Origin of the sequence: Serratia oryzae, from assembly GCF_001976145.1 — a bacterium.
Lineage (GTDB): Bacteria > Pseudomonadota > Gammaproteobacteria > Enterobacterales > Enterobacteriaceae > Chania > Chania oryzae.
In genome coordinates this window covers 226,045-341,387 of record NZ_MOXD01000001.1, presented here as the reverse complement: position 1 = coordinate 341,387, position 115,343 = coordinate 226,045, and the positions used below count along the sequence as shown (strand labels likewise).

Here is a 115,343-nt window from a genome sequence, read left to right as displayed (position 1 = left end):
CTGCGTTATTTTGTCGCCGTCGCAGAAGAGCTGCACTTTGGCCGTGCGGCGGAACGCTTACGGATTTCTCAGCCACCGCTGAGCCAGCAGATCCAAGCGCTGGAAGAGATGGTCGGTGCACGTTTGCTGGCACGCAATAACCGCAACGTCGGGCTGACTCAGGCCGGGGAGATGTTTCTCAAAGAGGCTTATCAGGTACTCGATCAGGTTAACCGTGCGGCAGAGAAGGCCGCTCGCCTTGAGCGCGGTGAGATCGGCGAGTTGACCATCGGTTTTACCTCTTCCGCGCCCTTTATCAGCGTGGTATCACGCAGCCTGCGGGCATTTCGCCAGTTGTCGCCGAACGTGCATATCAAAATGCGCGAGGTCAATACCAAACAGCAGCTCGAACCCTTGCTGAATGGTGAACTGGATCTGGGCGTTATGCGCAACACTCGCTTACCGGATGCGCTCCAGCATCAACTGCTGTTGTGCGAACCCTTGTTGGCGGTGGTGCCGAACGGTCATCCACTTACCCAAATGGCCCCCGGTACGCTGCGTTTCGCCGATTTGGCGCAAGAGCCTTTCGTGTTCTTTTCCCGTGAGGTGGGTACGGCGCTGTACGATGAAATTCTGGCGCTGTTGGCCAATGCTGGCGTCTCTCCCTACATTACTCAGGAAGTGGGCGAGGCAATGACGATCATTGGCCTGGTGGCCGCCGGATTAGGGATTTCTATCCTACCGATGTCATTTGGCCGGGTGAAAATTGACGGCGTCACCTATCTCCCGTTGGCTGAACCGGATGCGATGACTGAAGTCTGGCTGGTTCATCACCGTAACCGCCCGCTGACCGTTGCCGCCCAAACCCTGATGGCGTTAATGCTGAACCTGCACAAATAAAACTCGCTTTGTGGCTAAATATCGGTGAATTTGTGCTGTTAATCACATAACGAATCAAATAGTTGACGCTGTATTCCAAAAGCCCCACCATAGCCTTTAGTCTTTATTTAGAAGCGCGAAAAATAGTAGGAGCAGGTTTGTGATTGCGGATGGGCAGCCTGGGCATATTGATCAGATCAAGCAAACCAATGCAGGGGCAGTGTACCGGCTGATTGATCAGTTGGGGCCGATTTCGCGCATCGAATTGTCAAAATGCGCACAGCTTGCGCCCGCCAGTATCACCAAGATCGTGCGTGAGTTACTCGAAGCGCACTTGGTGAAAGAAACTGAATATCAGGAAATCGGTAGCCGTGGCCGCCCGGCGGTCGGCCTGGTGTTGGATACCGAAGCCTGGCATTACCTCTCTGCCCGCATCAGCCGGGGAACCATTACGCTGGCGCTGCGCGATCTCAGCAGCAAAATGGTGGTTGAAGAACTGCTGCCGCTTGATGCTGAACATCCGGACCCTCTACTGCAACGCATCGTGGGCGAGATCGACCGCTTTTTTATCCGCCATCAAAGCAAGCTGGAGCGCTTAACGGCGATCGCTATCACCTTGCCGGGGATGATCGATACCGCGTCGGGCATTGTCCACCGGATGCCGTTCTATGATGTGCACGAGATGGCGCTGGGGCCGGCATTAGCCTCGCTCACCGGGTTGCCGGTCTATCTGCAGCATGATATTTGTGCCTGGACCATGGCCGAGGCTTTATACGGTGCTTCGCGCGGTAGCATGAATGTTATCCAGGTGGTGATCGATCATAACGTGGGGGCGGGAGTGATCACCAATGGCCGCGTTCTGCATGCCGGTAGCCGCAGCGTGGTGGAAATTGGCCATACTCAGGTGGATCCTTACGGCAAGCGCTGCTATTGCGGCAATCACGGCTGCCTGGAAACGGTCGCCAGCATCGAAAACATGCTGGAAATCGCCCAGCAACGTTTGGGGGGCTCAATGACCTCCATGCTGCATGGCGCTCCCTTGAGCGTCGAATCCCTGTGTGATGCTGCGCTGGCCGGCGATCAGCTAGCTAAAGACATCATTCTTGGCGTTGGGCACAGCGTTGGGCGCATTGTGGCGATCATGGTCAACCTGTTTAATCCGGAAAAGATCCTGGTAGGCTCACCGTTGAACCGCGCCGCCGAAATCCTCCACCCGGCGATTGCTGCTTGCATCCGCCAGCAATCTTTACCCGCTTACAGTGAGCATGTGCAGGTTGAATCCACTCAGTTTTTCAATCAGGGCACCATGCCGGGTGCGGCCTTGGTCAAAGAAGCGTTATATAACGGCTCGTTGCTGGTAAAACTGTTACAGGGCTAATGTAAAACTCTTCTATCAGAGTTTCTTAATGTTTACCGCCAAAATATTGAGCTACCTCAAGCTCCTTCTGGTTTGCATCCCCTAGACTTTTCACTGTCAGGCTACTCGCGCTGCGATTGGTGGCGATCTTTTAGTTAACGGAGCATTTCAGGGCAATCTATTCATGTTAAAGCGTTTATTTGTTACAGGCACGGATACCGACGTAGGTAAAACCGTGGTTTCCCGCGGATTACTGCAGGCATTTGCTGCACAGGGCCGCTCAGCGGCAGGGTATAAGCCCATTGCGGCGCGTTGCCAGGAAACCAGCGAAGGCATTCGAAATAAAGACGCTTTGGTTCTGCAGGCTTCGTCCTCTATGCCTTTGTCTTATGAAGAAATTAACCCGATCACCTGTCTGGATGAGGTCTTTCACGCTCATGCTACGCAGGATATTGACTACGGCGTGATGAGCCGTGGGTTGCAGCATCTTGCCACCAAGGCCGACACCGTGGTGGTCGAGGGCAGCGGTGGCTGGCGCGTATTGATGAACGATCTGCGCCCTTATGCTGAATGGGTGGTGCAGGAACAATTGCCGGTGATCCTGGTGGTTGGCATCAAGCTGGGGTGTGTCAGCCATGCGTTGCTGACGGCCCAATCGATTCTTAACGATGGCTTACCATTGTTGGGATGGGTCGCCAACCGCATTAATCCCGGTTTAGCGCACTATGCTGAAACCATCGACGCACTGCAGCAACGCATTCCCGCACCGCTGCTGGGTGAGATCCCTTATCTGCCACGCGCCGAACAGCGCGAATTGGCGCAATATCTGGATATCACCAGCCTGATGGATCGTTACGCGTTGTGATAAACCGACCGCGGGCGTAACCCACGCGCGATGGTTGTAGCGATCACACAAGCCAGCAGCATTCCGGGGAGTAGGGTATATTCCCCGGTCATTTCAAATACCATCAACGCCGCCATGATCGGCGCATGAGTGGTTGCAGCCAACAGGGTTGCCATACCGGTCAGCGCCATCAGGATCGGCACTGCGCTTCCCAGTTCCGGCCAGAACGCACACAGTTGCCCCAGCAGCGAACCCAGCGCGGCTCCCACGAATAATGTCGGGGTAAATACGCCTCCAGGCGCACCAGAGCCACTGCTGGCCAGCACAGCCAGCAGCTTGCAGATCAGAATCGCGGCCAGCAGTAATAGGCCCGGCGGCGCGTTGAGCAAAGATTGCACCACGCTGTAACCGTTCCCCCAGACTTCAGGAAACAACAAAGAAAGCAGCCCAACGATCAACCCACCCAGCGCCAGTTGGAAGGGGGGAATGAGGTTCAGCGAGCGGAATGCGCGCCCGCTGGCGGCCATCGCCCACAGGAACAGCGGGCCAGAAACGCCCGCCAAGACGCCTAACAGCGCCATCAGCAGATATTGCACCGGCGAAGGGGGCAGTAGAGGAACGACAAGATACAACGGCGCTTGGCCACCGTTAAGCAGGTTGGTCATCAACAAGGCGCTGACGGCGGCAATCACCACCGGCCCGAGAGAGGCCAGCATCAGCGTACCGAACAAGATCTCGGCAATGAACAGGCTGCCCGCCAGCGGCGCATGATAGGCGCTGGCCATGCCGGCCGCTGCTGCGCAGGCCATCCACAGCTTCCATTCTCTGGCGTGGGTAAAACGTTGGGCAAAAACCGAGCCGACCAGCGTCGCCAACAGGATCATCGCCCCTTCGCGGCCAATTGCGCTACCGCTGGAGACCACCAGTAACGAGGCAAGGCTCTTGATGAGGCTGGCAGAAACATCCAGCCGCCCGTCACCGGTTTCTATTGCTTCCATATAATCGGTAGGGGCCGCAGAGGGCTGATGCCGATAGCGCTGAAAAATCCACAGCAACAATCCGGCCGCCAATCCCCCCAGCGCCGGGGTGAGCGCTCTGCGCCAAGTGGGGAGCGCCGCGGCGGCGGCTACCAGGCTACCGCTGTCGTGCCCCAACAGCAGCAACTCCAGCCCGAGCATGCTGCGGTGGAACAACCAGACGGCCAGCGCAGCCGAAATGCCCAAAAAGATGGCAATAGATAAGCGACGCAACAGGGCGCGGTAGTGGTGTAGATGGGCCCATCGTTTCATATTTCGGGAAATTGTGAGAAAAATGAAAGGTTCAGGTGGGCATTGTGCTGGCTTGCCCACCTGAAAACCAGTGAATATTTACGGGATCACTGGCGTAGTGGTGAAAGTATTAATTGGCCGGTGGTGTAGCAGGCTGATATTTACCGCTCATGCTTTCCAACAGAGCCACCAGATCGTTGACGTCGCTCTCCGGCAGGGTAACGCCGACCTGATATTTCAGCATGTCCTTCACCGCCTGATTCAGCGAAGTGACGCTGCCATCATGGAAGTAAGGCGCGGTCTGAGCGATATTACGCAGCGTTGGCGTTTTGAAGCGATTGCGGTCGGCTTCATTTTTAGTGACATTGTAACGCCCAAGGTCGGCATCGGTCGGATTCCCACGGGCGGCAAAGTAATCCGCTTTTACCCCCATGATTTCATAGGACTGGCCGCCAAGGTTAACCCCGGTATGGCAGGTGCCACATTTGTTCTGCTGGAACAATTGGTAGCCGTGCTTTTGTTGGGCGGTCAGGGCGCTTTCATCCCCTTTCAGATAACGATCAAACGGGCTGTTTGGCGTGATCAGCGTCTTTTCAAATTCGGCAATCGCATCGGTAATGTTGTCACCGGTAAAACCGTTGGCGTAAACCCGCTGGAAGTCTGCTTTCAACTGTGCGTCTTTTTCCAGCTTAGCGATAATATCGTTCCAGGAACCCGAGGCCATTTCGATCGGGTTCATCGGTGGGCCACCGGCCTGTGCCTGCAGATCGCTCGCGCGGCCATCCCAGAATTGTGCGATGTTGAAAACGGCATTGAATACCGTTGGTGCGTTGATCGGGCCTGACTGGTTGTTTACACCCAGTGAAGAGACACGGCCATCTACACCACCGGCACCCAGTTGGTGGCAATGCGCGCAGGAAATGCTGTTATCTTTCGACAGGCGTGGATCGTGGAACAAGCGGAAGCCCAACGCCACTTTTTGTGGATCGGTGGGCAGTGATTCTGGCAAAGGCCGCAACACGGCACCACGCAGCTCTGCCGGAGTATCCGGGCGAGCATAGTGCTGCTCACGCTGCTGGCGGATCCAGCTCAACAGCTCCTGCTGGTCAGCATCACTGATATTGCCGGACCAGTGCATCACTTTATACAGCGCCGGTGGCATAGTCTGGTTCTGTAACACGAACTCCAGTTTGGCGAGATCGGCCTCTGGCACAGCGGTTTTTTGCTGCAAAGCGGTGCGGGTAGCATCAAGGGTAAACTGCCTGCTGCCAGTACGAATATCATATTCCATCAACTGTTTGGCGATCGGCAGTTCGGCATAGAAGGGCAATTTGGCCGAAGCGGTATGACAATAGTCACATCCGTAACGGGTTAACAGAGCATCAATCCTGCTATCGGCAACGGCAGGGGCGCGTTGCTGATCGTAATGGTAGACATAGCCGACAAACCCCAAATAACCAACAACCGCTACAATGGCACATCCTAGGATAATTCTTTTAATCATGATCTCACTCCAATGAGTTTAGCTGCCAAGTTGCCCGACATCCGAGCTCGCTGATAAAAAAACGGGCTGCCGAGGTTGCCATGTCTCAAGGCGTTGCGACTTGACTGAAATCAAATTCTTCAATTGCCCTTAACTATCATTGAGATAGGTTTTAACGATGAGACAGGCGTGATGCAGCCTGTGGGTTCGTCTAGGAAATTACTTATAATTCAATATACTGTGCATAGCACTCTACCATGTTAACTCATTGTTGACGATCTGCCATAGCATATACCCCTTATTTTTATACTGTTTTTATCAGCGCTTAAAATGACTTATTGATTAATAATGGTTATTATTTTCTTTCGTTTAATTGTGTGACAACGTCACTTTAAATGGCAATGATGCTTTTCCGTGCTCGCAAAACAATCGGGTGGTTTTGATGAGGCACAACGGTATACTCGGTGAGAAATAAAAGACCGGAATCACCGATGACAAATAACCTTTCACCTGCACCCGTAGCCCACCGGCCGCTGATTCTCATCGCCTGCATGCTGGCAATGTTTATGTCTGCCATCGAGGCCACCATCGTGGCTACGGCGATGCCGACGATAATTGGCGATCTTGGCGGTTTTTCGCTGTTGGGCTGGGTTTTTGCCGTCTACTTGATGACGCAGGCGATAACTATTCCGATATACGGTCGGCTGGCGGATCTGTATGGCCGCAAACGTATCTTCTTCTTTGGGGCTTCGCTGTTTCTGCTCGGCTCTGTGCTGTGCGGTTTTTCACCCAACATGTATTGGATGATTGGGTTTCGTCTGCTGCAAGGGCTAGGCGCAGGGGCGATTATGCCGATTGCCACCACCATCATCGGTGATATTTATACCGCTACCGAGCGCCCTAAAGTGATGGGGTATATTTCCAGCGTGTGGGGCGTTTCGGCGATTATTGGCCCATTGCTCGGCGCGTTCATTGTACAGCATCTGCCTTGGGCGCTGGTATTTTGGGTCAACCTGCCGATCGGCCTGCTGGCCATGTTTTTCCTGGGGCGTTATCTGCCCGCCAGGCAGCAAGTGCGTCAGCATGCGTTGGACCTGGCGGGGACCGCCTGGCTGACGCTTTTTGTCACCGCCTTATTACTGGCGCTGTTGCAGGCAGAAATGTTGGGTTGGTGGGTGGTGCCATTACTGGGTGTAGCGCTGGTCGCTTTGCTACTGCTGATCCGCCAGGAGCGCCGTGCTCCTGAGCCTTTATTTCCGCTCGCGTTGTGGCAGAACCGGGTGATTTTGGCCGGTAACATCGGCGGCGTGGTGATTGGTGCCGCCATGATGGGGATCAGTGCCTTTTTACCCACCTTTATCCAAGGGGTGAAAGGTGGAACGCCGCTGGAAGCGGGCACCACGCTGGCGCTGATGTCGATCGGTTGGCCGTTGGCCAGCACCTTAAGTGGCCGCTTGATGTTGTTGACCTCTTATCGTACTACCGCGCTGTTGGGGGCTTTGCTGCTGGTCAGCGGTGGGTTGATTCTGCTGTTGCTGCAACCTGCGGGGGGCTTGCTGTGGGGGCGTTTAGCGGCCTTTATGGTGGGCGCGGGGATGGGACTATGCAACACCACGTTTCTGGTTTCAGTACAGAATGCGGCACATTTCAGCATTCGCGGCATCGCCACCGCCTGTACCGTCTTTACCCGCATGATGGGATCGGCGATCGGTACCGCTATTTTAGGTGCGACGCTCAATATCAACTTGCAAATGCGTTTGCCAGAGACGGTCGATCCGGTGCAACAGCTGATGGACCCGGCGGCAAGAAATGCTATGTCGCCAGAAACCTTGGCCAGCCTGACGCAGCAGGTGGCAGCCTCGATGCACTGGGTGTTCCTGGTGTCGGCCCTGTTGTCTCTGTTTGCTTTGGCAGCGGCCATGCTGATCCCGGCGCGTCGTCGGCCACAGGGTGAAGGTGAAGAGGTGGAGCCGGTGTAAAAACAGAAAGGGCGCAGCCTGAAGGTGCGCCCTGCACAGATTATTGCGCCGTCTTGGTATCCTGAGAGGTTCCGGTCTGTGCTGCATCAGCGCCGTCATCACCGTTGTGCAGGCGAATGTAGACGATTTTTTGCGTGTCGAAGCCACAGTGGCCAACCACCAGCCCACCGGCCTGGCTAACCTGATCGTTAGGCACAATCTCCAGTTTGAAACCCGACTCGGGTACGCCGTTGTTGACGATCTTCTGTGCGATATCCGCTTTCACGGTTTCGCATGAAGAGACGGCGGCAAGGGCGGTTAATGGTGCGCTAACCAGCAGTAATGTCGTGAGTACCAATGCTTTTTTCATCATTCAACCCTTTTTTGAGAATGAATTTCCTTTGACAGGATAACAGCATTCCGCCGGATGGCTTAATCCCATTGTCCGCTTAACGATTAATCGGCCGACCCGTTTGGCGATCCAGACACTTGCGGGTGGTGGATTCCCAATAGGCATTGACGTTGTAGCTGTTGTTGCAGCTCTCTTCGTCATCAATGGCGCGATCGACCTTATCAAACTCTTTTTCAACGCGGGTATTCACCTTGCGGCGCAGGGAACGGGTATCATCCCACTGTTCCTTGCTTTGCTGCGCCTGTTGGCCGTTCGCCGCGCTATCACCGTTGACGGTGACACAGGTGCTGCCTTGGGTGCAGTTTGCTGCCAAGGCCGGAGCCTGCCAGCTCGCCGCCAATATCAACATCGCGACGGGTAGCATCCCGCACATCAGTCGCTGAATAGAGAGTGATTTCATTATTTCATCCTTATAAGTTAGCGTTGCGTCATTCGGCGACACCCGCTGTAACATTGGGCTAAATATATCATCGCGATCTTGCATTACACCAGCCTAGCGCGGTGTTCGTTTAATTTTTAGAGAGAATATGTCACTGATGTTAAAAACGACTTTGCTGTTTTTTGCGACCGCGCTTGCAGAAATTGTCGGTTGCTTTTTGCCGTATCTGTGGCTGAAAAAAGGTGCTTCTACCTGGCTGTTGTTACCTGCCGCAGCCAGCCTGATGCTGTTTGTCTGGTTGCTGACCCTGCACCCAGCCGCCAGCGGGCGCGTGTATGCCGCTTATGGGGGTGTCTATGTGGCAACGGCACTGCTGTGGTTGCGGGTGGTGGACGGTGTGAAACTGTCGGCGATGGACTGGCTGGGCGCGGGGGTGGCATTAGCCGGGATGCTGATCATCGTAGCCGGTTGGCGCACGGCGTAAACGGAAAGCGGCAGGGCGCGTTGGCCCTGCCAGTTGGGATCATGACTCGCGGTGGATGCTTAAACCGGCAAAGGACTGGCAGACTGGCATCATTTCCAGCGTGTTGATGTTAACGCGCGCAGGCAAGGTCGCTACCCAGAACACCGATTCGGCGACGTCTTCCGGCGTCAGGGCATTGGCACCGGCATAGGTTTTGTCTACCTTGCCATCATCGCCTTTAAAACGCACGTTAGAGAACTCGGTGCCACCCACCATGCCCGGTTCGATATCGGTGACGCGAATATGGGTGCCGTGTAAATCGGCGCGCAGGCCCAGGCTGAACTGCCGCACAAAGGCTTTGGTTGCACCGTACACGTTGCCACCGGCATAAGGCCAGTTGGCCGCGGTAGAACCGATGTTGATCACGTGGCCGACATTGCGCTCCACCATGGCAGGCAGCAGTGCACGAGTCATGTTCACCAGCCCTTTGGTATTGGTATCGATCATGGTTTCCCAATCGTCGGCATTGGCTTTGTGCGCAGGCTCCAGGCCCAGCGCCAGCCCGGCGTTATTGACCAGAACGTCGATCTGGCGCAGTTCGGCGGGTAATGCGGCGATCGCCTGCTGAATTGCCGCACGATTGCGAACATCCAAACGCACGATGTGTAGTGCTTCACCCAATTCTGCTTGCAACTCTTCCAGGCGCTCCATGCGGCGGCCAGTGGCAATCACCTGATGGCCTTCACGCACAAACTTGCGGGCAATGGCTGCACCAAAGCCGGATGTGGCACCCGTAACAAAAATGATCATCTTACTGTTCCTCAACTGTTTTTACCCTGCGTCCACTCTAGCGCGGCGCTATCGCCTCGGCAAATTTAACCGGCGATCGCCGGCAGGTGATAGACCACGCAGTCATATTTGATATTCTCGCGCCGGCCTTTGATTATGCCCCCCAGGGATTCGGCAATGCGACGGCTTGGGGTATTCTGTTCGGCAACCGGATAGATAAAGTATTGTGGGTGATAACGCGCGCTGGCCCAGGCGGCGATCGCCAGGGTGATTTCGCGGCCATAGCCTTGACCATGCAGGCTTTCTTTCACCCAGACACCCAGTTCCGGGGTGGGCGTACGCAGGCCGTGCACACCGCCCATGCCGACAAACTGCTTGCTGTCGCGCATGCGGGCCACAAAGATGGCTTCTTCGCCTTCACGGATCAACGGTAGCCAATTTTCCCAAACGCTGGCAAAAGCCGCGAGGGATTCCTCTGGTTCAAAATTCATAAAACGCGTCAGCGTCGGGGTTATCGCCTGGTAGACATCACCTGCATCTGCGGCGGTAAAAGGGGCAATCAACAACCGATCGGTGTTCACTCGGCACTGAGAAAGGTCACTGTGATTCATTATTATTACCTCGCTTTTCAGGCCCAAAACGGCAAAAACCCGCCCCCGAAAAAGCAGGGCGGATCGTTGATAATACGTTGATTGGCGTCAGATGCGACTTATTTTTGCTGCAGGCGGGCGGCGAGCAATAGCCGATCGCCAGCGAAGTCACCGTCGGGCGGGCCAGTAGCCAGGCCTGAGCGAGAATCTCTTCGGATTTGCCAGCAGAGTAGACATCGGCAGTATCGAACAGGTTGATCCCCGCATCCAGGCACATAACAAGCTGGTCGTGGGTTTGGTTAACATCGGTGTCACCGGTTTTGGCGTGCCTTGGTTGCCATTGTTTTTTCAGAAATTGCCGGGTGGGATTTTTTCTGGCGGATGACATTCCCCGCTTCGCCACCCAACGTAAAGCTATCCAGCACCGCCAGCAAGGCGATGACGCCGATCGCCACAAAAGCCAGATGAAAATCGGCGAGCGTTACGCCGCCGTCTGGGCGTGGCATCAGCATTTCCGCTAAACGCAGCGCCAACGCACCGATGGCAATGCCAAGACCGCTGCCCATCTGTTGCGCCATATTGAATAGCGTATTGGCTCCGTTCATACGCGGCTGCGGCACTTCGGAAAATGCCAGCGTATTCAGGGCGGTAAACTGCATTGAGCGCGTTAGCCCGCTAACAAACAGCAGCGCCACAATCAGCCAGGTTGGCGTTTGCGGCGTGAGCAGGGCGCAGGCGAAAATGGTGGCGGCATTCAATAGGCCGTTAACCACCAACGTGGTACGAAAGCGAAAGCGGTAAAGAATGGCGGAAGTAAAAGGCTTCATCAGCAAGTTACCGGCAAACACCGCCAGCACCAGCAGCCCGGCATCGAAAGCGTTTAACCCGAAGCCAATCTGGAACAGCAGCGGCAGCAGGAAAGGCACGGCACCGATAGCCATGCGGAACAGCGTGCCACCCCCTATTGTGACGGCGTAACTTTTTATCTGCAATGCCCACAGATCGACCAGCGGATAGGCAAAACGTTTGGCATGACGCACTGCCAACGCCGCCAATGCCAGGCTGCCAGCCAGGCACAAGGTGGGCACCAGCCAGGAAAGCTGCGTGCTGTTGACCCGATCCAGCCCAAACATCAAACCAAAACAGGCCACCCCGGTCAGCACAAACCCCAGTCCGTCGAACGGCACTCCTTTTTGTGCTGCTTCAGGCGGGATCAAACGCCAGGCAAAGAATAGCGCGATGATCCCTAAGGGAAGGTTGAGGATAAAAATCCAGTGCCAAGAGGCATAGGTGGTGATGAATCCGCCGATCGGCGGCCCGAGGACCGGTGCGGCTAACCCTGGCCAGGTGATCGTGGCAATAGCCTTAATCAGGTCGGCTTTAGCGGTGTTACGTAAAACCACCAGGCGGCCGACCGGCACCATCAGCGCACCGGCAAACCCTTGCAAGATGCGAGCTGCGGTAAAAAACGGCAGGCTGGTACTCAGCGCGCACAATATTGAAGCCAGAGTAAAGAGTACCAACGCCGCGGCGAAGATATTGCGTGCGCCAAAGCGGTTGGCGATCCAACCACTGGCAGGAATAAACACCGTCAGGGTCAGGATATAGGCAGACACACCGATGCTCATATCCACCGGTTGTACACCAAAGGACGCCGCCATTTGCGGCATGGCGGTGACGATCACCGTGCCATCAAGGTTTTCCATAAAGAACGCCCCAGCGACCAACAACGGCAGCGCACTGGCACGGAAAAAACCACTCATAGGTGGCTCCTGGCGGAGCACAACAACGGCGCAGACATAATAGAAATCCCGTTTCAGTAATCTTGGCCTCAGCAGAGTTTTTGAGCATAGCGCATCAGGGGAGGTTAAAAAGTGATGAAATCAGTGATTATTAGCGGGCACGGCAAATTCAGGCGGATAGTGCCGAGACGGCAGCGCTGCAAAAAGATCGCATCGCGCTGAACGCGGTGCCACCGCGTTATCGTTCCAGCTTTTTCCAACATATTTGGGGTATTCGGTGAGCCTCTGTTATCAGAGGCTCGCTTATCCACCGTTGCCCCTTTAATCCAGTAAGCCCCGCTGTTGCAGCGTGTACTTGGTGGCTTCATTCAGATCGTAACGGGCAAGATCCTCTTTCTTCACCCAAGCGTAATCGGCAAACTCATCGTTGATGGTGATCTCGCGATTGGCGGCGTGGCAGTCAAAAATCAGGTAAACCATGTAGATCTGCTCTTTGCTGCCGTCTTCATAGGTTTTTATCCGCACGTCGTCGCGAAAGGTCCAGGGCTGAATGCGATCCAGCACCAAGGCGGCGCCCAGTTCTTCACGCACCTCGCGGCGCAACGCTTCTTCGATGGTTTCTCCCGGCTCCATACCACCGCCAGACAGTGCCCACTGGCCGGGAAAGACGCCTTTATGTGCGGCCATTTTGCATAATAGATAAGCGTTGTCGTTCTCAATTAACGGGCAAACAATAATACGTTGGCGCATAGCGGCTCCATTTCCAAGCGTGATACAAGAAGGCTTACTGCAAAGTTTCAGCGCATTATAGCCTTTCGTTGGTGTGGTTTATTGTGGTAACGGATTAAAATATGGGGAAGATAACAATGAGAGGGATGTTATGAATTACCAAGTGGCACCTTTTTGGTTTTACTCGGGGAAAATAGTTTTGATGGTATTCCTCGCGATCGGTTTGGCACTGTTTGGCATCAATGCGTTAGTATTTTATTGCCTATTGGCGGGTTTGGTCATCCCTGTGGCAACCTCTATGCGGTTACATCAATTGGCACAAAAGGGCCTGGTGGTGATCCCAAAAGAACATTCGCAGTGGACGGTTTACGTACAGGGCATTCCCGTTCAGGAAACCCGTAGCGTATTAACGAATCCATGTTTTGCCTTTCAGGAGCATCTGCACGCCTTTTTCCTGCGCGCGTTCGTGGTTAAATTTATCATTCAAGCAGGCACAGGGCTGATGCTGATTTTTCAGCTTTGGCATCAGGCCAATTGGTGGATCTTGGGCTTGGGTGTGGTTGCTGCATTTGGGGTGCTGTTAAAGTGCGTTGACAGCGCTAAAACGCTTCTTTCTATTGTTCGTCACTCATGGGGAGTGGAAAAGGTCACTACCCAGAAAGAGAGCCTTTGGTATCGTGCAAGCTTCAACAGGCAAGGGCAACCAGTAGCGGCCCTGCAACGGTTGCTGGCATTTTAAGGGGAACTCAGGGATGAGAAAAACGCTCATCCCCAGGAGAGCGGCAATTACAGCTTTGCCCGATACTCATCTTCCATCTGGGTAAAAGTGGCCCAGAACGGGCGCGGAGGGCGCTCCTGCAGGCGATCGCGCAGGATATCCAGGTGAGTGTGCCAGCCACCGGCGACGTTGAGCATGGTATCGCGATTGGGCAGGCGGCGGTGGATCACCGTCAGCAGCACGTTATCGCCCTGTTCCACCAGCTCAAAGGTGACTTCGGAAGGGCGGCCTTCGCCCTGTTCTGCCCAGGTAAAACTCAGCAGCCGCGGGGGAAAAATACAGGTAATATGGCCAGTGTTGGTGACTTTACCGCCATATTGCTTATATTTGGCCGGTGGATTTTCATGTTCGCCAGCCAGCTCAGAATTACAGAACACCAATTCAACTGTGGCACCTTTCTGCAACGTCATTTCACCGGTGGCAAGCCAGGTGGCGCGTTTGTCCGATTCGGTCAGGTAGGCCCAGACTCGCTCAAGCGGGCCAGGCAACAGCCGTTGAATACGCAGCGTACCGGGTTCAATGATCATACCGTAATCGTTCATGGTTCACTCCTTGAGTCGGCGTGCCGCAACGCGAGCTCCAGTGCGTCCAACCGCTCATTCCAGAAATGTTCATAAGTTTGCAGCCAATACATGGCTTGCGCCATCGGCTCGGGATCAAGCTGGCAAATATGGTTTCTTCCTTGCACGGTTCGTTGCACCAGCCCAGCCTGCTCCAGCGCTTTAATATGCTTGGATGCACCCGCAAGCGACATCTCGAAAGGTGCTGCCAGTTCACCAATGCTATGTTCGCCTTCAGCCAGCGTATGCAGGATGGCGCGCCTTGTCGGATCGGCCAATGCATGAAAAATGGCGTCCAGTTGTGACGAGGATAATTTAACCATGCGGTTAAATATAGAACAGGGTCGGTAATCTTCAACCCTCTTATTGTGGCTTTTTTATTACCTTGTGACGTGGCGCAATAGGGGAATGATAAATCGATTCTTGTTATAAACTATCCTTTTCCTCTGGCTATCATTGTTTAACCTTTAATGATCCTGCGGCTGTTGCGCCAGCCTGAAGCACAGCAGTGTAGGTTTGATTTTAATGACATCACCTATTACCTGGAGCATGAAACCCACTTCCGACGTGCAGGACGTAGGGCATTGCTGCCGCTATGTTTGCGCTGATGGCGCATAACGGCATAGATAAGGACGTTATTATGTTTTTTGGCGTGTTGTTTGCCTTGTCTGCCGGGCTGATGTGGGGGCTGATTTTTGTCGGCCCGGTATTGGTGCCGGATTATCCGGCGGCCCTGCAATCAACCGGGCGCTATCTGGCCTTTGGTGCGATCGCGCTGCCCCTGGCGTGGCTCGATCGCCGCCGTTTACGGCAATTGCGGCCCAAGGATTGGCTGGAGGCGTTGAAACTGAGCGCCATCGGTAATCTGCTTTATTACCTGTGCCTGGCCAGCGCGATTCAGCGCACCGGCGCGCCGGTTTCGACCATGATAATTGGTACGTTACCGGTGGTGATTTCTGTCAGCGCCAATCTGTTGTACGGCCAGCACGATGGCCGGCTTTCCTGGCGTGCATTGACCCCGGCCCTGGTGCTGATTGTTACCGGGCTGCTGCTGGTCAATATTGCCGAACTGATGGGTAAGGAGGTGGCCGTGGATGCCTGGCGCTATCTCAGCGGATTGCTGCTGGCCTTATTGGCCGTGGCTTGCTGGACCTGGTTCCCGCTGCGCAATGCGCGTTGGTTGCGCGCAAATCGACATCAGCGGCCAATGACTTGGGCGACAGCGCAGGGGGTGGTAACGCTGCCGCTGGCATTGGTGGGGTATTTGCTGGTGTGCGGGCAGTTGGCACTGACGCAGCCGCAGTTTGCGTTGCCACTCGGCCCAAGGCCGGAAGTTTTTATACCGCTGATGATCATCATTGGCATTTTGTGTTCATGGATAGGTACGCTGTGCTGGAATGAGGCGAGCCAACGTTTGCCGACGGTGCTGCTCGGGCCGTTGATTGTGTTCGAGACTCTGGCCGGGCTGGCCTATACCTTTATGCTACGCCACAGTTGGCCACCGTTGTTGACGCTGTGCGGCATTGCTTGCCTGGTGATTGGGGTTATTTCCGCTATGTGTATCAAACCGGAGCCGATGGTGGTGGCGGTAAAAGAATAACGCCTTCCGGCATCGATGTGCGCCGAGATGCCGATATTGCGCTAGCGTTCGATGGTAGTGGTTTTATTAAACAATGGCAGTGATAGGTAAAAGATATATAACAAAAAAACTAACCATAATGGCTTCCGCATTTTGTTGGCAGGCTGTTTAATATCGGGGCTATAAAATCCGAGCAACAACGTTGTTGAAAGGACTCGCCATGTCTGCATTCCGTGTTCTGTTTTTGCTGGCCGTTGCGGTGCAAATGCCGGTTTATGCCAAGCCCTTGGTGAAAACCAGCGCTGTGACAGAAGGAACTATCCACTGGCAACCTTGCCATAGTGCGGCTTTTCAACACTGGTTCACAGACGGGCCTCCGCCCCCAGAATTACAATGTGGCTATGTCGAAGCTCCGCTGGACTACCATCAGCGCGCAGCCCTAACCGTGCGCTTGGCGCTCACGCGTTTGCCCGCGCTAGGGGGTAAAAAGGGCAGTGTGGTGATGATTGCCGATGGGCCAGGGCAGCCTGGCATCAACCCACCGATTTCCGAGCAGGGTGCCGCGCTGAAGCTGCATAAATACTACGATATCATTGGTTACGATCCGCGTGGCGTGGGGCAATCAACGCCGAAAATCTCGTGCCGGCTGACGGAAAGTGAAGAAGCGCCTTTGCCGGATGAGAACGATATTCCGGGGTTGGAGCAACAGCAACGGAACCTGGTTGCGGCCTGTATCAAACAGACGAGCGGTGATGTGGTACAACAGATGGGCACCCAAGCGGCGGTACACGATCTGGATACCATTCGCCAGGCGCTGGGTGAACCGGCGCTGACCGCCGTAGCCTACTCCTACGGCACTAAAGTGGCGGCGCTGTATGCCGAGCGCTTCCCAAAGAAAACCCGCGCACTGGTGCTGGATGGTGTGGTGGATATTTCACAGGATGATTTCACTCAGCGCATCAATCAGGAGCGGGGTTTTCAGCAAAGCTTCCTGCGCTTCGCCGATTACTGCGAGAAAACCGCATCTTGCATGCTGACCAGCGAGCCGAACCGGGCGATCCAGCTGTATCACGCACTATTGCACAAGCTGCATGATGCGCCGCTGGTCACGCAGTCTGGCTATGAAATCTCGGCGGATGATGTGATCACGCTGACGCGTAGCTTACTGCCTTGGCATGAGCGTTGGCCCGAGCTTGCCGCTGCGTTGCGTAAAATCGATGCTGGGACTGCTGATGATGAAGTGACCGATTTAATCGACGCAGGCTATACCCCGAACACTGATGATGCGCAAACGGTGATCGCCTGCACCGATGTTGCTCGGCTCAGTAAAGACTGGCTGATGTTGCGTAGAGCACGTCAGCAAATCAACACTGCGGCGTCCTTCCCGAACTATCTGCCCCTGCATGAATACCCGCTCGAAGCGTGCGATTTCTGGCCTTATCCCGGCCAAGACAAACCGCACACGCCGGTCGTTTCCCCGCTGCTGCCCCCCTTGTTGTTTATTGCCCAGCATTATGATCCGCTCACGCCATACCATAATGCGTTGGCAATGTCGGCTGGATTCAAAAGCCCGCTGATCACCCGTGAAGGCGATGGTCATACGCTGGCGTTAACGGGAACGAATAGCTGCGTGGATGAGGCGGTGGTGGATTACTTGCTGATGCCGAAGAAAGTACGGCACGATAAGAGTTGCCGCTAAGCGAGCCGGGCAGGGTGCCCGGCCTGGGGATCAGTCGGCAAAGATATGCGCCTGGCCGAGAATGCTCAGGCTGACGTTTGATCCGACGCTAATCCCTTCGCGGCTGATGGTTTTAATCTCTACGGTTTCATGGCTGTCGGCCATGAACAGGCTAAGCGTGGAGACAAAACCGGCGAAGTCGATGTGGGTGACCACCGCTTGGCGCTGCGCGGGTTGCGGAGAAAGGCCAAGCTGGATCTGTTCCGGGCGCAGCATGATGCGCGCGTGGCCACGGCGCAGGCGATCGTCCACCGCAATGCGGCCCAGCACGCAGTCCGCCCAACCGTGCTCCAGGTTGGCGGAAAGCACCAGCGTCTCCCCCAGAAACGTGGCGGTGGGTTCATCCACCGGCCGCAGATAAAGCTCTTGTGGCTGACCTACCTGGGCCAGATTCCCGTTGCGCATCACCGCGACCTGATCGGCAAAGGAGAGAGCTTCGGCCTGATCGTGAGTCACCAGGATCGAGGCAACCTTGGCTTCGGCCAACAGCTCTGCCACCGCTTTGCGCGTTGCCGCCCGCAGGCCGGTGTCCAGTGCTGAAAAAGGCTCATCCAGCAGCATCAGGGTTGGCTGTTGCGATAACGCTCTGGCCAGCGCCACCCGCTGTTGCTGGCCGCCGGATAACTCATGCGGCCATAAGCTTGCCAAACGCCGATCCAGGGCCACCATATCCATCAGTCGATCGATATGATGCTGTTTTTCCCGCTTGCTGCCTTTCAAACCAAAGCCGATATTGCCCGCAACGCTGAAATGGGGAAACAGGGCGCCATCTTGCGGCACAAACCCGATGCCGCGCTGATGCGCCGGGATCCATACTCCATTATCGGCCAACGTTTTACCTTGCAACCGCACTTGCCCCTGATCCGGGGTTTCGAAGCCGGCAATAATGCGCAGCAACGTGGTTTTTCCTGAGCCAGAGGGGCCGACAATCGCGGTGCGGCTGCCTTCGGCGACCCGAAGATGAATACCTTCAAGGACCGTCACGCCGTTATAGGACTTACCAATGTCATGCAGTTCAAGCGTACTCATAATCCTGCCGTGCGTTTAGATTGAGAATAAAGAAGCCAGGTTAGCGGTAGTGACAAAACCACCATGATCAGGGCATAGGGCGCGGCCGCCACATAGTCTATCTCGCTGGTCAGCGCCCAGAATCCGGTAGCTAGGGTACGGGTGCCGTTCGGGGCGAGCAGTAGGGTAGCGGTAAGCTCATTGGTGATCGCCAGGAAAACCAAGGCGGCACCGGCCGCGGCACCGGGAGCCGCTAAACGTAACGTGGTGCTGCACAAAGCCTGCAGTGGCGTGCGCCCCAGGCTGCGCGCCACATTTTCCAGCTCGACCGGCGCTTGTGCAATGCCTGCCCGCAGATTGATCAGCGCTCTGGGCATAAACATCAGCAAATAGGCAAGCAGCAGGGTAATTTCGGTTTGATAAATTGGCCGGAACGCATGGATAGTAATGGTGACGAGCGCCAGCGCGACCACAATGCCGGGTAATGAACTGGTGACGTAGTTACAGCCTTCCAGCACCCGGTAGAGCCGCGCCGGGTAGCGCACCGAAAGCCAGGCCATGGGAATGGCACACAGGGTGATGATAAGCGCGCCACTGGCGGCTAAGGCCAGCGTTTGCCGGAGCGCGGGCCACAGATCGCTGTTATCCCAGATGGCAAAACCGCCCAGATAGAGCCAGCGTGTCAGCGTAATAAACGGCACTCCTAACGCCAGTGCGGTCAGTGCCAACGGCAGTAACTGGCAGAGCATTCCGGCAACGGGGCTGAGTGGGTAGGGATTCTGGCTGCGCGCGCTGCCAGAACCGACGCGCGCATAGCGTGCTCGTCCACGGCTGGCGGCTTCAACCACCAACAGCCCCAGGCAACACAAGACCAGCACGCCAGCCAGCATATTGGCCGCCGCGCCGTTAAAGGTGGACTGGAACTGATCGAAAATCGCGGTGGTAAAGGTATCAAAGCGGATCATGGCGTACAGCCCATATTCTGCCAATAAGTGCAGCGCAATCAGCAGTGAGCCCCCCCAGATCGCCAGTTTAAGCTGCGGCAGAATCACCCGGAAGAACACCGCCAGCGGCTTTGTTCCCAGCGAGGTGGCAACGTCTTCAATCCCCGGATCGAGGCGGCGCAATACCGCTGAAACTGGCAAATAGATAAACGGGAAATAGGCCACTACCGAGATAAATACGCCAGCGGCCAAGCCGTGCATGCCGGGCAGCAGGCTGATCCAGGCATAGCTTTGCACAAAGGCTGGAATGGCCAGCGGGGCGATGGCCAGAACGGACCAGATACGACGGCCCGGTAGCCGGGTACGTTCCGTTAGCCAGGCCAGCGCAACACCCAACAGCGCGCAAATCGGCAGGGTGAGTACGACCAGCAGTAGGGTGTTGATCAGCAGTTCCCCGACCCGAGGGCGGAAAACCAGGGTTTTAACCGTTTGCCAACCGGTATCGATGGCTACGCCAATCACAAATCCCAGCGGCAATAGCGCCAGCAATGAAAGCAGGACTGCAGAAACCACCATCCATCGCCCAGGCCGCTGTTGATAGCGACGCGCCACCGAGTGACCCAGTACGGCTTGCGCGGCATTGATAGAAACATTCGACATAACGGTTAAAACACCTTGTACCTATAAGCGCTGCATTATAGCAGACCTGCCTCGGTCATCAGTTCAACGACTTTCTTACTGTTCAGTTTGGAAGGCTCAACTTTTGGCGCAGCCAGATCTTGCAGCGGCACCAGTTTAGGGTTGGAGGCCGCACCCACGCCGACGGCGTATTCAAAGGCGGTGTTAGTCCGCAGGATCTCCTGGCCCTGTTTGCCCGTGATCCACTTCACGAACTCTTGTGCCTGCTGTGGTTGCTTGCTGGAGGCCAGAACCCCGGCACCGGAAATGCTGACAAAAGCACCAGGATCCTGATGTTTGAAATAGTGCAGTTTGACATTTTTGCTGTTTTCACCGGTTTTGGCACCATCAACAAACGGGTAGTAATGATAGATCACACCGCTGTCGATCTGGCCAGCGTTAACGGCTTTCATCACGGTGCTGTTGCCTTTATAGGCGGTGAAGTTGGTTTTCATCGCTTTTAGCCATTCACGCGTGGCTTCTTCACCTTTTAGCTCCAGCAGGGCACTGACGATGGCCTGGAAGTCGGCCCCTGATGGGGACGCAGCCCAACGGCCTTTCCACTCAGGTTTAGCCAGATCCAGCAGGGATTGCGGCAACTGCGCTTCGCTCAGCTTGGCCGGGTTATAAACAAACACCGTCGAGCGGGCGGCGATACCCGTCCAGCGGCCATGCTCCGGACGATACTGTGGTTCAACCTGCGCTAGCGTGCTGCCGTCTAAGGGGGCAAACAGTTTGGCGTTGTCTACCAACACCATGGCCGGGGAGTTTTCTGTGAGGAAAACGTCGGCAGGTGAAGCACTGCCTTCCTGCACCAGTTGGTTACCCAGCTCGCTGTCACCGCCGTTACGCAAGGTAACTTTAATGCCAGTGTCTTTGGTAAAGCCTTCAACCCAGGATTTCACCAGGTTTTCGTGTTGGGCATTATAAACCACGATCCCTTGATCGTTGGAGGTTGCGCTGGCAGAGAAGGCCAGCATCATGGACGTCGCCAGTAAGGCAACAGGCCCCAGAGAGGTGAGACGCAACTTCATACGGTTATCCTTATAGTGACCAAAGAAGAAAAGTGACCAGCGCCGGGTAAGCGCGAGCTGTCAATTGTATCCAAGATCATCAAGAATGATAGTGAAAACGATTCGTATTAGAATATTTTTGATTTTTGCTCACTAAATGGTCTTTTACTGAGGAAAAGTTAAGCATTAACAAAGCATGGGGATGTGACGATGGGAGCCGGGCAGGAGCCTTTTCGGGCACAGGCAAAGGTGCGTGGCCCGATATTTATTTTGTAGGAATATTCCCTATTTTATGCCGAATGTTTGGTGGGGATACAGACTTTTCCATTAATAATGTGTGCGTCGCGACGTATCCAGTCGTGGACTTTATGAACGCTGGTTTTGTGTATTTGTGCAAATGACTTTATATCTCCATCGTATTTTTTATATATAAGCTCCGCAACGCTAGTGAATACGCGACTTTCCATTTTGTATAATTTTCCTGGTTTTAACTTATTGTAAAATATCGTTTTTATTGTCTGTAGGCATGGTTATATCGAGTAGAGTAACATAAAGTATTAAATACGAAAATCGTCTTTTCCTTACTAAAAATTCTTAACAGGATTTTTCCTATAAGCATGCCTTAATATAAAGGTTCAATTTAAAATCAAAGCCGGTTTCGTGGATATTTCTTAAATAGAGCCTCAACGAACTGTGAGTTATCGAGAACAATCAAGCCTAATGAGCCTATAATCACCGTGTAGTTTATATGCAGTATCTCGTTTGGCGAGGCTCCTATACAAACACAGGTTACTGATCTGACGACATCGAGAGATGCCCAAGGTTAAGACAGGCTTTATCGGATTAAGGTTTAGCCCAAAGTAACTTCTGAAATTTTTTTCAGATACGTTGTATAGTGCTAAAACCTGGACGCGGAGATAGGCTGTCTGCACTCCCTCTTTGGTTAACGCCCCTATGCGATTCACTGTTGAAGTTTAAACAGAAATAGGGACTAACATGATTAAATCACTTCCATACTCAGCGGCAATGGTGGCCCCCTCGGCGACAGTGCATAAAGAATCTTCTGTTGCGGGCTACATGAGCTCAGATTTCATCACCGTTTCCGGCACGATGACGGTGAATGAGGCAAAAGAATATTTTTTGTCGCAATTGCAAACCGATGAAATACCCACACAGTTATTTATCACCGCTGATGATGATCATCTGCGCGGTATGTTGTCGGTAAAAAAGCTGCTGCAATCCAATGACGGCGATCGCGCATTGGATTCCATGATGAACCACACCTACTTTCACGTCTCACCCGATGACGATAGGAGTGATGTGGCGCATTTGCTGGGTAAGGGCGGACTGGATGTTGTCCCGGTAGTGGTTAATAAGACATTGGTCGGCGTTTTAGGTGAAAGAGAGATTGCCCGCCTGATTGAGGATGAAAATACGGAGGATGCGCAGCGCCAGGGCGCCAGCCTGCCGCTGGATAAGCCCTATCTGGAAACCAGCCCTTGGGTGCTGTGGCGTAAACGTTCTGCCTGGTTGCTGCTACTGTTTGTGGCCGAAGCTTATACCGGCAACGTGCTGAAGGCGTTTGAGGAACAACTGGAAGCGGCTATCGCGCTTGCTTTCTTTATTCCACTGCTGATTGGCACTGGCGGTAATAGTGGCACCCAGATCACCTCAACGCTGGTGCGTGCCATGGCCTTGGGCGAGGTCAGCCTGCGCAATCTGGGCGCGGTGATCAGTAAAGAGGTGAGTACTTCGCTGCTGATCGCCATCACTATCGGGGTGGCAGCCTGGATCCGCGCCTGGATCATGGGCGTGGGCATGGATGTGACTCTGGTGGTCAGTCTGTCACTGGTTGCGATCACTGTCTGGAGCGCAATTGTTGCCTCCATTATTCCGATGCTACTGAAAAGAGGGGGGATTGATCCGGCTGTGGTTTCTGCTCCTTTTATTGCCACCTTTATTGATGGCACCGGTCTGATCATTTACTTCAAAATTGCTCAGGCTGTTCTGGGTATTTAAGACCATATATACCCAAAATAATTCGAGTTGCTTGTAGGCGGCAACTGAACGAAACCCCAGGAGCTTACTCAAGATCGTTCCTGGGGTGAGTGACAAATCTGCGCAAGCAGATTTGACCACCGCTTGCGGTGGCCCCGAAGGGGCAAGGCCCGGTATGGGCTGAGTCACGCGGCCAAACACCCAAGCAACTATGACGGGTATAGCGGCTCCTGCCGAGGGTGGGAGCCGATAACCAAGGAGGTGTTCGTCAAAGCAATGAGTGATATCTCAGGTGTACTTTTAATCACAGAGGTCGTTATCGATTACATTTAAACAGGATGAAGTTATGGGAAACATGATGATGTTTATGGGTTTTTTGGGGTTAATCAGCGTACTGGGGCTAGCGGCAGCCTACATGAGCACGAGATGGGATGACTAATGAACGAAAAAGAACCGCCTAGAAACATCCTCCCCGTAATAGCATCTTGGATTGCGGGGAGGATATCGTAATACTCAAAAACTGACGGTATTAACCGCGTGTGATAATCATGGCTATTTTTATTATTGGATTACTTTACGCTATTTTAATGATCTCTGTAGGTATTAATGAGATTTATTTCTATTCAACCGGTAAGTCTGAATTTCTCTCCAGTTTGATGTTAACGTTTTCGGGGAGTATTCTGCTCATCGCTTTTGTCTGGCAATTTTCGGCAAAAACAAAAAATTAATGTCTTACTCTGAACATGAGTTGTGTTATGCAAAATGAAAAACAAACCGTTGCCAGAAATTCAATGATTGCCAGCGGTCTACTGGCATTGGGAAAATTTATTGCGGGTATTTTCACCGGCAGTATTGGTCTTATCTCTGAAGGTATTCATTCTTTCACCGACTTTGTCGCGACCTCTATCACCTGGTGGGCGGTGCGCGTTAGTGATAAACCAGCCGATGACGAACACCATTTCGGCCATGGCAAGGTCGAAAACCTGGCGGCGTTGTTCGAGGTGTTACTGCTTTTGGCTGCTGCAGGGTGGATCATTTATGAAGCGACGAGCAGCCTGCTAGGCGAAGCGCACCAGATTGTTGCTGCCCCGGTGGTGATTGCTGTGCTGCTAGTGTCGATTGTGATCGACTTTTTCCGCGTCAAGGCGCTGAATCGCGTGGCAAAAGCAACGGACAGCGCGGCCTTGGAGGCCGATGCGCTGCATTTCTTCTCTGATATGCTGTCATCTGGCGTGGTATTGCTGGGGATGATTTTTGTGCTGTTCGGCTTTGCCCGTGCGGATGCGCTGGCGGCGCTGATCGTCGCAGGATTTATTCTGTTTGCCGCCCTGAAGCTGGGTAAACGTTCGTTTGACTCGTTGATCGACACCGCACCTGCCGGGAGCCGGGAAGATATTAGCACCTTGCTCAATGATTTCCCGGCGATCCTCTCCACGGAAAGTATCCGTTTGCGCAGCGCTGGGGCCACGCTGTTTATCGAGGTAAGCGTCGGGGTCTGCCGGACGCTGCCGCTTGAGCGGATCAACGGGCTAAAAACGGCGATTGCCGTGCAGATTGAGCAGCAATATGCCAATGCAGAAGTGCGGGTAATTGCCATACCTCAGGCCAGAAGCGACGAGGATATGGCGACCCGCATCCGCATTCTGGCCGCCAATCATGGGGCCGTGGTGCAAAATCTCACCTTGCAACAGTTGGCCGATCATATGTCGATCAGTATGGATTTGGCGGTGCCAGCCAGTGCCAGCGTAGAGCAGGCGCATGATATTGCCTGCGAGATAGAGGATATTCTGCGCCAGGCACTCGGCGAGAACACCGAGATAGAAACCCATTTGGAACCGCAAACGATAGATTGGCTTGCCAGCCAGGATGTGGGATATGACGAGTTGATGCAGATCAAACAGGCATTGGCCCTTTCTGCTGAACACGGCGGGTTGGTCAAAGATGTGCACAATATCCGCGCTCGTAAAACGCCGCAGGGTGTCATTGTGAACTTCCATTGTCGGGTGTTGCCTGCGTTGTCGATTACGGCGGCGCACGATGCGGTTGATTTTATAGAAAGGCAATTAAGAATGCAGTTTCCTGCAATATCGCGGGTAGTTGGGCACGTAGAGCCGCTGTGATTGAGCCTGTGATAACCCACGCTCCTTTTCCTACTGGAAAGGAGCGCTTAACCTTTCGAGCATTCCCACGCAGTATTGACAACTTCTCTCGTTATTCTCGTATGAATACGCTTTTGCGCGCTATGGGTTATTACTATAATTAGTTTTTCTTGTTATTCAGACGGAATCACTTCGTCTGTCGCGTTCTAACGCCAACTCATGCTGAGTATCCACGGTTATGATGAAGTCCTTACAAATACTCCTGTTAGCCTTTCTGTTGTTGGGTTTTCCGCCGTTCCCGTCAGCCAATGCGGCCACCCCGGCCGCCGCCGCGGTAGATAACCAGCCGGATACCGCCATAGCTCTGAAGAATTATCAAAAGCAGTTGGATACCATCAAGCAACAGGTCTCGAAAGCCCACACGGATAATCAGTTGAGCAAACTGTTTATTGCCACGCAGGCGTTAGCGATCGATTTAGAGAAATTGGTGACCGATCTGCAGCCAGAGCAGGAAAAACTGCGAGCGCAACTTGAAGTACTTGGGCCAGAGCCTGCACCTGGTGCAATGGCTGAAACGGCGGCTGTCGCCAAGCAGCGCAATGTGCTAGACAGCAGTAAAGCGCAGTTGGATGATGCAGTAAAACGTTCGCAAGCGATCAGGGCTAACGCCATCGCATTGGGGCAACAGATTAACGATCTGCGGCGTGTCGCGTTCAAAACGCAGCTAGCGTTAAATACGGGCAGTATCTTGAGTAGTGACTTCTGGGGGGCAGAGGAGCAGCCGCCAGAAGAAGATCTGAATCGGTTTAGTGACTTCAATCAACAGATGCTGCAAATTTGGGAGACCAGTTGGCAGGAGGAATGGCGCTACGGCACCGTGGGGTTACTAGGATTGGCCGTTGTCATTTGGTCGCTGGGCCGTTATTCCGTTGAGCGTTTTCTGGCATGGTTGTGCATACGTTACTTACCGGATGGCCGCCTGCGCCGTAGCTTTATGGCATTGGCAACGGCGATGATTACGTTGTTTGCCGTAACGTTGGCACTCAATCTGATTGAACTCACTTTTTCTCGCGTTCAAGAATTCAGCCCTGTGGTTCATGATTTCGCCAATGGCGTTAAGCAATTAGGGGTTTTCTGCGCCTTGATCGCCGGGCTAGGGCGGGCTTACCTTTCACTTAATCGCCCATCCTGGCGTTTGGCACATATGGAGAACGCCGTTGCTTCCGGTATGCGTTATTTTCCACCGTTGCTTGCCGCTTTGGCATTGGCTTTTGGCTCAATCGAACAGATCAACAACGTAACGGGGGCCAGCCTTAAGACAACGGTATTGGGCAACGGGCTGGTTTCTACGTTGATGGCGTTAGTGCTATTAGCCATACCCTTGCGTGCTCGCCATATTCGCCATCGATTAGTGCGTAATGGTGAACACGTGGAGAAACGCTCTACGCTCAATGGAGTCGCTAATCTCCTGATCTTGCTCTTTTCCGTGGTGATCCTGCTATCGCTGTTAATCGGTTACGTCGCGTTTGCCCGTTTTCTGGTCTATCAGTTAATCTGGATTGCGCTGGTTCTAATGGCGTTCTATTTCCTGGTGCTGTTCACTACCGATCTCTGTGCCGCCGTTTTCTCACCACACACCACCTGTGGCCGAGCGTTGAAGAAGTCCCTCAACTTCAAAGATCGCCATCTTGAACAATTAACGATTATTTTTACCGCTATCAGCAAATGTTCATTACTGCTGCTGATGATTGTTGCATTACTCAATGGTTCATTTGGTACCACCACCCCTAATTCGCTGATTGAAAAGATTATCGCCATTTTGAGCGGAGAAGGGTTAAAACGCCTGAATATTGTGCCGAGCAATTTGCTCAATGCGGTGATTATTCTGGTGATCGGCATCTATGTTCTGCGGGTAACCCAGCGTTGGTTGAGCCATGAGCTATTGCCAAAAACCATCAGCGATATCGGTATCCGAGCCTCATTGGTCACACTGTTCAGCAATGTTGGCTATGTGCTGATCATTTTGATCACCTTAGCCACCTTGGGCATCCAGTGGAACAATCTTGCTTGGATCGTCAGTGCGTTATCGGTCGGTATCGGTTTTGGCCTGCAGGAGATCGTGAAGAACTTTATCTCCGGCCTGATCCTGCTCACGGAGCGCCCGGTAAAAGTCGGGGATATGATCGGCATTGGCGGCGTGGAAGGGGATGTACGCCGTATTAACGTGCGCGCCACCGAGATCCAACTGAGCGATCGCTCAACCATGATCGTGCCCAACTCACAGCTGATTTCGCAGAACGTGCGCAATGCCACCATGGGGAACGCCCAGGGCGTGGTAACGATCGCGCTGACGTTCCCGGTGAATATCGATCCTGAACTGGTGCGCAATATTCTGCTGGAAGCCTATCGGGAATATGCGGCTATTCTTGAAACGCCTGCGCCTTATGTGCGCTTCAGTCAGCTTGGCCCGGAGGGTATCATCCTCAGCGTGACCGGCTATGTCGCCAGCCCGCGTATGGTTGGCGCCACCAAAAGCGATCTGTTGTTCAACATTCTCAAAATGCTGCGCGCACAGCAGGTGAATCTTTCTAAACCACAGGAAGTGGTGTTTATGAAGCAACGCGCTAAAGAGCTGATTGACGAAGAAGAACATTCTTCCTGATCAACGAGTAAAGGGCCCACGCCGTAAAAGGTGTGGGCCAATATCATTATTATCGTGCGTCTGCCTTTTGCATGCATTTTGCTGAAATCAGCAAGACAACGACAGCTGTTGTTTGTCAGATTTTACGTAGCGCGATCAAAATCAGGGGCTTCATTTATGTCAATCCGGCTCATATCATTGCTCACGAACAGTCCTTATCGATATGTTGCAAGATAACCGTCGTTCGTGACACGACACACGACATCGATAAACCTTAGCTGCCACAGCCAGCCAAATTGTACGTGTCGTTATGTTGGTGCGCATAATGTATATTATGTTAAATTACATCTGCACAGTGCGAAGGTCATAAACCCCCATAGACTAATTACCTCATGCCCTATCTCTTCTTGCCTGACTTTAAAGTGAATGATTGACTTGGAGATAACGTTCCCTACCTATGGGGATAAGCTGGGAACGTTGATTTCTGATGCTTAGAAGTTATATTTCACGCCCAGCATGGCGGCGGTATCGCTGTAACCTTTGTTACCCACCTGCTGGCCAACATTACCCCACAGATTCACTTGCTTGTTGAGTTGGCCTTCAACACCTATTTTCAATTCCGCAATATTCACTGCACCGGCTTGCTTTACGCTAACACCATCCATAGTGGTTCCAACGTCCTGAGTATTATGGACCCAGTTCACTTCCACAAACGGCTGAAACACACGATCCTTGTCTTTGTCCTGATCACTGTAGCCGTTCATAAAGGCTTTCATCCCCAGACGAGTCTGGATATTGTCATTCCCTTCACCAGAAACACGGGTGCCGTTGGCTTCCGTATGGTCATCGGCTTTCACCCCCATCCAGATGACTTGTGCTTTGGGCTGGATAAAGTATGTGGCATTTTTCGCACTATTTACCCCGACTTTGAAGGTATAACCACTCTCAACCGAGGCTGTCGCCCCCTTGGACTTATACTCTTCACTCGCCAACTCCTGACCCGCGACCCTGTTGTTGAACCAACTGTACTGAACCCAGCTGTCGACATACAGACCCGACTTATCGGCCTCGTTGCTATACCAGGTCCCATAAACCCCGGTGCTGTAACCGTCTACCGACCCTTTGGCGTTGTAACCGGACAAACTAGACACTGTGGTACTCTTGCTGTTGCCATAACCGGCCATCAGCCCTAGATGGAAACGGTCCGCCCCGTTATGACCCCACTGAGCAATGTCGCCCCCCAGTTGCACGACATAACGATTCGCCTGTGTGCTCAACTGACCGTGGTCATCACGGAAGCGATTATGGCCTCCTTCGGTACGCAACCACAGGCTGGTAACTTTGTGCTCACCGGTCAGTGCATCGATATACTGAGTTTCCCCCAATCGGTCATGTAAACGGGTAACAAACATCGTGTTGGCCGCCGTCAGGTTAGCCGTGTAAGCCCCTGATTCCGGGCGCTCTACTGAAGGGCTCGGTGCTGGGTTTGGTGTTGGAGTCGGGTCTGGTGTTGGGCCTGGATCTGGTGTTGGGCCTGGATCTGGTGTTGGATCTGGGTCTGGTGTTGGATCTGGGTCTGGTGTTGGATCTGGGTCTGGTGTTGGATCTGGGCTTACTGAACTGCTCAGATACCAGTTATTGCTATTGCCCTCAGCCCCGCGTACCAGAGAGTAGTCATAAACCCCGGCCACAATACGGCCATTTCGGACAAACTCCCCCTCAGATACGCCATTTACCTGGATGAGTTCAATCCCATTGAGCGTTGCGGCACCACTGCCACCGATGTTGTTTACTCTGACGTACGTAGTACCGGACGTATTGCCTTGCACCACCAGTTTATCGGTAGCGGAATCATCACCACCCAACACGGTATTTAAGACTAACTGGCTACCATCACTGATATAATTACCCGCAACAATCAAATTTTTAGCGATAAATTCCGTGGGATCAGTAGCATTATCAGGTTCACTAAATTTAATTTTTGAGTTGTTCAGTACCAAATTTGATACAACTGAATTTCCGGTCATATTCCATACGCTATCAGCACCTGTAATATCCAGATTTACGGTTCCACTGTTATTAACAGTATTTATCGAACCATCGGCTTTATACTGATTCGAGTTCACAACACCAGTAATGTTGCTACCATTGGTCATAGCAAGATCAACGACACCCACCCTATCTGCAACAATATTTCCAACGATAGTATAAACCCCCGAGGCAGGCTGAAGCTGTTCGCTATCGAAAGAAGCAACTTTAGAGCCTTTACCCGAAGCATAAATTGCATTGCCTCCATTCTGCACCGCAACACTGACATCCGAGAGTAAGTCAATAACACCGCCATATAATGCCGTATTATTCAAGAGTCCACTGGTTGCATTAGCGAAAATGCCGTTAGCACCTTTGTGAGACGTAATGACATCAACACTATTTAACCGCATATACCCTCGGCCATTTGCATAAACACCGTGAGCATTAAGCCCGGATGTTGTGATCGTACTTTTACCTTGTAAATCAATTTTGGCGCTGTCATTAGGGCCGTACAATGAGTCGGTTCCTGCATAAACAGCATAGCCACTATTTCCACCACCACTTCCTTGCGTGTTTATATGGGTGGTGCCTTTAACCTCAATGGTATTCACTCCGCTCCCTTGATAGGTTGCATTAGCACGGATCCCCATGCCATTCGCGGTACTCACTACAGCATTGCCATTTATTGTAACAATAGAACCAGAGGATTCTCTGCCAATGTTTATACCATCCGCACTTGAACCTGATGTTGCTATAGTTAAGTCGTTTGTGTTTATTGAGCTTTTTCCATTTTTTGTTATAATGCCATCCGCATCTACGCCTGTAGTAAATATAGTTAAATTATTGAAGTTATATGTACTACCGTTACCGTATACCCCCCAACCCTGCAAGGGGGCCGTCGATGCTTTTGTTGTTGTGGATATTGTAACTTCATAATAATCAGATAATTTTAAACCACCATGATTACTGGGATTATAATAATAAATAACCTCTGAACAGTGTAAAAGGTTATTATTATTACTATCTATTGAACTAACACAGTTATCTGCTGCATAAACAAAACTGAATGGAAATAAAACAATAACTAATCCACCATTTTTACTCTTTAAAAACCTCATTAACAACCTCATGCTATGTACCATCATTCTGACTGAAAGGGCTACCACTCACGGCACAATGATTATACAGACGAGGGCGTAAATTTTTTGATAAAAAAGTCCGAGATAGTGTAAAAAAAATATAAAAATGGTCAACATTATAGGGCAGAGGTAATAGATGCCTGTGTCAATTTTTTCAGCACTGAAAACACAATAGGTTTTTTATTTTACATTAGAACCAAAAGTCTAACGTATTTTTTTCAAATTATAAACATATTTTAGATGGGAGGATTATTATCAGTATCCGATACCTGAACAACACTTCTTTCTGGCGATAAAGAATGGCTTAACGCCAGAAAGAAGCTGACTGTTCTACCCCTATCTCCCAATCGTTGTGTGTGCCGGTTTGCTGTATGCCAGCAGTTTTGGGGCGATGCAAACGGCGGTGGTCTTATGCGGGTTACCCTTCTCGATCGTGATCATGCTGTACATGGTTAACCTGTACAAAGAACTCCAGCACGCAGAAAGCCGGGTTATCTTACCAGCACATAAGCTTTAAGTGTCAGGCTGGCTGCCGGTATCGGCAGCCAGCCTCCCTACTACTGAGAACTCTTGCAGATATAGTTGTACAGCCGCTGAGTATCCTCCAATGAGCAAAGACGCGTGCCCAGGTTCAGCGTTGCCGCACTACCAGCGGCAACGCCAAAGCGTACGGTATCGATCAGATCGGCACCTTGCGCCAGCTTCAAGGTCATCGCGCCCACCATGCTGTCACCCGCCCCGACGGTGCTCATTTTCTTCACCGGCGGTGGAACTATCTGCACACAGTGATGGCGATCGACGGCTAATGCCCCCTGCGGCCCCAACGACACCACCACCCTTTCGGCGGCCCCGCGCTGAACCAATTCCTGAGCCGCAGTGCGCAAGTCATCCGGGTTATCCAACGGCCGCCCGATCAGCGCCGATAGCTCATTCTGGTTTGGTTTGACCAAGGCGAGCCCACCAACATCCAGACATGCCTTTAACGCCTCGCCAGAACTGTCAACGATACATTGCAAGCCCACCGCCTGTGCCTGTTGCATCAGATAGGTTAGCTTTTCGATAGCCGTGCCTGGCGGCAGGCTGCCGCTGATCACCAGGATCGAACCGGCGGGAATCTGATGTACGCGCTCCACAAGTTGATCAAACTCTGCTTCGTTCAGTCGTGCGCCCGGCATAACAAAACGAAACTGTTCGCCGCTATTATCGGCGTGCACGTGCAGGTTTTGCCGTGTCCAGTCCTGGGTGCGCAACGTTTCGGTGTGAATGCCTTCCCGATCGAGCAACTCTTTCAAGTGCTCACCCGTCGGGCCGCCAATGGGGAAAATCGCGTTGGCCTGACCACCGAGATATACCACAGCGCGAGCTACGTTGATCCCGCCTCCGCCAGGTTCAAAAATTGGCGTAGTACAGCGCAGTTTCCCTTCAGGATAAATTTTTGCGGTTGTTGTGGCGCTGTCTAACGAGGGGGACAATGTTAACGTGAAAATCTGAGTCATGATGATACAACCTTCTTTTTGGGGTTTTATCGTGATACTACGGCTAAAAATCTCAGTTCTATAGACCCAATAGGTACTTCTATTGCCCTAAGTAAAGCACATAACTTCGTGTTGGTGAGATCACCCTAATAACTAGGGCAATAAATATACAGATGTGAATTAAATGAAAATAAAATGTGATCAAAAACACAAAAAAAAACTAATTCCATGCTGATTTTCCCCGGAAAAGACGGTTTAAAATCGGCCAATGACATTTCGTTATAGTTAAATAAAATTTAACTCACTGATTTTTATTACTATAAAGTTTTCAACTTATCCCTTTACCAAACCAAAGTCACTCTCAGCCCCTTACTTGCCCTTACCTGTCTATACGAGTATACGTTAAAAGTGCTCAAGTATAGCCACCTGAAAGAATGTTCACCCTTTAGCTACGGCAGCTTAAATTTAGAAGGATCTTGCAATGTATACTTCCAACTCCTTTGCGCGTAATGAGGTACAAGCCCTGAGTGGATATAACGCCGGGCTGTCAATTGAAGCAGTACAAGAAAAATATGGCGTTCAGCGAGTGGCGAAACTGGGGAGCAATGAAAACCCGCTGGGAGTTTCGCCAAAAGCAATCGCCGCACTCACCGCAGAAGCCAATAACAGTGCCCTTTATCCCGATCAGAATTGCAGTTTATTGCGTACCGCCCTTGCGCATAAATTGGCGATTGATGAAAACCGGTTGGTTTTTGGTAATGGTTCGGAAGATCTGCTCAGCATTATTTGCCGGGTATTTCTCGATCACGGCGATCAGGTGGTCACGATTCTCCCTTCCTTCGGCTTACATATTATTTATCCGCAGGCTGCTGGCGCGGAAGTGATTGGCGTTCCAATGGGACATGATATGAGGATTGATGTTCCGGCGCTGATGGCAGCAATGACACCACGGACACGTCTTTTGATGTTTTCATCACCGTCGAATCCGGTGGGCTGCGCCCTCAGCGGCGAGGAACTGCAATATATTATCGATCGTTTACCCGCACATACTTTGCTCGTCTTTGACGAAGCCTATTTCGAGTATGCGCACGGCGAATCTGGCTATCCAGACAGTCTGAAGATGCTGCAGCAAAGTGGATGTCATTACGTTATTCTGAGAACGTTCTCCAAAGCCTATGCCCTTGCCGGATTGCGCATTGGCTATGGCATTACCAGCGATCCTGCCTTGGCTGAAACTATCGATCGCCTGCGAACGCCTTTCAACGTTAACCGCTGTGCTCAGGCCGCAGCCGTTGCGGCACTGGCGGATCGGGCTCACTTATCTGCCAGCGTTGAGCATGTCCGCACTGAACGACGCAGGATGGATCAGGTGTTGCGGCAACATTTAGGGCTGCAGCCGATACCTTCGGTGGCCAATTTCATCTTTTTCCCCAGCCCACTTGCCGTGCCGGAGGTTAATAACGCGTTACTCCGTGAAGGGGTCATTATCAAACCCTGGCTTGAGGCCGGATACCGCCAATTCTTACGTGTCTCTGTCGGAAGCCACGAAGATAATACTTTATTCCTTCAAGCGCTGGAAAAAGCGCTTCAGCAATAAAGGTCCGTCAGCTAACCGTGGGTAATACATTAAACCCATATTATTACCCTCTTTCTGAACGTAAAAATTTTATCAAGGATCTTGATGACTATGCCGAAAAACTCGCCATTAATTGAAGCACGCGTCATTGATTTTATTCCAGAGCATGAAAGGCACGGTAAACCATTCAGCCAATTTACGCTTTGGTTCGGTGCCAACCTGCAAATTACGGCTATCGTGACCGGTGCCCTTGCCGTTGTATTAGGCGGAGATGCGTTCTGGTCGATTATCGGCCTACTGTTAGGTCAATTAATCGGCGGAGCTATTATGGCACTGCACGCGATACAAGGGCCAAAACTGGGCTTGCCGCAGATGATTACCAGCCGGGCACAGTTCGGGGTGCTGGGCGCATCGATTCCCATTGTGCTGGTCTGTACACTATATATGGGGTTCAACACCACCGGGTTGATCCTGGCAGGCCAAGCGATCTCTCAGTTGGCACACGTCAGCAATGCTACCGGGATCTTGACCTTTGCTCTGATCATTATTGTTTCTGCGATGATCGGTTACCGCTTTATTCACCGTTTAGGACGAGTTGCCACGGTGCTTGGCATTATCGCCTTCGCTTATCTTTTCATTCGCTTACTGACGATTAATGACGTTTCTTTGTTGCTGGAGAATCGTCATTTTGCCTGGGACAAGTTCCTGATCGCGGTTTCTCTCTCTGCATCGTGGCAGATCTCATTTTCACCCTATGCGTCAGATTACTCACGCTACCTACCCAGTAAAACCTCCTCAACGAAAATTTTCTTTGCCACCTGGTCAGGCTCAGCGATCGGCTCGCAAATATCTATGGTGTTAGGCGTGTTTGCTGCGGCATTGGCCGGTAACCAGTTTGCAGGCAATGAGGTGGGTTATATCGTTAGCCTGGGGGCGAATGGCGTGATGGCTGCTTTTCTCTATTTCAGCATTGCCTTTGGTAAGGTGACTATTTCAACGCTGAACGCCTACGGCAGCCTGATGTGCCTGACCACGATTATCAGTGGTTTCAAGGGAAAGATCAGCCATAACAGCTATCAGCGGTTGGCCGTTATTATCTTTATTGTTGGAGTATCTACCTGTCTGGCCTTCTTGGCTAAAGATGACTTCTTACATGCATTCCGGGCCTTTCTGCTATTCTTGCTGACTTTTTTTACCCCTTGGGCGGCGATTAATATCACCAGCTTCTACTTCGTTGCGAAAGGTCACTACGACAACGCCTCACTAATGGATGCAGATGGCTGCTATGGTCGCTGGAATTTCCTCGGCATCAGCATTTATTTCATCGGCGTTTTAGCCCAAATTCCTTTCATCTCAACCACCTTATATACAGGCCCAATCTATAACTGGTTAGGTACGGATGTCTCTTGGATCGTGGGATTACTGGTCCCGGCCGCGCTCTATTATGTTTTTGGTAAGCAGAAAGCTGGCGTATTCACCACGCAGGAAGACAGCCACTAACCCATGCCGCTGGGGCAAACAGATTGCCCCAGAAAACGGCCAGGCTCTTCAGCCCGCAACCAAACCAAATAACGCCCCTACGCCGGATGATACCCCCATCGCCAGCGCACTCCAGAAGGTAATGCGAATCACGCCAGGGCCAATGGGTGCGCCCCCGGCTTTAGCGGCGATGCCGCCTAAGATCGCCAGCGACAACAAGGCGGAAAGAGCGATAGCGGGGATCGCCCACTGCGCAGCGGCAATCAGTGCCACACAAAGCGGCAGTATCGCCCCGGCGGCAAAGCTTGTGGCTGAAGCCAGCGCCGCCTGCAATGGGCGAGCAGTAGTGATTTCTGAAATGCCAAGCTCATCGCGGGCGTGAGCCCCCAGAGCGTCGTGCTGCATCAGTTTTTCTGCCACTTGCTTGGCTAACGCCAGATCGAGCCCGCGGTGCACATAAATAGAGGTTAATTCGCGATGTTCGCCCGCATAATCGGCATGCAGTTCGGCCTGTTCTTCCGCCAGCGCGGCTCTTTCCGTATCTGCCTGGGAAGACACAGAGACATATTCCCCAGTGGCCATTGACATCGCGCCAGCCGCCAAGCCCGCAATCCCCGTCAGCAAAATGCTACTGTGGGTGGCGTTGGCTGAGGCAACGCCTAATAACAGGCTGGCGGTAGAAACAATGCCGTCATTTGCGCCTAACACTGCGGCGCGCAGCCAGCCGATCTTTTCTATGCTGTGTCGTTCTCTGTGCATCAGGGCCTTTCCTTTGTTATCGCACTCACCGGCCTTCAGTGTCTCATCAATGGCATAAAATTACCTGCGCATAACACCTTTTACGCCAGATAGTGGCGGAACCAGGCCAGCGTCCTGTCCCAGGCGAGTTTGGCTGCGGCTTCGTCATAACGCGGCGTTGAGTCGTTATGGAACCCATGATTGACGCCAGGATAGATATAGGCTTCATAGGTTTTGCCTGCCGCTTTGAGTGCGGCCTCATAGGCTGGCCACCCTTCATTGATACGGGCATCCAGTGCGGCATAATGAAGCAGCAACGGTGCCTTGATGCGAGCGACATCCTCCACTTTCGGCTGGCGACCATAAAATGGCACCGCCGCCCCCAGCTCTGGATAAGCGACCGCCGCCGCATTGGCCACCCCGCCACCATAGCAAAAACCCGTGATCCCCACTTTGCCGGTGGTCGCTTTGTGATTGAACAGGAACTCGATAGCAGCGAAAAAGTCATTCATCAACTTTTCTGGATTGACCGAGAGTTGTAATTCCCTGCCCTTGTCGTCGTTGCCAGGGTAGCCGCCCACGGAGCTCAGCCCATCCGGCGCGAGCGCAACGAATCCGGCCTTCGCCAAGCGCCGTGCCACGTCTTCAATATACGGATTCAACCCGCGGTTCTCATGTACCACCACCACGCCAGGAACCGGCCCTTGGGCCTTGGCCGGAAGCACCAGATAGCCACGCACCTGGCCGTGGCCGTTAGGGGAAGGATAGGTGATATATTGTGGAATGATGTCAGGATCGGTGAACTCAACCTGCTGAGCGAGCGCGTAATCGGGAAGCAGTGAACCGATAAGCGTCGTGGCGGCGATCCCACCTACCGCAAACCGGGCTGCGCGATCAAAAAACTCACGGCGGGAAATCAGCCCGTGGGCATAGTAGTCGTAAAGCTCAAGCAGTTCTGGGGGAAAATCCTTTGCGGTAAGACGACTCATATGTTCCTCCTGTCATTTCTGTCGATAGAGCAGAATCCCTGAACCAAACAACGTCAGTAGTATGCGGTACCGTCAAACAGCATGCCAAGTCACGTTGCGCTGATCCAGAATTAGTCCCCGTTTTCTGCCGATGAACTATAACTAACAGAGTTTCCCTCAACCACGAGATGCTGACAATGGCCAAGAAAAAGATACTGATGCTGGTTGGTGATTACGCAGAAGATTACGAAACCATGGTGCCTTTCCAGGCATTACAAATGCTGGGATATAGCGTTGACGCTGTCTGCCCAGACAAAAGCAAAGGCGATTACATCATGACCGCCATTCATGACTTTGATGGCGCACAGACCTACAGTGAAAAGCCGGGCCATCGGTTTGTACTGAACGCTGATTTTGCCGCAACGCGCGCTGAAGATTATGACGCCCTGCTGATCCCTGGTGGCCGAGCGCCAGAATACTTACGCCTCAACCCACGGGTGATTGAATTAGTGCAGGAGTTTGATGCCGCACGCAAGCCAATTGCAGCCGTTTGTCATGGGCCACAATTATTGGCGGCGGCTGGCGTGCTTAAAGGACGCACCTGCAGCGCTTACCCTGCCTGTGCCCCTGAAGTGCGGCTGAGTGGCGGACATTATGCCGACATTGGTATCGATCAGGCCCATGTTGATGGCCATCTGGTTACCGCCCCGGCTTGGCCTGCTCACCCGCAATGGTTAGCCAAATTTGTCGATATTCTGGAACAAAAGTAGAGATTCCTCACATAATTGACACGTATTTTATACCTTACGGATCGCGCTCTCCGGCTCCTGGTATCAAAAAGCCCGAGAGCGCACATCTTTGATGTGCTCTATATCATCAATTGCCGGGCAATACGCACAATTATGAAAATAATCATTGCGATATAGTGCCGCAAGCTATACTTACCGCAACAGCTAACCTAGGTATAGCCACACAACGATCTTAAAAATCCCGGCAATCCGATTGTCTTATTTGTCTGTGGAGTGCATATGGCCATTGATTCCAAAACCCCCCGCACGGTGAAGGCGCCAAGTTATTTTGATGCACTTATTCCGGTGTTTACCTTGATCATTTTGGTGGGTTCTTCCGTTGCCCTGTTTGGTCTTGATGCAGTCAATGGTCCACTGCAGGTCGCTATCATTATCAGTACCATGGTCACGGCCGTGATCGTTTTAAAGAATGGCCATACCTGGGATGAGGTTTCTGAGTCTGGGCGCAAAGGCATCTCAACCGTTGTTGGCGCAATCTTTATTCTGTTTGCCGTAGGGGCGCTGATTGGCACCTGGAATATGTCCGGTACCATCCCTACCATGGTGTATTACGGCATCCAGATGATCACGCCCAACTGGTTCTTCCCTATCACTTTTCTGATTTGCGTCGTCGTATCCATGAGCATCGGCAGTTCTTGGACCACGGCCGGTACGTTGGGCGTCGGCTTGGTCGGGCTGGCCAATATGCTGGGGTTATCGCCTGAAGTCACTGCGGGAGCAGTAATTTCAGGAGCCTATGTGGGCGACAAGATCTCACCGCTTTCGGAAAGCACCGTGCTGGCCGCGCAGTTGAATGGCGTCCCGCTGTATAAACATATTCGGGCACAGCTGTGGACCACCGTTCCTGCTGGGGTGGTTGCCCTGATTGCCTTTATCGTTATGGGTATCAATAAAAGTGGTTTTGATGCTACGGTCACCAATAATGAACTGTCCCGCTTCAGTGAGCTGTTCCATATCACACCGTGGAATCTGCTGCCGCTGGTTTTTCTGCTCGGGCTATCGGTGTGTAAAGTCCCTGCCTCGCTGGCGATCATGTGTTCAGCACTGCTGGCGGGTGTGATGGCCGCATTCATGCAACCGCAGGCGATCGTGCGCTTTGTAGCCGAACCCGATTTAGCCGCGCCATTGCAGGCGGTTAAAGCCATTTGGCTGGCGATGGCTAATGGTTTTCAGGAAAACTCAGGCATAGCGCAGATCGATGCTCTGCTGTCGCGTGGCGGTATGGACAGCATGCTGTTCACGATCTGGTTGATCATCGGAGCGGTGACCTTCGGGATCATGGTTGATGACTTTGGTTTGCTCAATAAATTGGTCACCCCTTTGTTGGTGCGGGCCAAAGGGATTGTCCGCCTGTTTGCCTCAGTGGTAGGAACCGCCATTGGGCTCAACATCGCCGCTGGCGATCAGTATATTGCCCTGCTGCTGCCAACTCGCCTGTTCAGTGGCGAGTTCGCTAAACGCGGACTGGCACCAGAGAACCTGTCACGTATTGTTTCAGATGCTGGCATTGTGACTTCGCCGTTAGTGCCATGGAACTCGTGCGGTGCCTATATGGCAGCCGTCTTGGGCGTTTCAACCATGGCCTATATGCCGTTTGCCGTGTTTAATATCGTCGCACCGTTACTGACGCTGGCATTAGGCATTACCGGCATTAACATTCGCCGCATACCTATTGCCACGTTGCCTGAAGATTCAAAAGGAAATAATCCTGGCGCTGAACCTATTCAGAAGTAACAAACGGCAGACAATAACCGAGGCAATAAAGACCAACACTAGCAACGTAAATTTTAATGTGACGTCATTGAAGTGATACAGCGAGGTGATAAAGTAAAACATGCTGTAGTGAACGATATACACCCCCACCATCGCCGGGCTGATAAATTCGACCAGATTGGTTATCAGCCTGCTTTTGATATTGATATTATCGAACAGAATAAACAGTACCAGACTCATGGCTAACAGATGCAGGTGCTCTAACACAAACCAGCCAGCAACGCTGAGTTGCACGTGGGTTGATAAATAGCGCTCATAGAAATACATCGATATACCGAGCGGAATCAACATCAGCTTTGCCAGCCAAAGCACACGTGCTTTTTTGGTAAACAAGCGGCCTTGCTCAGAACCTAGCATATGACCAAAAATGTAGTACCCTCCCCAGATCCAGATAAATGAATAGCTGGAAATAAACAGCGGATCGTCCTGGGTGTCTAGCGGGCTAAAGATGTCAAGCAGTGCGATAATGGCAACTAAGCTGGCGAAAAATAAAGCGGTTATCCTTAAATGCTTAATACCCTTAAGAATGATGGGGTAAAGTAAATAGATAACTCCCATATTTAGCAATATGCCATTCTGCAGCAGATAACCTTGCTGTATATATCGAGTCTTAATCAGTGACAAAACGATATTCCAGAAAAGCATGATCAAAATAATGGACTTTATTTTGATAACAATATCTTTTTTGGTCAAATTTTCAATTTCGTCTATATAGCCTATTATAATAAAAAACAATGGTTTAGATATAATTGATAGAAAGTACAGGATGCTCATGGCATTAGCATTCAGAAAACACTCATAGGCACACATTTGGCTGGTTGAAAAAAAGGTTACTGCAGCAAAACAACTCAAGCTTTTCAGGGCATGTTGGCTTACATTTTTACTCATTATGCTACCACCAATTACTCAGTGCGAACGGTGCACCCTACTGTTTTTTATAAAAAATAATTCTAGTACATTAACCCTGACTGCACAACGCATAATTGTCAGTGTGCTGATATATGCTTAAGTCAATGACTGCCAAACGCTGAGGGCTCACACACTCGAGCATCATCAATCTATGACAAATTCATGCTGTGCCTATTTTTAATTAAAAATAACGTTATCTTTTCACGCTGAAACATCTCAACCACTTTCCTCATGCTTCCGCCGATGATTATCAAGAGTAAAAATAAAATAATCTCTTTATTTTTATCTGTTCCAAGCACTATTTTTTGAGAAAATTCCCATTCTTAGATTTTTGTTCTGCATGCTGGCGAGGATTCCATCGATTAATCGCAACTTTGCTGCTGATGTTTGTAAAGGTTTTCTCCTGGCAGGAAAAATTGGCGGTTATGACTATGATTTAATCGTGAGTGCGTAACGTTAGGCTTTAATAACACATAACTTATGACTTGGTGTCAGTAAGGAAAACTATGACGAGTTCATCAACGAATAAACTGTCCCTATGGTCTCTCACCGCTTTAGTGGTGGGTTCCATGATAGGTGCCGGGATATTTTCTTTGCCGGCAACCTTTGGGCGCGCAACGGGTGGGTTTGGTGCCATCATTGCCTGGTGTATTGCGGGCGGCGGTATGTTAATGCTGGCCTTTGTTTTCCAAACCTTGGCTCAACGTAAACCGGATCTTGATTCTGGCGTATTTATTTATGCCAAAGAAGGATTTGGTGATTATCTCGGCTTTGCTTCAGCGCTTGGGTTCTGGGCCGGTACCTGTATTGGTAACGTCTCCTACTTTGTGCTGATCAAATCCACATTAGGGGCATTCTTCCCAGTATTTGGTGACGGTAATACAATCCCTGCAGTATTAGTTGCCTCAGTTATTTTGTGGGCATTTCATATTCTGGTATTACGCGGCGTTAAAAGCGCGGCTACCATCAATACCATTGCCACTATTGCCAAAATTCTGCCAATTATCCTCTTTGTTGTCGTGTTGATTTTTGCCTTTAAGGGCGATGTCTTTGCACTTAACTTCTGGGGTGCACCTCAGGTCGCTGCCAACGTGGGTGACCTGTCTCACCTCAATGACTATGGCTATGTCGGCCATGCGGCAGCGGCGATCGCCCCAACGGTGGAGCCTGAGTCCTTGTTCAGCCAGGTGCGCAGTACCATGCTGGTCACGGTGTTTGTCTTCCTGGGTATTGAAGGGGCAAGTGTCTACTCCCGCTATGCCAAAGAGCGCAAACACGTCGGCATTGCAACGGTGATGGGGTTTATCGGCGTACTGTGCCTGCTGGTGTTGATCACTATGCTGTCTTACGGCGTGATGTTACGCCCTGATTTGGCTGCGTTGCGTCAACCTTCCATGGCTGGTGTACTGGAAGCCATTGTCGGCCGCTGGGGGGCCATCTTCATCAGCGTCGGTCTTATTGTTTCCGTACTCGGTGCTTATCTCTCCTGGTCACTGCTGGCGGCAGAAGTGTTGTTCTCCGCCGCAAAAAGCAAAAGCATGCCAAGAGTGTTTGGTACAGAAAACAGTAACGCGGTTCCTTCTTCCGCGGTCTGGTTAACCAACATCACCATTCAGGTGTTCCTGATCCTGACCCTGTTCAGCCAGTATGCCTTCCAATTGGCGCTTGAGCTGACCAGTTCGCTGACTCTGATCCCTTACCTGCTGGTTGGGGCATACGGGCTGAAGCTGGCCTGGAGTGGTGAAACCTATGAAAACGATAAAACAGATCACAAGAAAGACCTGATTATTGCGCTAATCGCCACGTTCTACTCACTGTTAATGCTGTATGCCGGAGGGATGAAATATCTGTTGCTGTCGGCCGTCATCTATGGCCCAGGCACACTGTTGTACATTATGGCCAAACGTGAACAGCATGCAAAAGTGTTCACACCGGCTGAAATGGGGCTCTTCATTATCGTTATGGTCGCCGCAGTGGTTGCAATCTACAACATTGCAACAGGCGTTATTACTATCTGATTGAGGCAAGTCATTATGTCGACTAAAAAAAAGACACAGGCTAAGTTTGGTGTACATTCAGAAGTAGGGAAATTACATAAAGTGATGGTGTGTGCGCCGGGTAAGGCGCACAACCGGCTGACGCCAAGCAATTGTGATGAACTGCTGTTCGATGATGTGCTATGGGTTGAGCGCGCCAAGCGTGACCATTTTGACTTTATGACCAAGATGCGCGAACACGGTGTGGATGTGGTCGAAATGCATAATCTGCTGGCAGAAACGCTGGCGCTGCCTGAAGCCAGAAAGTGGATCCTCGATCAGCAAATCGTGCCCAATGAAGTGTCGCTGGGTATTCTGAATGAAACCCGCAGCTTCCTGGACGGGCTCGCTCCGCGTGCGCTGGCCGAAGTGCTGATTGGTGGCCTTTCTACCACCGAGCTGGCGAAAGAAGGCTATGCCGATCACGAAGAGCTGAAACTGATTCGCGAGGCGGTGGGGATTACCGAATACCTGCTGCCGCCGCTGCCAAACACCTTATATACCCGCGATACCACCTGCTGGATCTACGGCGGTGTTACGTTGAACCCACTGTACTGGCCTGCCCGTCATGAGGAAACCATCCTGACGACGGCCATCTACAAATTCCATCCAGACTTTGCCGGCAACGTTAACGTCTGGTGGGGGGATCCAACGGTGCATCACGGTACCGCAACGCTGGAAGGCGGCGACGTGATGCCGATCGGCAATAAAACGGTGCTGATCGGTATGAGCGAACGTACTTCGCACCAGGCGATCACTCAGTTGGCCGCTGCCCTGTTTGCCAACAAACACTCCGGCGTTGAACGGGTGATGATTGCAGCCATGCCAAAACTGCGTGCTGCAATGCACCTGGATACGGTCTTCACCTTCTGCGATCGCGATGTTGTCACGCTCTATCCGGCGATCGTCAATCAGATCAAGACCTTCTCCTTGCGCCCGGATAGTGGCCCAACCGGTATGAAACTGAGCCGTGATAAAGGCACCTTTGTTGAAGCGATCGCTGGCGCACTGAACCTGAAGAAACTGCGCGTCGTCGAAACCGAAGGTAATGACTACGATACCGAGCGCCAGCAATGGGACAGCGGCAACAACATGGTGGCCCTGTCTCCGGGTGTGGTACTGGCTTACGATCGTAACACCAAAACTAATACCCAACTGCGTAAAGAAGGGGTTGAGGTGATTGAGATTGTGGGCAGTGAATTAGGCCGTGGGCGCGGTGGTGGACACTGTATGACCTGCCCGATTATCCGTGATGCTATCGATTATTGATTGAAATAACTCGGTAGCTCCATGGTGAGCCTAAGCCGGATAGCCTATCTATCCGGCTTTTCTTTTATTTATGGCCAGTCAGTAAAAAGCCCCTTATCGGGGCTTAGACTGGCCATTTGTTTTACAGCGGATAACGTAATATTGCGTGGAGATCGGCACCAGCGGGCAGATCTTCACTGCGCACTGCCAATACCCTTGCCCCAGTGGCCATCGCCCGTTTGGCAATTTCATCAATGATCCCGTAGCTGGCTTCATTACTGTTGCCGCTGAAGGTGATCACACCGTCGTTATCAATGGTTCCGTTCACGCTGCTGTCGATATTGATCAGCAGGAGATCGATGGCTCCAAAGGTAGCGGCGCGAGCGGCATCGGACAGATCCTGCGTCACTCGCCGTTCACCCGCACGAGTTTCAAAGCGCGATTTCAACGCCTTCAGCTGTGCCTGATAGTATTTCTCCATCAGTGGCCGAACCAAGGTCACTAGTTCGGATGCCCCTAAATGCTCGGCATTGCTGAAAAGCGTTTCATCGGTCAGATTCGGTAACGAGTTAGTTGAACGGTAAATAGAAGCCAAGGGCTCGGTACTGGCCAAAATAAGTGGGTAATCATGGCTGGCAAAGAGTGGGCGCAAAGCGTGATCGATCTTACGGGTATATTGTGCCAGCCGCACCTTATGGTGAACTGCACCGTGGTGGTGATCGTTTAACGCAGCATCCCCCATGGCGTCACGCTTATGCGAAGGCATATTCGGCACCGCGACTTCTACCGGGGGCACATCGGCAAAAAACTCAATCAGGCGCGTCTGGTTCTCGGACAACGCCAGAATATAAGCGGAATGAGGGAATGTCAGTGCTCGCAGTAGCGGTTTAAGATAGAAACGTTCGCTCACCTCAAGCTGGTTAGGCAGTTCGTTCGCTAAACGGTAGGTTTTAATACTGTCCGGCGTGGCCAGAATGGCCAGGCTGCGCGCATGAAGATCCCAAAAGCCCTCATCCTCCAGTACTGAATAAAGTTCTTCTTCCAACAGGGCCAAACGGCGTTTATCCAACCCCTTTTCCGCCACCTGATCTAAGGCCTCTTTAATAAGGTTACCCAGTTGAATTTTACTGGCATCCAATTTCTGGCGCAGCGGGGAGGTTTCAAGGTAGATGGAAATACAGGCATCAGAGCGGACATCGGCTAAACGGGAGAACTCTTCACGGCTTGGAATATCAACATATAGCATGTACCACCTCGCAAACAGACAGTTTAATTGGGCTTTGTCGAATTTTCAGTATAGCTCTCCATCGGCGAATGACGGGGTATATTCCAGATAATTAACGGGATTAGAGGCATAGGCACAACTTGCGCTGGCACTCATCAACCGCGATTCAATCAGGCATGAAAATGTTTTTTTGTGCAGTAGTAGATTGCAGTTTGTAAGAAAGTAAAAACAAATGCCTTTAACCGTTCGATCGTTGAGCAATCGATTATCTTGGCGCTATAATGTGACGTATATCACATTGTGTGAGCGTGTTATCCCTTCCCCCAATGAAATTGCAGCAACTTCCGTAGAGGATCACATTAGATGAGTACCATAGCCACTGGCTTAATCATGATGCGTTGGGAACTGCTGAGCGCAGTCATGATGTTTATCGCCAGTCAGTTAAACGTTGTTTGCCGCAAAGCCAGCCGCAACGGTATGGCGTTGATGTTCAGCAGTCTTGGCGTGTTCACCGCCTGCTGGTTTGTTATGGGGCTGATGGGCATTTCTTTCAGCTTGGCCGGTATTCTCCATTTTCTTTCAGCCGCCAAAGAAACCTTTATCGATATCATGAGTAAAACCCCGGCCAACTATAACTATCCACTGCACTAGCGCTTTGCGGGTAACTTACCCTGGGCTGGTTATCACCCTGATTATCAGTACCTTGATGATCCACTGGCGGCGCTGATTTCTGCACCACGCCTTGGGCGCTTTGGTACGGTGCGCATTCTGCTGGCCTCTTTGGGCTTCACAACTGCCTGATGCTGCTACACCACGTCAAACGGGTTGCAAGCCCTGCTTAGTCACGCAGCCAGGGCGTTACCGTCACGCCGACCAATATCCCTTCGGGGCTGAGCAAGCGCGTGACGCTCTGGCCCCACGGCTCCAGCCGGTTGGCAACCAATAGCCGATAGCCTTTGGCAACCAGCGTTGCCGTTGCTTCGGCAATATCCGCAACATCGAACTCCAACCAGGCCTGCGGCACCGGCAGATCCTGCGGCCACCGATCGCTGCCGAAACAGGATTGTGCCGCTTGGGCCAACGGCCATAAAGCGAAGTGTTTTACGCCAGATAAAACATCATGTTCAGTCAGCAGATACTCTTCATTGCCCTCCATCGGCATTAACGGTAAACCCAGCGCTTCCTGATAGAAGGCTTTACTTTCACCCGTGTTGTTTGTGATGGGGCCAAAACCCGCCACGAACAGGACATCAATACCACAATAAGTGTGTTTCATACCGTCTCTACTCAAAATTCAACGCTCCTGCTGGCGCAGTTGCATCGGGGCACAGCCATAAGCAGCTTTGAATCGATTGCTGAAATGGCTGGATGAACTGAAGCCGCACTCCAGCGCGATTTGCGTCAATGGCATCGGCGTATGGCGCAGCAGTTTCTCTGCCTGCTGCAAACGTCTGCACATCACATACTGATGCGGGGCCAGCCCGGTGCTGTGCTTGAACATGCGGGCAAAATGGAATTCGCTCAGCCCTGCCTGGGCGGCCAAATCTGCCAGCAGCAGCGGCTGTTCCAGATGACTTTCCACATATTCGCGCACGCGTTTCAGCACCATTGGGGCCAACCCGCCGCGCACCGCGGGCAAACGCCACTGCAGTTGGGTGTAATGCTGGAGCAGATGGGACATCAACAGCGTGGAAACGCTGCTCAAAGCCAGCTGATTAGCGCTGTCCTGCCAATCGCAATTCAGCAGGAATTGGCGATAAAGCAGCGTAATCTGCGCATCCTCCCCAAACGTCCGCTGTTCAACATGAATAGACGCTGGGCTGCGATCCCAGGTTTGCTCCAGCAGATGGCGCAAATGCTGATCGGTGCAATACAGGTGAACAAAAGACAGATCGCTGCGGATATCCCAGGTGGACTCATACTGGCGCGGCATGATGCAGAAACGATCCGGCCCGCCGCCGTTTCTCCAGCCTCCGGGCACTTTCTGATAGCATTCATAGCCATCGGCCACATACAGGCTAAGGGTATGGTGATCGGCGCTTTCCTGCGTAATACGATCGTTACGGTTGGACCAGGCCGCCAACTGCACGCCAGACCCGAGTTGCACGCTATTGTGCAACTGCGCCTTGTGCTGCTGTAGGGTTTCAAATGCCTGATAAGCCATGATCGCTCCGTTCTGATAAGAAAACGGTTTCAGTTTAAAGAGTGCCCCTGTTCCTGCCAACCATCGCTCCAAGCATTTGCGAAAAAAAGCGCAAGAATATGCAACCGTGCGCAAAGGGCTGAAAGCGGCAAAGCCGTAAACGTTGAATACTGCGGCTCAGGACAATTAACCGGAGTTAACGATGAATACGCTGCTGTATCTTGCCGTGGTGCTGATTTGGGGCACCACCTGGATTGCGATTACGATGCAACAGGACGGTTCGGTGGCCATTACGGTCTCGATCGCCTACCGCTTCCTGCTTTCCGCCGCGGTGATGTTGCTGGTGTTACTGGCGCTGCGCCGCCTGCGTGCCATCAGCCCACGCGACCACCTGTTTTGCCTGCTGCAAGGCTGCTGTGTATTTGGTTTTAACTTCTACTGTTTTTACCATGCGGCGGCTTATATCAGCAGCGGGTTGGAGTCGGTAATCTTTTCCATGGCCGTGCTGTTTAACGCCGTTAACAGCATGATCTTTTTCCGCCAACGCCCCAGCCCAAACCTGCTGCCTGCGGCGCTGTTGGGGTTGATCGGTATTGTAGCGCTGTTCTGGCAGGATCTGGTGGCCACCCAGATGGCGGCAGGGCTGCTCAAAGGCATCGGCCTGTGTGCACTCGGCACCTATGGTTTTTCGTTGGGCAACATGCTCAGCGCCCGGCATCAGCGCCATGGGCTGGACATCCTTTCAACCAACACTTACGCCATGAGTTATGGTGCGCTGCTGATGGTGGGCATCGCGCTGGCGCAGGGAGCCTCATTTCAGATCGAGTTCACCGCCCGCTACCTGGGTTCGCTGTTCTATCTGGCGATCTTTGGCTCAGTGATCGCCTTTGCGGCCTATTTTAGCCTGCTTGGCCGCATCGGGGCTGGCGCGGCCGCCTACAGCACCCTACTGTTCCCGCTGGTTGCGCTGACCATTTCAACAATCTACGAAGGTTACCAATGGCATCTGAACGCGGTTGTCGGCCTATGCCTGATCCTGCTGGGCAATCTGGTTATGTTCTCTAAACCGGGCCAGTTCACCCCGCGCTGGCGCCGCCGCACGGCATAGCGCAAACAGTGCCGCCAGAAGCCTGAGCACCTTTTGCTGAAGGCCGCAATGGGCTGTTTCAGCATCCACTGTTGTCCGCCATTGGCGAGAAATACGGCAAGAGTGTCGGCCAGGTGGTTCTGCGCTAGATCTATCAGCGTGGCATCGTTTCGCTGGCGAAGTCCGTGCGTAAAGAGCGCATGGTTGCGGGGAAAGCACTGAAACCGGTACGCGATCGGGTCGTGATTGCCACCAAGTTTGGCTTTACCTTCGGTACAAACAATAAACAACAGATCTTGAACAGCCGCCCTGAACATATCCGCCAGGTGGCTGAGGGTTCCCTGCGCCGTTTGAAAACCGAGGTCATCGATTTGCTCTACCAACACCGCGTTGATCCGGAAGTGCCGATAGAAGACGTTGCCGGAACGATAAAAGTGCTGATTGCGGTAGGTAAAGGCACGCGCAGGTCGATAAACCTTGCTGTATTGCTCTGCCAATGATCACCGGAAGAAGCATGTCATCCAGCCACCAATAGCCCCAATAGCGCCCCGCCCGCCAGGATCCACAATGGGTGGAGGCGTTTGTGCATCCCTAATAGGGTGGCCAGCAAGGTCAGCAGCGCGAGCCGCCAGTTGGTGACCGAAGCTTCGGTGATCAAGATACCGCTGGCGACAACCAGTCCAACCGTTACCGGCACCAGCCCCGCCTGTACTTTCTGCCGCCATGGCCGGTCCTTGAAGCGCTTCCAAGCCTTCATCACCAGCACCGTCAACAGGGAAGAGGGAGCAAAATTAGCGACGGCGGACACCAGCAGCCCACCCCAGCCCGCCACGTGCCAGCCAATCAGCGGTACGATCATCATATTCGGCCCTGGTGCGGCCTGTGCCATGGCGAATAGCGCACTGAATTCCTGCGCCGTCATCCAATGATGCACATCCACCACCTGCCGCTGCATCTCCGGCAAAATGGTAAAGCCGCCGCCCAATGCCATCAGGGAAAGCTGGCCAAAAATGATCGCTAATGAGATGAATATCGCCATTATAAAGACTTCCTCCACGCCAACAGGATACTCAGCGCGGCCAGCGCCAACATGGTGGGCAAGAGCGGTAAATGCAGCCAGGCGATCGCTCCCAGGCAGATAGCAACCACCGCGAGCGCCAGCCATTTCCTCCACAGCGGTAACAGCATTTTTATGCCGGTAGAAAGCAGCAATCCCGCCGCCGCTGCGGCCAACCCGGCAAAAACCTGCTGCACATGGGGCTCGTTCTGGAAACGGGTATACATCACACCCAGGCCGATGACGATCGCAGTGGGAGCGCAGATCAGGCCCAGCAAAGCACAAAGAGCACCACGCAGCCCGCGAAACTCCATGCCTACCGCCACGGAAAGGTTGATTACGTTGCCGCCAGGAAGAAACTGACACAAGCCTAATAACTCGGTGAACTGTGCTCCGGTCAGCCAACGTTTCTTCTCAACCAGCATGCTGCGCGCCAATGGCAAAACCCCGCCAAAGCCGGTCAGGCCGAGCAGCAAAAATCCGAGAAACAGTTGGATATTATCGGGAGGGGCACTGACTTCAGTGTGGGTGGCGCTAGAGTCTGTCATGAGGTTTCCATCTCTCTGTGTTGATTATGCGCATAATGCACGCTGCCATGCCGTAATGTCTAATGCATTAAAGGCGTCGCCGATAGCTGCCTCTTTCCCATTGATATCACTGGTGGGTGAGCGCATTTGTTGATATAAAATTTACACTTGCCGCAATGTATTATCACCGACAGTCACTTCCTCTCTCCATCCACTTAAAAGGGATCTTTATGAAGCATTCTGTTCGCCGCACGTTGTTAGCCATCGCCCTGGCCTGTGCCAGCGTTGGGCCGCAGATCAGCGCTGCCAGTGCGCCAGCACAGCAGCAAACCCAGGTTCCGGGTTACTATCGCATGATGCTGGGTAACATGGAGGTCACGGCGCTGTACGATGGCTACACCAACCTGCAAACCAAGTTATTCCACAACATCAGCGAACCCGATATGCAAAAGCTGCTGGCACGCATGTTTGTCGACAGCACTTCGGGAATTCAAACGGCGGTTAACGCTTTCCTGGTGAATACCGGGACTCATCTGGTCCTGGTCGATGCCGGGACCGCACAGTGTTTCGGCCCGACGCTGGGGGCAATTCAGAGCAATTTGCGCGCCGCCGGTTATCAGCCTGAGCAGGTCGATACCGTATTGCTGACCCACCTGCACCCGGATCACGCCTGCGGCATCAACGATCAGGGCAAAGCGGCCTTCCCTAACGCCACCCTGTATGTCGCCAAAGCGGAAGCGGACTACTGGCTGAGCAAGGAGATCGCACAGAAGGCACCGCAAGCGGCCCAACCAATGTTCAAGCTGTCGCAAGAGGCCGTTGCCCCTTATGAAGCTCAAGGGCGGCTGAAGCGCTATGCACCTGGCGATAGCCTGATCCCTGGAGTCGAAGTGGTATCAACGCCAGGCCATACGCCAGGACACAGCGCTTATCTGTTCAGCTCGGCAGGGCAAAACCTGTTGCTGTGGGGCGATATTGTGCATAGCCATTCACTACAGTTTGCCCAACCGAAAGTCTCGCTGGAGTTCGATACCGACAGCGAACAAGCCATTGCCACACGCCTGAAGGTTTTTGCTGACGCCGCCAAAAAACAGCTGTGGATCGGTGGTGCACACTTGCCATTCCCAGGGCTGGGGCATGTGCGTGCCGAAAAATCGGGTTATGCCTGGGTCCCCATTGAATATGCACCGGTAGCCAGTAAAAAATCCTGATAACACGTTTGCCAGCACCTGCATTTTGCGGGCGCTGGCTGTTAAACCTCCGCAGAGAAAACCACCCTGTCATCTGTTGCTACACTGCGCGCGCCGCCGATCGATGTCATCACCATTCAGTCGCAGGTGGTCTACGGCAGCGTCGGGTAACGCTTTGTTGCATGATCAAATCTCCCAACGCTGCCACACCTGAGGGAGCAGCCGGGCAAAGCGGGCCGCCCAGGCTTGTTGCCCTGGCGCATCGGCGATTAAATCCTGGCGGATTTCAATACCCACATACGGCAATGCCCTGCGTTCGGCATGTACCGGCAGCGTATAATCCGTGGCATCGGTCATGGCATAAGGCTGGTTAATGCCCACCTGCAGACCCCCTTCCTCACGCAGTAACTCCGCTAACAGTAAGGCAAATTTGGGCTGGCGGTTAAATAGCAACCCCACCTGCCACGGGCGCGCCTCGCCTTTGAAAACCGGGGTAAAACTGTGCATGGCAATCAACGCACAGGGCCGATCTTGCGCCAGGCGGTTGTTCAAGGTGTGAGCGATTGCCTGATGGTAAGGCTGGAAAATTTCCTGCTCGCGCGCCCCCATTTCAGCCGCCGTGATACCGTGGTTACCAGGAATGGCGGTCAGCTCAGAGATCAGCGGAATGGAAGTTACAACCCCCGGCGTGCGGTTGCAGTCGATCACCAACCGTGAGTAATGCTGATGAATCAGCGTGGCATCCAGATGCTGGCCCAGGTGCTGTGAAACATTAAGCGCACCAATATCCCAACCAATGTGACGATCGATCTCACCGCTGGCCAAGCCGAGATCGCCCAAACGCTGTGGGATCGCCTGCCCGGCGTGATCGCACAATAACAAAAATGGAGATATGCCCTGCGGCCGCTCAACGGTCACCGCCGCAGGCTCATGCGCCGCCAGTAAACTGGGGGGATAAGGGTGAAACATCGTGCGCTCCAACGGAATAAAAACCTCATCCTAGCGATCCTAATGCCCAGTAGCAATTCAGACTTCGGTAATCGATCCTGGTGTCCGAAATCCGCCATCGCTTTGCGTTTTTTCGTGTAATAATCTGCACCTCAAACGTGAGGAGTGAACCACATGCAGACTTTTTTTATTGACCGTATGCCGACGCCGGTCGGTGAACTGGTGTTGATCGGCGATGAGCAAGGCCGCATGCGCGCCCTGGACTGGACCGATCATGAAGCTCGCCTGATGAAGTTGCTGGATACCCACTATCGCGCCGATCGCTTCACGTTGCAGGAACAAGCGAACCCTGGCGGCCTGACCGAACTGATGCAGCGCTATTTTGCCGGTGAGTTGGCGGTGATTGACCGTATCCCGGTGATGACCGCCGGAACCGAGTTCCAGCGCACCGTGTGGCAGCAACTGCGCCAGATCCCCTGTGGCGAGATTATTACCTATGGCGAATTGGCAAAACGCATTGGCCGCCCGACCGCATCACGCGCGGTGGGCATGGCCAATGGCTCTAACCCGATCAGCATTGTGGTGCCCTGCCACCGGGTGATTGGCGCACATGGCGCGCTCACCGGCTACGCCGGCGGCGTGCAACGCAAACAGTGGCTGCTCAAGCATGAAGGTTATCTGCCAAAGGATCTGATCTAATCGGCTAATAGGGCCTGCGCGCATTCTTCATCGGTAACCAGGCCGTTGATCCAGCGGCCCAGCAAGGCCGCGCGGATGGCGCGATGTTTTTCCGCACCACCGGCCAGGGCGATCACCGGTTTTTCTGGCTGCTGCCGCAGGTTGACGCTGGTCAAGCGCTGATCCAGCTCGCTGGCCACGCGCCGCCCTGCGCTGTCGATAAAATGCCCCAGCATTTCGGCCACCGCGTTCGCGGCGGATAAACGTTCTACCTCCTCCGCCGAGATAAACCCATCTTTGTGCAACGGGCACTGATACTCAATGGTGCCGATACCGATAAAGGTAACGTCGGCCTGGCTGGCCTTCTCATTCACTGTGCGGTAAATGCGGTGGTTACACCATAAGGTACGATCCTGTTCGCTGTCGGCAAACAGCGGCGCAGGCAGAATAAAGTAACGTCCCTGGGTTTTTTCCGCCATCCACAGCGGAACGTCGTAGCGTGTACAGGAGCCATCGGCAGCAATCGCCCCGATCAGTGATACACAACTGTGCTGTGGCCGTTCAAAATCGGGCAGTTCATCAATCGCCGCCTTCAGGCTGCGGCCAGAACCGACGCCAATGATCAGCGGTTGTTCATCACGGATAAACTGCGCCATCACTTCGGCACCGGCTACCGCCACCGCCCGGTTCAACCCTGCGCTTTCCATACCTTGGCTCGGCACCACCTGGCACAGACTCAGCCCATAGCGTTCACTCAGGCGGGCAGAGAGTTCCATACAGCGGCCTACCGGATGCGAGATATTCACGCTGATCAGGCCGCTGTCGATCGCCAGCGCCACCAAGCGTTGCGCCACCTGGCGCGATACGCCGAGCGCCTCGGCAATCTCATGTTGGGTCTGCCCAGCCACGTAATACATCCAGGCGGCACGCGCGGCCTGGTCTAGTTTCTTATCGTGTCGATTCATTTCGCCATTCTGCCTTCTCACGCTGATGCGCCATTTTACCGGCATTCCCCCTTCCCTATGCCATCGATTTGCACTTTTGTGAGCTAAAGCCCATTTAAAGGGCAAAAGTTTAATTAGTCTATCGCCAATGACGGAGCAAATGCCCAATGAAAGGGCTAATGCTCAAAAACACCTTTAACGGAGAACATCATGAGCACATCCTTGAACGCTTCCCGCGCCGTTTGGCTGCACATCGGTGCAGGCTCTTTTCACCGCGCTCATCAGGCATGGTATCTGCACCGCCTGATTGCCAAGGGGGATACACGCTGGTCGGTTGCCCTAGCCAATATCCGCGACGACGCCACGCCACTGCTTGATGCACTGGCGGAGCAAAACGGCCAATACGTGCTGGAAACCGTGACTCCGCAAGGAGAACGCCAGTACGAAACCATCACCTCCATTCGTAAAGTGATCCCCTGGGATAACGAGCTGGCGGCGTTGATGGCCGAAGGGGCACGCCCAGAAACCCGCGTGATCTCTTTCACCGTGACCGAAGGGGGTTACTATCTGGATAACCAGTTCAATCTGGATCAAGGCAATGGCGATATTCAGGCGGATCTGCTGGGCGGCTGCCGCACCATTTATGGCACCATCGCCCAACTGCTGGAGTACAGAAAGCAGCTTAACGGTGACCCTGTCACGTTATTGAACTGCGATAACCTGCGGCATAACGGCGAACGTTTCCGCCATGGTCTGATGCAGTTCTTGCAACTGCGCCAGGAAAAGGCGCTGATCGGTTGGATCGAAAGCCATACCCGTTGCCCGAATACCATGGTTGACCGCATTACGCCACGCCCTTCGCCTGATGTGGCGCAACGCGTGGCGCAGGCCACCGGCTTCCAGGATCGCGCACCCGTGATGGGCGAAGCCTTTATCCAATGGGTGATCGAAGATGATTTCATTGCCGGGCGCCCGGCACTGGAAGAAGTGGGCGTCGAACTGGTTGAATCGGTCTTGCAGTATGAAGAGGCCAAAATCCGTATCCTCAATGCCAGTCACAGCTGCATTGCCTGGGCGGGAACGCTGATCGGCCAAAGCTTTATCCACGAAAGCACCGGAACACCTGCGATCTGCCAGTTGGCTTACGACTATGTAACGCAGGATGTGATCCCATCGCTAACACCAAGCCCGCTTGACTTGGTGGCGTACCGTGACGTGGTGTTGGAGCGCTTCAGTAATCCTCACATTCGCGATACCAACCAGCGCGTGGCCGCTGACGGTTTCTCCAAAATCCCCGGTTTTATCACCCCCACGTTGCAAGAGTGCTATCAACGCGGCCAGGTGCCAGCAGCCACCGCCATGCTGCCCGCGCTGTTTTTTGTCTTTATGCAGCGCTGGCACCAACACAATCTGCCTTATGACTATCAGGACGGCATTCTGGACGCCGCCGCCGTGCACCAGATGTTCAACAGTGCCGATCCGGTGGCCGTGTTTGCCGCCGATGAAAAACTGTTCAGCACTCTGGCCCACAGTGCACCGTTTGCCCAGTTGCTGCGCCAGTCGATCGACAAGGTTAACCATTGGCTGACGCAATAACGGGAGCGGATCATGTATTTAGGACTCGATTTAGGCACTTCAGAAATCAAAGCCGTGGTGATCGATGACAGCGGCAGCCTTGTCGCCAGCGCCGGAGAGGCGCTGGACGTACAGCGCCCGCATCCACACTGGGCAGAGCAGGATCCCGCCGACTGGTGGCGGGCTACGCAAACAGTGGTTGCCCGCCTGCGCAGCAAAATACCGCAACAGTGGCCGCTGATACGCTCGCTGGGCCTGTCCGGCCAGATGCACGGCGCGGTGCTGCTCAACCGTGATAATCAGGTATTGCGCCCAGCCATTTTGTGGAACGACACCCGCAGCGCAGAGCAGTGCCAACAGCTGACGCAAAGTGCGCAGGAACTGCACCAGATTGCCGGTAATCTCGCCATGCCTGGCTTTACCGCCCCCAAGTTACTTTGGGTGGCGCGCCATGAGCCGGAGATCTTCGCGCAGACCGCGACCGTGCTGCTGCCGAAAGATTTCCTACGCTGGATGATGAGCGGTGACAAGGTGTCTGATATGTCGGACGCGGCCGGAACGCTGTGGCTTGATGTGGCTAAGCGGGACTGGTCGGATAGCCTGCTCGCCACCTGCGGCCTGACGCGCGATCATATGCCGTGTTTGGTTGAAGGCAGCGAAGCCTCCGGCCAGTTGAAGGGAGATATCGCCCGCGCCTGGGGATTAAGTGACAATGTCACCATTGCCGGTGGCGGCGGCGATAACGCAGCCAGCGCGGTGGGCATCGGTGCGGTCAACCCTGGCGATGCGTTTATCTCTTTAGGCACCTCCGGCGTGCTGTTTGCGGTGAACGATCGTTTCCGCCCAAACCCGCAATCGGCGGTTCATGCCTTCTGCCACGCCCTGCCCGATCGCTGGCATCAGATGAGCGTGATGCTCACCGCCGCCAGCGCCTTGCGCTGGTTCTGCCAACTGGTGGGCAGCAATGAAACCACGCTGCTGGCCGAGATCGCTCAGATGAATCAGGCCGAACAGCGGCTCGCCCCGGTCTTCCTGCCGTATCTTTCCGGCGAACGTACCCCGCATAACGATCCCTTGGCCCAGGGCGCTTTTCATGGCTTAACCCATGCCCATCAGCGGGCAGCGATGGGATACGCGGTCTTGGAAGGTGTCGCGTTTGGCATGGCCGATGGGCTGGAAGTGCTTTTACAGGCGGGAACACGGCTGGAGCAGTGTTCTTTGATCGGCGGTGGCGCCCGTAGTGAGCATTGGGCGCAGTTGATGGCCGATGTGCTCGATCTGCCGGTGGTTACCCATAAGGACGGCACGGCCGGTGGCGCGTTGGGGGCGGCACGTTTGGGCTGGCTGGCCGCGGGCGGCACCGTGGCGCAGGTTTGTCACAAGCCGGCCATCGAGCGCAGCTTCCAGCCCAACGCTGAACGCCAGCCGATGCTGAGTGAACGACTGGCCGTTTACCGGCAACTGTATCAACAACAGTTGGCACTGCGCCGGGCATAAACCGGAGCAGTGAATAATAAAAAAACCTGTTCCCTTACACCTACGTTGGAGTTTGCTATGCAACAAACGCACAAGCACTGGTTCGGGCTGCCGATGAACCTGTTCTGGGGCTACATCGCCATTGCCGTTTTCATGAGCGGTGATGGTTTTGAGATGGCCTTTCTGTCAAAACATATAACCGATATGGGGTTCTCACCGGCGCAGTCAGCGCTAGTGTTCACCGTCTATGGCCTGGCCGCCGCGCTGGCTGCCTGGAGTTCTGGCGTGGTGGCGGAAATCATCACTCCGCAAAAAGCGATGCGTATCGGTTTTATCCTGTGGGTAGTGATGCATGCGCTGTTTATGCTGTTCGGCCTAGGGATGAAAAATTACCCGCTGATGCTGTTGTTCTACGGCATTCGTGGCCTGGCTTATCCGTTATTCATCTATTCCTTTGTTATGCTGGTGGTGCAGAATGTGCCAAAACAGCAGCTCTCTTCGGCTATGGGCTGGTTCTGGGCGATGTATTCCATCGGTATTGGTTGTGTAGGCAGCTATCTGCCCAGCTTCACCATTCCGCTGATCGGTGAAACCGGCACACTGTGGTTTGCCATTGTCTGGGTGGCAGCCGGTGGGCTGATGGCGTTAGCTCTGCTGCACAACGTTGGCCAAGCCAGCAGCAAGGCAGATTTGACACCAAAAGAGAAACTGAAGGAACTTTCCCGCGCGGTGACCATTCTGTTCACTAACCGCAATATTTTCCTCGCCTGCCTGATCCGCATCATTAATACGCTGTCGCTGTTTGGCTTTGCGGTGATCATGCCGATGCTGTTTGTCGGTCGTTTGGGTTTCACTATGTCTGAATGGCTACAGATCTGGGCGGTGTTCTTCTTCGTCACCATTTTTACCAACATCATGTGGGGCATTCTGGGGGAAAAAATCGGCTGGATGCGGCAAGTGCGCTGGTTTGGCTGCATTGGTTGCGCTATTTCCAGCCTGGCGTTCTACTACCTGCCGGTCTACTTCGGCCACAACTTCTGGGCGGCGCTGATCCCAGCGGTGATGCTGGGGATCACCGTGGCGGCTTTTGTGCCGATGACGGCGGTGTTCCCGGTATTGGAACCGAACCACAAAGGTGCGGCCATTTCTATCTATAACCTGTCCGCCGGGCTGAGTAACTTTGCGGCCCCGGCTATTGCCTCAGTGACCTTGCCCTTCTTCGATATCGTTGGCGTAGTTTGGGTATATACCGGGCTGTATCTGGTGGCAGCAGGGCTGACGCTGGTGGTTAAAGTCGAACAGCCGGGCCACAACGCTGTAGCACCTTATCGCTTAAACAACGAAGTGTTGGCCAAAAATAGCGCCCAATAACTGAAAAGCCAGCCTGATGCGTCAGGCTGGTTTGCATTAGCAACGCCAGACGATCGCCCTCCGCAAAGCCTAATTCTAGCCCATAATAGTCATGTCTATATCCCGTAGGTAAAAGTTAGATTAGTTCCTTATTTATCAATCAATAGTGGAAATTGACTAACGGGGGCTCGATAAACCAAGTAACTTCAGTGATCTATAGAATAATCGGCGGAACGTCCGTTTAAAATTCGCACACAATATCCTTATTCTTGTTATTGCTGCTCTTATCACCTGCCGCAAAAGATGTTAAAATTGACTCATATCAATTATTGCATGAGCGTAATCTATGATCCCGGAAAAACGCGTGATTCGTCGTATCCAGTCTGGTGGTTGTGCGATCCATTGCCAAGACTGCAGCATCAGCCAACTGTGTATCCCTTTTACCCTCAATACGCACGAGTTAGATCAACTCGACAATATTATCGAAAGGAAAAAGCCGATCCAGAAAGGCCAGACGCTGTTCAAAGCCGGGGACGAACTGAAGTCCCTGTACGCAATCCGTTCTGGGACCATCAAGAGTTACACCATCACCGAACAGGGTGATGAGCAGATTACCGGCTTCCATCTGGCGGGCGATCTGGTCGGGTTTGACGCCATTGGCGGCATGAAACACCCGAGCTTTGCACAAGCGCTGGAAACCTCGATGGTGTGTGAAATCCCGTTCGAAACGCTGGACGATCTTTCAGGTAAAATGCCTAATCTGCGCCAGCAGATCATGCGTTTGATGAGCGGTGAAATCAAAGGCGATCAGGACATGATCCTGCTGCTGTCGAAGAAGAATGCGGAAGAACGCCTGGCTGCCTTTGTTTACAACCTGTCACGCCGCTTTGCCGAGCGCGGTTTCTCACCACGTGAATTCCGTCTGACCATGACGCGTGGCGATATCGGTAACTATCTTGGCCTGACGGTTGAAACCATCAGCCGCCTGCTGGGGCGCTTCCAGAAAAGCGCTATCCTCAGCGTGAAAGGCAAATACATCACCATCGAAAACGTCGATGCGCTGTCACAACTGGCCGGTACGCCACAGATTAGTGTTTCCGTCAGTGCCTGATCACCTCGCGGGCCAATAATTTCAATTAATTATTGGCCCATCGCGTCTCTCCTCTGTCCTGTTTTTCAATGTTGAGTTACTCTTGTAATTGGACAGGCTGTTGTTCTACAGCTGTAAGGAGGCCCTATGGCGAAGTATCAGAATATTCTGGTGGCTATTGACCCCAATCAGGACGATCAACCGGCGCTTCGCCGGGCGGTGTACCTGGTAAAACGGAACGGCGGGCGCATCAAAGCCTTCCTTCCTATCTATGACTTCTCTTACGAAATGACCACCCTGCTTTCACCGGATGAACGCACCGCCATGCGGCAGGGGGTGATCAGCCAACGCGCAGCGTGGATTAAAGAGCAATGCCGTTTTTACCTTGAAGATGGCGTCCCGATTGAAATTAAAGTGGTCTGGCACAATCGCCCTTACGAGGCCATTATTCAGGAAGTGCTGAGCGGCAATCACGATTTGCTGCTAAAAATGGCTCATCAGCACGATCGACTGGAATCACTGATTTTTACCCCCACCGATTGGCATCTGCTGCGAAAATGCCCTTGCCCGGTCTGGATGGTGAAAGACCAGCCTTGGCCAGAAGGCGGCAAAGCCTTGGTCGCCGTCAACCTCTCCAGCGAAGAACCCTATCACGATCCGCTGAACGTCCGCTTGGTGCAGCAAACCCTCGAACTGGCGCAAAACGTCAACCAGACTGAAGTCCACCTGGTAGGAGCCTATCCGGTTACCCCCATCAATATCGCCATCGAACTGCCGGATTTCGACCCGAGCGTGTATAACGATGCGATCCGCGGGCAGCATCTGATCGCCATGAAAGCACTAAGGCAGAAATTCCATATCAACGAAGAGTTCACCCACGTCGAAAAAGGCCTGCCGGAAGAAGTGATCCCGAATTTAGCCGAGCATCTGCAAGCCGGGGTGGTGGTCTTGGGTACGCTCGGCCGAACCGGGATTTCTGCCGCGTTTATCGGCAATACCGCAGAACATGTGATCGACCAACTGAAGTGCGATCTGCTGGTACTGAAGCCTGATGACTTCAACTGCCCGATCGAGGTGGATGAAGATGATGAACATGACGACGAAGATTGAAACTGCAGGGCGTTGAGAGAAAAACAGGGCCTAAAGACCAATGCTGGTCAGTTAAGCGTAAAGCGACATAATCATGCATCATTTGCTGAAGGTGTTGCCCCCTCTCCCTGTAGGAGAGGGCCGGGGTGAGGGGCAAGTCGTGCGGTGCTCGTCCCCTCACCCTAACCCTCTCCCCAAGGGAGAGGGAACTGGTTAGCCTTCACTGCTCAGCATTAGCCGAAAGGCCCTGTTTGCTGGCTATAGCGTGAAAACTTACAGTTCAACCACGTCGAAGCGCACGTCTGGGTTGACGTCGGCATCGTAATCCACTTCTTCCAAGCCAAAACCGAACAGGCGCAGGAACTCCTGCTTGTAACCGGTGTAATCGGTCAGTTCGCTCAGGTTCTCAGAGGTGATGGATGGCCACAGATCGCGGCACGCCTGCTGCACGTCGTCGCGCAGTTCCCAGTCGTCCATACGGATACGGGCATGATCGTCCAGAGCCAAGTCGTCACCGTACAGGCGGGTACGCATCAGGCGATAAACCTGTTCCATACAGCCTTCGTGAATGCCCTTCTCTTTCATGATCTTGAAAGCCATGGAGATATACAGCGGCATCACCGGAATTGCCGAAGACGCCTGAGTCACTACCGATTTCAGCACCGCCACATGGGCTGTACCGCCTTTGGCTGCCAGATCGCCACGAATGGCGGTGGCAGCACGATCCAAATCTTCTTTAGCGCGGCCCAAGGTGCCATGCCAGTAGATTGGCCAGGTCAGATCGGTACCGATATAGGAGTAAGCCACGGATTTGGCACCTTCGGCCAGCACCCCGGCCTCTTCCAGCGCCGACATCCACAGTTCCCAATCCTGCCCGCCCATAACGGTGATGGTGTTCTGGATCTCTTCTTCCGTCGCCGGTTCAACGGTGGCGGTGATGATCTGATCTTTATTAGTATCGATGGCGGTAGTGGTATACACCTCGCCGATCGGCTTCAACGCAGAGCGCACGACTTCACCGGTATCCGGCATTTTGCGCACAGGCGACGCCAGTGAGTAAACCACCAGGTCGATCTGGCCCAGATCGGCTTTGATCAGCTCAATCACCTTGGCACGGCATTCGTTGGAGAAGGCATCACCGTTGATGCTCTTGGCATACAACCCTTCTTCTTTGGCGATCTTGTCAAACGCGGCTGAATTGTACCAACCCGCCGTCGCAGGTTTGCTTTCCGTGCCTGCTTTTTCAAAGAACACGCCGATGGTGGCGGCACCGCTGCCAAACGCGGTAGCAATACGGGAGGCCAGACCATAACCGGTGGAAGCCCCGATCACCAATACACGCTTAGGGCCATTGGCAATGGTGCCCTGCTTTTTGGTGTAGGCAATCTGACGACGAACATTGGCTTCGCAACCCACCGGATGAGTGGTGGTGCAGATAAAGCCGCGAACCTTAGGTTTGATAATCATAATGGGTCTAGGATCCGTTAAATGGATGAAATCGGCACATAAGATACCTCATTGCGCCCCTGTTTGGTGATCTGATGTGTTGAATTGCACAAACCTTGAACTGATTTATTCAATTAAGCACAAATATCATGGCCAATGGTGAGAATCTATCACTATTACGGCGAAAAAAAACACGAGCCGAAACTCGTGTTTTTACCTTGCGGCTCCCGATTACAGCGCGCGCAGGATCGCTTCCACGCTGGCTTTGGCATCGCCAAACAGCATCTGGGTGTTCTCTTTGAAGAACAGCGGGTTCTGCACACCGGCATACCCGGTATTCATCGAGCGTTTGAACGCAATAACGTTTTGCGCTTTCCACACTTCCAGCACTGGCATACCGGCGATTGGGCTGCGTGGATCTTCCAACGCTGCCGGGTTCACCGTATCGTTAGCGCCGATCACCAGCACGGTGTCGGTATCAGGGAAATCTTCGTTGATTTCGTCCATCTCCAGCACCACGTCGTACGGCACTTTGGCTTCCGCCAGCAGCACGTTCATGTGGCCTGGTAAACGGCCCGCCACCGGGTGAATACCGAAACGCACCTTGATACCGCGAGCACGCAGCTTCTCGGTGATTTCCGCCACCGGATACTGCGCCTGCGCGACCGCCATGCCGTAACCTGGGGTGATGATTACTGACGTTGAGTTTTTCAACTGTTCAGCCACTTCTTCCGCAGTGGTTTCACGGTATTCGCCCATTTCTTCAGCATCACCGGTTGAAGAGCCATCGGTACCAAAGCCACCGGCGATCACGCTGATAAACGAACGGTTCATTGCTTTACACATGATGTAAGACAGGATCGCACCGGAAGAACCAACCAGCGCACCGGTCACAATCAGCAGATCGTTGCTCAGCATAAAACCTGCCGCCGCTGCGGCCCAACCCGAATAGGAGTTGAGCATTGACACCACCACTGGCATGTCAGCACCGCCGATCGACGCTACCAAGTGCCAACCGAAGCCAAGGGCGATAATCGTCATGATCAACAGCGCAAACACTTCCCAACCCACGCTGCTGGTACGCACGAACAGCACCATCAGCAGGAAAGAAACCACGATCGCCGCCAGATTCAGCTTGTGACGGTGTGGCAGCATCAGCGGCTTGGAAGAGATAATGCCGCGCAGCTTGCCGAACGCCACGATTGAACCGGTAAAGGTCACCGCACCAATGAAGATGCCGAGGAACACTTCGGTAAGATGGATGTTTTCCATCACCGGATCCATTGGCGCACCGTGATCCAGATAGCTATTGAAGCCCACCAGAACCGCCGCCAGGCCCACGAAGCTGTGCAGCACCGCCACCAGTTCTGGCATTTCGGTCATTTCGACCTTCTTCGCCAGATAGATACCGATCGAACCACCGATGATCATTGCGATAATGATCCAGCCCACGTTGCCGGAGTGCGGCCCGAGGATGGTGGCGATCAACGCAATCGCCATCCCGGCGACGCCAAACAGGTTCCCCTGCTTCGACGTTTCATGGCGCGAAAGACCGGCCAGGCTGAAAATAAACAGAATAGCGGCAACAATGTATGCAGCTGTAACTAATCCACCAGACATTTGCTACCCCTTAGTTTTTGCGGAACATTTTCAGCATGCGCTGAGTAACGGTGAATCCACCAAAAATGTTGATGCTGGCAATCAGCACGGCAACAAAGGAGAGGAAACTCACCCAACCGCCATGGCCAATCTGCAATAACGCACCGACCACAATAATCCCTGAGATCGCGTTAGTCACCGACATCAACGGGGTATGTAATGCATGGCTGACGTTCCAAACCACGTAGTAACCCACCACGCAGGCCAGCGCAAACACGGTAAAGTGTGACAGGAACTCTTTCGGTGCCGAGTTGGCGAACCAGCCAAACAGCACGATCGACAGCGCGATCAGGCCGTATTTCACCCAAGGTGACGCTGGCTTTTTCTCTATTTTTTCTACCGGAGCCGCCGCCTGAGCCTGCTTCGGCTGAGCGGAAACCTGGATTGGCGGTGCTGGCCAGGTCACTTCGCCTTCACGCACCACGGTCACACCGCGGATCACGGTATCGTCGAAATCGATATCGATCTCGCCATTCTTCTCTTTCGTCAGCAGCTTCAGCAGGTTAACCAGGTTGGTACCGTAAAGCTGTGAAGATTGCGTCGGCAAACGGCTTGGCAGATCGGTATAACCGATGATCTTCACGCCGTTGTCGGTCATTGTGACCTGATCGGCCACGGTCAGTTCGCAGTTACCACCGGTTTGCGCTGCCAGATCGACAATCACGCTGCCCGGCTTCATGGAAGCGACCATCTCTTTGGTAATCAGCTTCGGTGCCGGTTTACCTGGGATCAGCGCGGTGGTGACGATAATGTCCACTTCCTCCGCCTGGGCGGCAAACAGCGCCATCTCGGCCTTGATAAAGGCTTCTGACATCACTTTGGCATAGCCGTCGCCGCTGCCCGCTTCTTCCTCAAAGTCCAGCTCGAGGAATTCCGCGCCCATACTCTGCACTTGCTCTTTCACTTCCGGGCGGGTGTCGAAGGCGCGCACGATGGCACCCATGCTGCCTGCCGCACCAATCGCCGCCAGGCCAGCTACGCCAGCACCGATAATCATCACTTTGGCCGGTGGCACCTTGCCCGCGGCGGTGATCTGGCCGGTGAAGAAACGCCCAAACTCGTGTGCAGCCTCAACGATGGCGCGATAGCCTGCAATGTTGGCCATCGAACTCAATGCATCCAGAGACTGCGCACGAGAAATACGCGGCACAGAATCCATCGCCATCGCGGTAACCTTGCGTGCCGCAAGTTTTGCCATCAGCTCCGGATTTTGCGCAGGCCAGATAAAGCTGACCAACGTGCTCCCTTCACGCATTAACGCGATTTCGTCCTCTTGTGGCGCGTTAACTTTCAGAATCAGATCCGATTGCCACACGTCCGTGGTATCGGTAATTGTCGCGCCTGCGGCTTCATAAGCGACATCCTCAAAGCTTGCCAATTTGCCCGCCCCGCTTTCGATCGCGACGGTAAAGCCCAGTTTCAGCAATTGTTCTACCGTTTTCGGCGTTGCTGCAACACGGGCTTCATTGGCCAACCGTTCTCTTGGTACACCAATACGCATAATGTTCCCTTCTCACCTGTCTTTGATGATGTTTATTTTCTTTCTACCCATAGCAATAGCACCGGTCAAACAAGGTTTTTGTAGACTTGTTTACACACAAATTAAGGTGCCATCTATAACCTACTGAAAATATGATCGATGATCCATAATTGCTTACGCTTAGCGGTCAGTTTTTACATAAAAATTCACTTAAGGATATGACGAATCGCAATTTTGCGCGAAAAAGATGCGGCAATAGCTCTTTTCATCACGACATTGCACAAACCTTGCTCTCTGCCATTTCCTGCCAACGGCGGCCTAAAAGCATAAAAGTTATAAAATTGTGAATAATTAACATTAATGAGATGAAGTGCTTTATTATTGAAACTTATACTCAAAATAATTCGAATTGGCGACGTAACCGGTAACAGGCCCTAACACGGATTTGTCTCAGGTCATCACATAAAATGCGGAGACATTTGCCGAGATGCCATGTCATAATCTGCGGCTTAATGACACTTATATAAACGTTAATGCGCTAGGCGAAAGGATTTTTTATGAAGCTGAAGACCACGATCATCGCATCAGCCTTGTTATCACTCACCGCGCTATCTGTGCATGCCGCGCAAGAGTTAACACCGGAAAGAGCAGCGGCTATCAAACCGTTTGATCGCATCACCATTACCGGCCGCTTTAATGCCATCTATGAAGCTGCCGATGCCGTATCACGCCGCGCAGATAAACTGGGCGCCGATGCCTTCTATATTCAAGACCTGAACAGCGGCAACAACGGCGGCAACTGGCGTGTTACCGCAGACCTTTACCATAAAGATGCGCCAGAAGTGAGCAAAGAGAAAAACTACCGTCTCTTTGATGGTGTGAAAGAACTGCCAAAAAACGAAGCCTTCCTGATTGAACCTTACGATACCGTCAGCATTAGCGGTTTTTACCGCAGCCAGCCGGACATTAACGAAGCGATCGCCAAAGAAGCAAAGAAAAAAGGCGCTGATTCATTCTTTATCGTGCGCCAGGTTGATGCCAACCAGGGCGGCAACCAGTTCATTACCGCCTATGTTTATAAAGCCGATGCCCCAAAACGTGTGGTGCAGAGCCCAGATGTCATCCCTGCGGATTCTGATGCTGGCCGTGCGGCGTTGGCAGCAGGTGGAGCAGAAGCTGCTAAAGTGGAAATTCCCGGCGTAGCCTCTTCTGCTTCGCCAAGCCGTGATGTTGGTCGTTTCTTCGAAACCCAATCCTCTACCGGTCAGCGTTACACCGTCACGCTGCCGAATGGCACCAAGATTCAGGAACTGAATAATGCCGCCGCTGCGCAGATGGTGCCGTTTGACTCTGTCACCTTCAACGGCCATTTCAGCAGCATGACCGAAGTTTCCAGCGAAGTGGCGAAACGTGCCGCAGAGAAAGGCGCCAAGTACTACCACGTGACGCGTCAATGGCAGAACAACAGCGGCGGCAACCTGACCGTCAGCGCCGATCTGTTCAAATAATTATCAGCTTACGCTTCACCCACGGGCAGCAATTAAGCTGCCCTCTTTTTTGCGGCAAAATCATCGCATTGGGTGAATAAGTTTTTATCCAACCCGCATAGTCAATCATTGCATCCGCCAGTTTCTCTCCGTAAAATCTGCGCCAGTTTTTAGGGCTATCGCCTGTTTATGCAGTGATTATCATTACGTTATTGCAACCTAACGGCGCTTATACAGTTGTTTATTCCGCATCAGGATCTGTCATTGGAAAAGAAACTAGGTCTTACCGCGTTAACCGCTTTGGTGCTCAGTTCTATGCTGGGCGCTGGAGTCTTCAGCCTGCCGCAAAATATGGCCGCGGTGGCCAGCCCCGCCGCTTTGCTGCTTGGCTGGGCCATCACCGGCGTCGGCATACTGTTCCTGGCGTTTGCCATGCTGTTACTGACTCGCCTGCGCCCCGATCTTGATGGCGGAATTTTTACCTATGCCAAAGAGGGCTTCGGCGAGTTGGTCGGTTTTTGTTCCGCCTGGGGCTACTGGCTCTGTGCGGTGATCGCCAACGTTTCTTATCTGGTGATCGTGTTCGCCGCGCTGAGTATTTTTACCGATCGTAGCGGCACGGTGATTCTGGGCGACGGCAATACCTGGCAGGCATTGATCGCCGAATCCGTGCTGCTGTGGATCGTACATGCGCTAGTGTTGCGCGGTGTGCAAACCGCCGCCAGCATCAATCTGGCCGCTACGCTGGCCAAGCTGATCCCACTCGGTTTATTTGCCGTGCTCGCCGCCATGGCATTCCGTATGGAAGTTTTCACGCTGGATTTCCAGGGTATTGCACTGGGCACGCCGGTTTGGCAGCAGGTTAAAGACACCATGCTGATCACGCTCTGGGTGTTTATCGGTGTAGAAGGCGCGGTGGTGGTTTCTGCCCGCGCACGCAACAAGAAGGACGTTGGCCGAGCCACCCTGCTGGCGGTGCTTTCTGCACTAGCGGTTTATCTGTTGGTTACCCTGCTCTCGCTCGGTGTCGTGCCGCGCAGCGAACTGGCCGAAATGCGCAATCCGTCCATGGCAGTATTGATGGTGGATCTGATCGGCCCGTGGGGAAATGTGATCATTGCGACTGGCCTGATCGTTTCGGTTTGTGGCGCTTACCTGAGCTGGACCATCATGGCAGCAGAAGTGCCGCTGCTGGCCGCACAGCACGGCGCATTCCCTAAGCTGTTCCGTCTCCAGAACCAAAATCACGCTCCTTCAGCCTCGCTATGGCTGACCAACGGTGCGGTGCAAATTGCCTTGGTCATCATCTGGCTGACCAGCAGCAACTACAACTCGCTGCTGACCATAGCTTCTGAAATGATCCTGGTGCCCTATTTCCTGGTGGGTGCCTTCCTGTTTCAAGTGGCCCGCAAGCGTCAGGACAAGCGGTTAATTTTTGCCGCTACCGGCGCCTGTCTGTATGGTATCTGGCTGCTATACGCCTCAGGCCCGATGCATCTGCTGATGTCAGTATTACTGTATGCGCCTGGGTTGCTGGTATTTATCTATGCACGTCGCGGGCATGAAGACATAAGATTGCTGAGCACGCTGGAGAAAGGCAGCATTTTTCTGTTACTGGCGGCAACGGTGCCAGCCGGCTGGTTTATGTTGCAGTAAATTAAGCGAAACCGGGGGGATTCACCCGGTCAGTTTCCGGCAGGGGGCTGCGCGGTGATGGTAATGCGTTCCCCTACCTGAGTGACCATCACCTGATTGGCGCACTTTTTTTCGATCGCTGCCAACTGTTCAGCATTCAGCGCATAAGGCAATTGAATATCAAACACCTCTAGTTGCTGCTGCCGAGCCAGATCGATCAGGCGGATAATGTTGATCTCATCGCTAAGCTGGGTGGAAACCACCTGCAAGGCCAGCGCTTTCAATTGTTCTTTGCGTGTTTGTGCTTCTGCCGCCTCAGACTTCAAGACCATGCCAAAAATCGGCATCACACCATAAATGGCATCAATAAAACGCCACTGTTTCTTGCAGGATGCGGACAGAAAATCCATATAGTCGAGACAGACTCTCTCACTGTGCGCGTGATTATTCCTCATCCCCTTTCCTCTCTGCTGATAGCCAGTGGGTAATACACCTGAAATGGACAATCGAAGGGAAGCTTTAACGGCTTTCTACCGTATAATGACACGATTCCCACATGATTTTCCAGCTTGCCCAGGAGCTTTACTTGATGGTACCTCACAACGCAGCCCCGGTGCTGATTACCGGCGGAGCGCGCCGGATTGGCCTCGCACTGGCCAAGTCATTTTTGCAGCGCAATATTCCGGTGATTATCGCCTATCGCAGCGACTATCCGGCATTGGCCGAATTAAAAGCACTGGGGGCAATTTGCCTGCAGAGTGACTTTTCGACACATGCGGGTATCTATCGGTTTGCCGAGCAGGTCACTGAGATCGCACCGAAGCTGCGGGCGGTGATCCACAATGCCAGCGCCTGGTTGGCAGAGTCCGCCGCCATGCCGCCAGAGCAGGTGATGGCCACCATGCTACAGATCCATGTCTATACGCCGTACCTGTTAAATCAACTGCTGGAATCCTGCCTGCGTGGCCAAGGCCAAGCGGGGGCCGATATTATTCATCTCACTGATTACGTGGTGGAAAAAGGTAGTGACAAACACATCGCCTATGCCGCCAGTAAAGCCGCACTGGATAATATGACCCGCTCCTTTGCGCGCAAACTGGCGCCGGAAGTGAAAGTGAACGCCATCGCTCCGGCGTTGATTATGTTCAATCACGACGATGATGAAGCCTATCGCCGCCAGGCACTGGAAAAATCGCTGATGAAAATCGCCCCAGGTGAAGAAGAGGTGGTCAATCTGGTGGACTATCTGATGAGTAGCCGTTACGTTACCGGGCGTACCCATGGTGTCGATGGTGGGCGACCGCTACGTTAAATCATGGATATAGCGCAACGCCGAAGGGCGCGCTATGCTGAATGCCGTTTTTCTTATAAAACCACTCAAAATGACTAAAATTGTTTTTGTAGAAGACGACCCGGAAGTGGGCAAGCTGATTGCCGCCTATCTGGGCAAGCACGATATTGACGTTATCATTGAGCCGCGTGGCGACACAGCGCAGGCCTGCATCGAGCGGGAGCAGCCGGATCTGGTGTTGCTGGATATCATGCTGCCAGGCAAAGATGGCATGACGCTGTGCCGCGATCTGCGCCCTGTTTACCCCGGCCCGATTGTCTTGCTGACCTCTCTTGATAGCGATATGAACCACATTCTGTCGCTGGAGATGGGTGCCCATGATTACATTCTGAAGACCACGCCTCCTGCGGTGCTGCTGGCTCGCCTGCGCTTACATCTGCGCCAACACGGCAACCAGCCGAAAGAAGAACTCACCCAGGCGATCACCCAGCACAATGCGCTGCACTTCGGCCTGTTGTGCATCGACCCGGCCAACCGCCAGGTGACTCTGGGGGAAGAGACGATCACCCTTTCCACTTCGGACTTCGATTTGCTGTGGGAGTTGGCTACCCACGCAGGGCAGATCATGGATCGCGAAGCCCTGTTACAAAACCTGCGTGGCGTCAGCTATGACGGTATGGATCGCAGCATCGACGTAGCCATCTCACGCCTGCGCCGCAAATTGTACGACAATGCGCTGGAACCATTTCGCATCAAAACCGTGCGTAACAAGGGTTATCTGTTCGCCCCCAACGCCTGGGCATCGGTGCAGCAATGAGAAAACTTTTCGTTCAGTTCTTTTTGCTGTTGTTTGTCTGTTTTCTGGTAATGGCGATGCTGGTTGGCCTGGTTTACAAATTCACCGCTGAGCGCGCTGGCCGCCAGTCGATGGACGATCTGATGAAAAGCTCGCTGTATCTGATGCGCAGCGAACTGCGGGAAACCCCACTCAAAGATTGGAACAAAACCATCGCCACGCTGGATTTAAACCTGTCATTCCAGCTGCATATAGAGCCGCTGGGTAAGCAGAACCTGAGTGAAGAGCTCACCAAACGGCTGCGCCTGGGGGAAATTATCGCCCTGGACGATCGCTATACCTTTATGCAACGCATTCCGCGCAGCCACTATGTGTTGGTGGTTGGCCCGATCCCTTATCTGTTTTATCTGCACCAGATGCGGATCCTGGATTTGGCTTTGCTGATCTTTATCGGGATGTCACTGGCGTTGCCGGTGTTCCTGTGGATGCGCCCGCACTGGCAAGACTTGCTGAAGTTGGAAAACGCCGCCCAGCGCTTGGGGGCGGGCCATCTTAACGAGCGCACCCACTTTGAGCCCACCTCCAGCCTCAGCCGGCTCGGCGTCGCATTCAACCAGATGGCGGATAACATCAACACGCTGATTGCCAGCAAGAAGCAACTGATCGATGGTATCGCCCATGAACTGCGCACTCCGCTGGTTCGCCTGCGTTACCGCTTGGCGATGAGCGATAATCTCTCCGAAAGCGAACAGCAGGCGCTGAATCGTGATATCGGCCAGTTGGAATCACTGATTGACGAGTTGCTGACCTACGCGCGGCTGGATCGCCCGCAGGTGGCGCTGAATATCGAACCAATCGATTTACCTGGCTGGCTGAAAGATAAAGTGGCCGACATGCAGTTGATCCATCCTGAGCGGCAGATTGAGCTGAATATCCCGCACGTGGGTGATTTTGGCGGTGTCGATTTGCGGCTGATGGAACGGGTGCTGGACAACCTGGTCAACAATGCGCTGCGTTACTCGGAACAGAACCTGCGCGTCGGCCTGTGGTTTGATGGTGACGATGCCTGTCTGCAGGTGGAAGATGATGGCCCAGGTATCCCGCCAGAGGAACGAGAGCGAGTTTTTGAACCCTTTGTGCGCCTCGACCCGAGCCGCGATCGCGCCACCGGCGGCTGCGGGCTGGGGCTGGCGATTGTTCATTCCATTGCGGTGGCCTATCAGGGCCATGTCTTTGTTGAAGCCAGTTCATTGGGCGGTGCCAGCTTCCGTTTCTGCTGGCCGATCAAACAGACTTTTTAACCTTAACTGAATTTGATCGTCCCCCTTCAAGTAAAAACTATCCGGGCACCAAGAGGAAGTGAAAGCGAAATATGGCTATCTGTATGCTGGCTAATATCAACCGCTTATTTTATTTACCGTAGCGACACATTGCGCGCCCTACACGGTATACCTCCCCATTTTCCATGTGAGAAGTGTGATACAAGCCATGAATATTAAATTCTAACCTACTATTTTTTTAAGAATTTAATATTCTCGGTAATGATTTTTTAATTCATCATGAGGGAGTGCAATGAAAATACCAGGAGTAACAACTGTTGCTGTGCTTTTATCCAGTCTGACAATGGTGGGGTGCGATAACACTCAGGTTTCCAACAGCCAGGAAGAACCGCAAACCAGTGCCGAACAGATAGTAACTCAGATGAGCCCACGAGAAAAAATCGGCCAAGTGCTAATGTTGGATGTGCGTAACTGGGGCAAAAACGCTGCTGGGGAACCAGAAGGTGTCACCGTACTCCCTACCGAGCTGGCTAAAGCCATTAATGACTATCGGCTGGGTTCTGTGATCCTGTTTAGGGAAAACTTTATTAATACGCCACAAAGTTATCAGCTGATTCAGGACTTACAGAAGGCCAGTTATCAGTTGCCTTTACTGATCAGTACCGATCAGGAAGGCGGATACGTCACGCGTCTGCGCGAAGGCACAGAAATGCCGGGTAATATGGCACTGGCCGCAACGCGTGATGCCAATATGGCTCAACATGTGGGTGAAGTTCACGGCTCGGAACTCAACGCACTGGGAGTGAATATTAACTTTGCTCCGGTTGTGGATATCAATACTAACCAGAATAACCCGGTTATCGGCGTGCGTTCGTTCAGCAGTGATATTGCGCTGGTTAATGAGATGTCGGGGGCTTATATCAAGGGATTGCAGCAGAACTCTGTTCTGGCCACCGCAAAGCACTTCCCTGGCCACGGTAACGTGGAAACCGACTCGCACTTTGGGCTGCCGCTGGTTCCTTATACTGAAAGCGAATGGCGGCAAAACGATTTGTTACCATTCAAATATGTTATCGAACAGGGCATTGATGCCGTAATAACGGCACACATCATCGTTCCTGCCCTCGACGATACCAAAGTAGTTTCTAAAAAAGATGGTACTGAAATCGGTTTGCCCGCCACATTATCCAAAAAAATCATCACCGGTATTCTTCGTGATGAGCTCAAATTCAAGGGGCTAATATTTACTGACGCAATGGATATGGGCGCTATCACCGAGAACTTTGGTGCTAATGAAGCAGTGGAAATGGCGTTGATGGCAGGCAGTGATGTCATCGTGATGCCAGTCCATATCTGGGATCAACAAGGGATTGAACAACTGGAAGATCTTTACCAATATCTGGAGACTCAGTACTATAAAAATCCAGAGTTTGCGTCACGCCTACAAGAGGCGGCGACCCGGGTTGTCCAAACTAAATTGGCAAAAAAGATCGCTACCACCAACAGTCAACATACCTTGGAGTTCGCTCAATCTGTCGTTGCTTCACCAGCGCATAAACGCGATGAACAGAAAGTGGCAGAACGCGCCGTTACGCTTATCAAGAATGACAACCTGTTACCCTATTCCCTTAATGCGCAAAATAACGTGCTGGTCATCTCTGATGAAAATACGCGCAATGATATTATCCGAAGTGAATTGCAAAACATTGCCAGCCAGCTTGAAAACCGGGAAATCACAGTTTCCAGCCTAGCCTACAAGCTGGATCAGCAAACTGTACCTACCACTCTGGAAGAGAGTATCCAAGCCAACGATCTGGTTATTATGGTTACTTACAACCTAAAAACCAAAGGACATGCAGCACAACAGACCATTGATAAAGCGAGAGAACTGGGGGTGCCCCTGGTTGTTATCTCATCACGCAATCCCTATGACATTGCTTATTTGGATAATGTGACAGCCAACCTGGCTATTTATGGTATCACCGGGTTTGATGTCACCAATAACAATCGTAACTCTCTTGAAGCGAATATTCGGGCAGGCATCAGAACATTGTTTAAAAATGATGCTGCCCCCCTCCTCTTTAATGTTCCTAGCGGTAAATTACCTGTTGATATCAAGTCTCCTGAAGGCGAAATCATCTACCCCTTCGGGCATGGCTTGACTTACTGATCCTGGTAAAATTGCCCTCAGTTGCAAAAGTAAAAATCCGCCTTCCTAGAAGGCGGTATTGCTTTAGTGCTTCATAGGGGTATTAGTCTCGAACAATTTTCTGTGCTGTGATGATCAAACACCCAGTGTTAGTGCGTTATTGCTAACTGCTAACTGATAACCAGGGTTGATTTTTCTCTTGAGCGCGGCAACCTGTAGTACATTTGGGCAACAACCGCTACGCGGGATATTATATAGGGAGCTAACTCATGACATCTGCACCTTCTTCATCGGCTTATGAAGAGCTTCGCACGTTATTCAGTCGCCTTTCGCGGTTTGATCACCTATCCGCCATCGGTGGTTGGGACATGCAAACCATGATGCCACCGGGTGGCAGCAAAGCTCGCTCCGCAGCGCTGGCCGAATTGAGCGTGTTGAAGCACCAAATCCTGACGGCAGCGAAAACCGGCTCCCTGTTGGAACAGGCGCTGCAAGAATCCCTGAGCGATATTGATCGTGCCAACCTGCAGGAAATGCGGCGGCAGTACGATAACGCCGTGTTGGTGCCAGAATCGCTGGTTGAGGCCAAGTCGCTGGCTGGTGCCCGCTGTGAACATGCCTGGCGGGCGCAGCGCCCGGCCAACGATTGGCAGGGTTTTAGCGATAACCTGCGTGAAGTGGTTAAATTGACCCGTGAAGAAGCACAAATTCGTGCACAAGCAGCTGGTATCAGCCGTTACGATGCTCTGCTCAACCTGTATGAACCTGGCATGAGCAGCCACGATCTGGATCGCATTTTTGGCGATCTAAAAACCTGGCTGCCGGATTTACTGCAAAAAGTGGTCGCCAAACAGGCAAATGAACCTTGTCTGATCCCACAAGGGCCGTTTGATCTTGAAAAACAGCGTCAACTAGGCCTGAGCGTGATGAAGTTGCTGGGTTTCAACTTCGACGGCGGCCGCGTTGACGTGAGCGTGCATCCATTCTGCGGCGGTGTGCCGGAAGATGTACGCATCACCACCCGTTACAACCAAAATGAGTTTCTTACCGCGTTGCTCGGCATCGTACACGAAACCGGCCATGCCCGTTACGAGCAAAACCTGCCGCGCGAGTGGCTCGGCCAACCCGTTGCCCTGGCACGTTCGACCGCTATTCATGAATCACAAAGCCTGCTGTTTGAAATGCAACTGGCACGCGGCAGCGATTTCCTGAAGATCCTGCGTCCGTTGGTTACCGCACAGTTTGGTGAGCAAGCGGCCTTGGAAGAGGGCAATTTTATCCGCTTGAATCAACGCGTAAAACCCGGCCTGATTCGCGTTGATGCTGATGAAGTCAGCTATCCTGCCCATGTGATCCTGCGCTATGAAATCGAACAGGCCTTAGTTGAAGGTGAAATTGAGGTAGAAGATATCCCCGCGTTGTGGAACGAGAAAATGCACCACTATCTCGGGCTGGATACGGTAGGCAATTACCGCAATGGTTGCATGCAGGATATTCACTGGACCGATGGCGCTTTTGGTTACTTCCCCACCTACACTCTCGGTGCCATGTATGCCGCACAGCTATTCCAGCACGCGCGTAAAGCCCTGCCGAATTTGAGCGATGAGATTGCCGCGGGTGATTTAAGCCACTTGTTCCACTGGCTGCAGCAAAACATTTGGCACCACGGTAGCCGTTACTCCACCAATACGCTGATTGCCAACGCCACAGGTGAAACGCTGAATCCGCGTTATTTCCGCCAGCACCTGGAAAACCGCTATCTGTAATCTCTTCCGGCACGGGTAATACCGTGCCTTTACCTACTGTTAGACCCACAAAATATCAGAGAGCAGTTTCTTTCCAATAGCATAGAAGCGGCAAAAGCTTGGGGCGATCACCGTTCTATGTATGTTGTAACTAAAAAAGAAAATAAGTTATTTGTACATTAGGTTACAAGCTGAAACCAATCACTCACGGAAAGTATTCCACTCATTGCATAAGATTCTTTCAACAGCCCCGCAGAGGGATTGAAACATAAACCATAATTTGAGGGGTCCACGATGAAAAAATTATTCGCTCTGACTGTTGCCGCTGCAATGAGTTTGTCTTCTGTCGTTTTCGCCGCGGATACTATGGCCCCAGCGTCTGGCGCAACCACGACTCAGGCGGCACCGGCTAAAACCATTCACGCGAAAAAACATCACGCTAAGAAAGCTACTGAGCAAAAAGCCCAGGCCGCTAAAAAGCATCACAAAAAAACAGCAACTCCAGCTGCTTGATGGCAACGTGCCGTGGAGCACCCTCACCCGTTCTGGCTAGATTTGCTCAACACCCGGTTCGCCGGGTGTTTTTCTATCAGGGGATTGTCACTATGCTGCGTCGCTACTTGTTTGAGATCATCCTGGGCACCCTGATCGTTTGCGGATTAATCGCTGCTTTCTTTTATCTTTAATTTCCCGTTATTTTTATCAGGAAATCAATGGCTGGCCATCCTCGTGAATGTTAAATCAGTCTATAGTTAGCATTCATCGTATTTATGGAAAATTTGTACTTGTCAGGCAATAAACCTATGCGCATATCCGTTTTGCTGTTGCTGTGTTCATTTCCATTGGCTTTATCCTGTGCTGCCCACGCTGACAGTCCTTCTGATGCGCCTGGGGCAGATCAAACCCGCTTATTTTTCGGTAAAGATGAACGCATCAAAGTAGCAGAAACCAGCGGATGGCCATGGCAGGCCATTGGTCAGGTCGAAACCGCCAGCGGTAACCTGTGCACCGCAACGCTGATCTCTCCGCATCTGGCGCTCACTGCAGGCCACTGCGTACTGGCACCACCGGGGCATCTGGATAAGGCGGTGACCCTGCGCTTTGTTTCCAACAGCAACGGTTGGCAATACCAGACGGAGAATATTGAAACGCTGGTTGATCAGAAACTAGGTAAAAAGCTCAAACCCGATGGTGATGGTTGGATCGTGCCTCCTGCCGCCGCCGCTTACGATTTTGCATTGATTCGGCTGAAAGATCAGAATGTTTTGCCGATTAAACCGCTGCCGCTGTGGCAAGGCGACAGTAAAGCATTAACTCAGGCTTTGAAAAAGACGAAACGCCTGATTACTCAGGCGGGCTATCCAGAAGACCATTTGGACAATCTCTATGGTCACCAAGGCTGTAAAGTAACCGGTTGGGCACAAAAAGGCGTGTTATCACATCAATGTGACACCTTACCAGGCGACAGTGGTTCACCACTGTTACTGAAAACCGACGATGGCTGGCGGTTGATTGCTATTCAGAGTTCCGCACCAGCAGCAGAAGATCGCTACCGGGCCGACAATCGGGCACTTTCCGTTACCGGTATTCGTGAAGCGCTGAAGGCGTTGGCGGCAGGAAGAGACTAGCCCGTCATGCAAAAACCACCTGTTACGCAGGTGGTTTTATACCCTGGCATGCGCGTTCCAACGCATCTCACCAGATTAGGCTGAGCTCGCTGGCCGTAATTCTATTAATCTTCCTCCGCAGAATAAATAATGTACTCGAAAGGTTTAGCCTCATAAACAGGTGCGGTATTGCGACTATTGCCTGATGCCGGTGTCGGGCTGGCATTTAACGTACCTGGCATGATTTCGAAGTTTGGCGTGAACTTGACCAGGATACTCTTAATTTTTTCGTAGGCGGAACGATCCCCCTCAAACTTGGCCTTGCCTGCGGTTTCCAACGCTTCGAATGTGCTTGCCCCCATCATGATACTGTTGAGGTCTGAACGGTTGATAGTAATGGTCAACGTAGGTTTTTTAGCCTGGTAGTTGGCGATATTCGTCAACGTCGCATTACTCATCTCTATGAGGTATTTCTCATTATTATCCGGTGTGACCAGGTTGATGGTGAAATTCATACCATCTGCCCGTTGGCTATCGATACTGATTGCTAAGAAATCAAGCCAAAGCCCTGTTGATAGCGCTCTGATCACATCCGGCCCGGTCGCTCTAGGTGCCAAAGCTTGAGGTAAGCCCGTTCGCAGCTCATAGGCCGCTTGCAGGAAACTATTGCGCACACTGGTACTCTCTTTCTGATAACCCAGTTGCTCAAATGCGTCAGCCAGCATATTTCTGGCATCCTGATTTTTAGGCTCAGCATAAACCAGTTTATTGAGTATCTCGGTAGCTTCCAGATATTTACCCTGTTCATTCAACTCTTTACCTTTAGCCAGGATCTTGGCGGCTCCTCCCATCATCTCCACATAGAGCGGTGCAGACTCACGCGGTGATAAAGGAACTAATGTGGCTGGGTTACCGTCCCAGTAGCCTAAATAACGGTTGATGATACCCCGGGTATTATGCCCTTCGGAGCCATGATAGCTACGCGCGGCCCATTGGCGTTGTAAACTGGCAGGCGCCTGATAAACATTATGAATTTCATTAATCGTTACGCCCTGGTTAGCATAATGCAGCACCTGATTATTCATATTGGCATACAGATCGCGCTGTGCTCTCAGCACTTCCTGAACACGTTCATTGCCCCAACGAGGCCAACTGTGAGAGGCGAACATTACCTGTACATCGTCACCGAATTTGTAGAGGGCGTTGTTGATTTGTTTCGACCAGTTCAGCGCGTTACGAATTTCAGCACCGCGTAGCGTATAGATGTTGTGGATAGTGCCAGTGACATTCTCTGCCGCCCAGAACGCTTTAAACTGCGGAAAGTAGGTATTCATTTCCGCAGGTGCTTCAGTATCGGGGGTATTCTGGAACACCATTTCGACCCCATCGATTGTCAGATCCTCAAAATCTTTACTGATAATACGTGTCGGCGCGATCAAACCAGTATTACCATTGGCAACATTCTTACCAATAGCCTGATCAACATGGCCAAATGGGCTGCGATCGAGCAACACGCCATATTGATACTGAACCCGTCGAGACATGGCATTGCCGGAAAATACGTTTTCAGAGATCGCCGCTTGCATAAAATGTTCTGGAGCAATAATAGGAACCTTGCCGCTTTGCACATCTTTTTCATCAACTACACCGCGAACCCCACCAAAGTGATCGACATGCGAGTGGGAAAAGACTACTGCTACCACGGGCCGCTTGCCCAATTTCTCATTTGCGAACGCCAGTGCCGCCGCCGCAGTTTCTTTTGCCGTCAGCGGGTCGAAAATAATCCAGCCGGTATCACCTTTAATCAGTGTCATATTCGCCAGATCAAACCCACGGACCTGATAGATACGACCAGGCACCACTTCATACAGGCCATAAGCCATATTGAGCACCGCCTGGCGCTGTAACGACGGATTAATACTGGTAAAATCTTTACCTTGTAACAGGAACTCATAGCTCCCCATATCCCAGGCTACGTTTCCAGCATCCGCCATGATCTTGGTAAAAGAAGGCTTAGCTATCAACCCCTTTTGCGACTCTTCAAAATCACGAGTATCTTCAAAAGGTAACGCCTTTTTCGCCTGATTATACAGTTCAATAGTAAACTTTGACGGTGGCTTCCCCTGTGGGTGGAAGTGTGCATCAGTGGCGGCATGCGCAAGACCGAGGGCATTAGCCGCGATGATGAGGGCTGTAAATCGTGCAATTTTGCTCAGTTTCATAGCAAGTTCCTTAAGAAACAACAACCTGTTAAACGGTGTGATTTACGATTAATTCTGCTGCGAATCCTTACCAGGCAATACCGACTCCGGTATAAAAACCGGATGTCGCTACATCATAAATAAAACCTTCATTACGATAATTGATGGATACATAGCGGTATCCCAACTTGCCAATCACGTTAGGGCTAAAGGCATAATTCACTCCGCCAAGGAGTTGCCATGTCAGGTTTGAGCCTGCACTGGCTCCACCGATGTCTGCATAGCCAACGATGCTCCATTGCTGATCGAAATTGTGCGTAACCCTTACACCGGCATAGGGATCTAGCCAATGCTTGCGTTCTGAAAAATTGCGGGAGAGAGATAGGCCAGGGAATAGTGGTGAAGCCAGTTGAGCATCGATATCCCAACTGACGACGTTGTAACGCAACCCTACTAGGGCATCCAAGGTTGTCTGGCCATCAATGGCTCGGTAATAACCGGCGGCAGCGTACTGCTGTTGCGTAACTCTTCCGTTTGCAGAAAGGCTAACAAACCCATTGGGGGCAGAAATGCCCGCGTGATCAGAGACTCTCAGGTAAATGCCATCCAGCAATATACCCCAGCGGTTGTAGCGAGCTTCAAAAGCCGCCATGCCTCCAATATCCATACGATCCCAGATATCGGAGAAGCTCTGGTCGAATGTCTGGCCATTACCGGGGCCGTTATCAACACCAAGGGTACCACTTTGCCCCGTAGCCCAAATATAAGGCGTAAACTCATAATGCCATTGATTATCATTTACCTCTTTTATGACTCCTGCAGCCTGTGCCATAGGGATGAATGAACCAATAATCCCTAATGCCAATATAGAGCCATATTTCCTTTGACGATAAATACCCTGCATACGAATGTTCCTGTTTAAATACAAACTAAAAAAGGACAATATTCTACTCATGCCCCAAGTTACTTGGTATTAACTGCTCACACTTCTCACCGGCAAGCCACTCTAATTATTTTTCGCACCGGCATTAAAGCCTTATTTTGAGACGAAAATGACTAGATTTAGCCCATTTATCTTTCTGAATGACGACTCATTTTTAATGTGATTTTCGCCTCAAATTAATTACCAGAATTTAGTATAACCACCGAGTTTTATAATCATTTTCAACCTGTTACGTTTACTCGCCTCTCAGACGAGCACCAGAAAAGTCCTATAAAGTAACATATAAATGCTAACCATCCGATTAAATTTGAAACAAGATATCGCAAATATTGATAATAATCACATTTTGTCTTGCTTCTGGGTTATCTGACAATGATATTGCTAAATGTGATTAAAAAAGATTATGACGCTAATTATGAAAAGGCTATCGTTATCGATATACGTTAGAAGTATAACCGACTTGAAATTTTGCATGGATTAAAATTGCCTAGTATTCATAGCATTTGGTAAGGCCCGTATCAGGGCCGCGAGAGAAGTGACCACTATTCGTTATATTTCAAGTTACAGACGAATTGCCTGCGCATAACAGCGGCGCACTCACTGTCTACAGGCAACTCGAAATATTTTAAATTTACGCCGAAAGCTGTTCGATAATTTGCAGAATACGCTTCTCAGAAATGGGATAAGGCGTGCCCAACTGCTGCGCAAACAGGCTAACGCGCAACTCTTCGATCATCCAACGCACGGCTTTCACTTCTTCATCCTGCTGGCGCTTCGGCGGCAGTTTGTTCAGCCACTGCTGCCAAGCCTGTTGTACCTGCTCCACCCGCCACATCTGCGCCCGATCCCGCGGCGAATCGACGGCCAATTTCTCCAAGCGCCGTTCTATAGCCTGCAAATAGCGCAGGGTGTCCGCAAGACGGTGAAAACCGTTATTAGTGACAAACCCGCGGTAAATCAGGCCACCAAGCTGGGCTTTAATATCTGCAAGCGCCAGCGCCTGCGAGATATCCACCCGGCCCTTCAGACGCTTATTGATGTTAAACACCGTGGTCAGGATCTGTTCTACCTGCTTGGCCACGTCCACCACCGTGTCGTTCAACTCCGCACGCACCAACTCCTGCAGCCGGGCAAAGTTTTCTTCCTGCCACACCAGCCCACCGTGCTCGGCAATCAGCTTATCGATACCACATGAGATACAGTCATCGATCAACTCCAACACTTTGCCATACGGGTTGAAATACAGCCCCAGCTTGGCCTTATTCGGCAGTTTTTCATGCAGATACTTGATGGGCGACGGAATATTCAGCAGCAGCAGGCGGCGCGTTCCCTGCCACATGGCTTGCCGCTGTTCCTGCTCACTGTCGAACAGGCGGATCGCCACGCTGTCTTTCTCATCCACCAATGCCGGATAAGCTTTGACGGAGTAACCACCGCGCTTCTGCTCATAAAACTCGGGCAATTTGCCAAAGCTCCAGATATGCAGGTTGCTCTGCTCAATGCCGTCGTCCGCCACCGCCGACAACGTTTCCTGCACCTGCTCTTTCAGTTGCAGTTTCAACGTCATCAGGTCTTTGCCTTCACGCAGCGTTTTGTGCTTTTCGCCCACCACGCGGAAAGTCATTTTAAGATGATCGGGCACCTGATCCCATTGCCAATCTTCACGTGACACCGTCACGCCGGTCATACGACGTAATTCGCGTTCCAGTGAGTCCAGCAGCGGCATCTCCAAGGGCGTAGCGCGCCCCAGAAATGCCTCGGCGTAGTTAGGCGCTGGCACGAAATTGCGCCGCACCGGCTTCGGCAACGATTTGATCAGGGCAATGATCAGCTCACGACGAATCCCGGGGATCTGCCATTCAAAACCGGCCGCCTCCACCTGATTGAGGATCGGCAACGGAATATGCACCGTCACCCCATCCGCATCGGTACCAGGCTCAAACTGGTAAGTCAGGCGCAGCTTAAGGTCGCCCTGATACCAGGTGTTCGGATAATCCAGCGCACTGACCTTATTGGCACCATCCTTGATCAACATCGCTTTTTCGAAGTTGAGCAGATCTGGCGTTTGCTTGGAGGCCGTTTTCCACCAGTTATCGAAATGGCGCCCGGAGACCACGTCGCCAGGAACGCGCTGGTCATAGAAACTGAACAGCGTTTCATCGTCCACCAGAATGTCGCGGCGGCGCGATTTATGCTCCAGCTCTTCCACTTCGGCACGCAACTTCAGGTTGGCAGCAAAGAAGGCGTGGCGCGTCTGCCAATCCCCTTCCACCAGCGCATGGCGGATAAACAGTTCGCGGCACAGCAGTGGATCAATGGTGCTGTAATTCACCGCGCGCGCCGCGACGATCGGCAAACCGAACAGCGTAACTTTTTCGCTGGCCATCACCGCCCCTTGGGATTTCGACCAGTGCGGTTCGCTGTAATGGTGTTTCACCAAGTGCTGCGCCAGCGGTTCGATCCATTCCGGTTCAATTCGCGCGGCAATGCGCCCCCACAGGCGGCTGGTTTCCACCAGTTCGGCCACGATTGCCCACTTCGGCGGTTTCTTGAATAAGCCCGAACCGGGGAAAATGGCGAAACGGGCGTTGCGCGCACCGGTAAACTCTTGCTTGTCGGCATCTTTCTGCCCGACGTGCGACAGTAAGCCCGTCAGCAGTGCGGTATGTATGCTGCGGTAGTCTGAAGGCACGCTGTTGACCGGCAGGCCCAGTTCCTTAACCACTTGGCGCAGTTGGGTGTAGATATCCTGCCATTCGCGCACGCGCAGATAGTTAAGGAAATCGTTGCGGCACAGGCGGCGAAACTGACTGGAGGAGTGCTCCTTCTGCTGCTCTTTCAGGTAATCCCACAGATTGACGAACGCCATGAAATCAGAGTCTTTGTCGGCGAAACGGCGGTGTTTTTCATCTGACGCCTGCTGTTTATCCATCGGCCGCTCGCGCGGATCCTGGATCGACAGCGCAGAGGTAATGATCATCACCTCACGCACGCTGCCGCTCTTCTGGGCTTCCAATATCATGCGCGCCAGGCGCGGGTCGATCGGCAATTGTGCCAGTTGGCGGCCCTGTGGCGTAAGCTGGTAATGGCCGTTAACGGCGGTTTTGATCGCCCCCAACTCCTCCAGCAGCCGCACGCCATCCTGAATATTGCGCTTATCCGGCGCTTCGACAAACGGGAAAGCCGCAATATCCCCTAGCCCCAGCGAAGTCATCTGCAAAATAACCGAAGCCAGGTTGGTGCGCAGAATTTCCGGATCGGTAAACTCCGGGCGCGACAGGAAATCCTGCTCTGAATACAGGCGAATACAGATCCCGTCAGAAACGCGCCCGCAGCGGCCTTTACGCTGGTTGGCCGAAGCCTGTGAAACCGGTTCGATCGGCAGGCGCTGTACTTTGGTGCGGAAGCTGTAGCGGCTGATGCGCGCGGTTCCCGGATCGATCACATATTTGATGCCCGGCACGGTCAGCGATGTTTCCGCCACGTTGGTGGCCAGCACAATGCGGCGACCATGGTGAGACTGGAATACCCGGTTCTGTTCGCTATTCGACAAGCGCGCATACAGCGGCAGCACTTCAGTGTGCGGCAGGTTCAGCTTGTTCAACGCATCGGCGGTATCGCGGATTTCGCGCTCGCCGCTCATAAAGATCAGAATATCACCCGGCCCTTCCCGGCCCAGTTCATCGACCGCATCAAAAATTGCCTGCAGTTGATCGCGTTCGGTGTCGTCGGCATCATCTACCACCGGCCGGTAACGCACCTCTACCGGATAGGTACGGCCTGAAACTTCAATAATCGGCGCATGATTGAAATGGCGCGAAAAACGCTGCGGATCGATGGTGGCCGAGGTGATGATCACCTTCAGATCCGGGCGCTTAGGCAACAGTTCGCGCAGATAGCCCAGAATAAAATCGATGTTCAGGCTGCGTTCGTGTGCTTCATCGATGATCAGGGTGTCGTACTGCATCAATAGCCGATCCTGCTGGATCTCGGCCAGCAGGATGCCGTCGGTCATCAGCTTGACCAGCGTGTTTTCCCCCACCTGATCGTTAAAGCGCACTTTATAGCCCACAGTGCCGCCCAGCGGGGTTTCCAGCTCATCGGCAATGCGGTTGGCAACGGTTCGTGCCGCCAAGCGGCGCGGCTGGGTGTGGCCGATCAGCCCTTTCACCCCGCGCCCAAGCTCCAGGCAGATTTTCGGCAACTGGGTGGTTTTGCCCGAACCGGTTTCACCGGCCACGATCACCACCTGATGATCGCGAATGGCGTTAAGGATGTCCTGTTTCTTCTGGCTGACCGGCAGGCTTTCCGGGTAAGTGATTTTCGGGCGGGACGCCGCACGCGCCTGCACTTTCTGCAACGCCTGAGCGATATCACTGGCTATTTCGTTAGCCACCGCCTGTTGAGCCTCGGGATTTTTGACCTTTCGCGCGCCCTGCAACCGGCGTTGCAGACGCTGTTGATCACGGAGCATCAAGTCAGCCAATGGAGCTGAAAGAGCCGCGAGCGGAGATTTCACGTTCAATATTCCTTGTTTCTTCGCTGCGTCATCACGGTATAGCAACGATTTTAAATAGGGTGAATTATTATTCGCATATACCCAATGGATTTCACGTTGCAGCTAGGCGGCAAGTTCGTGAGTCCCCAGGAGCTTACTCAAGGGAACGAAGCCAGCAACGCTGCAACGCGAAAGACGAAGTGTATAGGATATCACACCGGAGTTTTTCTCAGTAATCCATCCGCTTAGCCACTTTTACGTCGTTCAATAAAATCGAACAAAGATCTCGAAATATTCCACTATCACTGTTGAATGAAGATGCTTAGAGTGTACTCCATGCAAAGGACAACGCGTCCTGATGTCACTGTCATAACCAAGGAACTACCGATGAGCAAAGTATTGGTTCTTAAATCAAGCATCCTAGCAAGCCACTCCCAGTCCAACCAATTGGCCGATTTTTTTGTTGAACAGTGGGCGGCGGCTCACAGCAACGATACCATCACCGTGCGCGATCTGGCCGCACAGCCAATCCCGGTGCTGGATGGTGAACTGGTGGGTGCGCTGCGTCCATCAGGCACCCCACTGACGCAGCGTCAGGAAGAAGCGCTGACCCTGTCTGATAAGCTGATTGCCGAACTGCAAGCCAATGACACCATCGTAATCGCCGCGCCGATGTACAACTTCAACATTCCAACCCAGTTGAAGAACTATTTTGACCTGATTGCCCGCGCCGGTGTGACCTTCCGCTATACCGAAAGCGGCCCGGAAGGCTTGGTAAAAGGTAAACGTGCGATCGTTCTGACCAGCCGCGGCGGCATCCATAAAGGCACCGCGACCGATCTGGTTGAACCTTACCTGCGCGTATTCCTGGGTTTTATCGGGATTACCGACGTTGAGTTTGTGTTCGCGGAAGGTATTGCTTATGGTCCCGATGTGGCGACCAAGGCACAGTCAGACGCCAAAGCGGCACTGGCAGAAGTGATCGCAGCGTAATCGCCTTACACAAGCCCTGCAAATCTCGTATAACCCAAATAATAAAATTACTGTGATAGTTGCGCGCCTTTCGGCGCGCTTTTTTATTTCTTCAGCCACTGACCGTTGATGCCGCGCACATATTCACCGGCTGACGCACGGGCCACCAATTTCTGCCCCGCCAAACGCGCCACTTCGTCGATCGCAATGTGGTTGCTGTCCGCCACTTCCTGGTATTTTTCAGTCCGCCCGGCGTTAATACGCTGCACCAAAGCCTGGGTTTCGGCATCCTGTTTAACTGGGGCGATATATCCACTCAGGGTTTCCCCCACCCGCCCCTGCTGTTTGGCCTCATCCAGCGTCAGCGCCTGAACCATTCCACTGAAAAGCCAGCCAGCACCGATCAACCACAGATAACGTTTTTTCATCTTGGCTCCTAGAATAAACCGCTCTGGTTTTTCAGAAGATTTTCAACGTCCTTATCCACTTTGATAAAGATCTCATGTTCAATCTTGACGTTCATATTGATGGTGATCGGATCTTTTGGCGTTGCCACTTCAATGCGCGGCACGCAACCGCTCAATAAGCAAACGCCCACCACGGCTATCAACAACGCCCCGGTCGTATTATTCATAGTTGTTCCCCAGGTTGTGAGAGGGCCTGCTCCAGCCACTCCTGTAAATTGTCGCCGAAACGCAAGCTGCGCCACAGATGAAACACGTTTTCCTGATGGCTATAGTTAAGGATAATCCCACGTTTGGCATTTTTCTGCGGATTAACGCCATTAATTTGCGCCCTCAGCGTCAGTTCCCCCAAGTTGTCGAGATCGACCCGCGCCTTGGAGCGGCTGATTTCAATATAACGCAGCCAATCAATGGCAACACCGGCGGCCAAGTTATTACTGCCCAGCGCATCGGCCATGTCTTTGTCCAGCCGCAGCGTCAGCAAGCCATCGTTAGCCATCCAGCCGTCACGCACCAGCCATTTAGGATGATTGAGATACAGCGGTAATTCACCGCTCACCCGCCCGGACATGGCGAACTGCTTCGGATTCAGGGCGGTGAACAACGCGCTGAGATCGATCTTATCCAACTTTAATACCGCCGCATTATGCTGGGGCAGCCGCAAGGCCGACAGGCTGATATATCCACCAAGAATATCCACACCAACGTTGCTCAACGTCAGCGGTTGTGCCTCGCTGTAGGGATAAGTGCCTTGCAAATCGGCGGTAATATTCTGCATTTCAAACAGATTACTGAGCAGCTTGATACGCAGCATCACCGGCCGTTTGGCTCCAAGTTGCCAATGGTGGTTTTGCAGCCGATAGGGCAAGACAAAATCCAGCCCGCTCATTTCACCGTCGTTCAGCCACATGCCACCGTTTCTCACCACCCAGTGACCACCGGCCTCAAAGCCCTGCTCACGTGCGGCGGAAAACGCCGATTGCGCATAAAATTGCCCATCGCGCAGTTTGAAATTGAGATCGGGTGAAATCAGCGGCTGGAATACCGTCAGCGACTGTTTCGGCCACCAGCCTTCACCGCGCAAGCGCTCGCCGTCCCAACGGCCACGCAGCGCAATCGGCCCGATCTGCTGTGCCTGTAGCTTACCTTGCCATTGAAAATCATCAGGTTCCTTGCCGGCGAGTTGCAAATCCAGCACCGAAGGCGGCAGATGCGCACCATTGCTGAAGTTGACCCGCTCGGCCACCAATTGCAGATTGCCGCCAAAGCGCGGCGAACTGGCACTACGCTGCCACACCACCGGTTGGCTGAGTGTTAACCGTGGGGCCATCACGGTCACCATGCCGTATTTAAGCTGATTGAACCCGGTCGACAGCTGGTTGAGCGTAATGGCAGAATCCTGCCAATTGCCGCTGCCTGCCACGTCCCACAGCGCCTGTAGCGGAGGCAGCTTACCGTTTCCCCAGTAGCGCCACTGCCAGCGGCCGTTATCAGGCCAGAATGTCTGCGCCTGGCCATCCAGGTGTAATCTGAATCGCCCCCAGTAGCGATCGCTGGCGTTCACGATCGCCTGTAAGCGCCCGCTGATGCCTGCAGCGGTGACTTTCACCCCGGCCAGCGGTAAGCGCGCCTCCTCCAGCCTCATCTCGGGCGTTGCCTGCCCCCAGGCGCGCAGCAGCGAACCGGGCTGCAGTGCCAATGTGGGGTTAAGAATAGTGCCGCTGATCACGCCAGGAATGGAGGCAGTGAACGAAAAATCGGCCAGATTGGCCTGACCGGTCAGTTGAAAACCAAGATCGCTGTTAGTCAGCCCAACCTTGCCTGGCCCCAGCGTCAGCACGGCGTTACCCTTGCCATTGTTCCCGGCAGTGATCACGTTCAAGCGTGCACTGATTTGGGTTTCATCCAGCCCTTTACTCCAGTCATGCAGCGCCATGCTCAAACCGCCACTCAGCGGTTGCTCAATGTAAGGCCAGCGCCATTCCCCTTGATCAATGCGGATCTGCTGCGGTGTCACCTCCCACGGCAACGTCGCCAAAGGCTGGGCATCGTCCTTTTCCGTTAAGGTCAGCACCCCTTGCTGCTGTTGCCAGCGCAAGTCCAATAGCAAAGGTTTTGCCAGATAGGCGGTTTGCATTTCCCCCTGCAGCGCCCCCTGGGCAGGCAGGCTGCTGAAATCCAGCGGCACCAGCACTTTTCCGCTCAGTTGGAGCGGCGGAGCACCATTAGGCGGCGTGATGCTTAAGCGATTGAGCGCCAATTGCTGGCGTTCGTCGAGCACTGCTTCGGCGCTTAGGTTCAGCCCCTGATAATGCAGATGCAGATCATTGGCAGCAGACAACAATTGCAGCTTACCGGCATAAAATTGCCACGGCGCAATCGTGAAAAGGCCGATATTCAGCTCAAATGCCGGGAGCCGGCTTTGCAGCCGATCCAGAGTCAAAGGGGGTTTGCTGGTATCACTGGCAGGCAGTTTAGGCAAGCAGGCGGTATCCACCGTCAGGTGGTCGCCATTCAGTAACCAACGGCCATGCTGATAAGCCAGGCTCAGCGTGCCAGCGTCAGCGATGGCACATCCCTGCGCATTAAAGCGCACGCCGTCAATGTGCAAAGCCCCCTGCTGCCAGCGCAGCGGCCCCTGTAATATCAGTTGGCTCCCCGGCGGCAACCAAGGTGCGATGGCGCGTGGCAACCAGCGTGGCAGCGTTTGCCACAGCGTGATTAACAGGAGGGTGATGCCCGCCACTATCCCAATGGATATTTTTAATCTCTTTGTCATTACGCGCCGATGTTATTCCTGATAAACACTGATGAAACAAGGTCATTACCATCAAATCACCGGTAATGATGGCATGAATCCCCTGACAGGTGAAAGTGATACATTCCCATTGTTAATATAGTGAATGGGTTGTTCCGGCCATATTCTCTCGGCGTTGTAAAAACCACTAATGCCCTGATTTAAAGCAGTAAAATCGGGTTCGGTCCGCAGGTAAAAATAAGCTAACTCATTGTCAAATTTAGCAAAATAAGCTAAATTGAACAGATGATTACGCGGGAGAAACCACGATGAAAATGGCGATTTACAGTACCAAACAGTATGACCGCAAGTACCTTGAGCTGGTAAATCAGCAGTTTGGTTATGAGCTGGAGTTTTTTGATTTTCTTCTCAGCAAGAAAACCGCCAAAACCGCTCACGGTTGCAAGGCCGTGTGTATTTTTGTGAATGACGATGGTTGCCGCGACGTGTTGGAAGAACTGGCGGCGATAGGCGTAGAGATCCTCGCTCTGCGCTGTGCCGGGTTCAATAACGTTGATCTGGAGGCGGCCAAAGAGCTGGGGATCAAAGTGGTGCGCGTTCCAGCCTATTCGCCGGAAGCGGTTGCAGAACATGCGGTAGGGATGATGATGTGCCTCAACCGCCGCATTCACCGCGCCTACCAGCGCACCCGCGATGCCAATTTTTCATTGGAAGGGCTGATCGGCTTCAATATGCATAACCGTACGGCAGGCGTGATCGGTACCGGCAAGATCGGCGTCGCGACCATGCGCATTCTGAAAGGCTTCGGTATGAAGCTATTGGCCTACGATCCTTACCCCAGCGAGCAGGCGCTGGAGCTGGGAGCGGAATATGTTGATCTGAAAACGCTGTATGGCCAATCTGACGTGATCACCCTGCACTGCCCACTTACGCCAGAAAACCATCACCTGTTGAATTCCGATGCTTTCGCCTCAATGAAAGACGGGGTGATGGTGATTAACACCAGCCGCGGCGGGTTGATTGACTCATCAGCGGCCATTGATGCGCTGAAACAGCAGAAAATCGGTGCGCTGGGCATGGACGTGTATGAGAACGAACGCGATCTGTTCTTTGAAGATAAATCTAACGACGTGATCCAGGATGACGTTTTCCGCCGCCTGTCTGCCTGCCATAACGTGCTGTTCACCGGTCACCAGGCCTTCCTCACCGAAGAGGCGCTGACCAGCATTTCGGAAACCACGCTGAGAAATATTGAACAGCTTGCAAACGGCGAAAGTTGCCCGAATCAACTTTAATCATTTGGCCGGGCCACACCGTGGCCCGGCAACTCACTCATCAGCCCGCACAGGCTCCAAACCCCAACGCAGACTCTTCGCACTGCTTGCCGTTTGGCATCTGGCACATCCTCAACGTATCACCGTTCAGGTTATGCGCAATGGTGGTTACACCACCGACGCTGGCGCAGTTAGCGCTGGTGGGTATCGTGCCAATATTGGCGCTGGTACCTTTTTGTGGTGGTTCTTCGTTGTTACTGCTGCAAGCAGCCAAAACCAGTACCAGGCTGGCAAGCAGCCATTTCGCTGTAGTCATTATTCTTACCTCTGAACCCGCTACGACTTTGCTGTGTATACCCTTCATACTTCAAATTGCATGTGCGTTGGCTTTGTTACTCGGCCCATCCGTGGGCCTCGCCCCTTCGGGGCCGCTGCAAGCAGCGTTCAAATCTGCTTGCACAGATTTGTCACTCACCCCAGGAACGATCTTGAGTAAGCTCCTGGGGCTAAAGCCTCAAAGAGGCTCACCCTGCGGGCCAGCGCAAGCGCTGTTCAAATCGGTAAAAGACCGATTTGTCAATGCGTCGCCGCCTTCCTGCAACTCGAATTATTTTGGGTATAAAATTGCCATTGCTATAAAAAAGCCTATCTTTTATGCAAGCCTATTTAATCTAGCCTGATAATTAAATAATGAAAATATCGCCGCGCGTTTATTTGGTTTTTTTTGACCTGAGAGACCATCAGGCCAGCACCTGCGCTAATAATCAGTGCACCGAGGATTTTGAAAACAAATTAATCACCAGTACCCCGGCAATAATTAACCCCATGCCAAGCACGGCAGGCAAATCTAATTTCTGTTGGTAAATAAATACCGCCGCCACCGAAACCAACACAATGCCCATTCCCGACCAAATGGCATAGACAATCCCCAACGGCATGGTTTTCACCACCATTGACAGCCCCCAGAATGCAACGGCATAGCCCACAATCACCACTACCGAAGGCCACAGGCGGGTAAAGCCTTCGGAGGCTTTCAACATCGTTGTGGCAATAACTTCAGCGATAATTGCCATGGTCAAATACATCAATCCAGTCATTCGTTTTTTCTTCTGTTCAGGTCGCGATTAGCCAGTATGAAACGCAGTGATTAAATTACGGTTAAACCGCAGTAACTATATCGTAGCTACGGCGTAAGCAGGAGAAATATCGCGTTACATCAACGTCCTCCGAGCCACACAAACGCGATAAAGCGTGCCGATATCCCTCTGTTAGACTTTAAACATTACTGCAAAAGATCGCTTTTGCAGCGTTATGAGCACAGAAAGGTACCAGAAATGATAACTACCGATGGTAATAACGCTGTCGCCTCCGTGGCCTATCGCACCAATGAAGTGATTGCCATTTATCCCATTACCCCAAGTTCAACCATGGCAGAACAGGCGGACTCCTGGGCTGGCGATGGCAGAAAAAATATCTGGGGTGATGTGCCGCGCGTCGTGGAAATGCAGTCTGAGGGCGGGGCCATCGCCACCGTGCACGGGGCGCTGCAGACCGGAGCGCTGTCGACCTCGTTCACCTCCTCTCAGGGATTGCTGCTGATGATCCCTTCCCTGTACAAGTTGGCCGGGGAATTAACGCCCTTTGTCCTGCACGTGGCGGCACGCACCGTCGCCACCCACGCGCTTTCGATCTTCGGCGATCATTCCGACGTGATGGCAGTGCGCCAAACCGGCTGCGCCATGCTGTGCGCCAGCAACGTTCAGGAAGCGCAGGACTTTGCTCTGATCGCCCAAACGGCCACGCTGAACAGCCGTATCCCGTTCATCCATTTCTTTGATGGCTTCCGCACCTCCCACGAAATCAACAAGATCGTGCCGCTGAGCAATGAGACGCTGCTGCAAATGCTGCCGCAGGCAGCGATTGATGCGCACCGTAGCCGCGCGCTGTCGCCGGATCATCCGGTGGTGCGCGGCACCTCTGCCAACCCGGATACCTATTTCCAAGCGCGCGAGGCCACCAACCCGTGGTACGACCAAACTTACCACCACGTCAGCGCAGCGATGGAGGCATTTGCCCAACTGACCGGCCGCCGCTATCAGCCGTTTGAGTATTATGGCCATCCGCAGGCCGAGCGTGTGGTGATCCTGATGGGATCGGCCATCGGCACTTGCGAAGAGGTGATCGACACGCTGCTGACGCGTGGCGAAAAAGTTGGCGTGTTAAAAGTGCGCCTGTTCCGGCCGTTCTCTGCCCAGCATCTGCTCGCCATGTTGCCGGAAAGCGTGCAAAAAATTGCCGTGCTCGATCGCACCAAGGAACCCGGCGCGCTGGCAGAACCGCTGTATCTGGACGTGATGACCGCGCTGGCGGAAGCCTTCAGCCGTGGTGAGCGCGCCACGCTGCCGCGGGTGATTGGTGGGCGTTATGGGCTGTCTTCCAAAGAATTCGGCCCGGACTGCGTAATGGCGATATTCGATGAGTTGATGCAGGAGCGGCCCCGCTCGCGCTTTACCGTGGGGATTTTCGACGATGTGACCGGCCTTTCCCTGCCACTGAGTAGCGAAGTTCTTCCTGCGAGCGCCTCGCTGGAAGCCTTGTTCTATGGCCTGGGCAGCGACGGTTCGGTGTCCGCCACCAAAAACAACATCAAAATCATCGGCAACAGTACCCCGCTGTACGCACAGGGCTATTTTGTCTACGACTCGAAAAAGGCCGGTGGGTTAACCGTTTCGCACCTGCGGGTCAGTGAAAAACCGATCAATTCAGCCTATCTGATCACTCAGGCCGATTTTGTCGGTTGCCACCAGTGGCAATTTATCGACAAATACCAAATGGTAGAACGCCTGAAACCGGGCGGCACTTTCCTTCTGAACACGCCGTATAGCGCCGAAGAGGTTTGGGCACGCCTGCCGCAGGAAGTGCAGGCACTGCTGCACCAGCGCCAGGCAAAGTTCTACATTATCAACGCCGCCAAACTGGCGCGCGAATGCCAGTTAGGTGCCCGCATCAACACCGTGATGCAGATGGCGTTTTTCCACCTGACGCAAATCTTGCCCGGTGACGTGGCGCTGCAACAGTTACAGGATGCCATTGCCCGCAGCTACAGCAATAAAGGCCCGGAGATTGTTGAACGTAACTGGCAGGCGTTGGGTGCGACTTTGCATGCGTTGACGGCGATCCCGCTGCACCCTATCAGTAGCAGCAGCCCGCTGCGCCCACCGGTGGTTGCCGATACGGCGCCAGACTTTGTCAAAACCGTTACCGCCGCCATGTTGGCCGGGCTTGGCGATGCCTTGCCGGTGTCAGCCTTCCCGCCGGACGGCACCTGGCCCGTGGGCACCACCCAATGGGAAAAACGTAATATTGCCGAAGAGATCCCGATCTGGCAGCCGGATTTGTGCACTCAGTGCAACCACTGCGTTGCCGCCTGCCCGCATTCCGCCATTCGCGCCAAAGTGGTTCAGCCGCAGGCGATGGAGCATGCGCCTGCCTCGCTGCAATCCTTGGATGTAAAAGCGCGCGATATGCGAGGCCAAAAATATGTGCTGCAGGTCGCTCCGGAGGATTGCACCGGCTGTAACCTGTGCGTGGAGGTCTGCCCGGCGAAAGATCGCCAGAACCCGGAAATCAAAGCGATCAACATGGCTTCGCGCCTGGAACATCTGGCGGAAGAAAAAGCCCATTACGACTTCTTCCTGCAACTGCCGGAAATCGATCCCGCCCAGATGGAACGTATCGATATCCGCACGTCGCAGCTGATTTCGCCGCTGTTCGAATACTCTGGTGCCTGTTCCGGCTGTGGCGAAACGCCGTATATCAAATTGCTGACGCAGCTTTACGGCGATCGCCTGCTGATCGCCAACGCCACCGGTTGTTCTTCCATCTATGGTGGCAACCTGCCCACCACGCCTTATACCACCAATGCCGCAGGACGCGGCCCGGCCTGGGCCAACTCGCTGTTTGAAGACAATGCCGAGTTTGGTTTAGGTTTCCGCTTAACGGTGGATCAGCATCGCAGCCGCGTGCTGCGCTTGCTGGAAACCCTGGCACCGCAACTGCCCGCCCCATTGGTGAGCGCCTTGCAGGCCGCAGACATCGCGCCAGAAGCGCGCCGCCAGCAGATTGCCGAATTGCGCCACCTGTTAGCCAATATGGCTGGCGACGAAGCCAAGCAGTTAGCCACCGATGCTGATTACCTGGTGGATAAATCCATCTGGCTGATTGGCGGCGATGGCTGGGCTTACGATATCGGCTTTGGTGGGTTGGATCACGTGCTGAGCCTGACGGAAAACGTCAACGTGCTGGTGCTGGATACGCAGTGCTACTCCAATACCGGCGGGCAGCAATCCAAAGCCACCCCTCTGGGGGCGGTGACCAAGTTCGGTGAACACGGTAAACGCAAGGCACGCAAGGATCTCGGCGTCAGCATGATGATGTATGGCCACGTGTATGTGGCGCAGATCTCGCTGGGCGCACAGCTAAACCAGACAGTGAAGGCGATTCAGGAAGCGGAAGCCTACCCCGGCCCGTCGTTGATTATCGCTTACAGCCCGTGCGAAGAGCATGGCTACGATCTGGCGCTCAGCCATGAACAGATGAAGCAGTTAACCGCCACGGGCTTCTGGCCGTTATACCGCTTCGATCCGCGCCGGGCCGATGAAGGCAAACTGCCGTTGGTGTTGGACTCGCGCCCACCTAACAGCGATCTGGCCGCAACCTTAAACAAGGAGCAGCGTTTCCGTCGCCTTAATACACAGCAGCCCGACGTGGCCGCAGCGCTGTATCAAGCCGCGGAAAAAGAGCTGAAGGAAAAGTACGATTTCCTCAGCCTGCTGGCGGGTAAAGCCGAGAAGTCAGCGGCAGAGTAATCCTCTCAGGGCGCGACTGGTTCGCGCCCTCATCGCAATTGGGTTTGCCATTCCGGGTTATTGGCATCAGTAAAAAACAGGTGAGATTAATGGATAGAAAAACCTCCGCAAAGCTACTGCTGCTTTGGACTGGATTATTTTTTTCTGTAACCACGCTAGCGATGCCAACGCAAAGCGCCGATGTCGCGTCACTGATTAACCAGCGTTTATCCCATATGAAAGATGTTGCAGGATACAAAGCGCAACATCACCTTGCGATTGAGGATTTGCCGCAGGAAGCCAAAGTGCTGGCAAACTCAGCCGCCGAGGCTGAAAAACTCGGGCTAGATGGCGAATCAGTGAAGCCATTCATACAGGCGCAAATGGATGCCGCCAAGGCGATTCAATATCGCTACCGAGCCGACTGGCTTTCCTCACCTGAAACAGGCTGGCAACCCGCTCCGCTCGAGCAGATAAGAGTGAAGATCGGCGTTTTAAGCACCGCAATTCTGACTGGGATCAGCCAAACCTTAACCCAGGATGGGCAATTCACCGATCGCGCCGCCTTTATGAAAACGGTGGAACAAGCCAACTTAAAAGACAGCGATAAAGAACGTTTGTGGCAGTCACTGAGACAAATCATGTTGAAGAACGGCACACATAAAAACGCGGGCATGTCTCATTGAGTATTTGCGTTAACAATCCCGTTCAGATTGCTTATGACCACTCGCCAATGCTCTAGGCTATATATGAAAGCAAGTCACTGGGTAAACAGCAGGGCATTGGAAAGTGTTACAGCCATCGAAGCGTTAGCTCACCATTCTGAGTGAGGCTTGAATCCTGACGATATGCGCGCTGAGTTTAAGGAGTCAATATGCTGATCGGTTTCATTTTACTTGTCAGTGCCTGCGGCTATGACCACTGCGATGCACTGCCTGTTTCCGAGCACATATATGCAACCGAAGCAGAGTGTGAGCATGTTCTGAAAGCAATACAACTTCGCCGCCCTCAGGCCGTGCTGTTCTGTGGTGAGGTTTACCGTTCTGAAAATTGATTTTTGAACATCAAAAGTCCGCAAATCGCCGTCATCGTTCGGTGCCCGCTGTAAAACTCGCTGGTATTCGGCGGCGTAATCCGTACCATACGCGGCATACTTTCACGTGCGGGTTATTAACGGCCAGTGCTAACCCATCTTTTATTATTGAGCAGATGGGGCATGAAAACGCGCAAATGGTCTGCGAGATATACGGAAAGTGGATCGAAGAGATGAATGGGGAGCAGGTGAACATGCTAAATGATAGGTTGGCTATTTAATATATTTTGCCTCAATTTGCCCCTTTTGATGTTCTACGGAAAATAAAATGCAAGAAAATCAGTCAATTAAACCTAAAGAGCAGTACAACCTCAACAAATTGCAAAAGCGCCTGCGCCGTAACGTGGGTGAGGCAATCGCGGACTTCAACATGATTGAAGAAGGTGACCGCATTATGGTGTGCCTGTCTGGCGGTAAAGATAGTTACACCATGCTGGAGATCCTGCGTAATCTGCAGCAGAGCGCGCCTGTGAATTTCTCGCTGATTGCCGTGAATCTCGATCAGAAACAGCCTGGCTTCCCAGAACATATTCTGCCTGAATATCTGGAAAACCTGGGCGTGGAGTACAAGATCGTCGAAGAGGATACCTACGGCATCGTCAAGGAAAAGATCCCGGAAGGTAAAACCACCTGTTCCCTGTGTTCACGCCTGCGTCGTGGCATTCTCTACCGCACCGCGACTGAGCTGGGCGCCACCAAGATCGCTCTCGGCCACCACCGGGACGATATTCTGCAGACGCTGTTCCTTAATATGTTCTACGGCGGCAAACTGAAAGGCATGCCACCCAAGCTGATGAGTGACGATGGCAAGCATGTCGTGATCCGCCCGCTGGCCTATTGCCGTGAGAAAGACATTGAACGTTTTGCTGTCGCTAAAGCTTTCCCGATCATCCCGTGCAACCTGTGTGGTTCACAGCCGAACCTGCAACGCCAGGTAATCGGTGACATGCTGCGTGACTGGGATAAACGTTATCCAGGCCGGATCGAAACCATGTTCAGCGCGATGCAGAACGTGGTGCCTTCTCACCTGTGCGATACCAATCTGTTTGATTTTAAGACCATTCATCACGGCAGCGAAGTGGTAGACGGTGGCGATCTGGCATTTGACCGCGAAGATATTCCGTTGCAGCCTGTGGGTTGGCAGCCCGAAGAGGCAGATGAGCAGAACACGCCGGTGTTTGAGCGCCTGAACGTGCTGGAAATTAAATAAACGCGCTTTCCGCCTGCAACCGCAGGCGGGCTTTCTTTCCCCTTGCAGTTTTCGATCCTGCTCACAATTTACGCACAAAGAGCCTGACAGCAACGGCTTTATCCATTACTGTTTATTTATACAGTTAAATGGAGATTGCCGATGAATATCACCCCTTGTCTGTCCCACGTCTCATTGGGCACCAATAATTTTGATGATGCCGCACGATTTTACGATCGGGTTCTTGCTGCTCTAGGCTGCCGCCGCGTCATGGAGCACCCTGGAGCTATCGGCTATGGCCGTGACTATCCCGAATTCTGGCTACAAATACCGATAGACGGCAAGCCGGCCGGTACCGCCAACGGTGTGCATATCGGCTTTTTTGCCACCAGCAAAAAACAGGTTGATGAGTTCTATCAGCAGGCTGTGGCGGCAGGTGCCAGAGAAGACGGTGCCCCAGGTTCACGGCCACACTATGGTGCTGCCTATTATGGCTGCTTTGTGCGCGATCTGGACGGGCACAAGATCGAAGCCAGCTTCTGGGATGAAAGCGCAGCTTAGCGAGCCAGTATTTTTGGTTGTCGCATCAGCTGCAATAACACAGGGCCTGTGTCTAAGAACTATTAATATTTCTTGGCTTGATAATAATGCGGTGTTAGGCAGAAAAAATGCAAAAAAATGCCGGTGATTAAACCGGCATCGTATGAATTAAATGTGCTATGCAGTAATTCTAAAATAAAAAGTAAGACAATTATGGAGCGCAACGCCCATCGCTTGACGTTGCATTCACCTGCGAGGGAGATCATGCCGTAGTTTGCGCAGGCAAATATTGATGTCGCTCAACTTTAACGGCGTTTATCCCCCTCTCTTTTCGATCTCAGGGGGATTGCTCTATGCCCCCTTGAAGTAGCCATTATAACCACCGGCTACGCTTCAACCACCAGGCCACACTGACAATCAGTGCCAACAGCATGGAGCAGAAAGCGGCAAAGGCCAACGGGCTGCCACTGCCTGGGATCCCTCCTAAGTTGACACCAAACAACCCGGTCAGAAAGGTCGTAGGCAAGAACACCATCGCCATCAGCGACATAGTGTAAGTGCGGCGGTTCATGGCATCCGCCATCACGGTAGTGATCTCATCAGACAGTATCGCCGTGCGGGCAATACTGCCATCCAGATCGTCCAATCCGCGCCCCAGCCGGTCGGCGATATCCTGCATACGGCGACGATCGTCGTCACTCATCCACGGCAGGCGTTCGCTGGCCAAGCGCGAAAACACATCCCGCTGCGGAGCCATATAGCGGCGCAGCACGATCAGTTGCTTGCGTATTAACGCCAGTTGCCCACGCTCCGGAATCTGTTGTTCCAGCAGCGCATCTTCCAGATCGATAATCTTATCGTGCAGATCCTCAATAAACTCACTGGCGTGATCGGTCAATGCATCAGCAATATCTACCAGCCAATCGCCACTGTTGGTCGGCCCTGAGCCGTTCTGCAATTCGTTGACCACGGCATCGATGGAATACACCTTGCGGTGTCGGGTAGAAATAATCAGTTTATCGGTCATATACACACGGAACGTAACCAACTGATCGGGCCTTGAGTCCGCGTTGAAGTTGATGCCGCGCAGCGTGATCAGGGTCCCTTCACCCAAGCGATTAACCCGCGGGCGCGTACTTTCGCCAGAAAGCGCCTCCCTTACCGCATCGGGCAATAGCGGCGTTGTCGCCAACCATTCAGCACTTGCCGCATGGGCATAATCGAGATGCAGCCAGCAAGGTTCATCACGGGTGACTTTATTTTCATAATCAATAGGCGTCGTTCCGCCTTTGCCGTCAAGTTGATACGCATACACTGCGTCGGGCACCTGCAGATCGCCCCCCTCAATGACATCCATAGTACCCCTCTCAGTTTTGCTGTTAGACAAGAGTCGAATAGCGACCTGACGTCGGATCGCGACTTCCTCAGCGTTCAACTTTAACAATTCTATTAATGTTTAGACAAAAAAAGCCCTGCATTAGCAGGGCATTGCATACGCCAGCTTTCTGGAAGTCAGTGCTTCAGAATGTACATTTCATGACTATACGCCACATCTTCCGGGTTAGTGATCGGGTAACCCTTCACCCAAGGCTTGATCAGGCGGCCATTGGTGTACTGATAAATCGGCGCGATCGGTGCCTGCGCAGCAATCATCTGTTCGGCCTTATTATAATCGTTGGTCAGCGCCGCAGGTTTTGTCTCTCGGCTGGCTTCAAGCAACAGCTGATCGTATTCCGGGCTTTTGAATTTGGCGATATTGCCACTGTGTGTGGACGTCAGCAGCGAAAGGAAGGTAGAGGCTTCGTTGTAATCCCCAACCCAGGAAGCGCGCACTACGTCGAAATTACCGCTATTACGGCTATCAATATAGGTTTTCCACTCCTGATTTTGCAATTTGACATCCACGCCCAGCTTTTTCTTCCACATTGATGCCACGGCAATGGCGATCTTCTGATGGCTTTCTGAAGTGTTATACAACAGCGTCAACGTCAGTGGCTTGTTCGGGCCATAGCCTGCGGCCTGCATCAACGCTTTAGCTTGCGCATCCAACTCTTCCTGCGACTGTTGCTGTAACAGGCTGGTTTCTGGCTTGAAGCCTGCGGTAACGTCCGGGGTGAAGTGATAAGCAGGCTTTTCGCCAGTACCTAACACTTTCTCAGCAATGATCTTGCGATCGATGGCATAGGACAGCGCCTTGCGCACCCGTACGTCATTGGTTGGCGCACGTTGCGTGTTGAACGCGTAATAATAAGTGCCAAGCTGATCCGGGGTATACACTTGGCCCGGGATATCCTTCAGCAACTTCTGATACATGTTCTTCGGGAAAGATTCGGTGATATCAATATCACCTGCCAGATAACGCTTAGTGGCGTTAGATTCCTGATTGATCGGTACAAAGGTGACTTTAGTCAGCACAGTATGGGCATGATCCCAATAGTGCTCATTCGGTACCAGCACCAGCTTTTCATTCACCACCCGATCTTGCAGCTTAAAGGCACCGTTACCCACCAGATTGCCCACCTTGGTCCAATCGTTGCCAAACTTCTCAACGGTCGCCTGCGGCACCGGGAATAAGCTGAAGTTAGCGGTCAGGCTGACAAAATACGGCACCGGTTTATTCAGCTGAACCTTCAGCGTGTGCTCATCCACCGCCGTCACCCCCAGCTTATCGGCCGGCAATTTCCCTGCGATGATCTCATCCGCATTTTGAATACCGGCTAACTGGGCAAACCAGGCAAATGGCGACAAGTTTTTCGGATCCACCAACCGCTGCCAGCTATAAACGAAGTCTTTAGCCGTGACAGGGTCACCGTTAGACCAGCGCGCATCTTTGCGCAGCGTAAAGAGATAAATCTGGTTATCGCTGGTCTGCCAGCGGCTGGCAACACCAGGGATCACCTGACCACGTGCATCCTGATTCACCAGCCCTTCGAACAGATCGCGTGCCACCTGAGCCTCTGGTAACCCCACTGCTTTAATCGGATCCAGAGAAGCCGGTTCATCTTTGATATGGCGGACAATCTCCTGCTGTTTCGCCAGATCGGTGCCTGGGGGAACCTGAGCCGCTAGCGCACCACTGATCCCTGCGCCGATCGCCGTAGCGCAAAGCGCCAACTGAAAACTCTGCTGAATTTTGCTTATCGCCATTTTGAACTATCCCAGTTAACCATCTGAATTTTTTATCATATAGCACAAGATACGCCTTACCCATAGTTTGATGCCGGCAAGATTGTAAAAACTGAGCGTCAAGCAATAAAAAACGCCCGTATTACGGCTAGCGTGATACGGGCGTTTTCCATAAGAGAAAATTAATCGTAGAGATGAATGCTGACAATCTGGTAGCTGAACTCTTCGCCCTCTTCTTCATCAAAAATGGTGAAATAGCCCTTTTCTACCAGCGGTTTGAGCTGAATATCGGTTTTCTGTAGCTGGCGCGAGTTGATATCGTCATAACCATAATCGAGGAAGAAATCACCTTTCTGATGATCAACGTGCAGGGTAAAAGGATAGTTAGACTCATCCCCACGCCCGTCGTCATTTTTCACCACGCCAAACCACTCCCCTTGACGGATCTGGTTTTCTGCATCCACGCCGCATAATAACGTGATGGTATCCTTCGCATTTTCGCTATAGCAAGCAACTATTCTGGCAACTGGCATGTTAAATCCCCTTTATGATTAACTTCTGCCGATAGTATAACAACAGCCGTGGTTTTATTCGCATAGACACTGGGAAAGATGACTTAAAACGTAATACACTGAATAAATTAACAATCACGTCTTATCTCTGGCAGACTTGGCGTTTGCATACGGTATCAGGTCTGCGGAGATAGCTTGGTATGAAGGGACTAAACCATGATCCAACACAAACCGCGCAGCGAGCGTGGTCAACTGGCCATTGCGGGTGAAAGTTACGGTAAATCGTTGTTAGGTGCCCCATTGCTCTACTTCCCAGCGGCACACAGTGGCCCGGATACCGGGTTGGTGATTGCCGGTACGCACGGTGATGAAACGGCGACGATCGTAACGCTGTCTTGTGCGTTGCGCAGCATCAGCCCCTCTCAACTGCGCCATAATGTGATACTGGCAGTCAACCCGGATGGTTGCCAACTCGGGTTACGCTCCAATGCCAACGGGGTCGATCTCAATCGCAATTTCCCGGCGGCCAACTGGCGCTCTGGCGATACGGTTTACCGCTGGAACAGCGCCACACAGGCACGGGACGTGCTGCTTTCCACCGGAGGCAGGCCAGGGTCAGAACCGGAAACCCAGGCGCTGTGCCGCCTTATCCACCGCCTGAAGCCGCGGTGGGTGGTGTCCTTCCATGAACCGCTGGCCTGTATCGAAGATCCGGAAAACACCAATCTGGGCGCTTGGTTGGCGCATCAGTTTATTCTGCCGATGGTGACCAGCGTGGGTTACGAAACGCCCGGTTCGTTCGGCAGTTGGTGTGCAGATTTATCCTTGCCCTGCATCACCGCCGAGCTGCCAGCGATTTCTGCTGATGCCGCGAGCGAAACCTATCTGGAAGCAATGATAGAACTGCTGACGTATCACAAGTAAAGCAATGTGCGGCGCAGTTACAGCTTAATTGCGCCGCATTCGAAGACCAAGCCAGGCTCCACATCTTGCGCCAGCCAGGTAGGGCCATCAAGATCGACAAAGCGCGCGCCGGGCACCAAAGGCAACGCAGAGGCGATCGCTCTTGAAGTACACAGCATGCAGCCGAGCATGATGTCGAAGCCTTGCGCACGAGCCTGGGCGGCCAAGGTCAGCGCTTCAGTCAGGCCGCCAGTTTTATCCAATTTGATGTTGACCATTTGATAACGTCCGGCCAACTGAGCCAGATCGGCGCTGGTGTGGCAACTTTCATCAGCGCAAATCGGCAGCGGGTGGATGAAGTTTGCCAAGGCGCTATCGTTATCTGCGGGTAACGGTTGTTCCAGCATCGCCACCCGCAAATCGGCCAGTAATTGGCAGCGTGCAGCCAGCCCCTCTTCCGGCCATGACTCATTAGCATCGACGATCAGCGTTATTTCCGGCACTGCGGCACGGATCGCTACCAGTCTCTCACGGATCAGCCGATCGTCGAGTTTGATTTTCAGCAGCGTGGCCCCTTGCTGTACCAGCTCCTTGGCAGCAAACGCCATCGCTTCAGGTGTGCCAATACTGACGGTTTGGGCCATCGTAATGCGTGGGGGTGGTGCAATACTGCAAAGTTGCCACAGGTCCTGTCCCTTAATTTGGCATTCCAAAGCCCAAAGCGCCGAATCGACGGCATTACGCGCAGCGCCGGCGGGCAACAAGCGTTGTACATCTTGCCGCGTAGCCCCTTGCGCTATCGCCGCCGTTACGCTGGCCAACTGCGCCATAACCGAGCTTTCACTCTCGCCGTAACGGGGATAAGGCGTGCATTCACCCACACCACGCATCCCCTGCTGTTCAATTTCGACCACGACCACTTTGGCTTCTGTGCGGCTGCCACGGGCGATAACAAACGCCGTATGCAGCGGCCAAGCTTCCGGATAAAAATGCATGCTTCTCATAACCGCTCCTGAAAGAAAAAGCGCATAAAGTCAATTCACTGTGCAAGGGTATTCTAATATATACAACTATTTAGCAAATTTTTTATATCTAAGTCGCCCCTGTTGACTTACACTGATGCCAGGGTGTGAACCTAATGTTAATTAGGTTTAAATCTTTGTATAAACTTCGTTGAAAGGAACCAAGCAATGACTCAGACCGTACATTTTCAAGGCAATGCTGTCACTGTAGCCGGCAAATTGCCACAGCAGGGCGAACAGGCCAAAGGTTTCACTCTGGTTGCCAAAGACCTGTCAGACGTCGCGCTGAGCAGCTTCGCGGGTAAACGCAAAGTTCTGAACATTTTCCCAAGTATTGATACCGGCGTCTGCGCGGCCTCAGTACGCAAATTCAACCAACTGGCCAGCAGCCTGGATAACACCGTGGTGCTGTGCATTTCCGCCGATCTGCCGTTCGCCCAATCCCGTTTCTGCGGCGCTGAAGGGCTTAATAACGTGGTGACGTTATCGACCCTGCGCGGCGGCGAGTTTAAATCCGCCTATGGTGTGGAAATCGCCGAAGGCCCACTGTCTGGCCTGACTGCCCGTGCCGTGGTGGTGCTGGATGGTCAAGACAAGGTGTTGTACAGCGAACTGGTGAATGAGATCACCACTGAACCCGACTACGATGCCGCGCTCGCTGCGCTGTAATCAACCTGCTGATGCGCACAAAGCCCGGTGTGTGAACCTAATGCTGATCAGTTAAGCGCAAAGCTGCATAATTATGCAGCAGGTGCTAAAGGTGTGGCCTCCCTCTCCCTGTGGGAGAGGGCCGGGGTGAGGGGCTTTAGTTCAGTGATCTTCCCCTCACCCTAACCCTCTCCCACAGGGAGAGGGAACTGGTTAGCCTTAACTGACAAGCATTAGGTATGTGAACCGGGCTTTTTTATGAACTAAAAAGCTACTCCTCGCTCTCATCCACAGCCTTGCGGCTGCTGAGACCATATTCGCGCAGTTTGTTGGCGATCGCAGTATGGGAAACGCCCAAACGCTTGGCCAGCTTGCGCGTGCTGGGATAAGTACGGTAAAGACGGGTCAGCACCGAACGTTCAAAGCGCTTACTGATATCATCCAACGAACCGTCCAACACTTCATCACCCAGCGATACTTCCGCCTCAAACTCCGGCAGAATAATGTCCTGCGGGCGTAACTCATAACCATCGGTCTGGGTTAACGCGCGGTAGATGGCATTTTTCAACTGGCGCACGTTGCCCGGCCAGCCGTATTTACTGAGGAAACTGTTGAGATCGCTGGCCAGCTTTGGCCGCGCCACGCCCTGCTCGTCGGCAAAGCGCGCCACAAACAGTTCGGCCAGCGGCATGATATCCTGCGTGCGTTCACGCAGCGGTGGAATAGTGATGGTCAGCACGTTGAGGCGATAATAAAGATCCTCACGGAATTCACCGCGCTGAACCAGCTCAGTCAGGTTTTTCTGCGTGGCACAAATCACCCGCACATCCACATGCACCTCATGTTCTTCCCCGACGCGGCGGAAAGTGCCGTCATTAAGGAAGCGCAGGAGCTTGGTTTGCATGCGTGGCGACATCTCGCCGATCTCATCCAGCAATACCGAACCGCCGTTGGCCTGCTCGAAAAAGCCTTTTTTACCCTCCAGCGCATTTGGGTAAGCGCCCGGTGCATGGCCGAACAGTTCACTTTCCACTACGTCATCCGGCAAGGCAGCACAGTTAAGCGCCAAGAACGGCTGTTTGCCTCGCGGGCTGCGCAGGTGGCAGGCACGGGCCAGAATATCTTTACCGGTTCCGGTATCACCGACAATCAGCAACGGCGCGTCCAGCATCGCCAACTTGCGCGCCTGCTCCAGCACATGGCGCATTTTCGGGCTGACGGCCACGATATGGTCAAATTCAGTATCATCATTCACCGACAGATCTTGCAGTTGGCGGCCCATACGCGCAGTCGATTTAAGCATCACCACCGCACCGACCGTAGAGTTTTGCTGATTCTCATCCTCAAGATAGATCGGCGTGATATCCATCAGGAAGTCTTGGCTGCGGATCACCACCCGTTCGGAGTGTGGTGCCGTATTTTCGCTTTCCAGCCAGCGGCCAAAGTTATAGCCACCGATAAGCTGCGCCACCGTCTGGTTACGGATCTTGTCTTCATTAAGGTTGAACAGCACCTGCGCGGCAGGGTTGGCCAGTTCTACTTTGCCTTTCATATCGATGGAGAACACCGGCTCCGGCATCGACGCCAGCAGCGCACGCAAAGCCCGATGCTCGCGCTCCGAAGGCATAAAACTGACGGTGCGCACGTCAGTAACGCCGCTAATACGGCGGATCTCAGCCATCAGGGCGCGAAAGGTATCAAAATCCAACTGGGAAAAATTCAGGTAAATACGGCCGATAGGATCAATTTCGATGCCGCGCAAATCGATGCTACGCAACACCAGGAGATCGAGTAACTCTCGAGTGAGACCGAGACGGTCTTCGCAAAATACTTCCAAACGCATCAGTATTGGCCTTATCTCTGCAAGTGCGGGGATGACTGGCGATGATGATACCCTCTCACCCCGAACGGAAGAAGCAATCTGTCAGTAAAAGTTGACAGATCTCTGATTTAACACTGTCACAGATGATTTTAAACGCAACCCAATAACACCATCGGCGTAACTTTAGCCTATTGCCAGAGAGTTATCATAACTGCGAGTGATTTTTTAGCGAAATATAATGCAGTTACAGGAAGATCGTCTTTCGTCAATCAAGGGTTACAAATTCACGCTATCGATAGATCATTGCCAGGCTGCGCCACCGGGCGCAGCCTGCGAGGTTATTTGGCCTTGTTTTCACTCTTCTTCATCGTGTCTTTCAACTGCGCGATTAACTGGCCGCGAAAATCCCCCAGTTTCGGTTTATCGTCTTCCAGCCAAGGTAAAGGACGGCACAACTCCATCGCTTTTATACCCAGGCGGGCGGTCAACAGCCCTGCGCCAATCCCCTGAGCCGCACGGGCAGACAGCCGCGCCGCAATATCCTGCGACATCCAGTCCATCCCCACTTCCCGTACCAGTTCAGAAGCTCCCGCAAAGGCAATGTTCAACAGCACTAGCCGGAACAGGCGAATGCGGCTGAAATAGCCCAGTTCAATGCCATACAGTGCCGCAATGCGGTTGATCAGGCGGATATTACGCCAGGCGATAAACGCCATATCCACCAAGGCCAGCGGGCTGACGGCGATCATCAGCGCCGATTCCGCGGCAGAACGGCTGATCTCACGCCGCGCCTGGTTATCCAGCACCGGTTGCACCAGCTTGGCATACAGTGCCACCACCTCACGGTCGTTTTGCGTCTCATGCAGCGAAGCCTGCCAGCGTTGCAACGCAGGGTGCCCCTGATCCAAACCGGCCTGCCGCGCCAGCTTTTCACAGAACTCACGCCCTTTGCCTAAACCATGGCTGTGCAACAGTTCACGCGCTTCATCACGCTCTTCCGCGCGCTGGCGCAGGCGATACAGCCGCCGCCATTCCCCCACCACCGACCCCACGCCCGCGAACACGATCAAACCACCGGCCACGCCGCCGCCGAGGGCGATCCAATCCTGTTGCAGCCAGGAGGTGTGCAGCCACTGAATGCCCTGCGCCACTACGCTGACGCCAAACAGCACTAACCCAGCGTTGACCATTTTGCGCCACAGGCTGCGCTTGGGTTTCAATGCCGCATTGATGATCCCTTCGGCGCGCCCCTCTTCCTCTTCCTGTTCCCATTCCGGGGCCGCAGGATAAAATTTTTCGGCCTGCAGCTCATCAAACGCCACTCCGGCGCGCAATACTGGCTCCTGCGGTGCCTGTAACGGCTCGGCAAAGTCGATACGCGGTTTTAACGGCTCGCTCATCGCAATTTATCTCCCAATAAAAACTCCATTACCGCATCCAGGCGGATATGCGGTAACGGGCTGTCGACGCTCATCACCCGTGGGCGGAATTCGTCAAAGTGGAACCCTTGCTGCTGCCAGAACGCTGGGCCAGGCAAACGGGCCGGGACTTCGCCCGGGAAAACCGTCAGCGGCGTATCATCATTCAGGCGATGGCCCTTCAACGCCGGGATCCGCTGCCCATGGTGATCCACAATACCGCTTTCGGTGGCCTGCACCGACGCCAGCCCGACGCAGTCCATGCTGATCCCTTCAAAGGCCGCGTTCTGCCAGGCTTCCTGCACCAGTTGCTGCAACAGCGAAACCAGGTTTGCATGCTGATCGGCGGTGATATGGTCCGCTTTGGTGGCAGCAAACATCAGCTTGTCGATGGTGGGCGAGAATAAGCGACGGAACAGCGTACGTTTACCGTAATGGAAACTCTGCATCAGCTGCGTCAGCGCCAGCCGCATGTCGTTGAATGCCTGCGGCCCGCTGTTGAGCGGCTGTAGGCAATCCACCAGCACAATCTGGCGATCGAAACGAACAAAATGCTCTTTGTAGAAATTTTTGACGATCGACTGGCAATAATAGTTAAAGCGCGCGCGCAGCATTGCGAAGTTGCTGCGCTTATCCGCCTGCGCCAGCCGTGATTCCCCTGCGGCATCAACGTTCGGCCACGGGAAAAACTGCAAGGCTGGCGCACCGGCCATCTCGCCCGGCAGAACAAAGCGCCCCGGTTGGATAAAGTGCAGCCCTTCTGCTTTGCAGCGCAGCAGATAATCGGTATAGGCCTGCGCAATCGCAGCCAGCTTGTTCTCATCGGCCACGGCCAGCGGATCGAGATCGTTGCACAGCGCCAGCCAAGGCTTGGCCCATTCGGCTCGCTGCCCCTGCAATAGCCCGCCCATCTGGCGCGACCAGGCCAGATAATCCTGGTCCAGCATCGGCAGATCGAGCAGCCATTCGCCAGGGTAGTCAACAATCTCCAGGTACAGCGTGGAGGTTTCTTTGAAATGGCGCAGCAGCGAGTCATTGGAGCGATAACGCAGCGCCAAGCGGATCTCGCTGACGCCGCGCGTTGGCGTCGGCCAGCTCGGCGGGCTGCCATAAAGCTGCGCCAGCCCTTCGTCATAGGTAAAACGCGGGATGCCGAGATCGCGCTGCGGAATACGTTTCACCCCCAGCAGGCGCTCTTCCCGCACCGGCGAAAACAGCGGCATACGTGCGCCGCTGTGAACATGAAGCAACTGATTAACGAAAGCGGTGATAAACGCCGTCTTGCCGCTACGGCTCAGGCCGGTCACCGCCAACCGCAAGTGGCGATCCATGCCGCGGTTGACCAGCGAAGTTAACTCATTTTGTAGTCGTTTCATTGTTCTCCTTGGCAAATGCCCCATCTGACAGGTTACAGCTTGCGAAAGCGGCTCTGCACACCAAAGGTATCAGACGTCACATAACGTTCGACCTGGCGTAACTGCTGCTCGCCGCTGCCCAGTTCATACTCCAGTTGATCAAGCAACTGGCGCGGGGTCTGCGGGTGTTCGTTTTCATAACGGCTGGCGGGCGCCTCGTCCAGCATAAAGGTCAGCGCGATGTAGGCAATGATAGTGAAGAAAAACAGCCCGAAAAACATCGACAACACCACCATCACCCGAATTAACCGCACCGGCACGTCAAAATAGTGGGCCAAACCGGCACAAACGCCCTTCAGCATACCTTCTTCAGGTACGCGATAAAGCTTTTTACTGCCCAACGTGTTCGCCATTAAGACTGTCTCCAATTCGGGTGTTCTGCATCAAGAATTTCTTCCAGCGCCTGAATGCGTTCACGCATGCGCTTGGCATCTTCCGCCAGCTGTGCCAACCGTTGCATCTCCTGATGGCTCAGTTGAATGCCGCTCTGTTGCCGGTTGCTGTAATGCAGCCATAGCCAAATCGGTGCGACAAACAACACAAAAATTGTCAACGGGATGGCAAGTAATAGAGCACTCATTTCAATTCCTTCTTATTGGTTTTGGTAGGCGGCCACGGGGCGGTGGCCGCTGAAACATTACTCTGAGCGATTCATTTTGGCCTTCAGGGCCGCCAGTTGCTCACTGATGGCATCATCCGCCTTCAATTCGGCAAATTCCTGCTCCAGGCTTTTCTTTTTGCCGATGCTGACGCTTTCCGCTTCGGCTTCCATATGGTCAATCCGGCGTTCGAACTGCTCAAAACGCGCCATGGCTTCATCCAGTTTACCGCTGTCCAGCTGGCGGCGCACATCGCGTGAAGATGACGCTGCCTGATGGCGCAGGGTTAACGCCTGCTGGCGCGCCCGTGTTTCGGTCAGCTTGTTTTCCAACTCGCCGATTTCGCTTTTCATGCGTGCCAGCGTTTCTTCCACCGTTGCGGCTTCATGGCTCAGCGTGGCGATCAGATCGGCCACCTTCTGTTTTTCGATCAGCGCAGCGCGCGCCAGATCTTCTTTATCTTTACGCAGCGCCAGTTCGGCTTTGTCCTGCCAGTCATTGAGCTGATGTTCCCCCTGTTCAATACGGCGCAGCAACTGCTTTTTCTCCGCCAGCGCCCGCGCTGAGGTGGAACGCACTTCAACCAGCGTATCTTCCATCTCCTGGATCATCAAACGCACCAGTTTCTGCGGGTCTTCCGCCTTATCCAGCAGAGTGTTGATATTGGCATTCACGATGTCGGCAAAACGAGAAAAAATACCCATAATTCACTTCCTCTTGGTCATAGGTCGGCGTCTGAGGCGCCGCGTTGAATCATACTGTTGGTATCAATACCTTATCAAAACCCGTGCCAACTTTTATTATATTGAAAATAAAGGAATATTTATTTTTGACTCTCTTAGCACTTGCTGTAGAGTGAGTATTTTCACCAAACATTGGCGAATTTCATCATGAGCGAACCGTTAGAAAACCTGCTGGGCGAAGCAAACGCCTTTGTTGAAGTGTTGGAGCAAGTTTCGCAACTGGCGAAACTCAACAAACCCGTGCTGGTGATCGGTGAACGCGGCACCGGTAAAGAGCTGATCGCCCACCGCTTGCACTATCTTTCCAACCGTTGGCAAGGGCCGTTTATTTCGCTCAACTGCGCGGCGCTGAACGAAAATCTGCTGGATTCTGAGCTGTTTGGCCACGAAGCAGGGGCGTTTACCGGGGCGCAGAAGCGTCATCTTGGCCGCTTTGAACGCGCCGACGGCGGCACCTTATTCCTGGATGAACTGGCTACCGCGCCAATGCTGGTGCAGGAAAAACTGCTGCGGGTGATTGAATATGGCCATCTGGAGCGCGTCGGCGGCAGCCAGCCGCTGCGGGTGGATGTGCGGCTGGTATGCGCCACCAACGACGATCTGCCAGCGCTTGCCGCAGCGGGTAAGTTCCGTGCCGATCTGCTGGATCGCCTGGCTTTCGATGTGGTGCAGTTGCCACCGCTGCGCCAACGCCAGCAGGACATCATGCTGCTGGCCGAGCACTTCGCCATCCAGATGTGCCGCGAACTGTCCTTGCCGCTGTTCCCCGGCTTCAGCCAGCATGCGCAGGCCACCCTGCTCGGCTACCACTGGCCGGGTAACGTGCGTGAACTGAAGAACGTAGTGGAACGTTCGGTCTATCGCCACGGTTCAAGCAGCAGTGAACTGGATGAGATCATCATTAACCCATTTGCTCAACGCACCGTGCCGGCAGCCATTGCTCCACCACAGGCCAGCGGCCTGCCCGCCTTACCGCTGGATGTGAAAGCCTGGCAGCATCAACAGGAAAAAGAGCTGCTGGAACTGGCGCTGCAGCAAGGCCGTTTTAACCAGCGTAAAGCGGCGGAGCTGTTGGGGCTGACCTACCATCAGTTGCGTGGCATGCTGAAAAAACACGCTTTGCTGCAAAACGCTGGGCCGGAGAGCGAATAATTTTTTGCATTCAGCGAGCGGTAACGCTCGCTACTTTCCTTTTTTCATTCCCTGCCACTCCACTCTCTTCACAACCGCAGAGCCTTTCCAAACATAGCCATAAAAATAATCAGAACTTAATTTCTAAATTAATAAAATGATGTTCTACATTTTATTGGTCACCGTCAAAACCACTCTGGCGGTGCGAGGAAAAACCATAGCAAAGGAGTATGCACCGCCCAATCAGGCGGTGCACCAAATCAACGCTCGCTGGCCTGAAATGGGGTCGTGAAAGCATTTCACAGAGTTCGGGCATGCAACGTGTTGAATATTCATGCAACATTATTATGGCAGGAGTCACTATGCATCAATCCGTTACATTGCGACGTGCAACCCTTTCCACCGCGTTGAAACTGGTACTGGCTAGCGGTTTGGTCTGTTCTACGCTCGCCACCGCAGCAGACCTGGGGCGCGAGGTGCTGGCAACAGGAGACGGCTGGGGGTCTTATGGCCCTGGCGTCACTGGCGGCAGTGCAGCCAGCGACAGCCACATCTATGTGGTCAACACTTGGCAGGAGTTGCGTACTGCACTCGGCGGCACCAGTGCACAAAACCAGACCACACCACGCATTATCTATGTCAAAGGCAAGATCAATGCGATGGAGAGAGCGGAAGGCGGTGGCTTGCTGACCTGCGACGATATTGCCGAGCAGGTGCAAGTACCCGGCAGCGCACAAACCTTCAGCATGGAAGATTTTATCGAGCATTTTGATCCCGCGGGCGCCTGGGGCATGGTGACCCCAGAAGGGCCATTAGAGGAGGCGCGGGTGGCAGCAACCAAGCTGCAGACCAAGCAGATACAGCAACGTTTCGGCTCTAACGTCACGTTGATCGGGGTGGGGAAAGATGCCCATATCATCGGGGCGCACCTGCTGGTGAAAGAAGTCAGCAACGTGATTATCCGCAACCTGCACATTTCTGATGCCTATGACTGTTTCCCTGAGTGGGATCCAACCGACGGCAGCGCGGGTAACTGGAACAGCCTGTATGACAATATTTCGCTGATGACGGTAGAACATGCCTGGGTAGATCATGTCACGCTGGACGATGGCGATCATCCGCGCCAATCACTGCCGAAAGTGTATGGCCGTACCTTCCAGGTGCATGATGGCCTGCTGGATATCACCCACAGCAGTAACTACGTCACCGCCTCCTTCAGTATCTTTGGCGATCACGACAAAGTTAACCTGATCGGCTCCTCAGACTCACGCCTGGTGGATCGCGATAAGCTCAAGGTCACCATGCACCATAACCACTGGGTCAATCCGGGCCAGCGGGCACCGCGCGTGCGTTTCGGTCAGGTTGACGTTTACAACAACTATAGCCAGATCCTGGCAGCAGCGGACTTTACCAGCATGTGGGGCGTCGGATTTGAATCTGCCATCTATGCGGAAAAGAACGTGATCGAATTGGCTAGTGGTATTGCAGCAAACAAAGTGATCAAACGCTACGGTGGTCAGCATATCTTCACCGAAGGCAACCTGGTTAACGGCAGCCCGGTCGATCTGCTGGCTGTTTACAACGCCTCGGTCTCGGCAGCGGATCAACTCACCAGTAATGTCGGCTGGGCACCAACCCTGCGACTGCAGGTGAACAACGTTAACGACGTGAAAGGGATCGTTACCAGCCAATCTGGCTCCGGTAAGCTCGACAGCGATCACCCATGATTAAAGCAAAGTAACCTTCACTGGCAGGCCCCGCGCCTGCCAGCATCGCTGAGCGGGATTTATCGCGTTCTAACCTAACATTTTCATCGGCTTTACTATTTTATCGCCAGACAATCGCCGCAAGCGCAGCCAAGCAGCAGAAAATTCAGCCGTTTTACTCAAGAAATTGGGTAGATTGCCAGAGTGCGATACACTAACGCTATTGCTCATTAACCCATGAAGCGTCTATGCGTGGTTTACCTCTTTGGATAATGTCGTTGAGCGGCCTGGCAACCTCAGTGCTGGCCTCAACGCCCCCCGTGCCGAGCACGGTGCCACCGCCAGCGGATATCCGCCAGAGCGGTTTTGTTTATTGTGTCAGCGGCATCCTGAATACCTTCAACCCACAGATGGCCAGCAGTGGCCTGACGGTCGATACGCTGGCTGCCCAGTTATACGATCGCCTGCTGGATGTTGACCCTTACACCTATCGGTTGATCCCGCAACTGGCGCAAAGCTGGGAAGTGCTGGACAACGGGGCGACCTATCGCTTCCATCTGCGCCGTGACGTCCCTTTCCAGACCACTGCCTGGTTCCAACCCACGCGTAAAATGAATGCCGATGATGTGGTATTCAGTTTTGAGCGGGTGTTCAACCAAAAACATCCGTTCCACTCGGTGAATGGCGGCGAATACCCCTATTTCGACAGTTTGCAGTTTGCCGATTCCGTCCAGCGGGTGAAGAAGTTGGACAACTATACCGTCGAGATCCGCCTGCAAACGCCGGACGCCTCTTTCCTCTGGCACCTTGCCACCCACTATGCACCAATATTGTCGGCAGAATATGCCGCCAACCTGACGCTGGCAGGCACACAGGAATTGATCGACCGCGAACCCGTTGGGACTGGCCCATTCATGCTGAACGAATACCGCTCCGGGCAATACATTCGGCTGGCGCGCAATGACGTTTACTGGAAAGGCAAACCACGGATGCCACAGGTGGTGATCGATCTGGGTGCCGGTGGCACCGGCAGGCTGTCGAAGCTGCTAACCGGGGAATGCGATGTGCTGGCTTACCCGGCCGCCAGCCAGCTTTCAATTCTGCGTGACGATCCCCGTCTGCGCCTTACGCTGCGGCCCGGCATGAACATCGCCTATCTGGCGTTCAACACCCGCAAACCGCCGCTGGATAATCTGAAAGTGCGCCAGGCCATTGCGCTGGCGATCAATAACCAGCGCCTGATGCAGTCGATCTATTACGGTACGGCGGAAACCGCCGCCTCGCTGCTGCCGCGCGCCTCTTGGGCGTATGACAGTGATGCACTCGTGACGGCATACGATCCGGCCAAAGCCCGAGAGCTGCTGCGCGAAGCCGGGGTTGGCCCGCTGGATCTGAAACTGTGGGTGCCTACCGCGTCGCAATCCTACAACCCGAGCCCGCTGAAAACTGCCGAACTGATCCAGGCAGACTTAGCCCAGATCGGCATCAACGTCACCATCGTGCCGGTGGAGGGCCGCTTCCAGGAAGCGCGCCTGATGGAAATGAATCACGATCTCACCCTCAGCGGCTGGGCCACCGACAGTAACGATCCGGACAGTTTCTTCCGCCCGCTGCTGAGCTGCGCGGCAATCCGTTCGCAAACCAACTATGCTCACTGGTGTGATCCCAGTTTTGATGAAGTGCTGCAGGATGCGCTGTTATCGCAGCAGTTGTCGCAGCGTATCGAAAAATACCAACAGGCGCAGAAAATCCTGGAACAGCAGTTGCCAGTATTGCCTCTGGCCTCTTCCCTGCGCCTGCAAGCCTACCGCTATGACATTAAAGGTTTGGTGTTGAGCCCGTTCGGTAACGCATCGTTTGCCGGGGTATATCGCGAACCAGCGGAAGAGGTAAAAAAATGATTATCTTTACCTTGCGCCGCATTCTGTTGCTGCTGATTACGCTGTTCTTTCTGACACTGGTCAGCTTCAGCCTGAGCTATTTCACCCCGCGTGCACCGCTCAATGGCGCCGCCCTGCTGGATGCCTATCAGTTCTATTTCGTCAGCCTGATGCAAGGGGATTTTGGCGTTTCCAGCATCAACGGCCAGGCAATTGGCGAACAGTTGCGCGAAGTGTTCCCAGCTACCATGGAACTGTGCCTGCTGGCGTTCACGCTGGCACTGAGCATTGGTATTCCACTGGGCATTATTGCCGGCGTGCTGCGCGGCAAATGGCAGGACACTGCCATCAGCACCTTTGCCCTGTTGGGGTTTTCCATACCGGTATTCTGGTTGGCCCTGCTGCTGATGCTGTTCTTCTCCTTGCACCTCGACTGGTTGCCGGTTTCAGGCCGTTTCGACCTGCTGTATCAGGTTCAGCCAGTGACCGGTTTTGCGCTGATTGACGCCTGGCTCTCTGATTCGCCCTACCGCAACGAAATGATCGCCAGCGCGCTGCGCCATATGGTGCTGCCAATTATCGTTGTAGCCATAGCG

Annotated in this window: 99 protein-coding genes, 4 pseudogenes and 1 riboswitch (2 of these 104 only partly in view); of the genes and pseudogenes, 55 read left to right on the top strand and 48 right to left on the bottom strand. The window is 53.1% G+C overall.

Annotation, left to right across the window (positions count from 1 at the left end):
- The 3 genes from BMI79_RS01615 to bioD all read left to right on the top strand — a co-directional run.
- Nucleotides 1-879, top strand: the 3' portion of a protein-coding gene (locus tag BMI79_RS01615; protein ID WP_076940085.1) for a LysR family transcriptional regulator. Its footprint begins 21 nt before the window's first position; the window shows 879 of its 900 coding nt (coding positions 22-900); the start codon falls outside the window, past its left edge; the stop codon is at nt 877-879.
- A gap of 139 nt (nt 880-1,018) precedes the next feature.
- A complete protein-coding gene (gene mlc, locus BMI79_RS01610) occupies nt 1,019-2,236 on the top strand; it encodes a sugar metabolism global transcriptional regulator Mlc (RefSeq protein ID WP_076940084.1) in 1,218 nt (405 codons plus the stop codon).
- Between the two features lie 163 nt (nt 2,237-2,399).
- The gene (gene bioD / locus BMI79_RS01605; protein WP_076940083.1) at nt 2,400-3,080 is read left to right on the top strand and encodes a dethiobiotin synthase; all 681 of its coding nucleotides are present in this window, start codon (nt 2,400-2,402) and stop codon (nt 3,078-3,080) included.
- On the opposite strand, the gene clcB is transcribed toward bioD, so the two are convergent.
- Complete coding sequence (gene clcB / locus BMI79_RS01600) at nt 3,068-4,348, bottom strand: voltage-gated ClC-type chloride channel ClcB (protein WP_076940082.1); 1,281 nt, start codon at nt 4,346-4,348, stop codon at nt 3,068-3,070. The two genes, bioD and clcB, sit on opposite strands and share 13 nt — an antisense overlap.
- Before the next feature lie 109 nt (nt 4,349-4,457).
- Nucleotides 4,458-5,828, bottom strand: coding sequence for a cytochrome c peroxidase (locus BMI79_RS01595; protein WP_425272339.1), 1,371 nt, complete (start codon nt 5,826-5,828; stop codon nt 4,458-4,460).
- Nucleotides 5,829-6,301: 473 nt separating this feature from the next.
- Here BMI79_RS01595 and BMI79_RS01590 point away from each other — a divergent pair, with 473 nt between their 5' ends.
- The gene (locus BMI79_RS01590; RefSeq protein ID WP_076940080.1) at nt 6,302-7,789 is read left to right on the top strand and encodes an MDR family MFS transporter; all 1,488 of its coding nucleotides are present in this window, start codon (nt 6,302-6,304) and stop codon (nt 7,787-7,789) included.
- Nucleotides 7,790-7,829: 40 nt separating this feature from the next.
- On the opposite strand, the gene BMI79_RS01585 is transcribed toward BMI79_RS01590, so the two are convergent.
- Both BMI79_RS01585 and BMI79_RS01580 read right to left on the bottom strand, forming a co-directional pair.
- Nucleotides 7,830-8,138, bottom strand: coding sequence for a DUF1161 domain-containing protein (locus BMI79_RS01585; RefSeq protein WP_076940381.1), 309 nt, complete (start codon nt 8,136-8,138; stop codon nt 7,830-7,832).
- Between the two features lie 79 nt (nt 8,139-8,217).
- Complete coding sequence (locus tag BMI79_RS01580) at nt 8,218-8,580, bottom strand: DUF1283 family protein (protein ID WP_076940079.1); 363 nt, start codon at nt 8,578-8,580, stop codon at nt 8,218-8,220.
- A gap of 136 nt (nt 8,581-8,716) precedes the next feature.
- On the opposite strand from BMI79_RS01580, the gene BMI79_RS01575 reads away from it, so the two are divergent.
- Entirely contained in the window at nt 8,717-9,043 is a 327-nt protein-coding gene (locus BMI79_RS01575; protein ID WP_076940380.1) for a YnfA family protein, read from the top strand.
- Between the two features lie 39 nt (nt 9,044-9,082).
- On the opposite strand, the gene ydfG is transcribed toward BMI79_RS01575, so the two are convergent.
- The 5 genes and pseudogenes from ydfG to nudI form a co-directional block, all read right to left on the bottom strand.
- Nucleotides 9,083-9,832, bottom strand: a complete 750-nt coding sequence (gene ydfG, locus BMI79_RS01570) for a bifunctional NADP-dependent 3-hydroxy acid dehydrogenase/3-hydroxypropionate dehydrogenase YdfG (protein WP_076940078.1) — start codon at nt 9,830-9,832, stop codon at nt 9,083-9,085.
- A gap of 65 nt (nt 9,833-9,897) precedes the next feature.
- Complete coding sequence (locus BMI79_RS01565; RefSeq protein ID WP_076940077.1) at nt 9,898-10,422, bottom strand: GNAT family N-acetyltransferase; 525 nt, start codon at nt 10,420-10,422, stop codon at nt 9,898-9,900.
- A 172-nt stretch (nt 10,423-10,594) separates the two neighbouring features.
- A pseudogene (locus BMI79_RS24465) lies at nt 10,595-10,732 on the bottom strand (aldo/keto reductase); the annotation flags it as partial.
- Nucleotides 10,713-12,164 carry an MFS transporter gene (locus BMI79_RS01555; RefSeq protein ID WP_076940076.1) on the bottom strand — a complete coding sequence of 484 codons (1,452 nt, stop codon included), beginning with the start codon at nt 12,162-12,164 and terminating at the stop codon, nt 10,713-10,715. The pseudogene BMI79_RS24465 and the gene BMI79_RS01555, both read right to left, overlap by 20 nt.
- 300 nt (nt 12,165-12,464) lie before the next feature.
- Nucleotides 12,465-12,893 (bottom strand): nucleoside triphosphatase NudI, encoded by a 429-nt coding sequence (gene nudI / locus BMI79_RS01550; protein ID WP_076940075.1) that lies wholly within the window; start codon nt 12,891-12,893, stop codon nt 12,465-12,467.
- Between the two features lie 130 nt (nt 12,894-13,023).
- Between nudI and BMI79_RS01545 the strand changes: the two genes are divergently transcribed.
- A complete protein-coding gene (locus BMI79_RS01545; RefSeq protein ID WP_076940074.1) occupies nt 13,024-13,611 on the top strand; it encodes a hypothetical protein in 588 nt (195 codons plus the stop codon).
- A gap of 47 nt (nt 13,612-13,658) precedes the next feature.
- Here the strand turns inward: BMI79_RS01545 and BMI79_RS01540 are convergent, their stop codons facing one another.
- Together BMI79_RS01540 and BMI79_RS01535 are read right to left on the bottom strand one after the other, a co-directional pair.
- Nucleotides 13,659-14,192 carry an SRPBCC family protein gene (locus BMI79_RS01540; protein ID WP_076940073.1) on the bottom strand — a complete coding sequence of 178 codons (534 nt, stop codon included), beginning with the start codon at nt 14,190-14,192 and terminating at the stop codon, nt 13,659-13,661.
- Nucleotides 14,189-14,533, bottom strand: a complete 345-nt coding sequence (locus BMI79_RS01535; protein WP_076940072.1) for an ArsR/SmtB family transcription factor — start codon at nt 14,531-14,533, stop codon at nt 14,189-14,191. The genes BMI79_RS01540 and BMI79_RS01535 overlap by 4 nt, the downstream gene beginning before the upstream one ends.
- A 317-nt stretch (nt 14,534-14,850) precedes the next feature.
- Here BMI79_RS01535 and BMI79_RS01530 point away from each other — a divergent pair, with 317 nt between their 5' ends.
- Nucleotides 14,851-15,810, top strand: a complete 960-nt coding sequence (locus BMI79_RS01530) for a DMT family transporter (protein WP_076940379.1) — start codon at nt 14,851-14,853, stop codon at nt 15,808-15,810.
- 199 nt (nt 15,811-16,009) lie between these two features.
- The gene (locus BMI79_RS01525; protein WP_076940071.1) at nt 16,010-17,488 is read left to right on the top strand and encodes an alpha/beta hydrolase; all 1,479 of its coding nucleotides are present in this window, start codon (nt 16,010-16,012) and stop codon (nt 17,486-17,488) included.
- A gap of 30 nt (nt 17,489-17,518) precedes the next feature.
- Here BMI79_RS01525 and BMI79_RS01520 read toward each other — a convergent pair whose 3' ends face one another.
- The 3 genes from BMI79_RS01520 to BMI79_RS01510 are packed head-to-tail and all read right to left on the bottom strand — an operon-like array spanning nt 17,519 to nt 21,191.
- Entirely contained in the window at nt 17,519-18,556 is a 1,038-nt protein-coding gene (locus tag BMI79_RS01520; protein ID WP_076940070.1) for an ABC transporter ATP-binding protein, read from the bottom strand.
- Nucleotides 18,553-20,139: an ABC transporter permease gene (locus BMI79_RS01515; protein WP_076940069.1), complete on the bottom strand. Its 1,587-nt coding sequence runs from the start codon at nt 20,137-20,139 to the stop codon at nt 18,553-18,555. Before BMI79_RS01515 ends, BMI79_RS01520 begins: the two co-directional genes overlap by 4 nt.
- A gap of 35 nt (nt 20,140-20,174) precedes the next feature.
- Entirely contained in the window at nt 20,175-21,191 is a 1,017-nt protein-coding gene (locus tag BMI79_RS01510; protein ID WP_076940068.1) for an iron ABC transporter substrate-binding protein, read from the bottom strand.
- 729 nt (nt 21,192-21,920) lie between these two features.
- Nucleotides 21,921-22,094: riboswitch (M-box (ykoK) riboswitch) on the top strand.
- A gap of 72 nt (nt 22,095-22,166) precedes the next feature.
- Here BMI79_RS01510 and BMI79_RS01505 point away from each other — a divergent pair.
- From BMI79_RS01505 to BMI79_RS01490, 5 genes are all read left to right on the top strand, one after another.
- Nucleotides 22,167-23,189: a magnesium transporter gene (locus BMI79_RS01505; RefSeq protein ID WP_076940067.1), complete on the top strand. Its 1,023-nt coding sequence runs from the start codon at nt 22,167-22,169 to the stop codon at nt 23,187-23,189.
- 325 nt (nt 23,190-23,514) lie between these two features.
- Nucleotides 23,515-23,607: a protein MgtS gene (gene mgtS, locus BMI79_RS23720; RefSeq protein WP_143555407.1), complete on the top strand. Its 93-nt coding sequence runs from the start codon at nt 23,515-23,517 to the stop codon at nt 23,605-23,607.
- 109 nt (nt 23,608-23,716) lie between these two features.
- Entirely contained in the window at nt 23,717-23,896 is a 180-nt protein-coding gene (locus tag BMI79_RS24460) for a hypothetical protein (RefSeq protein WP_076940378.1), read from the top strand.
- Between the two features lie 27 nt (nt 23,897-23,923).
- Nucleotides 23,924-25,288: a cation-efflux pump gene (locus tag BMI79_RS01495; RefSeq protein ID WP_076940066.1), complete on the top strand. Its 1,365-nt coding sequence runs from the start codon at nt 23,924-23,926 to the stop codon at nt 25,286-25,288.
- A 217-nt stretch (nt 25,289-25,505) separates the two neighbouring features.
- Nucleotides 25,506-27,929 (top strand): DUF3772 domain-containing protein, encoded by a 2,424-nt coding sequence (locus BMI79_RS01490; protein ID WP_076940065.1) that lies wholly within the window; start codon nt 25,506-25,508, stop codon nt 27,927-27,929.
- Nucleotides 27,930-28,399: 470 nt separating this feature from the next.
- Here the strand turns inward: BMI79_RS01490 and BMI79_RS01485 are convergent, their stop codons facing one another.
- Nucleotides 28,400-31,069: an autotransporter outer membrane beta-barrel domain-containing protein gene (locus BMI79_RS01485; protein WP_244157300.1), complete on the bottom strand. Its 2,670-nt coding sequence runs from the start codon at nt 31,067-31,069 to the stop codon at nt 28,400-28,402.
- Between the two features lie 355 nt (nt 31,070-31,424).
- On the opposite strand from BMI79_RS01485, the pseudogene BMI79_RS01480 reads away from it, so the two are divergent.
- Nucleotides 31,425-31,595, top strand: a pseudogene (locus tag BMI79_RS01480) (BCCT family transporter); the annotation flags it as partial.
- Between the two features lie 40 nt (nt 31,596-31,635).
- Here the strand turns inward: BMI79_RS01480 and pfkB are convergent.
- Nucleotides 31,636-32,574, bottom strand: a complete 939-nt coding sequence (gene pfkB, locus BMI79_RS01475) for a 6-phosphofructokinase II (RefSeq protein WP_076940063.1) — start codon at nt 32,572-32,574, stop codon at nt 31,636-31,638.
- Between the two features lie 460 nt (nt 32,575-33,034).
- Between pfkB and hisC the strand changes: the two genes are divergently transcribed.
- Together hisC and BMI79_RS01465 are read left to right on the top strand one after the other, a co-directional pair.
- Complete coding sequence (hisC, locus tag BMI79_RS01470; protein WP_076940062.1) at nt 33,035-34,150, top strand: histidinol-phosphate transaminase; 1,116 nt, start codon at nt 33,035-33,037, stop codon at nt 34,148-34,150.
- A gap of 90 nt (nt 34,151-34,240) precedes the next feature.
- On the top strand, nt 34,241-35,629 hold the full coding sequence (locus BMI79_RS01465; RefSeq protein WP_425272338.1) for a purine-cytosine permease family protein: 1,389 nt from the start codon (nt 34,241-34,243) through the stop codon (nt 35,627-35,629).
- Nucleotides 35,630-35,677: 48 nt separating this feature from the next.
- On the opposite strand, the gene BMI79_RS01460 is transcribed toward BMI79_RS01465, so the two are convergent.
- On the bottom strand, nt 35,678-36,367 hold the full coding sequence (locus BMI79_RS01460) for a VIT1/CCC1 transporter family protein (protein ID WP_076940060.1): 690 nt from the start codon (nt 36,365-36,367) through the stop codon (nt 35,678-35,680).
- 80 nt (nt 36,368-36,447) lie between these two features.
- Nucleotides 36,448-37,335: a YghX family hydrolase gene (gene yghX / locus BMI79_RS01455; RefSeq protein ID WP_076940059.1), complete on the bottom strand. Its 888-nt coding sequence runs from the start codon at nt 37,333-37,335 to the stop codon at nt 36,448-36,450.
- 176 nt (nt 37,336-37,511) lie between these two features.
- On the opposite strand from yghX, the gene BMI79_RS01450 reads away from it, so the two are divergent.
- Nucleotides 37,512-38,084 (top strand): DJ-1/PfpI family protein, encoded by a 573-nt coding sequence (locus BMI79_RS01450; RefSeq protein WP_076940377.1) that lies wholly within the window; start codon nt 37,512-37,514, stop codon nt 38,082-38,084.
- Nucleotides 38,085-38,342: 258 nt separating this feature from the next.
- A complete protein-coding gene (locus BMI79_RS01445) occupies nt 38,343-39,857 on the top strand; it encodes a Na+/H+ antiporter NhaC family protein (RefSeq protein ID WP_076940058.1) in 1,515 nt (504 codons plus the stop codon).
- Here the strand turns inward: BMI79_RS01445 and BMI79_RS01440 are convergent.
- Complete coding sequence (locus BMI79_RS01440; RefSeq protein ID WP_076940057.1) at nt 39,816-40,784, bottom strand: acyltransferase family protein; 969 nt, start codon at nt 40,782-40,784, stop codon at nt 39,816-39,818. The genes BMI79_RS01445 and BMI79_RS01440 overlap by 42 nt on opposite strands.
- Nucleotides 40,785-41,311: 527 nt before the next feature.
- Here BMI79_RS01440 and BMI79_RS01435 point away from each other — a divergent pair.
- Together BMI79_RS01435 and arcA are read left to right on the top strand one after the other, a co-directional pair.
- Nucleotides 41,312-42,823 carry an amino acid permease gene (locus tag BMI79_RS01435; protein WP_076940056.1) on the top strand — a complete coding sequence of 504 codons (1,512 nt, stop codon included), beginning with the start codon at nt 41,312-41,314 and terminating at the stop codon, nt 42,821-42,823.
- Between the two features lie 15 nt (nt 42,824-42,838).
- The gene (arcA, locus tag BMI79_RS01430; protein ID WP_076940055.1) at nt 42,839-44,110 is read left to right on the top strand and encodes an arginine deiminase; all 1,272 of its coding nucleotides are present in this window, start codon (nt 42,839-42,841) and stop codon (nt 44,108-44,110) included.
- 121 nt (nt 44,111-44,231) lie between these two features.
- Here the strand turns inward: arcA and BMI79_RS01425 are convergent, their stop codons facing one another.
- Nucleotides 44,232-45,335 carry a baeRF11 domain-containing protein gene (locus tag BMI79_RS01425; RefSeq protein WP_076940054.1) on the bottom strand — a complete coding sequence of 368 codons (1,104 nt, stop codon included), beginning with the start codon at nt 45,333-45,335 and terminating at the stop codon, nt 44,232-44,234.
- A gap of 342 nt (nt 45,336-45,677) precedes the next feature.
- Between BMI79_RS01425 and BMI79_RS01420 the strand changes: the two genes are divergently transcribed.
- Nucleotides 45,678-45,965, top strand: a complete 288-nt coding sequence (locus BMI79_RS01420; protein WP_076940053.1) for a YjcB family protein — start codon at nt 45,678-45,680, stop codon at nt 45,963-45,965.
- Between the two features lie 187 nt (nt 45,966-46,152).
- On the opposite strand, the gene BMI79_RS01415 is transcribed toward BMI79_RS01420, so the two are convergent.
- A complete protein-coding gene (locus BMI79_RS01415) occupies nt 46,153-46,590 on the bottom strand; it encodes a VOC family protein (protein WP_076940052.1) in 438 nt (145 codons plus the stop codon).
- An 18-nt stretch (nt 46,591-46,608) separates the two neighbouring features.
- Nucleotides 46,609-47,478, bottom strand: a complete 870-nt coding sequence (locus BMI79_RS01410; protein WP_076940051.1) for a helix-turn-helix domain-containing protein — start codon at nt 47,476-47,478, stop codon at nt 46,609-46,611.
- Between the two features lie 181 nt (nt 47,479-47,659).
- On the opposite strand from BMI79_RS01410, the gene BMI79_RS01405 reads away from it, so the two are divergent.
- From BMI79_RS01405 to BMI79_RS23235, 3 genes and pseudogenes are all read left to right on the top strand, one after another.
- Nucleotides 47,660-48,565, top strand: a complete 906-nt coding sequence (locus BMI79_RS01405) for a DMT family transporter (RefSeq protein ID WP_076940050.1) — start codon at nt 47,660-47,662, stop codon at nt 48,563-48,565.
- 26 nt (nt 48,566-48,591) lie between these two features.
- Nucleotides 48,592-48,690: pseudogene (locus tag BMI79_RS23240) on the top strand (aldo/keto reductase); the annotation flags it as partial.
- A 57-nt stretch (nt 48,691-48,747) separates the two neighbouring features.
- Nucleotides 48,748-48,999 (top strand): annotated as a pseudogene (locus BMI79_RS23235) (aldo/keto reductase); the annotation flags it as partial.
- 62 nt (nt 49,000-49,061) lie between these two features.
- Here the strand turns inward: BMI79_RS23235 and BMI79_RS01395 are convergent.
- Both BMI79_RS01395 and BMI79_RS01390 read right to left on the bottom strand, forming a co-directional pair.
- Complete coding sequence (locus BMI79_RS01395; RefSeq protein ID WP_076940049.1) at nt 49,062-49,583, bottom strand: chromate transporter; 522 nt, start codon at nt 49,581-49,583, stop codon at nt 49,062-49,064.
- Entirely contained in the window at nt 49,583-50,149 is a 567-nt protein-coding gene (locus tag BMI79_RS01390) for a chromate transporter (RefSeq protein WP_076940048.1), read from the bottom strand. Before BMI79_RS01390 ends, BMI79_RS01395 begins: the two co-directional genes overlap by 1 nt.
- Before the next feature lie 209 nt (nt 50,150-50,358).
- Between BMI79_RS01390 and BMI79_RS01385 the strand changes: the two genes are divergently transcribed.
- Nucleotides 50,359-51,339 carry an MBL fold metallo-hydrolase gene (locus tag BMI79_RS01385; protein ID WP_076940047.1) on the top strand — a complete coding sequence of 327 codons (981 nt, stop codon included), beginning with the start codon at nt 50,359-50,361 and terminating at the stop codon, nt 51,337-51,339.
- 165 nt (nt 51,340-51,504) lie between these two features.
- On the opposite strand, the gene BMI79_RS01380 is transcribed toward BMI79_RS01385, so the two are convergent.
- Complete coding sequence (locus tag BMI79_RS01380; RefSeq protein ID WP_076940046.1) at nt 51,505-52,287, bottom strand: N-formylglutamate amidohydrolase; 783 nt, start codon at nt 52,285-52,287, stop codon at nt 51,505-51,507.
- A gap of 153 nt (nt 52,288-52,440) precedes the next feature.
- On the opposite strand from BMI79_RS01380, the gene ogt reads away from it, so the two are divergent.
- Nucleotides 52,441-52,965, top strand: a complete 525-nt coding sequence (gene ogt, locus BMI79_RS01375) for a methylated-DNA--[protein]-cysteine S-methyltransferase (RefSeq protein ID WP_076940045.1) — start codon at nt 52,441-52,443, stop codon at nt 52,963-52,965.
- Here ogt and BMI79_RS01370 read toward each other — a convergent pair.
- Nucleotides 52,962-53,909, bottom strand: a complete 948-nt coding sequence (locus BMI79_RS01370; protein WP_076940376.1) for a sugar-binding transcriptional regulator — start codon at nt 53,907-53,909, stop codon at nt 52,962-52,964. The genes ogt and BMI79_RS01370 overlap by 4 nt on opposite strands.
- A 189-nt stretch (nt 53,910-54,098) precedes the next feature.
- Between BMI79_RS01370 and dalD the strand changes: the two genes are divergently transcribed.
- From dalD to uspE, 5 genes are all read left to right on the top strand, one after another.
- On the top strand, nt 54,099-55,484 hold the full coding sequence (dalD, locus tag BMI79_RS01365; RefSeq protein WP_076940044.1) for a D-arabinitol 4-dehydrogenase: 1,386 nt from the start codon (nt 54,099-54,101) through the stop codon (nt 55,482-55,484).
- Nucleotides 55,485-55,496: 12 nt separating this feature from the next.
- Nucleotides 55,497-56,960 carry a xylulokinase gene (xylB, locus tag BMI79_RS01360; RefSeq protein WP_076940043.1) on the top strand — a complete coding sequence of 488 codons (1,464 nt, stop codon included), beginning with the start codon at nt 55,497-55,499 and terminating at the stop codon, nt 56,958-56,960.
- A 57-nt stretch (nt 56,961-57,017) separates the two neighbouring features.
- Nucleotides 57,018-58,310, top strand: a complete 1,293-nt coding sequence (locus BMI79_RS01355; RefSeq protein WP_076940042.1) for an MFS transporter — start codon at nt 57,018-57,020, stop codon at nt 58,308-58,310.
- Between the two features lie 325 nt (nt 58,311-58,635).
- Nucleotides 58,636-59,400 carry a fumarate/nitrate reduction transcriptional regulator Fnr gene (gene fnr, locus BMI79_RS01350; protein WP_076940041.1) on the top strand — a complete coding sequence of 255 codons (765 nt, stop codon included), beginning with the start codon at nt 58,636-58,638 and terminating at the stop codon, nt 59,398-59,400.
- 126 nt (nt 59,401-59,526) lie between these two features.
- Entirely contained in the window at nt 59,527-60,489 is a 963-nt protein-coding gene (gene uspE, locus BMI79_RS01345; RefSeq protein ID WP_076940040.1) for a universal stress protein UspE, read from the top strand.
- A 252-nt stretch (nt 60,490-60,741) separates the two neighbouring features.
- Here the strand turns inward: uspE and fabV are convergent, their stop codons facing one another.
- From fabV to pntA, 3 genes are all read right to left on the bottom strand, one after another.
- Nucleotides 60,742-61,935 (bottom strand): enoyl-ACP reductase FabV, encoded by a 1,194-nt coding sequence (fabV, locus tag BMI79_RS01340; protein WP_076940039.1) that lies wholly within the window; start codon nt 61,933-61,935, stop codon nt 60,742-60,744.
- 210 nt (nt 61,936-62,145) lie between these two features.
- Nucleotides 62,146-63,534: a Re/Si-specific NAD(P)(+) transhydrogenase subunit beta gene (gene pntB / locus BMI79_RS01335; protein WP_076940038.1), complete on the bottom strand. Its 1,389-nt coding sequence runs from the start codon at nt 63,532-63,534 to the stop codon at nt 62,146-62,148.
- Between the two features lie 10 nt (nt 63,535-63,544).
- Nucleotides 63,545-65,074 (bottom strand): Re/Si-specific NAD(P)(+) transhydrogenase subunit alpha, encoded by a 1,530-nt coding sequence (gene pntA / locus BMI79_RS01330; RefSeq protein WP_076940037.1) that lies wholly within the window; start codon nt 65,072-65,074, stop codon nt 63,545-63,547.
- A 536-nt stretch (nt 65,075-65,610) separates the two neighbouring features.
- Between pntA and ydgH the strand changes: the two genes are divergently transcribed.
- Together ydgH and BMI79_RS01320 are read left to right on the top strand one after the other, a co-directional pair.
- A complete protein-coding gene (gene ydgH, locus BMI79_RS01325; protein WP_076940036.1) occupies nt 65,611-66,561 on the top strand; it encodes a DUF1471 family protein YdgH in 951 nt (316 codons plus the stop codon).
- Between the two features lie 243 nt (nt 66,562-66,804).
- On the top strand, nt 66,805-68,196 hold the full coding sequence (locus BMI79_RS01320; protein WP_076940035.1) for an amino acid permease: 1,392 nt from the start codon (nt 66,805-66,807) through the stop codon (nt 68,194-68,196).
- Nucleotides 68,197-68,225: 29 nt separating this feature from the next.
- Here the strand turns inward: BMI79_RS01320 and BMI79_RS01315 are convergent, their stop codons facing one another.
- Nucleotides 68,226-68,630, bottom strand: coding sequence for a hypothetical protein (locus BMI79_RS01315; RefSeq protein ID WP_076940034.1), 405 nt, complete (start codon nt 68,628-68,630; stop codon nt 68,226-68,228).
- 134 nt (nt 68,631-68,764) lie between these two features.
- Here BMI79_RS01315 and folM point away from each other — a divergent pair, with 134 nt between their 5' ends.
- From folM to BMI79_RS01280, 8 genes are all read left to right on the top strand, one after another.
- Entirely contained in the window at nt 68,765-69,487 is a 723-nt protein-coding gene (gene folM / locus BMI79_RS01310; RefSeq protein WP_076940033.1) for a dihydromonapterin reductase, read from the top strand.
- 70 nt (nt 69,488-69,557) lie between these two features.
- Nucleotides 69,558-70,283, top strand: a complete 726-nt coding sequence (rstA, locus tag BMI79_RS01305; protein ID WP_076940375.1) for a two-component system response regulator RstA — start codon at nt 69,558-69,560, stop codon at nt 70,281-70,283.
- A complete protein-coding gene (rstB, locus tag BMI79_RS01300; RefSeq protein ID WP_076940032.1) occupies nt 70,280-71,563 on the top strand; it encodes a two-component system sensor histidine kinase RstB in 1,284 nt (427 codons plus the stop codon). The genes rstA and rstB overlap by 4 nt, the downstream gene beginning before the upstream one ends.
- 271 nt (nt 71,564-71,834) lie before the next feature.
- Nucleotides 71,835-73,712 (top strand): beta-N-acetylhexosaminidase, encoded by a 1,878-nt coding sequence (gene nagZ / locus BMI79_RS01295; RefSeq protein ID WP_076940031.1) that lies wholly within the window; start codon nt 71,835-71,837, stop codon nt 73,710-73,712.
- A gap of 248 nt (nt 73,713-73,960) precedes the next feature.
- A complete protein-coding gene (locus BMI79_RS01290) occupies nt 73,961-75,457 on the top strand; it encodes a carboxypeptidase M32 (protein ID WP_076940030.1) in 1,497 nt (498 codons plus the stop codon).
- Between the two features lie 273 nt (nt 75,458-75,730).
- Complete coding sequence (asr, locus tag BMI79_RS01285; RefSeq protein ID WP_076940029.1) at nt 75,731-75,949, top strand: acid resistance repetitive basic protein Asr; 219 nt, start codon at nt 75,731-75,733, stop codon at nt 75,947-75,949.
- On the top strand, nt 75,949-76,122 hold the full coding sequence (gene ydgU, locus BMI79_RS24680; protein ID WP_482822390.1) for a small membrane protein YdgU: 174 nt from the start codon (nt 75,949-75,951) through the stop codon (nt 76,120-76,122). Before asr ends, ydgU begins: the two co-directional genes overlap by 1 nt.
- A gap of 117 nt (nt 76,123-76,239) precedes the next feature.
- The gene (locus tag BMI79_RS01280) at nt 76,240-77,064 is read left to right on the top strand and encodes a trypsin-like serine peptidase (RefSeq protein ID WP_076940028.1); all 825 of its coding nucleotides are present in this window, start codon (nt 76,240-76,242) and stop codon (nt 77,062-77,064) included.
- 104 nt (nt 77,065-77,168) lie between these two features.
- On the opposite strand, the gene BMI79_RS01275 is transcribed toward BMI79_RS01280, so the two are convergent.
- The 3 genes from BMI79_RS01275 to hrpA all read right to left on the bottom strand — a co-directional run bounded on the left by BMI79_RS01275 (nt 77,169) and on the right by hrpA (nt 84,706).
- Nucleotides 77,169-79,265, bottom strand: a complete 2,097-nt coding sequence (locus BMI79_RS01275) for an alkyl/aryl-sulfatase (protein WP_083704341.1) — start codon at nt 79,263-79,265, stop codon at nt 77,169-77,171.
- A gap of 67 nt (nt 79,266-79,332) precedes the next feature.
- Complete coding sequence (locus BMI79_RS01270; RefSeq protein ID WP_076940027.1) at nt 79,333-80,148, bottom strand: outer membrane protein; 816 nt, start codon at nt 80,146-80,148, stop codon at nt 79,333-79,335.
- A 670-nt stretch (nt 80,149-80,818) separates the two neighbouring features.
- Complete coding sequence (hrpA, locus tag BMI79_RS01265) at nt 80,819-84,706, bottom strand: ATP-dependent RNA helicase HrpA (protein ID WP_076940026.1); 3,888 nt, start codon at nt 84,704-84,706, stop codon at nt 80,819-80,821.
- Between the two features lie 366 nt (nt 84,707-85,072).
- Here hrpA and BMI79_RS01260 point away from each other — a divergent pair, with 366 nt between their 5' ends.
- Complete coding sequence (locus tag BMI79_RS01260) at nt 85,073-85,678, top strand: FMN-dependent NADH-azoreductase (RefSeq protein ID WP_076940025.1); 606 nt, start codon at nt 85,073-85,075, stop codon at nt 85,676-85,678.
- Nucleotides 85,679-85,761: 83 nt separating this feature from the next.
- Here BMI79_RS01260 and BMI79_RS01255 read toward each other — a convergent pair whose 3' ends face one another.
- Genes BMI79_RS01255 through BMI79_RS01245 form a run of 3 tightly spaced genes read right to left on the bottom strand, consistent with a single transcriptional unit; the run spans nt 85,762 to nt 88,900 of the window.
- Nucleotides 85,762-86,085 carry a YdbL family probable chaperone protein gene (locus BMI79_RS01255; protein ID WP_076940024.1) on the bottom strand — a complete coding sequence of 108 codons (324 nt, stop codon included), beginning with the start codon at nt 86,083-86,085 and terminating at the stop codon, nt 85,762-85,764.
- An 8-nt stretch (nt 86,086-86,093) separates the two neighbouring features.
- Nucleotides 86,094-86,291, bottom strand: coding sequence for a YnbE family lipoprotein (locus tag BMI79_RS01250; RefSeq protein WP_076940023.1), 198 nt, complete (start codon nt 86,289-86,291; stop codon nt 86,094-86,096).
- Nucleotides 86,288-88,900 carry a YdbH family protein gene (locus BMI79_RS01245; RefSeq protein ID WP_076940022.1) on the bottom strand — a complete coding sequence of 871 codons (2,613 nt, stop codon included), beginning with the start codon at nt 88,898-88,900 and terminating at the stop codon, nt 86,288-86,290. The genes BMI79_RS01250 and BMI79_RS01245 overlap by 4 nt, the downstream gene beginning before the upstream one ends.
- A gap of 287 nt (nt 88,901-89,187) precedes the next feature.
- Between BMI79_RS01245 and BMI79_RS01240 the strand changes: the two genes are divergently transcribed.
- Nucleotides 89,188-90,174, top strand: a complete 987-nt coding sequence (locus BMI79_RS01240; RefSeq protein WP_076940021.1) for a 2-hydroxyacid dehydrogenase — start codon at nt 89,188-89,190, stop codon at nt 90,172-90,174.
- Between the two features lie 40 nt (nt 90,175-90,214).
- Here the strand turns inward: BMI79_RS01240 and BMI79_RS01235 are convergent, their stop codons facing one another.
- Complete coding sequence (locus tag BMI79_RS01235) at nt 90,215-90,469, bottom strand: DUF333 domain-containing protein (protein WP_076940020.1); 255 nt, start codon at nt 90,467-90,469, stop codon at nt 90,215-90,217.
- A 448-nt stretch (nt 90,470-90,917) separates the two neighbouring features.
- Nucleotides 90,918-91,250, bottom strand: a complete 333-nt coding sequence (locus tag BMI79_RS01230; RefSeq protein ID WP_076940019.1) for an SMR family transporter — start codon at nt 91,248-91,250, stop codon at nt 90,918-90,920.
- 237 nt (nt 91,251-91,487) lie between these two features.
- Between BMI79_RS01230 and nifJ the strand changes: the two genes are divergently transcribed.
- The 6 genes from nifJ (at nt 91,488) to BMI79_RS01200 (ending at nt 97,843) form a co-directional block, all read left to right on the top strand.
- Nucleotides 91,488-95,021: a pyruvate:ferredoxin (flavodoxin) oxidoreductase gene (gene nifJ / locus BMI79_RS01225; RefSeq protein WP_076940018.1), complete on the top strand. Its 3,534-nt coding sequence runs from the start codon at nt 91,488-91,490 to the stop codon at nt 95,019-95,021.
- Between the two features lie 89 nt (nt 95,022-95,110).
- On the top strand, nt 95,111-95,686 hold the full coding sequence (locus tag BMI79_RS01220; RefSeq protein WP_076940017.1) for a chorismate mutase: 576 nt from the start codon (nt 95,111-95,113) through the stop codon (nt 95,684-95,686).
- 188 nt (nt 95,687-95,874) lie between these two features.
- Nucleotides 95,875-96,054 carry a hypothetical protein gene (locus BMI79_RS01215; RefSeq protein ID WP_076940016.1) on the top strand — a complete coding sequence of 60 codons (180 nt, stop codon included), beginning with the start codon at nt 95,875-95,877 and terminating at the stop codon, nt 96,052-96,054.
- Nucleotides 96,051-96,314, top strand: coding sequence for a tyrosine-type recombinase/integrase (locus tag BMI79_RS01210; RefSeq protein ID WP_076940015.1), 264 nt, complete (start codon nt 96,051-96,053; stop codon nt 96,312-96,314). Before BMI79_RS01215 ends, BMI79_RS01210 begins: the two co-directional genes overlap by 4 nt.
- Nucleotides 96,315-96,361: 47 nt before the next feature.
- The gene (gene ttcA / locus BMI79_RS01205) at nt 96,362-97,303 is read left to right on the top strand and encodes a tRNA 2-thiocytidine(32) synthetase TtcA (RefSeq protein ID WP_076940014.1); all 942 of its coding nucleotides are present in this window, start codon (nt 96,362-96,364) and stop codon (nt 97,301-97,303) included.
- 141 nt (nt 97,304-97,444) lie between these two features.
- A complete protein-coding gene (locus BMI79_RS01200; RefSeq protein ID WP_076940013.1) occupies nt 97,445-97,843 on the top strand; it encodes a VOC family protein in 399 nt (132 codons plus the stop codon).
- Between the two features lie 352 nt (nt 97,844-98,195).
- Here BMI79_RS01200 and zntB read toward each other — a convergent pair whose 3' ends face one another.
- The 3 genes from zntB to BMI79_RS01185 form a co-directional block, all read right to left on the bottom strand.
- Complete coding sequence (gene zntB / locus BMI79_RS01195; RefSeq protein WP_076940012.1) at nt 98,196-99,179, bottom strand: zinc transporter ZntB; 984 nt, start codon at nt 99,177-99,179, stop codon at nt 98,196-98,198.
- 155 nt (nt 99,180-99,334) lie between these two features.
- Nucleotides 99,335-100,969, bottom strand: a complete 1,635-nt coding sequence (locus tag BMI79_RS01190; RefSeq protein ID WP_076940011.1) for a peptide ABC transporter substrate-binding protein — start codon at nt 100,967-100,969, stop codon at nt 99,335-99,337.
- A gap of 161 nt (nt 100,970-101,130) precedes the next feature.
- Complete coding sequence (locus tag BMI79_RS01185) at nt 101,131-101,481, bottom strand: hypothetical protein (RefSeq protein ID WP_076940010.1); 351 nt, start codon at nt 101,479-101,481, stop codon at nt 101,131-101,133.
- 195 nt (nt 101,482-101,676) lie between these two features.
- On the opposite strand from BMI79_RS01185, the gene mpaA reads away from it, so the two are divergent.
- The gene (gene mpaA / locus BMI79_RS01180) at nt 101,677-102,384 is read left to right on the top strand and encodes a murein tripeptide amidase MpaA (protein WP_076940009.1); all 708 of its coding nucleotides are present in this window, start codon (nt 101,677-101,679) and stop codon (nt 102,382-102,384) included.
- Nucleotides 102,385-102,401: 17 nt separating this feature from the next.
- Here mpaA and ycjG read toward each other — a convergent pair whose 3' ends face one another.
- Nucleotides 102,402-103,367 (bottom strand): L-Ala-D/L-Glu epimerase, encoded by a 966-nt coding sequence (gene ycjG, locus BMI79_RS01175; RefSeq protein ID WP_076940008.1) that lies wholly within the window; start codon nt 103,365-103,367, stop codon nt 102,402-102,404.
- 186 nt (nt 103,368-103,553) lie between these two features.
- Here ycjG and tpx point away from each other — a divergent pair, with 186 nt between their 5' ends.
- A complete protein-coding gene (gene tpx, locus BMI79_RS01170; protein WP_076940007.1) occupies nt 103,554-104,054 on the top strand; it encodes a thiol peroxidase in 501 nt (166 codons plus the stop codon).
- Between the two features lie 250 nt (nt 104,055-104,304).
- On the opposite strand, the gene tyrR is transcribed toward tpx, so the two are convergent.
- The 6 genes from tyrR to pspA all read right to left on the bottom strand — a co-directional run bounded on the left by tyrR (nt 104,305) and on the right by pspA (nt 109,991).
- Nucleotides 104,305-105,876 carry a transcriptional regulator TyrR gene (gene tyrR / locus BMI79_RS01165; protein WP_076940006.1) on the bottom strand — a complete coding sequence of 524 codons (1,572 nt, stop codon included), beginning with the start codon at nt 105,874-105,876 and terminating at the stop codon, nt 104,305-104,307.
- A 317-nt stretch (nt 105,877-106,193) separates the two neighbouring features.
- On the bottom strand, nt 106,194-107,255 hold the full coding sequence (locus BMI79_RS01160) for a YcjF family protein (protein WP_076940005.1): 1,062 nt from the start codon (nt 107,253-107,255) through the stop codon (nt 106,194-106,196).
- Nucleotides 107,252-108,649 carry a YcjX family GTP-binding protein gene (locus BMI79_RS01155; RefSeq protein ID WP_076940004.1) on the bottom strand — a complete coding sequence of 466 codons (1,398 nt, stop codon included), beginning with the start codon at nt 108,647-108,649 and terminating at the stop codon, nt 107,252-107,254. Before BMI79_RS01155 ends, BMI79_RS01160 begins: the two co-directional genes overlap by 4 nt.
- Nucleotides 108,650-108,681: 32 nt before the next feature.
- Nucleotides 108,682-109,041 carry an envelope stress response membrane protein PspC gene (gene pspC, locus BMI79_RS01150; RefSeq protein ID WP_076940003.1) on the bottom strand — a complete coding sequence of 120 codons (360 nt, stop codon included), beginning with the start codon at nt 109,039-109,041 and terminating at the stop codon, nt 108,682-108,684.
- A complete protein-coding gene (gene pspB, locus BMI79_RS01145) occupies nt 109,041-109,268 on the bottom strand; it encodes an envelope stress response membrane protein PspB (RefSeq protein WP_044551554.1) in 228 nt (75 codons plus the stop codon). The genes pspC and pspB overlap by 1 nt, the downstream gene beginning before the upstream one ends.
- 57 nt (nt 109,269-109,325) lie before the next feature.
- Entirely contained in the window at nt 109,326-109,991 is a 666-nt protein-coding gene (gene pspA, locus BMI79_RS01140) for a phage shock protein PspA (protein WP_076940002.1), read from the bottom strand.
- A gap of 186 nt (nt 109,992-110,177) precedes the next feature.
- Between pspA and pspF the strand changes: the two genes are divergently transcribed.
- The 4 genes from pspF to sapB form a co-directional block, all read left to right on the top strand.
- Nucleotides 110,178-111,182 (top strand): phage shock protein operon transcriptional activator, encoded by a 1,005-nt coding sequence (gene pspF / locus BMI79_RS01135; protein ID WP_076940001.1) that lies wholly within the window; start codon nt 110,178-110,180, stop codon nt 111,180-111,182.
- Between the two features lie 341 nt (nt 111,183-111,523).
- Nucleotides 111,524-112,888: a pectate lyase family protein gene (locus tag BMI79_RS01130; protein WP_076940000.1), complete on the top strand. Its 1,365-nt coding sequence runs from the start codon at nt 111,524-111,526 to the stop codon at nt 112,886-112,888.
- Nucleotides 112,889-113,115: 227 nt separating this feature from the next.
- Entirely contained in the window at nt 113,116-114,768 is a 1,653-nt protein-coding gene (sapA, locus tag BMI79_RS01125) for an ABC transporter substrate-binding protein SapA (protein WP_076939999.1), read from the top strand.
- Nucleotides 114,765-115,343, top strand: the 5' portion of a protein-coding gene (gene sapB, locus BMI79_RS01120) for a putrescine export ABC transporter permease SapB (RefSeq protein WP_076939998.1). Its footprint extends 387 nt past the window's final position; 579 of the gene's 966 nt are visible here — the first part of the coding sequence; it begins with the start codon at nt 114,765-114,767; its stop codon lies beyond the right edge, outside the window. Before sapA ends, sapB begins: the two co-directional genes overlap by 4 nt.

What these genes read in the sequence shown, in the direction of transcription:
- pntA (WP_076940037.1), bottom strand. Translation starts at nt 65,074, where the DNA reads ATGCGTATTGGTGTACCAAGAGAACGGTTGGCCAATGAAGCCCGTGTT.
- BMI79_RS01435 (WP_076940056.1), top strand. Translation starts at nt 41,312, where the DNA reads ATGACGAGTTCATCAACGAATAAACTGTCCCTATGGTCTCTCACCGCT.
- fnr (WP_076940041.1), top strand. Translation starts at nt 58,636, where the DNA reads ATGATCCCGGAAAAACGCGTGATTCGTCGTATCCAGTCTGGTGGTTGT.
- BMI79_RS01385 (WP_076940047.1), top strand. Translation starts at nt 50,359, where the DNA reads ATGAAGCATTCTGTTCGCCGCACGTTGTTAGCCATCGCCCTGGCCTGT.
- BMI79_RS01420 (WP_076940053.1), top strand. Translation starts at nt 45,678, where the DNA reads ATGAGTACCATAGCCACTGGCTTAATCATGATGCGTTGGGAACTGCTG.
- dalD (WP_076940044.1), top strand. Translation starts at nt 54,099, where the DNA reads ATGAGCACATCCTTGAACGCTTCCCGCGCCGTTTGGCTGCACATCGGT.
- BMI79_RS01525 (WP_076940071.1), top strand. Translation starts at nt 16,010, where the DNA reads ATGTCTGCATTCCGTGTTCTGTTTTTGCTGGCCGTTGCGGTGCAAATG.
- BMI79_RS01355 (WP_076940042.1), top strand. Translation starts at nt 57,018, where the DNA reads ATGCAACAAACGCACAAGCACTGGTTCGGGCTGCCGATGAACCTGTTC.
- BMI79_RS01530 (WP_076940379.1), top strand. Translation starts at nt 14,851, where the DNA reads ATGTTTTTTGGCGTGTTGTTTGCCTTGTCTGCCGGGCTGATGTGGGGG.
- BMI79_RS01565 (WP_076940077.1), bottom strand. Translation starts at nt 10,422, where the DNA reads ATGAATCACAGTGACCTTTCTCAGTGCCGAGTGAACACCGATCGGTTG.
- BMI79_RS01270 (WP_076940027.1), bottom strand. Translation starts at nt 80,148, where the DNA reads ATGCAGGGTATTTATCGTCAAAGGAAATATGGCTCTATATTGGCATTA.
- BMI79_RS01575 (WP_076940380.1), top strand. Translation starts at nt 8,717, where the DNA reads ATGTTAAAAACGACTTTGCTGTTTTTTGCGACCGCGCTTGCAGAAATT.
- pntB (WP_076940038.1), bottom strand. Translation starts at nt 63,534, where the DNA reads ATGTCTGGTGGATTAGTTACAGCTGCATACATTGTTGCCGCTATTCTG.
- BMI79_RS01245 (WP_076940022.1), bottom strand. Translation starts at nt 88,900, where the DNA reads ATGACAAAGAGATTAAAAATATCCATTGGGATAGTGGCGGGCATCACC.
- BMI79_RS01555 (WP_076940076.1), bottom strand. Translation starts at nt 12,164, where the DNA reads ATGAGTGGTTTTTTCCGTGCCAGTGCGCTGCCGTTGTTGGTCGCTGGG.
- hisC (WP_076940062.1), top strand. Translation starts at nt 33,035, where the DNA reads ATGTATACTTCCAACTCCTTTGCGCGTAATGAGGTACAAGCCCTGAGT.
- pspC (WP_076940003.1), bottom strand. Translation starts at nt 109,041, where the DNA reads ATGGCGAACACGTTGGGCAGTAAAAAGCTTTATCGCGTACCTGAAGAA.
- xylB (WP_076940043.1), top strand. Translation starts at nt 55,497, where the DNA reads ATGTATTTAGGACTCGATTTAGGCACTTCAGAAATCAAAGCCGTGGTG.
- rstB (WP_076940032.1), top strand. Translation starts at nt 70,280, where the DNA reads ATGAGAAAACTTTTCGTTCAGTTCTTTTTGCTGTTGTTTGTCTGTTTT.
- BMI79_RS01585 (WP_076940381.1), bottom strand. Translation starts at nt 8,138, where the DNA reads ATGAAAAAAGCATTGGTACTCACGACATTACTGCTGGTTAGCGCACCA.
- ttcA (WP_076940014.1), top strand. Translation starts at nt 96,362, where the DNA reads ATGCAAGAAAATCAGTCAATTAAACCTAAAGAGCAGTACAACCTCAAC.
- BMI79_RS01485 (WP_244157300.1), bottom strand. Translation starts at nt 31,069, where the DNA reads ATGAGGTTGTTAATGAGGTTTTTAAAGAGTAAAAATGGTGGATTAGTT.
- BMI79_RS01185 (WP_076940010.1), bottom strand. Translation starts at nt 101,481, where the DNA reads ATGCCAGTTGCCAGAATAGTTGCTTGCTATAGCGAAAATGCGAAGGAT.
- BMI79_RS01230 (WP_076940019.1), bottom strand. Translation starts at nt 91,250, where the DNA reads ATGACTGGATTGATGTATTTGACCATGGCAATTATCGCTGAAGTTATT.
- nifJ (WP_076940018.1), top strand. Translation starts at nt 91,488, where the DNA reads ATGATAACTACCGATGGTAATAACGCTGTCGCCTCCGTGGCCTATCGC.
- mpaA (WP_076940009.1), top strand. Translation starts at nt 101,677, where the DNA reads ATGATCCAACACAAACCGCGCAGCGAGCGTGGTCAACTGGCCATTGCG.
- rstA (WP_076940375.1), top strand. Translation starts at nt 69,558, where the DNA reads ATGACTAAAATTGTTTTTGTAGAAGACGACCCGGAAGTGGGCAAGCTG.
- ydfG (WP_076940078.1), bottom strand. Translation starts at nt 9,832, where the DNA reads ATGATCATTTTTGTTACGGGTGCCACATCCGGCTTTGGTGCAGCCATT.
- BMI79_RS01505 (WP_076940067.1), top strand. Translation starts at nt 22,167, where the DNA reads ATGATTAAATCACTTCCATACTCAGCGGCAATGGTGGCCCCCTCGGCG.
- ydgU (WP_482822390.1), top strand. Translation starts at nt 75,949, where the DNA reads ATGGCAACGTGCCGTGGAGCACCCTCACCCGTTCTGGCTAGATTTGCT.
- asr (WP_076940029.1), top strand. Translation starts at nt 75,731, where the DNA reads ATGAAAAAATTATTCGCTCTGACTGTTGCCGCTGCAATGAGTTTGTCT.
- tpx (WP_076940007.1), top strand. Translation starts at nt 103,554, where the DNA reads ATGACTCAGACCGTACATTTTCAAGGCAATGCTGTCACTGTAGCCGGC.
- yghX (WP_076940059.1), bottom strand. Translation starts at nt 37,335, where the DNA reads ATGAGTCGTCTTACCGCAAAGGATTTTCCCCCAGAACTGCTTGAGCTT.
- bioD (WP_076940083.1), top strand. Translation starts at nt 2,400, where the DNA reads ATGTTAAAGCGTTTATTTGTTACAGGCACGGATACCGACGTAGGTAAA.
- nudI (WP_076940075.1), bottom strand. Translation starts at nt 12,893, where the DNA reads ATGCGCCAACGTATTATTGTTTGCCCGTTAATTGAGAACGACAACGCT.
- ogt (WP_076940045.1), top strand. Translation starts at nt 52,441, where the DNA reads ATGCAGACTTTTTTTATTGACCGTATGCCGACGCCGGTCGGTGAACTG.
- ydgH (WP_076940036.1), top strand. Translation starts at nt 65,611, where the DNA reads ATGAAGCTGAAGACCACGATCATCGCATCAGCCTTGTTATCACTCACC.
- BMI79_RS01445 (WP_076940058.1), top strand. Translation starts at nt 38,343, where the DNA reads ATGGCCATTGATTCCAAAACCCCCCGCACGGTGAAGGCGCCAAGTTAT.
- BMI79_RS01190 (WP_076940011.1), bottom strand. Translation starts at nt 100,969, where the DNA reads ATGGCGATAAGCAAAATTCAGCAGAGTTTTCAGTTGGCGCTTTGCGCT.
- BMI79_RS01240 (WP_076940021.1), top strand. Translation starts at nt 89,188, where the DNA reads ATGAAAATGGCGATTTACAGTACCAAACAGTATGACCGCAAGTACCTT.
- BMI79_RS01220 (WP_076940017.1), top strand. Translation starts at nt 95,111, where the DNA reads ATGGATAGAAAAACCTCCGCAAAGCTACTGCTGCTTTGGACTGGATTA.
- ycjG (WP_076940008.1), bottom strand. Translation starts at nt 103,367, where the DNA reads ATGAGAAGCATGCATTTTTATCCGGAAGCTTGGCCGCTGCATACGGCG.
- pspF (WP_076940001.1), top strand. Translation starts at nt 110,178, where the DNA reads ATGAGCGAACCGTTAGAAAACCTGCTGGGCGAAGCAAACGCCTTTGTT.
- BMI79_RS01130 (WP_076940000.1), top strand. Translation starts at nt 111,524, where the DNA reads ATGCATCAATCCGTTACATTGCGACGTGCAACCCTTTCCACCGCGTTG.
- BMI79_RS01410 (WP_076940051.1), bottom strand. Translation starts at nt 47,478, where the DNA reads ATGGCTTATCAGGCATTTGAAACCCTACAGCAGCACAAGGCGCAGTTG.
- folM (WP_076940033.1), top strand. Translation starts at nt 68,765, where the DNA reads ATGGTACCTCACAACGCAGCCCCGGTGCTGATTACCGGCGGAGCGCGC.
- BMI79_RS01280 (WP_076940028.1), top strand. Translation starts at nt 76,240, where the DNA reads ATGCGCATATCCGTTTTGCTGTTGCTGTGTTCATTTCCATTGGCTTTA.
- sapA (WP_076939999.1), top strand. Translation starts at nt 113,116, where the DNA reads ATGCGTGGTTTACCTCTTTGGATAATGTCGTTGAGCGGCCTGGCAACC.
- pspB (WP_044551554.1), bottom strand. Translation starts at nt 109,268, where the DNA reads ATGAGTGCTCTATTACTTGCCATCCCGTTGACAATTTTTGTGTTGTTT.
- BMI79_RS01405 (WP_076940050.1), top strand. Translation starts at nt 47,660, where the DNA reads ATGAATACGCTGCTGTATCTTGCCGTGGTGCTGATTTGGGGCACCACC.
- BMI79_RS01215 (WP_076940016.1), top strand. Translation starts at nt 95,875, where the DNA reads ATGCTGATCGGTTTCATTTTACTTGTCAGTGCCTGCGGCTATGACCAC.
- BMI79_RS24460 (WP_076940378.1), top strand. Translation starts at nt 23,717, where the DNA reads ATGGCTATTTTTATTATTGGATTACTTTACGCTATTTTAATGATCTCT.
- arcA (WP_076940055.1), top strand. Translation starts at nt 42,839, where the DNA reads ATGTCGACTAAAAAAAAGACACAGGCTAAGTTTGGTGTACATTCAGAA.
- BMI79_RS01460 (WP_076940060.1), bottom strand. Translation starts at nt 36,367, where the DNA reads ATGCACAGAGAACGACACAGCATAGAAAAGATCGGCTGGCTGCGCGCC.
- clcB (WP_076940082.1), bottom strand. Translation starts at nt 4,348, where the DNA reads ATGAAACGATGGGCCCATCTACACCACTACCGCGCCCTGTTGCGTCGC.
- pspA (WP_076940002.1), bottom strand. Translation starts at nt 109,991, where the DNA reads ATGGGTATTTTTTCTCGTTTTGCCGACATCGTGAATGCCAATATCAAC.
- BMI79_RS01450 (WP_076940377.1), top strand. Translation starts at nt 37,512, where the DNA reads ATGGCCAAGAAAAAGATACTGATGCTGGTTGGTGATTACGCAGAAGAT.
- BMI79_RS01250 (WP_076940023.1), bottom strand. Translation starts at nt 86,291, where the DNA reads ATGAATAATACGACCGGGGCGTTGTTGATAGCCGTGGTGGGCGTTTGC.
- BMI79_RS01395 (WP_076940049.1), bottom strand. Translation starts at nt 49,583, where the DNA reads ATGGCGATATTCATCTCATTAGCGATCATTTTTGGCCAGCTTTCCCTG.
- BMI79_RS01255 (WP_076940024.1), bottom strand. Translation starts at nt 86,085, where the DNA reads ATGAAAAAACGTTATCTGTGGTTGATCGGTGCTGGCTGGCTTTTCAGT.
- pfkB (WP_076940063.1), bottom strand. Translation starts at nt 32,574, where the DNA reads ATGACTCAGATTTTCACGTTAACATTGTCCCCCTCGTTAGACAGCGCC.
- tyrR (WP_076940006.1), bottom strand. Translation starts at nt 105,876, where the DNA reads ATGCGTTTGGAAGTATTTTGCGAAGACCGTCTCGGTCTCACTCGAGAG.
- BMI79_RS01545 (WP_076940074.1), top strand. Translation starts at nt 13,024, where the DNA reads ATGAATTACCAAGTGGCACCTTTTTGGTTTTACTCGGGGAAAATAGTT.
- BMI79_RS01160 (WP_076940005.1), bottom strand. Translation starts at nt 107,255, where the DNA reads ATGAGCGAGCCGTTAAAACCGCGTATCGACTTTGCCGAGCCGTTACAG.
- BMI79_RS01535 (WP_076940072.1), bottom strand. Translation starts at nt 14,533, where the DNA reads ATGGTTAAATTATCCTCGTCACAACTGGACGCCATTTTTCATGCATTG.
- nagZ (WP_076940031.1), top strand. Translation starts at nt 71,835, where the DNA reads ATGAAAATACCAGGAGTAACAACTGTTGCTGTGCTTTTATCCAGTCTG.
- BMI79_RS01200 (WP_076940013.1), top strand. Translation starts at nt 97,445, where the DNA reads ATGAATATCACCCCTTGTCTGTCCCACGTCTCATTGGGCACCAATAAT.
- BMI79_RS01155 (WP_076940004.1), bottom strand. Translation starts at nt 108,649, where the DNA reads ATGAAACGACTACAAAATGAGTTAACTTCGCTGGTCAACCGCGGCATG.
- BMI79_RS01370 (WP_076940376.1), bottom strand. Translation starts at nt 53,909, where the DNA reads ATGAATCGACACGATAAGAAACTAGACCAGGCCGCGCGTGCCGCCTGG.
- BMI79_RS01580 (WP_076940079.1), bottom strand. Translation starts at nt 8,580, where the DNA reads ATGAAATCACTCTCTATTCAGCGACTGATGTGCGGGATGCTACCCGTC.
- BMI79_RS01380 (WP_076940046.1), bottom strand. Translation starts at nt 52,287, where the DNA reads ATGTTTCACCCTTATCCCCCCAGTTTACTGGCGGCGCATGAGCCTGCG.
- BMI79_RS01520 (WP_076940070.1), bottom strand. Translation starts at nt 18,556, where the DNA reads ATGAGTACGCTTGAACTGCATGACATTGGTAAGTCCTATAACGGCGTG.
- BMI79_RS01235 (WP_076940020.1), bottom strand. Translation starts at nt 90,469, where the DNA reads ATGACTACAGCGAAATGGCTGCTTGCCAGCCTGGTACTGGTTTTGGCT.
- BMI79_RS01260 (WP_076940025.1), top strand. Translation starts at nt 85,073, where the DNA reads ATGAGCAAAGTATTGGTTCTTAAATCAAGCATCCTAGCAAGCCACTCC.
- BMI79_RS01290 (WP_076940030.1), top strand. Translation starts at nt 73,961, where the DNA reads ATGACATCTGCACCTTCTTCATCGGCTTATGAAGAGCTTCGCACGTTA.
- BMI79_RS01490 (WP_076940065.1), top strand. Translation starts at nt 25,506, where the DNA reads ATGATGAAGTCCTTACAAATACTCCTGTTAGCCTTTCTGTTGTTGGGT.
- BMI79_RS01540 (WP_076940073.1), bottom strand. Translation starts at nt 14,192, where the DNA reads ATGAACGATTACGGTATGATCATTGAACCCGGTACGCTGCGTATTCAA.
- BMI79_RS01315 (WP_076940034.1), bottom strand. Translation starts at nt 68,630, where the DNA reads ATGAGGAATAATCACGCGCACAGTGAGAGAGTCTGTCTCGACTATATG.
- BMI79_RS01415 (WP_076940052.1), bottom strand. Translation starts at nt 46,590, where the DNA reads ATGAAACACACTTATTGTGGTATTGATGTCCTGTTCGTGGCGGGTTTT.
- uspE (WP_076940040.1), top strand. Translation starts at nt 59,527, where the DNA reads ATGGCGAAGTATCAGAATATTCTGGTGGCTATTGACCCCAATCAGGAC.
- BMI79_RS01515 (WP_076940069.1), bottom strand. Translation starts at nt 20,139, where the DNA reads ATGTCGAATGTTTCTATCAATGCCGCGCAAGCCGTACTGGGTCACTCG.
- zntB (WP_076940012.1), bottom strand. Translation starts at nt 99,179, where the DNA reads ATGGATGTCATTGAGGGGGGCGATCTGCAGGTGCCCGACGCAGTGTAT.
- BMI79_RS01465 (WP_425272338.1), top strand. Translation starts at nt 34,241, where the DNA reads ATGCCGAAAAACTCGCCATTAATTGAAGCACGCGTCATTGATTTTATT.
- BMI79_RS01495 (WP_076940066.1), top strand. Translation starts at nt 23,924, where the DNA reads ATGCAAAATGAAAAACAAACCGTTGCCAGAAATTCAATGATTGCCAGC.
- mgtS (WP_143555407.1), top strand. Translation starts at nt 23,515, where the DNA reads ATGGGAAACATGATGATGTTTATGGGTTTTTTGGGGTTAATCAGCGTA.
- BMI79_RS01275 (WP_083704341.1), bottom strand. Translation starts at nt 79,265, where the DNA reads ATGAAACTGAGCAAAATTGCACGATTTACAGCCCTCATCATCGCGGCT.
- BMI79_RS01510 (WP_076940068.1), bottom strand. Translation starts at nt 21,191, where the DNA reads ATGAAGTTGCGTCTCACCTCTCTGGGGCCTGTTGCCTTACTGGCGACG.
- fabV (WP_076940039.1), bottom strand. Translation starts at nt 61,935, where the DNA reads ATGATTATCAAACCTAAGGTTCGCGGCTTTATCTGCACCACCACTCAT.
- BMI79_RS01390 (WP_076940048.1), bottom strand. Translation starts at nt 50,149, where the DNA reads ATGACAGACTCTAGCGCCACCCACACTGAAGTCAGTGCCCCTCCCGAT.
- BMI79_RS01590 (WP_076940080.1), top strand. Translation starts at nt 6,302, where the DNA reads ATGACAAATAACCTTTCACCTGCACCCGTAGCCCACCGGCCGCTGATT.
- BMI79_RS01425 (WP_076940054.1), bottom strand. Translation starts at nt 45,335, where the DNA reads ATGCTATATGTTGATATTCCAAGCCGTGAAGAGTTCTCCCGTTTAGCC.
- BMI79_RS01440 (WP_076940057.1), bottom strand. Translation starts at nt 40,784, where the DNA reads ATGAGTAAAAATGTAAGCCAACATGCCCTGAAAAGCTTGAGTTGTTTT.